The sequence below is a fragment of the Pseudofulvibacter geojedonensis genome (genome assembly GCF_042675745.1).
Lineage (GTDB): Bacteria > Bacteroidota > Bacteroidia > Flavobacteriales > Flavobacteriaceae > Pseudofulvibacter > Pseudofulvibacter geojedonensis.
Genome location: NZ_JBHTJM010000009.1, coordinates 230,687 through 346,029, shown reverse-complemented (window position 1 = coordinate 346,029; position 115,343 = coordinate 230,687). Strand labels below are relative to the sequence as shown.

General features: G+C 31.6%; 106 protein-coding genes, 2 tRNA genes and 2 pseudogenes (2 of these 110 running past the window's edge). 62 read left to right on the top strand and 48 right to left on the bottom strand.

Going from position 1 to position 115,343, the window contains the following annotated elements:
* Positions 1-1,300 carry the 5' portion of a type IX secretion system anionic LPS delivery protein PorZ gene (gene porZ / locus ACFQ1O_RS11165; protein ID WP_377716102.1) on the bottom strand. Its footprint begins 1,070 nt before the window's first position, so the window shows 1,300 of its 2,370 coding nt (coding positions 1-1,300); its start codon is at positions 1,298-1,300; the stop codon falls past the left edge of the window.
* Between the two features lie 108 nt (positions 1,301-1,408).
* Positions 1,409-2,623, bottom strand: coding sequence for a GTPase HflX (gene hflX / locus ACFQ1O_RS11160; protein ID WP_377716101.1), 1,215 nt, complete (start codon positions 2,621-2,623; stop codon positions 1,409-1,411).
* A gap of 89 nt (positions 2,624-2,712) precedes the next feature.
* Between hflX and ACFQ1O_RS11155 the strand changes: the two genes are divergently transcribed.
* From ACFQ1O_RS11155 to ACFQ1O_RS11130, 6 genes are all read left to right on the top strand, one after another.
* Positions 2,713-3,654 (top strand): endonuclease/exonuclease/phosphatase family protein, encoded by a 942-nt coding sequence (locus ACFQ1O_RS11155; protein WP_377716100.1) that lies wholly within the window; start codon positions 2,713-2,715, stop codon positions 3,652-3,654.
* A 124-nt stretch (positions 3,655-3,778) separates the two neighbouring features.
* The gene (locus ACFQ1O_RS11150) at positions 3,779-8,800 is read left to right on the top strand and encodes a choice-of-anchor L domain-containing protein (RefSeq protein WP_377716099.1); all 5,022 of its coding nucleotides are present in this window, start codon (positions 3,779-3,781) and stop codon (positions 8,798-8,800) included.
* A 31-nt stretch (positions 8,801-8,831) separates the two neighbouring features.
* Positions 8,832-9,743, top strand: coding sequence for a PorP/SprF family type IX secretion system membrane protein (locus ACFQ1O_RS11145; RefSeq protein WP_377716098.1), 912 nt, complete (start codon positions 8,832-8,834; stop codon positions 9,741-9,743).
* A 17-nt stretch (positions 9,744-9,760) separates the two neighbouring features.
* Complete coding sequence (locus ACFQ1O_RS11140; protein WP_377716097.1) at positions 9,761-11,689, top strand: OmpA family protein; 1,929 nt, start codon at positions 9,761-9,763, stop codon at positions 11,687-11,689.
* A 572-nt stretch (positions 11,690-12,261) separates the two neighbouring features.
* Positions 12,262-13,785 carry a hypothetical protein gene (locus tag ACFQ1O_RS11135; protein WP_377716096.1) on the top strand — a complete coding sequence of 508 codons (1,524 nt, stop codon included), beginning with the start codon at positions 12,262-12,264 and terminating at the stop codon, positions 13,783-13,785.
* Between the two features lies 1 nt (position 13,786).
* A complete protein-coding gene (locus tag ACFQ1O_RS11130; RefSeq protein ID WP_377716095.1) occupies positions 13,787-14,377 on the top strand; it encodes a hypothetical protein in 591 nt (196 codons plus the stop codon).
* 58 nt (positions 14,378-14,435) lie between these two features.
* On the opposite strand, the gene ACFQ1O_RS11125 is transcribed toward ACFQ1O_RS11130, so the two are convergent.
* Entirely contained in the window at positions 14,436-15,581 is a 1,146-nt protein-coding gene (locus tag ACFQ1O_RS11125) for a cystathionine gamma-synthase (RefSeq protein WP_377716094.1), read from the bottom strand.
* Between the two features lie 99 nt (positions 15,582-15,680).
* Between ACFQ1O_RS11125 and ACFQ1O_RS11120 the strand changes: the two genes are divergently transcribed.
* From ACFQ1O_RS11120 to ACFQ1O_RS11110, 3 genes are read left to right on the top strand one after another with little or no spacing between them, the layout of a single operon-like run.
* Complete coding sequence (locus ACFQ1O_RS11120) at positions 15,681-16,037, top strand: arsenate reductase family protein (protein WP_377716093.1); 357 nt, start codon at positions 15,681-15,683, stop codon at positions 16,035-16,037.
* Positions 16,030-16,926 (top strand): DMT family transporter, encoded by an 897-nt coding sequence (locus ACFQ1O_RS11115; protein WP_377716092.1) that lies wholly within the window; start codon positions 16,030-16,032, stop codon positions 16,924-16,926. The genes ACFQ1O_RS11120 and ACFQ1O_RS11115 overlap by 8 nt, the downstream gene beginning before the upstream one ends.
* Positions 16,926-18,086 carry a peptidogalycan biosysnthesis protein gene (locus tag ACFQ1O_RS11110; RefSeq protein ID WP_377716091.1) on the top strand — a complete coding sequence of 387 codons (1,161 nt, stop codon included), beginning with the start codon at positions 16,926-16,928 and terminating at the stop codon, positions 18,084-18,086. Before ACFQ1O_RS11115 ends, ACFQ1O_RS11110 begins: the two co-directional genes overlap by 1 nt.
* Before the next feature lie 91 nt (positions 18,087-18,177).
* Here the strand turns inward: ACFQ1O_RS11110 and ACFQ1O_RS11105 are convergent, their stop codons facing one another.
* A complete protein-coding gene (locus ACFQ1O_RS11105) occupies positions 18,178-18,618 on the bottom strand; it encodes a DUF1761 domain-containing protein (RefSeq protein WP_377716090.1) in 441 nt (146 codons plus the stop codon).
* Positions 18,619-18,981: 363 nt separating this feature from the next.
* Between ACFQ1O_RS11105 and ACFQ1O_RS11100 the strand changes: the two genes are divergently transcribed.
* Genes ACFQ1O_RS11100 through nadD form a run of 3 tightly spaced genes read left to right on the top strand, consistent with a single transcriptional unit; the run spans position 18,982 to position 21,000 of the window.
* Positions 18,982-19,839, top strand: coding sequence for a YicC/YloC family endoribonuclease (locus tag ACFQ1O_RS11100; RefSeq protein WP_377716089.1), 858 nt, complete (start codon positions 18,982-18,984; stop codon positions 19,837-19,839).
* Entirely contained in the window at positions 19,839-20,417 is a 579-nt protein-coding gene (gene gmk / locus ACFQ1O_RS11095) for a guanylate kinase (RefSeq protein ID WP_377716088.1), read from the top strand. Before ACFQ1O_RS11100 ends, gmk begins: the two co-directional genes overlap by 1 nt.
* 1 nt (position 20,418) lies before the next feature.
* A complete protein-coding gene (gene nadD, locus ACFQ1O_RS11090; protein ID WP_377716087.1) occupies positions 20,419-21,000 on the top strand; it encodes a nicotinate (nicotinamide) nucleotide adenylyltransferase in 582 nt (193 codons plus the stop codon).
* Between the two features lie 89 nt (positions 21,001-21,089).
* Here nadD and ACFQ1O_RS11085 read toward each other — a convergent pair whose 3' ends face one another.
* Complete coding sequence (locus ACFQ1O_RS11085; RefSeq protein WP_377716086.1) at positions 21,090-22,040, bottom strand: nicotinic acid mononucleotide adenyltransferase; 951 nt, start codon at positions 22,038-22,040, stop codon at positions 21,090-21,092.
* A 165-nt stretch (positions 22,041-22,205) separates the two neighbouring features.
* On the opposite strand from ACFQ1O_RS11085, the gene ACFQ1O_RS11080 reads away from it, so the two are divergent.
* Together ACFQ1O_RS11080 and ACFQ1O_RS11075 are read left to right on the top strand one after the other, a co-directional pair.
* Positions 22,206-23,210, top strand: a complete 1,005-nt coding sequence (locus ACFQ1O_RS11080) for an NAD(P)H-dependent glycerol-3-phosphate dehydrogenase (RefSeq protein WP_377716085.1) — start codon at positions 22,206-22,208, stop codon at positions 23,208-23,210.
* Positions 23,211-23,255: 45 nt separating this feature from the next.
* Positions 23,256-23,837, top strand: a complete 582-nt coding sequence (locus ACFQ1O_RS11075; protein ID WP_377716084.1) for a hypothetical protein — start codon at positions 23,256-23,258, stop codon at positions 23,835-23,837.
* A 57-nt stretch (positions 23,838-23,894) separates the two neighbouring features.
* Here the strand turns inward: ACFQ1O_RS11075 and ACFQ1O_RS11070 are convergent, their stop codons facing one another.
* Positions 23,895-24,290 carry a hypothetical protein gene (locus ACFQ1O_RS11070; protein ID WP_377716083.1) on the bottom strand — a complete coding sequence of 132 codons (396 nt, stop codon included), beginning with the start codon at positions 24,288-24,290 and terminating at the stop codon, positions 23,895-23,897.
* 65 nt (positions 24,291-24,355) lie between these two features.
* Between ACFQ1O_RS11070 and ACFQ1O_RS11065 the strand changes: the two genes are divergently transcribed.
* The 4 genes from ACFQ1O_RS11065 (at position 24,356) to ACFQ1O_RS11050 (ending at position 29,128) form a co-directional block, all read left to right on the top strand.
* On the top strand, positions 24,356-25,423 hold the full coding sequence (locus tag ACFQ1O_RS11065; RefSeq protein WP_377716082.1) for a helix-turn-helix domain-containing protein: 1,068 nt from the start codon (positions 24,356-24,358) through the stop codon (positions 25,421-25,423).
* Positions 25,424-25,514: 91 nt separating this feature from the next.
* Positions 25,515-26,480, top strand: coding sequence for a M28 family peptidase (locus ACFQ1O_RS11060; protein ID WP_377716081.1), 966 nt, complete (start codon positions 25,515-25,517; stop codon positions 26,478-26,480).
* A 231-nt stretch (positions 26,481-26,711) separates the two neighbouring features.
* Entirely contained in the window at positions 26,712-27,305 is a 594-nt protein-coding gene (locus tag ACFQ1O_RS11055; RefSeq protein WP_377716080.1) for a helix-turn-helix domain-containing protein, read from the top strand.
* 182 nt (positions 27,306-27,487) lie between these two features.
* Entirely contained in the window at positions 27,488-29,128 is a 1,641-nt protein-coding gene (locus ACFQ1O_RS11050) for a serine hydrolase (protein ID WP_377716079.1), read from the top strand.
* Between the two features lie 20 nt (positions 29,129-29,148).
* Here ACFQ1O_RS11050 and ACFQ1O_RS11045 read toward each other — a convergent pair whose 3' ends face one another.
* Together ACFQ1O_RS11045 and ACFQ1O_RS11040 are read right to left on the bottom strand one after the other, a co-directional pair.
* Positions 29,149-29,814: a hypothetical protein gene (locus ACFQ1O_RS11045; RefSeq protein WP_377716078.1), complete on the bottom strand. Its 666-nt coding sequence runs from the start codon at positions 29,812-29,814 to the stop codon at positions 29,149-29,151.
* A gap of 67 nt (positions 29,815-29,881) precedes the next feature.
* Positions 29,882-32,173: a TonB-dependent receptor gene (locus tag ACFQ1O_RS11040; RefSeq protein WP_377716077.1), complete on the bottom strand. Its 2,292-nt coding sequence runs from the start codon at positions 32,171-32,173 to the stop codon at positions 29,882-29,884.
* Between the two features lie 190 nt (positions 32,174-32,363).
* Here ACFQ1O_RS11040 and ACFQ1O_RS11035 point away from each other — a divergent pair, with 190 nt between their 5' ends.
* From ACFQ1O_RS11035 to ACFQ1O_RS11015, 5 genes are read left to right on the top strand one after another with little or no spacing between them, the layout of a single operon-like run.
* The gene (locus ACFQ1O_RS11035; RefSeq protein WP_377716076.1) at positions 32,364-33,020 is read left to right on the top strand and encodes a metal-dependent transcriptional regulator; all 657 of its coding nucleotides are present in this window, start codon (positions 32,364-32,366) and stop codon (positions 33,018-33,020) included.
* A 1-nt stretch (position 33,021) separates the two neighbouring features.
* Entirely contained in the window at positions 33,022-33,942 is a 921-nt protein-coding gene (locus ACFQ1O_RS11030; protein ID WP_377716075.1) for a metal ABC transporter solute-binding protein, Zn/Mn family, read from the top strand.
* A gap of 1 nt (position 33,943) precedes the next feature.
* The gene (locus ACFQ1O_RS11025; RefSeq protein ID WP_377716074.1) at positions 33,944-34,681 is read left to right on the top strand and encodes a metal ABC transporter ATP-binding protein; all 738 of its coding nucleotides are present in this window, start codon (positions 33,944-33,946) and stop codon (positions 34,679-34,681) included.
* 2 nt (positions 34,682-34,683) lie between these two features.
* Entirely contained in the window at positions 34,684-35,811 is a 1,128-nt protein-coding gene (locus ACFQ1O_RS11020) for an iron chelate uptake ABC transporter family permease subunit (RefSeq protein WP_377716073.1), read from the top strand.
* On the top strand, positions 35,804-36,964 hold the full coding sequence (locus tag ACFQ1O_RS11015; protein WP_377716072.1) for a metal ABC transporter permease: 1,161 nt from the start codon (positions 35,804-35,806) through the stop codon (positions 36,962-36,964). Before ACFQ1O_RS11020 ends, ACFQ1O_RS11015 begins: the two co-directional genes overlap by 8 nt.
* Before the next feature lie 180 nt (positions 36,965-37,144).
* On the opposite strand, the gene ACFQ1O_RS11010 is transcribed toward ACFQ1O_RS11015, so the two are convergent.
* From ACFQ1O_RS11010 to ACFQ1O_RS11000, 3 genes are read right to left on the bottom strand one after another with little or no spacing between them, the layout of a single operon-like run.
* Entirely contained in the window at positions 37,145-37,756 is a 612-nt protein-coding gene (locus ACFQ1O_RS11010; RefSeq protein WP_377716249.1) for an FAD-dependent oxidoreductase, read from the bottom strand.
* 1 nt (position 37,757) lies between these two features.
* The gene (locus ACFQ1O_RS11005; RefSeq protein ID WP_377716071.1) at positions 37,758-37,955 is read right to left on the bottom strand and encodes a hypothetical protein; all 198 of its coding nucleotides are present in this window, start codon (positions 37,953-37,955) and stop codon (positions 37,758-37,760) included.
* 13 nt (positions 37,956-37,968) lie between these two features.
* On the bottom strand, positions 37,969-38,553 hold the full coding sequence (locus tag ACFQ1O_RS11000; protein WP_377716070.1) for a MarC family protein: 585 nt from the start codon (positions 38,551-38,553) through the stop codon (positions 37,969-37,971).
* Between the two features lie 95 nt (positions 38,554-38,648).
* On the opposite strand from ACFQ1O_RS11000, the gene ACFQ1O_RS10995 reads away from it, so the two are divergent.
* From ACFQ1O_RS10995 to ACFQ1O_RS10980, 4 genes are all read left to right on the top strand, one after another.
* On the top strand, positions 38,649-39,224 hold the full coding sequence (locus ACFQ1O_RS10995) for a DUF3109 family protein (protein WP_377716069.1): 576 nt from the start codon (positions 38,649-38,651) through the stop codon (positions 39,222-39,224).
* A gap of 516 nt (positions 39,225-39,740) precedes the next feature.
* Positions 39,741-41,015, top strand: a complete 1,275-nt coding sequence (locus ACFQ1O_RS10990) for a ribonucleotide-diphosphate reductase subunit beta (RefSeq protein WP_377716248.1) — start codon at positions 39,741-39,743, stop codon at positions 41,013-41,015.
* Positions 41,016-41,017: 2 nt separating this feature from the next.
* Complete coding sequence (locus tag ACFQ1O_RS10985; RefSeq protein WP_377716068.1) at positions 41,018-42,799, top strand: ribonucleoside-diphosphate reductase subunit alpha; 1,782 nt, start codon at positions 41,018-41,020, stop codon at positions 42,797-42,799.
* A gap of 86 nt (positions 42,800-42,885) precedes the next feature.
* The gene (locus ACFQ1O_RS10980; protein ID WP_377716067.1) at positions 42,886-43,380 is read left to right on the top strand and encodes an RDD family protein; all 495 of its coding nucleotides are present in this window, start codon (positions 42,886-42,888) and stop codon (positions 43,378-43,380) included.
* Positions 43,381-43,429: 49 nt separating this feature from the next.
* Here ACFQ1O_RS10980 and ACFQ1O_RS10975 read toward each other — a convergent pair whose 3' ends face one another.
* Entirely contained in the window at positions 43,430-45,820 is a 2,391-nt protein-coding gene (locus tag ACFQ1O_RS10975) for an inorganic phosphate transporter (RefSeq protein WP_377716066.1), read from the bottom strand.
* Positions 45,821-46,129: 309 nt separating this feature from the next.
* On the opposite strand from ACFQ1O_RS10975, the gene ACFQ1O_RS10970 reads away from it, so the two are divergent.
* A complete protein-coding gene (locus tag ACFQ1O_RS10970; protein ID WP_377716065.1) occupies positions 46,130-46,483 on the top strand; it encodes a toxin-antitoxin system YwqK family antitoxin in 354 nt (117 codons plus the stop codon).
* Positions 46,484-46,554: 71 nt separating this feature from the next.
* On the opposite strand, the gene ACFQ1O_RS10965 is transcribed toward ACFQ1O_RS10970, so the two are convergent.
* Together ACFQ1O_RS10965 and ACFQ1O_RS10960 are read right to left on the bottom strand one after the other, a co-directional pair.
* The gene (locus tag ACFQ1O_RS10965; protein WP_377716064.1) at positions 46,555-47,724 is read right to left on the bottom strand and encodes a multidrug transporter; all 1,170 of its coding nucleotides are present in this window, start codon (positions 47,722-47,724) and stop codon (positions 46,555-46,557) included.
* A 45-nt stretch (positions 47,725-47,769) separates the two neighbouring features.
* The gene (locus ACFQ1O_RS10960; protein WP_377716063.1) at positions 47,770-50,559 is read right to left on the bottom strand and encodes a TonB-dependent receptor; all 2,790 of its coding nucleotides are present in this window, start codon (positions 50,557-50,559) and stop codon (positions 47,770-47,772) included.
* Between the two features lie 281 nt (positions 50,560-50,840).
* Between ACFQ1O_RS10960 and dgt the strand changes: the two genes are divergently transcribed.
* Together dgt and ACFQ1O_RS10950 are read left to right on the top strand one after the other, a co-directional pair.
* The gene (gene dgt, locus ACFQ1O_RS10955; protein ID WP_377716062.1) at positions 50,841-52,184 is read left to right on the top strand and encodes a dGTP triphosphohydrolase; all 1,344 of its coding nucleotides are present in this window, start codon (positions 50,841-50,843) and stop codon (positions 52,182-52,184) included.
* Between the two features lie 104 nt (positions 52,185-52,288).
* Positions 52,289-55,465 (top strand): PA domain-containing protein, encoded by a 3,177-nt coding sequence (locus tag ACFQ1O_RS10950; protein WP_377716061.1) that lies wholly within the window; start codon positions 52,289-52,291, stop codon positions 55,463-55,465.
* Positions 55,466-55,516: 51 nt separating this feature from the next.
* Here the strand turns inward: ACFQ1O_RS10950 and ACFQ1O_RS10945 are convergent, their stop codons facing one another.
* Complete coding sequence (locus ACFQ1O_RS10945; RefSeq protein WP_377716060.1) at positions 55,517-57,286, bottom strand: 1-deoxy-D-xylulose-5-phosphate synthase; 1,770 nt, start codon at positions 57,284-57,286, stop codon at positions 55,517-55,519.
* Positions 57,287-57,312: 26 nt separating this feature from the next.
* On the opposite strand from ACFQ1O_RS10945, the gene ACFQ1O_RS10940 reads away from it, so the two are divergent.
* Positions 57,313-57,762 (top strand): nucleoside deaminase, encoded by a 450-nt coding sequence (locus ACFQ1O_RS10940; RefSeq protein WP_377716059.1) that lies wholly within the window; start codon positions 57,313-57,315, stop codon positions 57,760-57,762.
* On the opposite strand, the gene ACFQ1O_RS10935 is transcribed toward ACFQ1O_RS10940, so the two are convergent.
* The 5 genes from ACFQ1O_RS10935 to ACFQ1O_RS10915 form a co-directional block, all read right to left on the bottom strand.
* Positions 57,759-58,013 carry a hypothetical protein gene (locus tag ACFQ1O_RS10935; protein WP_377716058.1) on the bottom strand — a complete coding sequence of 85 codons (255 nt, stop codon included), beginning with the start codon at positions 58,011-58,013 and terminating at the stop codon, positions 57,759-57,761. The two genes, ACFQ1O_RS10940 and ACFQ1O_RS10935, sit on opposite strands and share 4 nt — an antisense overlap.
* Positions 58,014-58,088: 75 nt before the next feature.
* Positions 58,089-58,937, bottom strand: coding sequence for a tetratricopeptide repeat protein (locus ACFQ1O_RS10930; RefSeq protein ID WP_377716057.1), 849 nt, complete (start codon positions 58,935-58,937; stop codon positions 58,089-58,091).
* Positions 58,909-59,457: a hypothetical protein gene (locus ACFQ1O_RS10925; RefSeq protein WP_377716056.1), complete on the bottom strand. Its 549-nt coding sequence runs from the start codon at positions 59,455-59,457 to the stop codon at positions 58,909-58,911. The genes ACFQ1O_RS10930 and ACFQ1O_RS10925 overlap by 29 nt, the downstream gene beginning before the upstream one ends.
* Before the next feature lie 105 nt (positions 59,458-59,562).
* Positions 59,563-61,311, bottom strand: a complete 1,749-nt coding sequence (gene aspS / locus ACFQ1O_RS10920; protein ID WP_377716055.1) for an aspartate--tRNA ligase — start codon at positions 61,309-61,311, stop codon at positions 59,563-59,565.
* A 60-nt stretch (positions 61,312-61,371) separates the two neighbouring features.
* Positions 61,372-62,073 carry an SCO family protein gene (locus ACFQ1O_RS10915; RefSeq protein ID WP_377716054.1) on the bottom strand — a complete coding sequence of 234 codons (702 nt, stop codon included), beginning with the start codon at positions 62,071-62,073 and terminating at the stop codon, positions 61,372-61,374.
* Positions 62,074-62,213: 140 nt separating this feature from the next.
* Here ACFQ1O_RS10915 and rseP point away from each other — a divergent pair, with 140 nt between their 5' ends.
* From rseP to ACFQ1O_RS10900, 3 genes are all read left to right on the top strand, one after another.
* Entirely contained in the window at positions 62,214-63,578 is a 1,365-nt protein-coding gene (rseP, locus tag ACFQ1O_RS10910; RefSeq protein WP_377716053.1) for an RIP metalloprotease RseP, read from the top strand.
* Positions 63,579-63,652: 74 nt separating this feature from the next.
* Positions 63,653-63,726 (top strand) — tRNA-Asn (locus ACFQ1O_RS10905).
* Between the two features lie 65 nt (positions 63,727-63,791).
* A tRNA-Asn gene (locus ACFQ1O_RS10900) sits at positions 63,792-63,865 on the top strand.
* 54 nt (positions 63,866-63,919) lie between these two features.
* Here the strand turns inward: ACFQ1O_RS10900 and ACFQ1O_RS10895 are convergent.
* Entirely contained in the window at positions 63,920-64,180 is a 261-nt protein-coding gene (locus ACFQ1O_RS10895; RefSeq protein WP_377716052.1) for a hypothetical protein, read from the bottom strand.
* A gap of 335 nt (positions 64,181-64,515) precedes the next feature.
* Positions 64,516-65,079 carry a DNA-3-methyladenine glycosylase I gene (locus tag ACFQ1O_RS10890; RefSeq protein ID WP_377716051.1) on the bottom strand — a complete coding sequence of 188 codons (564 nt, stop codon included), beginning with the start codon at positions 65,077-65,079 and terminating at the stop codon, positions 64,516-64,518.
* Between the two features lie 85 nt (positions 65,080-65,164).
* Here ACFQ1O_RS10890 and ACFQ1O_RS10885 point away from each other — a divergent pair, with 85 nt between their 5' ends.
* Complete coding sequence (locus ACFQ1O_RS10885; protein WP_377716050.1) at positions 65,165-65,722, top strand: thioredoxin family protein; 558 nt, start codon at positions 65,165-65,167, stop codon at positions 65,720-65,722.
* Here ACFQ1O_RS10885 and truB read toward each other — a convergent pair.
* The 5 genes from truB to ACFQ1O_RS10860 all read right to left on the bottom strand — a co-directional run bounded on the left by truB (position 65,702) and on the right by ACFQ1O_RS10860 (position 68,882).
* Complete coding sequence (gene truB / locus ACFQ1O_RS10880) at positions 65,702-66,409, bottom strand: tRNA pseudouridine(55) synthase TruB (protein ID WP_377716049.1); 708 nt, start codon at positions 66,407-66,409, stop codon at positions 65,702-65,704. The genes ACFQ1O_RS10885 and truB overlap by 21 nt on opposite strands.
* A 110-nt stretch (positions 66,410-66,519) precedes the next feature.
* Positions 66,520-66,918 carry a hypothetical protein gene (locus ACFQ1O_RS10875; protein WP_377716048.1) on the bottom strand — a complete coding sequence of 133 codons (399 nt, stop codon included), beginning with the start codon at positions 66,916-66,918 and terminating at the stop codon, positions 66,520-66,522.
* A gap of 35 nt (positions 66,919-66,953) precedes the next feature.
* Complete coding sequence (locus tag ACFQ1O_RS10870) at positions 66,954-67,751, bottom strand: undecaprenyl-diphosphate phosphatase (protein ID WP_377716047.1); 798 nt, start codon at positions 67,749-67,751, stop codon at positions 66,954-66,956.
* 3 nt (positions 67,752-67,754) lie between these two features.
* Positions 67,755-68,000, bottom strand: a complete 246-nt coding sequence (locus ACFQ1O_RS10865) for a DUF3098 domain-containing protein (RefSeq protein WP_377716046.1) — start codon at positions 67,998-68,000, stop codon at positions 67,755-67,757.
* 3 nt (positions 68,001-68,003) lie between these two features.
* Positions 68,004-68,882 carry a cell division protein FtsX gene (locus ACFQ1O_RS10860; RefSeq protein ID WP_377716045.1) on the bottom strand — a complete coding sequence of 293 codons (879 nt, stop codon included), beginning with the start codon at positions 68,880-68,882 and terminating at the stop codon, positions 68,004-68,006.
* 148 nt (positions 68,883-69,030) lie between these two features.
* Between ACFQ1O_RS10860 and ACFQ1O_RS10855 the strand changes: the two genes are divergently transcribed.
* Positions 69,031-69,957 carry a ketopantoate reductase family protein gene (locus tag ACFQ1O_RS10855; protein WP_377716044.1) on the top strand — a complete coding sequence of 309 codons (927 nt, stop codon included), beginning with the start codon at positions 69,031-69,033 and terminating at the stop codon, positions 69,955-69,957.
* Between the two features lie 55 nt (positions 69,958-70,012).
* Positions 70,013-72,979 (top strand): leucine--tRNA ligase, encoded by a 2,967-nt coding sequence (locus tag ACFQ1O_RS10850; RefSeq protein WP_377716043.1) that lies wholly within the window; start codon positions 70,013-70,015, stop codon positions 72,977-72,979.
* A gap of 110 nt (positions 72,980-73,089) precedes the next feature.
* Here the strand turns inward: ACFQ1O_RS10850 and ACFQ1O_RS10845 are convergent, their stop codons facing one another.
* The 3 genes from ACFQ1O_RS10845 to ACFQ1O_RS10835 all read right to left on the bottom strand — a co-directional run bounded on the left by ACFQ1O_RS10845 (position 73,090) and on the right by ACFQ1O_RS10835 (position 75,882).
* Positions 73,090-74,094, bottom strand: a complete 1,005-nt coding sequence (locus ACFQ1O_RS10845; protein WP_377716042.1) for a T9SS type A sorting domain-containing protein — start codon at positions 74,092-74,094, stop codon at positions 73,090-73,092.
* Positions 74,095-74,142: 48 nt separating this feature from the next.
* Positions 74,143-75,240: an ABC transporter substrate-binding protein gene (locus tag ACFQ1O_RS10840; RefSeq protein ID WP_377716041.1), complete on the bottom strand. Its 1,098-nt coding sequence runs from the start codon at positions 75,238-75,240 to the stop codon at positions 74,143-74,145.
* 75 nt (positions 75,241-75,315) lie between these two features.
* Positions 75,316-75,882: a phage tail protein gene (locus tag ACFQ1O_RS10835; RefSeq protein ID WP_377716040.1), complete on the bottom strand. Its 567-nt coding sequence runs from the start codon at positions 75,880-75,882 to the stop codon at positions 75,316-75,318.
* A gap of 295 nt (positions 75,883-76,177) precedes the next feature.
* On the opposite strand from ACFQ1O_RS10835, the gene ACFQ1O_RS10830 reads away from it, so the two are divergent.
* From ACFQ1O_RS10830 to ACFQ1O_RS10820, 3 genes are all read left to right on the top strand, one after another.
* The gene (locus ACFQ1O_RS10830) at positions 76,178-76,627 is read left to right on the top strand and encodes a hypothetical protein (RefSeq protein ID WP_377716039.1); all 450 of its coding nucleotides are present in this window, start codon (positions 76,178-76,180) and stop codon (positions 76,625-76,627) included.
* 644 nt (positions 76,628-77,271) lie between these two features.
* Complete coding sequence (locus ACFQ1O_RS10825; RefSeq protein ID WP_377716038.1) at positions 77,272-78,078, top strand: sensor histidine kinase; 807 nt, start codon at positions 77,272-77,274, stop codon at positions 78,076-78,078.
* On the top strand, positions 78,071-78,751 hold the full coding sequence (locus ACFQ1O_RS10820) for a response regulator (RefSeq protein WP_377716037.1): 681 nt from the start codon (positions 78,071-78,073) through the stop codon (positions 78,749-78,751). Before ACFQ1O_RS10825 ends, ACFQ1O_RS10820 begins: the two co-directional genes overlap by 8 nt.
* Here ACFQ1O_RS10820 and ACFQ1O_RS10815 read toward each other — a convergent pair.
* Complete coding sequence (locus tag ACFQ1O_RS10815) at positions 78,748-79,470, bottom strand: hypothetical protein (protein WP_377716036.1); 723 nt, start codon at positions 79,468-79,470, stop codon at positions 78,748-78,750. The two genes, ACFQ1O_RS10820 and ACFQ1O_RS10815, sit on opposite strands and share 4 nt — an antisense overlap.
* A 31-nt stretch (positions 79,471-79,501) precedes the next feature.
* Here ACFQ1O_RS10815 and ACFQ1O_RS10810 point away from each other — a divergent pair, with 31 nt between their 5' ends.
* Positions 79,502-79,672, top strand: a complete 171-nt coding sequence (locus ACFQ1O_RS10810; RefSeq protein WP_377716035.1) for a hypothetical protein — start codon at positions 79,502-79,504, stop codon at positions 79,670-79,672.
* 73 nt (positions 79,673-79,745) lie between these two features.
* On the opposite strand, the gene ACFQ1O_RS10805 is transcribed toward ACFQ1O_RS10810, so the two are convergent.
* The 6 genes from ACFQ1O_RS10805 to ACFQ1O_RS10780 form a co-directional block, all read right to left on the bottom strand.
* A complete protein-coding gene (locus ACFQ1O_RS10805) occupies positions 79,746-80,357 on the bottom strand; it encodes a hypothetical protein (RefSeq protein ID WP_377716034.1) in 612 nt (203 codons plus the stop codon).
* Positions 80,358-80,522: 165 nt separating this feature from the next.
* A complete protein-coding gene (locus ACFQ1O_RS10800) occupies positions 80,523-80,792 on the bottom strand; it encodes a hypothetical protein (RefSeq protein WP_377716033.1) in 270 nt (89 codons plus the stop codon).
* Between the two features lie 12 nt (positions 80,793-80,804).
* The gene (locus tag ACFQ1O_RS10795) at positions 80,805-81,398 is read right to left on the bottom strand and encodes a hypothetical protein (RefSeq protein ID WP_377716032.1); all 594 of its coding nucleotides are present in this window, start codon (positions 81,396-81,398) and stop codon (positions 80,805-80,807) included.
* 10 nt (positions 81,399-81,408) lie between these two features.
* Positions 81,409-82,158 (bottom strand): hypothetical protein, encoded by a 750-nt coding sequence (locus tag ACFQ1O_RS10790; RefSeq protein WP_377716031.1) that lies wholly within the window; start codon positions 82,156-82,158, stop codon positions 81,409-81,411.
* Positions 82,159-82,271: 113 nt separating this feature from the next.
* Positions 82,272-84,098, bottom strand: a complete 1,827-nt coding sequence (locus ACFQ1O_RS10785) for a T9SS type B sorting domain-containing protein (RefSeq protein WP_377716030.1) — start codon at positions 84,096-84,098, stop codon at positions 82,272-82,274.
* 105 nt (positions 84,099-84,203) lie between these two features.
* On the bottom strand, positions 84,204-87,569 hold the full coding sequence (locus ACFQ1O_RS10780; RefSeq protein WP_377716029.1) for a hypothetical protein: 3,366 nt from the start codon (positions 87,567-87,569) through the stop codon (positions 84,204-84,206).
* A 186-nt stretch (positions 87,570-87,755) separates the two neighbouring features.
* Here ACFQ1O_RS10780 and ACFQ1O_RS10775 point away from each other — a divergent pair, with 186 nt between their 5' ends.
* The 4 genes from ACFQ1O_RS10775 to ACFQ1O_RS10760 all read left to right on the top strand — a co-directional run bounded on the left by ACFQ1O_RS10775 (position 87,756) and on the right by ACFQ1O_RS10760 (position 91,036).
* Entirely contained in the window at positions 87,756-88,136 is a 381-nt protein-coding gene (locus tag ACFQ1O_RS10775) for a hypothetical protein (RefSeq protein WP_377716028.1), read from the top strand.
* Positions 88,137-88,249: 113 nt separating this feature from the next.
* Positions 88,250-89,011, top strand: coding sequence for an exodeoxyribonuclease III (locus ACFQ1O_RS10770; protein ID WP_377716027.1), 762 nt, complete (start codon positions 88,250-88,252; stop codon positions 89,009-89,011).
* 18 nt (positions 89,012-89,029) lie between these two features.
* Positions 89,030-89,992, top strand: a complete 963-nt coding sequence (locus ACFQ1O_RS10765; RefSeq protein ID WP_377716026.1) for an OmpA family protein — start codon at positions 89,030-89,032, stop codon at positions 89,990-89,992.
* Positions 89,993-89,998: 6 nt separating this feature from the next.
* On the top strand, positions 89,999-91,036 hold the full coding sequence (locus ACFQ1O_RS10760) for an NADP(H)-dependent aldo-keto reductase (RefSeq protein ID WP_377716025.1): 1,038 nt from the start codon (positions 89,999-90,001) through the stop codon (positions 91,034-91,036).
* Here the strand turns inward: ACFQ1O_RS10760 and ACFQ1O_RS10755 are convergent.
* The 7 genes and pseudogenes from ACFQ1O_RS10755 to panC form a co-directional block, all read right to left on the bottom strand.
* Positions 91,033-91,284 (bottom strand): annotated as a pseudogene (locus tag ACFQ1O_RS10755) (YHS domain-containing (seleno)protein); the annotation flags it as partial. The gene ACFQ1O_RS10760 and the pseudogene ACFQ1O_RS10755 overlap by 4 nt on opposite strands.
* Before the next feature lie 17 nt (positions 91,285-91,301).
* Entirely contained in the window at positions 91,302-91,475 is a 174-nt protein-coding gene (locus tag ACFQ1O_RS10750; protein ID WP_377716024.1) for a hypothetical protein, read from the bottom strand.
* 48 nt (positions 91,476-91,523) lie between these two features.
* Positions 91,524-92,888 (bottom strand): DNA repair protein RadA, encoded by a 1,365-nt coding sequence (gene radA / locus ACFQ1O_RS10745; RefSeq protein WP_377716023.1) that lies wholly within the window; start codon positions 92,886-92,888, stop codon positions 91,524-91,526.
* A 66-nt stretch (positions 92,889-92,954) separates the two neighbouring features.
* Positions 92,955-94,100, bottom strand: a complete 1,146-nt coding sequence (locus tag ACFQ1O_RS10740) for an alpha/beta hydrolase (protein WP_377716022.1) — start codon at positions 94,098-94,100, stop codon at positions 92,955-92,957.
* 72 nt (positions 94,101-94,172) lie between these two features.
* On the bottom strand, positions 94,173-95,165 hold the full coding sequence (locus ACFQ1O_RS10735) for a lysylphosphatidylglycerol synthase transmembrane domain-containing protein (RefSeq protein WP_377716021.1): 993 nt from the start codon (positions 95,163-95,165) through the stop codon (positions 94,173-94,175).
* A gap of 5 nt (positions 95,166-95,170) precedes the next feature.
* Positions 95,171-95,521, bottom strand: a complete 351-nt coding sequence (gene panD / locus ACFQ1O_RS10730) for an aspartate 1-decarboxylase (protein ID WP_377716020.1) — start codon at positions 95,519-95,521, stop codon at positions 95,171-95,173.
* Positions 95,522-95,533: 12 nt separating this feature from the next.
* Positions 95,534-96,382: a pantoate--beta-alanine ligase gene (gene panC, locus ACFQ1O_RS10725; protein ID WP_377716019.1), complete on the bottom strand. Its 849-nt coding sequence runs from the start codon at positions 96,380-96,382 to the stop codon at positions 95,534-95,536.
* Positions 96,383-96,521: 139 nt separating this feature from the next.
* On the opposite strand from panC, the gene ACFQ1O_RS10720 reads away from it, so the two are divergent.
* The 10 genes and pseudogenes from ACFQ1O_RS10720 to ACFQ1O_RS10675 all read left to right on the top strand — a co-directional run bounded on the left by ACFQ1O_RS10720 (position 96,522) and on the right by ACFQ1O_RS10675 (position 107,000).
* On the top strand, positions 96,522-97,331 hold the full coding sequence (locus tag ACFQ1O_RS10720; protein WP_377716018.1) for a glycogen/starch synthase: 810 nt from the start codon (positions 96,522-96,524) through the stop codon (positions 97,329-97,331).
* A gap of 8 nt (positions 97,332-97,339) precedes the next feature.
* Positions 97,340-98,998 (top strand): DUF4270 domain-containing protein, encoded by a 1,659-nt coding sequence (locus tag ACFQ1O_RS10715; protein WP_377716017.1) that lies wholly within the window; start codon positions 97,340-97,342, stop codon positions 98,996-98,998.
* A gap of 3 nt (positions 98,999-99,001) precedes the next feature.
* The gene (glmS, locus tag ACFQ1O_RS10710) at positions 99,002-100,849 is read left to right on the top strand and encodes a glutamine--fructose-6-phosphate transaminase (isomerizing) (RefSeq protein ID WP_377716016.1); all 1,848 of its coding nucleotides are present in this window, start codon (positions 99,002-99,004) and stop codon (positions 100,847-100,849) included.
* Between the two features lie 172 nt (positions 100,850-101,021).
* Positions 101,022-102,530: a F0F1 ATP synthase subunit beta gene (atpD, locus tag ACFQ1O_RS10705; RefSeq protein WP_377716015.1), complete on the top strand. Its 1,509-nt coding sequence runs from the start codon at positions 101,022-101,024 to the stop codon at positions 102,528-102,530.
* Between the two features lie 76 nt (positions 102,531-102,606).
* Entirely contained in the window at positions 102,607-102,885 is a 279-nt protein-coding gene (locus ACFQ1O_RS10700; protein WP_377716014.1) for a F0F1 ATP synthase subunit epsilon, read from the top strand.
* A gap of 113 nt (positions 102,886-102,998) precedes the next feature.
* Positions 102,999-103,388: an adenosylmethionine decarboxylase gene (gene speD, locus ACFQ1O_RS10695; RefSeq protein WP_377716013.1), complete on the top strand. Its 390-nt coding sequence runs from the start codon at positions 102,999-103,001 to the stop codon at positions 103,386-103,388.
* Positions 103,378-104,171: pseudogene (locus ACFQ1O_RS10690) on the top strand (ion transporter). Before speD ends, ACFQ1O_RS10690 begins: the two are co-directional and overlap by 11 nt.
* Before the next feature lie 6 nt (positions 104,172-104,177).
* Positions 104,178-104,660 carry a DUF4178 domain-containing protein gene (locus tag ACFQ1O_RS10685; protein ID WP_377716012.1) on the top strand — a complete coding sequence of 161 codons (483 nt, stop codon included), beginning with the start codon at positions 104,178-104,180 and terminating at the stop codon, positions 104,658-104,660.
* 2 nt (positions 104,661-104,662) lie between these two features.
* Entirely contained in the window at positions 104,663-105,448 is a 786-nt protein-coding gene (locus ACFQ1O_RS10680; RefSeq protein WP_377716011.1) for a hypothetical protein, read from the top strand.
* 16 nt (positions 105,449-105,464) lie between these two features.
* Entirely contained in the window at positions 105,465-107,000 is a 1,536-nt protein-coding gene (locus ACFQ1O_RS10675; RefSeq protein ID WP_377716010.1) for a polyamine aminopropyltransferase, read from the top strand.
* 46 nt (positions 107,001-107,046) lie between these two features.
* On the opposite strand, the gene ACFQ1O_RS10670 is transcribed toward ACFQ1O_RS10675, so the two are convergent.
* The 4 genes from ACFQ1O_RS10670 to ACFQ1O_RS10655 form a co-directional block, all read right to left on the bottom strand.
* Positions 107,047-107,559: an OmpH family outer membrane protein gene (locus tag ACFQ1O_RS10670; RefSeq protein WP_377716009.1), complete on the bottom strand. Its 513-nt coding sequence runs from the start codon at positions 107,557-107,559 to the stop codon at positions 107,047-107,049.
* Positions 107,560-107,633: 74 nt separating this feature from the next.
* Positions 107,634-107,840: a helix-turn-helix domain-containing protein gene (locus tag ACFQ1O_RS10665; RefSeq protein WP_377716008.1), complete on the bottom strand. Its 207-nt coding sequence runs from the start codon at positions 107,838-107,840 to the stop codon at positions 107,634-107,636.
* A gap of 2 nt (positions 107,841-107,842) precedes the next feature.
* The gene (locus tag ACFQ1O_RS10660; RefSeq protein ID WP_377716007.1) at positions 107,843-108,358 is read right to left on the bottom strand and encodes a DUF2975 domain-containing protein; all 516 of its coding nucleotides are present in this window, start codon (positions 108,356-108,358) and stop codon (positions 107,843-107,845) included.
* Between the two features lie 2 nt (positions 108,359-108,360).
* Positions 108,361-108,870: a DUF2975 domain-containing protein gene (locus tag ACFQ1O_RS10655; RefSeq protein ID WP_377716006.1), complete on the bottom strand. Its 510-nt coding sequence runs from the start codon at positions 108,868-108,870 to the stop codon at positions 108,361-108,363.
* Positions 108,871-108,990: 120 nt separating this feature from the next.
* On the opposite strand from ACFQ1O_RS10655, the gene ACFQ1O_RS10650 reads away from it, so the two are divergent.
* From ACFQ1O_RS10650 to ACFQ1O_RS10620, 7 genes are all read left to right on the top strand, one after another.
* Positions 108,991-110,130, top strand: coding sequence for an aminotransferase class I/II-fold pyridoxal phosphate-dependent enzyme (locus ACFQ1O_RS10650; protein WP_377716005.1), 1,140 nt, complete (start codon positions 108,991-108,993; stop codon positions 110,128-110,130).
* Between the two features lie 98 nt (positions 110,131-110,228).
* Entirely contained in the window at positions 110,229-110,681 is a 453-nt protein-coding gene (locus tag ACFQ1O_RS10645; protein ID WP_377716004.1) for an SRPBCC family protein, read from the top strand.
* Positions 110,682-110,689: 8 nt separating this feature from the next.
* Positions 110,690-111,304 (top strand): dethiobiotin synthase, encoded by a 615-nt coding sequence (gene bioD / locus ACFQ1O_RS10640; RefSeq protein WP_377716003.1) that lies wholly within the window; start codon positions 110,690-110,692, stop codon positions 111,302-111,304.
* Positions 111,301-112,566 (top strand): adenosylmethionine--8-amino-7-oxononanoate transaminase, encoded by a 1,266-nt coding sequence (gene bioA, locus ACFQ1O_RS10635; RefSeq protein WP_377716002.1) that lies wholly within the window; start codon positions 111,301-111,303, stop codon positions 112,564-112,566. The genes bioD and bioA overlap by 4 nt, the downstream gene beginning before the upstream one ends.
* A 64-nt stretch (positions 112,567-112,630) precedes the next feature.
* Positions 112,631-113,788, top strand: a complete 1,158-nt coding sequence (locus tag ACFQ1O_RS10630; RefSeq protein ID WP_377716001.1) for a beta-ketoacyl synthase N-terminal-like domain-containing protein — start codon at positions 112,631-112,633, stop codon at positions 113,786-113,788.
* A gap of 65 nt (positions 113,789-113,853) precedes the next feature.
* On the top strand, positions 113,854-114,954 hold the full coding sequence (gene bioB / locus ACFQ1O_RS10625; RefSeq protein WP_377716000.1) for a biotin synthase BioB: 1,101 nt from the start codon (positions 113,854-113,856) through the stop codon (positions 114,952-114,954).
* Between the two features lie 22 nt (positions 114,955-114,976).
* Positions 114,977-115,343: the 5' portion of a DUF6646 family protein gene (locus ACFQ1O_RS10620; protein ID WP_377715999.1), read on the top strand. Its footprint extends 122 nt past the window's final position; the window shows 367 of its 489 coding nt (coding positions 1-367); it begins with the start codon at positions 114,977-114,979; the stop codon falls past the right edge of the window.

Genomic DNA, 115,343 nt, shown 5'->3' with positions numbered 1-115,343 from the left:
CTTCACATAAACTTTTCAATCCACTATTAGAGTTGTCATATAAGATAGTTGGTGTATTATTGTTGATTTCTAATAAACCTGAATAAAAAGAACTTAAAAAGACTTGATTTTTATTGAAAGGATTGATAGCAATGTCAACTATAGATCTAGTTTCAAAAATATCGGCGTAAGGAGTATTTACCCAGTTGTCATTTATTAAATGACTAATCCCTTTTTGATCTAAAGGGTAAGGGTTAAAGCTTAAATTGTGATCGCCATATACAACCCAAACTTCGTTGTTTGCAGCTTGAACTGCAAATTGATTGTTTTCTAAAGGACCATTTGGTTGGATAATAGTGTTTAAATTTCCATTGTTAAGAGTAATATCTAAAACGCCATGAAATTGAGTTCCAATGTATATATTATTATCTTTTATAGTTGCGCAAGTATAATTAGATCCATGCTCTGGTAAAAATGCAATGGTGTTAACTAAGGATGCAGAATTATTATAAACATATACGTTTATATTAGAAGTAACTAACATATTGTTATTACTTACTCTATGGTCTAGAATTGCATTAGGATAGCTTATTAAGGTGTTATTGTTGGTAATGTCATAAAGGTCATTAGTACTAGTTATTCCATAAAGAGTGCTGTCTAGATTAACAATGCTCTCCCAATTATTTGTAGGTAGACCAGTTACATTAGTCCATAAATTAAAATCTATGATGTTAGAATTGGCATAAAGAGCTCTTTTAATTCCGTTAGATGCTGTAGCGGCATATATGTAATCGTTTAAAATAGTAGTTTGATTAACTACAATTTGTTCTCCAGAATTACCAATATAATAAGTATCTCCAAATTCTAAATTAGAGAGATCGTATACACTAATACCAAAATCACATGACAAGTAAACTAAGCCATTGTTTTCATAAATATGATTTATTTTTTTCATATCTGGAGGGATATTGGTTTTGTTAAGAATGTCTACCACAGTAGTAACTTCATTTTCTTCAGAAACAATTTCTAATAAACCATTATCGTAACCAACTACAGAGCTTTTATAAGTTTCGCTATAATAAAATGAAGAAATAGATTCGCCAGATAAGCCATTTATAGTGCTGGTAGTAATTGTGTTTTGGTTGCTAATATTGTAATTAAATATAGCATTTTCAGCAGATGCAATAATTCCATTTTCAGTAATTCCAACACCACTAATGTTTAAGTAAGCAAAATGCCCATCCCATTGACCAGAATAGTCTTGACTAAAATTAAATAAGAAACTTAAACTTAGTAGGAAAAATAATATTTTTTGTTGCATTTTTTTAGCTTTTAAAAAGAACTATTAGTTCAAATATATTTATTTTAACGACAATATAGTCTTTTTATTGATTGAGATATTAAATTAAAAAAGTCTGTTAGACTGTTGCTAAGCCATGTTTTCGTCATAGTCTGGATATAGAAAATGATTGTAAGGAAAACGCGTAATATGTATACGTCTTACTTCATCATAAACCCGTTTTTTGAAATCTTCTATGTTTTCTTTGTTAATAGCAGAAATAAAAAGAGCATTATTGCCAATCTGATTCATCCAAGTTTGTTTCCATTCATCTAGTGTATAATGAGCTTTCGTTTTTTCTGTAACTAAGTCGTCTTCATCAATACTTAAATGCTGGTAAGAATCAATTTTATTAAAAACCATAATAGTTGGTTTATCAGCACTTTTTATTTCACCAAGTATCTTGTTTACTGATGCAATATGGTCTTCAAAAGTAGGGTGAGAAATGTCTACAACATGTAAAAGTAAATCAGCTTCTCTAACTTCATCTAAGGTACTTTTAAACGAGTCTACTAACTGAGTAGGTAATTTCCTGATAAATCCAACTGTATCACTCAATAAAAAAGGTAAGTTTTTAATAACAACTTTTCTAACAGTAGTGTCTAAGGTTGCAAACAATTTATTTTCGGCAAAAACATCAGATTTAGATATAACATTCATTAGAGTAGACTTTCCAACATTCGTATATCCTACTAACGCTACTCTAACCATTTTTCCTCTGTTACTTCTTTGTACGGCCATTTGTTTATCTATGGCAGCAATTTTCTTTTTAAGTAATGAGATTTTGTCTCGTACAATACGTCTATCGGTTTCTATTTCTGTTTCACCAGGACCACGCATTCCAATACCTCCTCTTTGCCTCTCTAAGTGAGTCCACATTCCAGTTAATCTAGGTAATAGATATTGATACTGGGCTAATTCAACTTGAGTTCTAGCATAAGATGTTTGAGCACGTTGAGCAAAAATATCTAGTATTAGGTTAGTTCTGTCTAGTATTTTACACTCTAAGGTTCTTTCAATGTTTTTTTGTTGAGAAGGAGTTAATTCGTCGTCAAAAATCGCTGTTCCTACATTATTGGCTTCAATAAATTGTCTAACCTCTTCCATTTTACCAGTACCGATAAAAGTTTTAGAGTTAGGCATATCCATTTTTTGAGTAAAGCGTTTAATAACTTCTCCTCCAGCTGTATATGTTAAAAACTCAAGCTCGTCTAAATACTCTTTAGATTTTACTTCGTTCTGGTCTTTGGTAATAATACCAATTAATACGGTTTTTTCGTATTGAATTTCTTTTTTCTCAAGCATAAATTAAGTTCAATGCTGCAAAATTACATATAAGATTCTACATTTGTTACAAAGATATAAGGTTTTAAAGAACCTATTTTACTGTTTTCATGATGAATAAACATACAATTGCATTTTACAATTTAGAAAACTTATTTGATGTTAAAGATGATCCGTATACCTTAGATGATGATTTTTTACCTTGGGGTAAGAAGTTTTGGACCAAAAAAAGATATCGAAAAAAAATATCAAAATTAGCTAATACTATAAAAAGTATAGGAGATGAAAATTCAGGAAACCCTCCTATATTGGTAGGAGTGGCAGAGGTTGAGAACGCAAAAGTTTTAGAAGATTTAATCGAAAGTCAACCATTACAAGCTTGTAAATATAATTATGTTCATTACGATTCTCCAGACGAACGAGGTATCGATGTAGCTTTGTTGGTAAATGAAGAAGTTTTTAAAATTGAAGAAACAAATGCAATACCTATTAATATTGTAGAAGAGAATGGAATTAAAGATTATACTAGAGACGCTTTGTATGTAAATGGATATATAGGTAATGAAAAAGTACATGTGTTAGTAATGCATTGGCCCTCTAGAAGAGATGGGGTAGAATTAACATCTCATAAACGAATTCAAGCAGCGCAGCAAATCAACTTGTTTATTAAAAATAACATCGATATTGGATTAAAAGATAAGATTGTGTTAATGGGAGACTTTAACGATAATCCAACCGATGAAAGTTTGAAAAAATATTTGGTTACAGAAGAGTTTTTTAATCCGTTTTTGTCTATAGTAAGACCTAACAAAGGAAGTTTAAATTATAGAGGTGAGTGGTTTTTATTTGATCAGATAATAATTTCTCATAATTTTTTTAGGCCCAATAATAATATGCTAAAATTTGACAAAGCAGGCATATTTAACGATTTATCCTTAAAAGAATGGAAAGGAAAACACAAAGGAAAACCGTTTAGAACATTCAAAGGAAAAAAATATATGGGTGGGGTAAGTGATCACTTTCCTGTTTATATATGTATTACGTCGACGTAATAGGGTAATTTGTCTATGAAACTACTTTTTTAACTTTTTTTTTAGATTAAATTACTAACAAATGTTAGTGAGCTTGCGTTTTTTTGTTAATTTAGCTCAGTTTATAACCCATAATTGTAAAAACATGAAAAAAATTATGTTATTTTTCACGTTTCTTGGTATGTGCCTATTGGCAAATGCTCAAGCCACGTGTACTCAAACTTTTACAGTTTCCGGTCAAGATGATGGCCCTACTGTATTAACAATTAATGCAACAGACCTTACTTGTAATGGAGCTGGTGCTATTACCGGATTACAATTAGTAAATGCAGCAGGAACTTTTACTAATGGTAACTGTTCTACAACAAGTGGCGGATGGTATAGCTTTAATCTTTCAGTAGATGGAGCTCCATCAAATCAAGTGTGTGCTGCCGAAATCAACGGTACAGATATTACGGGATTTACTTCTTTAACTATTACATCTCAAGATAATGATGCTTTTTCAGATGGCATCACATTGACAATAGATGTAGAAGTAACATTTACTCCTACAGTTCCACCTAACTGTGATTCTATTTTAACAACTCCAGCTAATGGTGATACTGCAGCTTCAGTAGACGGTGTTTTGGTATGGAATGCAGCATCAGGAGGCCCAACAGGGTATAACCTAACTGTTGGAACTACACCTGGAGGGAACGATGTGTTAAATACAACAGATGTAGGTAATACAACTACTTACAATTTAGGAGTTCTAACTCCAACAACTCAATATTATGTAACAATTGTGCCTTACAATGCGCTAGGGAGCGCTACAGGTTGTACAGAACAAACTTTCACCACTTATACGCCAATTCCTGGAGATGTTTGCGGAATAGCAATACCGATAGCATGTGGTGGTTCAGAAACAGGTTCAACAGCAGCGGCAACAACTAATGGTGCACAGAATATCAATTGTGGAACCAATGATACAAACGCACCTGGGGTTTGGTATAATTTTACAGGAACAGGAGATGTAGTTTTAGCATCTTTATGTGCTTCAGGTTATGATACAAAAATTCAAGTATATGAAGGAGATTGCTCTACATTAACATGTGTAGGAGGTAATGATGATTCATGTGGGTTACAGTCAGAATTACAGTTTATTTCTACAGCTGGTACAGAATACTATATCTATGTATTTGGTTTTGGAACCAATACAGGAAATTATCAATTAGATCTTACTTGTACACCAGCACCACCAATACCATCTAATGATGATTGTGGTGCAGCTATTAACTTGCCAGTAAGTAACAGTTTTAATTGTACAGTGCCAGTTGCTGGAACAGTTTATGGAGCTTCTGCTTCTGCAGAGGTTAATCCATCTTGTACTTTTGGTCAAGAGATAGACGATGTATGGTATACATTTACAGCTGCCAATGATGAGCATGTAATTAACTTTCAAAATGTTTTAGGAGATGATGAAATAAACTTCTCTGTGTATGAAGGTTCATGTGGAACACTTACAGAAGTTTTCTGTAGTTTAAATAACAATAGCGACTTAGTACCTAACTTAACTGTAGGGAATGTTTATTATGTAAGAGTTTATTCTACATCAACACAAATTTTAAGTAATACAACTTTTCAAATTTGTGTATTAACGCCAACACCACCAATTACTACAGATAATACAACTCATACAGTAAATCAATTAATTGAAGATGTTTTAGTTGATGGAGATTGTGTTACGATTTCTAATATAACTTCTGGAGATCATTCGGCAGGATCTGCAGATACAGGAATAGGATATTTTACAGATGGAGGATCAGGTTTCCCTTTTGAAGCGGGAATTGTATTGTCGTCTGGAGCAGCAATAAATGCTGCAGGGCCATTTGATGGTACTGGACCAGCTGGAGCCTTTGGTGGAGCTGGAGATGCAGATTTAGAAAATGTAGCTGGGTTAACCCCAGGGCAAACAAATGATGCTGCGTTTATTCAATTTGATTTTGTACCGAATACTGCTAGTATGTCATTTAACTTCCTAATGGCTTCGTCAGAATATAACGGACCTGGAGGTAGTTTTCAATGTACTTACTCAGATTCATTTGCGTTTATCTTAACCAGGCCTGACGGTACTGTAGAAAACTTAGCAGTTTTACCAACCTCAGACAATCCAAATACATCTATTACAGTTACAAATATTCACCCAGAAGTAGAAGGAAACTGTGCGGCTGTAAATGAGCAATATTTTGGAGGTTATACAATTACAGGTGCTGAGATAGAATATGATGGAAGAACAATACCTTTAACGGCTTCAGCTACAGTTATTCCGGGTGAAACATATACTATTAAAATGGTAATTGCGGACGAAGGTGATTCTACTGTAGATACTGCGGTATTTTTAGAGGCTGGTAGTTTTAGTGCGAATGTTGATATTGATTTAAATGTGAATGTTGGAGCTAACGGAGAAGTTGTTGTTTGTCCAGGAGATACCATTAATGAAGTATTGACAGCAGATGGAAACTTTAATGGTAGCGAAACTTACGAATGGCAGTTCAACGGAACGGTAATTGATGGTGAAACAACAAATACATATACAGCTACTCAATTAGGAGAATATACAGTAAGTGTAGATCAAAACGGATGTGGTGCGACAGATAGTGTGACTTTTGTTGAAGCAGATTTAAGTTTGCCTAATATTCAAGATATGGTGCAAACAGATGATGATTTTGATGGATTTATGCAATTTAATATAGATGTTAATACACCATTATTCTTAGGAATCAACCCTAATTATGTTGTAACTTACCATGTGTCACAAGCAGATGCAGAGAGTAACGTAAATCCATTAATAAGTCCTTATACTAATATATCTAATCCTCAAAATATTTATGTCAGAGTCGAAGATTCAGTATCAGGATGTATAACTTATACAAGTTTTGCTTTAATTGTGATAGTAGAAGCAGATTGTTTAGTGGTAGATGCAGGACCAGATCAAAATATTGATTGTTCTACAGATTCTTGCGTAGACTTAACAGTAACTTATACATCTGCAGGTGAGTCTACTTCATCTTATGATGTTGTAGCTATAGATCCTACTTCTCCTTTCCCTTATACTGGTTTGGCTAACCCTATAAGTGTAGGAACAGACGATGTTTGGTCAGATCCAGCAATAACAATTCCATTTACTTTTTCTTTCTTTGAAAACACATATGATGAATTACTTGTAGGTTCTAATGGAGTTATAACTTTTGATACTGCAGTAGGAACCCATATTAATGGAGATGGAGTCTCAGATTTTAATGATAATTGTGAATGGAATATAGATGCAGCAGCAACTATACCAGCTGCAACATTCCCTTATGACCCGGCTACTTTCGATCCAGATTTCGACACACCAATTTTAAATGCTATTTTCGGAGTATTCCATGATATCGATCCTAGTGATGGAGGAGAAATAGCTTGGCAATTAATAGGAAATGCTCCTTGTAGAGCAATGGTAATTAGCTTTAATACAGTTGCACAATTTGGATCAAGTTGTCCAGAAGCAACGACTTCTCAAATTGTATTATGGGAAACTACCAATATTATAGATATTTATGTTCCTACTAAACCTTTATGTACAGATTGGAATGATGGTCTAGCAACTTTAGGAGTTCAAAATGGAGACGGTACAGTTGGATTTACTCCACCAAATAGAAATACAGGTGCTTGGGCTGCTACTAATGAAGCTTGGAGATTTACACCAAATGGTGGAAGTACTGGTGGTGGAGCTAATAACAACACTATTGTTACTTGGTACGAAGGAGGAACACCAATTGGTAATACAGATACTGTTACAGTTTGCCCATCAGTAACTACAACATATGTAGCAGAAGTAACATATTTAAATACTGACGGAACTACGACATCAATTAATGATACTGTAGTAGTAAATGTAGATCCTTTCGTTCCTACTGTAGATTTAGGAAATGACGTTTCTTTATGTAATGCAACAGATTATACAATTACTTCTAATACTAATGGAACAAGCGCTTTAACTTACGAGTGGCAATTAAATGGAGTTACAATAGCGGGAGAAACGAATGATTCAATTACAGTATCAGAATCAGGAGATTATACTTTAATTGTAACAGATGAATCAGGATGTTCTGCACAAGATGAAGTTAACATTACTTTAATTGAAGAAGTTACTGCAGACTTAGGGGCAGATTTTGATATCTGTTCTGGAACAACCCAAGTGTTAACTGTTACTACTAATGCTGGGCCAGGAGCTACTTACGAGTGGACTCAAGACGGTGTAGTAATGGCGGGAGAAATTACAGATAACATTTTAGTTAATACAGCTGGAACTTATGAAGTAACAATTACAGTTGGTGCATGTACAGGAACAGATAGCGTTGTAGTTACAGAATCTGCTTCGATGACAATGGATTTAGGAAATGACATTACTGTTTGTGAAGGTTCTACAGTAACTTTAACAGCTAACTCTAACATAGGTTCTGCAGGTATTGCTTATACTTGGTATCAAGATGGAGGTGAGATTGTTGGTGAAAACGGACAAACAATAACAGTTGTTGCTGCTGGTACTTACGAGGTGAGCGGAGTTTCTGGTTCATGTTCTGCAACAGATACAGTAAATGTTTCTTTTGTGCCACCATCTTTTACTGCAACAATACCAGATGTAGAAATTTGCCAAGGAGAAACAACAGTTTTAGACGCTACTCCTACAGGTAATACAGGTGCTGCAACTTATGTATGGCAACAAGATGGTACTGTGTTAGCAGGAGAAACAAATGCAACACTTACAGTTGGTACTCCTGGAGTTTATACAGTTACTATTACGGCAGATTTATGTGATTTAGTATTAAATATCAACATTACAGAAAAGTTAGATTGTGTTATTCCAAATGGTTTTAGCCCAAACAATGATGGAACAAATGACACCTTAGATTTATCATTCTTGTCTAACTATGTTATAGAAACTTTTAAAGTATATAACCGTTACGGAAGTTTAGTATACGAGTTTAACAACTACACAAATGAGTTTGGTGGGGTAGCTAACAAGGGAATCATGAACGGAGGAGATTTACCTACAGGTACGTATTACTTTGTTGCAGATTTAGGAACTACACATCCAGATTATGGAGATCAAATCATTCAGTGGGTATATATTAACAGAGAACAGTAATACTAGATATTAATACTATAAAGATTAAAAAATGAAAAAATTAATAATATTAGTAGTTTTAGTATTTAGCATGCTAGAATTACACGCACAACAAGATCCTCAGTACACACAGTACATGTATAACCAGGCGATAATTAACCCTGCTTATGCTGGATCTAAAGAAAGCTTGTCATTGGTTGCACTATATCGCAACCAATGGACAGGATTAGAGGGAGCACCTAAGACCATTACTTTTTCAGGTCACTCACCAGTAGGAAAGAATGTTGGTTTAGGGTTGTCTATTATTTCAGATCAACATGGTCCTGTAAAAGAGCATAATATTTATGCAGATTTCTCATATACTTTACAGTTAGGAGGAGAGAATAAATTAGCATTTGGAGCTAAGGCCGGAGCCACAATTCACGATAGAAATTTATTTTCAGATGTTACTACTTTGCAGCCAGATGATCCATTATTTGATAATGATGTAAGCAGTGTTACACCAAACGTTGGTTTAGGAGCTTTTGTTTACGGAGAGAAGTACTATGTAGGTTTATCTATGCCTAATATATTAAACAGTGTGCATTTAGATGCAGATGGAGTAAAATATGGTACAGAACAGCAACATTACTTCTTAACGGGAGGATATGTGTTCCAGATATCTCCTAATACTAAATTTAAGCCGTCTACAATGATAAAAACATCTTTTGATGCTCCATTATCTTTTGACGTAAATACCAACTTTTTGTTCTATGATCGTTTCGAGTTAGGAGCTTCTTACAGACACGAAGATGCAGTAAGTGGATTAATCGGTTTTGCTTTTACTCCAAACATTCGTATGGGGTATGCTTATGATCATATATTAAGTGATATTAGAGCAGCAGCAACTTCATCACATGAGGTGTTTTTACAGTTCGATTTGAACTTCCCGAAGAAGGTTTCACGTTCACCTAGATTTTTCTAATATAAACAAGCAACAAAATGAAAAGACATATATATACAGGCTTACTACTATTAGGAATGTTTAGTGTAAGCGCACAGAATAAACACACAGCTAAAGCAGATAAATTATTTGATGATTTAAAATATGTAGCTGCTATTGGAGAGTATTTAGAGGTTATTGAGGATGGTAATGGAGATGACTATGTAACTGCTCGTTTAGCAGATACTTATTACAATGTATTCAATACAAGAAAGGCAGAAGAGTATTTAGCTAAAGTTGTAGCTACTACAGAAGATGCTGAGTATTATTTTAAGTATGCTCAAATGTTAAAAGCAAATGGCAAATATGATGAGGCTAACACTTGGATGGATAAGTTCTCTGCTAAAATGCCAAATGATGCTAGAGCTATAGCACATAAGAATAATCCAGGAATGGTAGCTAATTTGTTAGCTGATACTCCTAAGTTTAAAGTAAATCCAGTAGAAGGATTTAATACTGAATTTTCAGAGTTCGGACCAGTATTATTTAAAGGTCAAGTGTATTACGCATCTGCAAGAAGCGGAAAAGGGCGTAATTATGGATGGACAAAAGAGCCGTATTTAGATATTTATGTATCTGATTACGATGCAGCAACAGGAGGATTAACAGATGAATCTGTTTTAGGTTCTAAGGTTAATACTAAGTTTAACGAAGGAACAGTAAGTTTTAGTCCAGATGGAACAACTATGTATTTCTCTGGAGAAAGTTTAGATAGAAAAGCAGGTTTATTCGGAAAGAAGTTTAAGAAAGATACTGAAGGAAAAAGTACTATTAATATCTACTCTGCAACTAAAGAAGGAGATGAGTGGGGTAATGTAACTACGTTACCATTTAACAACGAAAATTCTAATGCTTCAGGGCCAGCTGTAAGTGCAGATGGTAAACGTTTATACTTTTCTTCTGATATGGAAGGAACTATTGGTAAAGCAGATTTATGGTATGTAACTATTAATGAAGATGGATCTTACGGAGAGCCTGTTAACTTAGGAAAGAAGATCAATACAGAAGGGTCAGAAATGTTTCCATATATCAGTAGCAAGAATGTAATGTATTTTGCATCTAATGGTCATCCTGGTTTAGGAATGATGGATATTTTTGCTTCTCAAATGAATGGAGACGATTTTGGTTCTGTAAGAAATGTTGGAGCTCCAATTAACTCTGGTAACGATGATTTTAGTTATACTGTAGACGAAGATTCTCAAAAAGGATTTTTTGCTTCTAACAGAGAAGGAGGTTCTGGTAGCGACGATATTTATTCGTTCGAGCAGATAGTTCCTATTTGCGATGTAGATTTATCTGTACAAATTGTAGATGCTAAAACAAACGCTATATTACCTAATACATCTGTTGTAATTTACGATGAGAATAGCAATAAAGTAGCAGATAAGATGTCTGATGAAAACGGATTTGTACGTTTTAAGTACGAGTGTAATCAAGCATTTAAAGTAGAGGCTAACAGAGAGATGTATTCTATAAATAGTATAGATATTGCTAAGACAGATGAGCCAGATGTAATGGAAACATTACCATTAACCCCAATTATTGTAGAAGACAGAGTAGTTTTAAATCCTATTTTCTTTGAGTTAGATAAGCATAACATAACTGCACAAGGAGCAGCAGAGCTAGATAAGCTAGTAGAGGTAATGAACAAATACCCTGTTATGATTATTCAAGCAACTTCTCATACAGATAGTAGAGGTAAAGATGCTTATAACATGGCATTATCTGACAGAAGAGCAAAATCTACAGCTCAGTATGTAATATCTAAAGGTATAGATGCTAGTAGAATTTCTGGTCAAGGAAAGGGAGAAACAGAATTGATTAATAAATGTTCTAACGGAGTGAAGTGTACAGAAGAAGAGCACCAAGCTAACAGACGTTCAGAGTTTATTATCACAAATCCAGACGAAACTTTTAAGAAGAATTAATATCATTTAAAAGTTAAGTGTAATCATAAAAAAAACCACGCTGAAAAGCGTGGTTTTTTGTTTTTTATATAAAGGTAAAGGTATTGAGGTTTTTGAGAATCCAAGTGTATATAGCCTTCCTAACTAAAAATAGTGATTTTAAAATTTACCAATTTTAAGTGAATGTAAAAGTTGTCTTTTCTAGTTAATTTAGTTGTTGTTAATAAATGTTTACTCAAACAAACATATAATATACTCATTCAAATTACCGTTACACTCATTAGTAGTGATAATTAGAATACAATGTATCTAGTTTTGTTTGTAACTTTAAAGCCAATATTTAATATGAAAAGATTACTTAAACTCATTTTACTGCTTACTTGCATTAGTGTATTATTTGTTAATTGTAATGAGGATGACTCTTTAGCTACAAAAGGCTAAGGAACAGCAAAAAGTTCTTATAAGCTAAGCAGAATTACTAGTTCCGATTTTCAGGAAAATACAATTTTACTTGAAAAATTATCTTCAATAAAAATGGAACAAAAAATAACAGATTAAATTCAAGATATGAAAATGCTCAGTTCGATTTTAATTTGAATCAAGGTACTTATATTGAAAATACTGAAAAGAATTATCATTCTTATACATTTCAAATATATAATGATGAGAATAATTATAATATTAACAATATTGTTCTTTCTTCTCATAACAATGAACCATATAGAGCCTATTTAGTTATTTATAATTTAACTGAAGAAGAAAGAAATATTATAGAAAGAGGTGTAGATATTCCTCTAGAAGATAAAACTGTTATTCAGTATTTTGATATAGAGCAAATTAGCCTTTCAAATAGAGGTAGTACTTGTTACGATTTGGTTCAAGTAGATACAGTTGAAGACTGTGCAGCAGGTCATGATGTTTCTAATTGTAGTACAGATTGTTGTGGTGGTTGCTATGATGGCGTATATGAATGGGTAGAAGTAGATTGTGGTGGTGGCGGAGGAGGCTCTGGAACTACTGGATCAGGGTCAGGCTCAGGAACAACTTCTGGAGGTGGAGGAAGTACTGATGGATCAGGTTCAGATTCAGATGATTCAAGCTTAGCTACTTCATTAACTTCTGAAAAATGTCTAACTGGTCCAGATATAACCACAGCCCTTTCAGGTACGGGTATTTCATTGAGTGCAGAACAACTAAGCTGTATAACGGAAAGAGGTAATTGTAGTACTGGCAGTACATTAATTAGTTTTATAACAGCTAACTCTCTAGAAACTGCATTCTTTTATAAAGCTGTAAGTGCTCTTTGTAATGGGGGTGATGTAGATGTAGCTAAAAGAATTGTTTTTAATATTCCTAATGATTGTCATGAAAAAATTATAAAAGAAGCGTTTAATAACACTTCTGATTTAACACAACATGTTAAAGATGTATTTGAAGGAACTAACACCTATTATGTTTATGAAATAAACCAAGGTGTTATAACTAATGACCAATTCAACAACCCTAGAGGGGGAGCTACTACAGGTTTACCTACTGGAGATTATAATTGTGTTATTACTACAACCATTAATACTTGGTTATTATCTGGAGGTGACCCATCAAGAGATGAATGGGAGGGTGCTACAGATTTATCTATAGCAAAAACTGTAATACATGAGAGTTTACATGCTTTATTAGTATATTTACTTGATAATGGAGATTTAAATAGTTCTTTCCCTAATCCTACGTATGTACAATTAGCAGAAGCATTTGCACACCACCAAGCTGTTAATAATCAAGAATCAGGGCAAGCACTTAATGTTTTACAACATGAATATATGGTTTCATTTGTAAATGCTGTTGCTACTGCTTTACAACAAGTAGGACAAAACTTAGGGTATAATAACCCATATAGTTACTATCAAAAATTAGCTTGGTCTGGTTCTTTAGAGTCATCTCAGTCATACCCAATTCATTTCACTGCTTTAGATGAATATAAGGCTAGGGCTATAGGTATATCGGAACTTTTTAATATCAATACTATATATCAAGGAGTAGATGCTGATGGTAATGCTATGGATTATCATAATACCCCAAAAGGTAAATTAGCCAATAGTTCAAACTCAAATTGTAATTAATATGAAAAACAAACTATTATTTTTTTTATTTCTATTGTTGTATTTTAATTTTTCTAATGCTCAGCAAAATAGAATACAAGAAAAATTATACGATGATATTATTAGTGTAGCTAATGATGTTTTTAGTAAAAGATATAAGTCAAAAAAATATAAAACCCGTACTGTTATGTATGTAGGTATTTATAATAACAAAAATGTTTACGATTATTTTATAAGGCAAATTAATAAAGAGGAATTAGAAAAACAATTTAAAAGAAACCCGTCTTTATATGATGTGTTATTTAATAAAAAGGAGTTACAATATTATAAAAAACAAGCGTTAAATGGCCCCTTTAAATTTAATCACAGCGACATAGAAACAGATAGGATATTTGTTTATAATAAAAATCGTGATGTAGCTACTATAAGAGGTGGAAAACTCAGGTATATGTCTGATACTATGACAGAAGGTATGTCTGTGCCTTTATTTACTAGAAATCATAAATATGCTATACTAGACTCTTCTAATATCCAAGGTGGTGGCTATGTTGTATATGAAAAGAAAAATGGTAAATGGGTTGAAGTGTTTTATTTTGGACATTTTATATCATAATATAATTCGAATATATAAAAAGCACCATATGATATGGTGCTTTTTTATTTGTGTAATTTTAAGATAAAGCTTGTTCTAAATCTTTTAATAAGTCATCTATGTCTTCTATACCAATACTTAACCTAATTAAAGAATGGGAAATGCCTAATACTTCTTTTTCTGCATCTGGCAAAGAAGCATGAGACATGCTTATAGGATAACTCATTAAACTTTCTACACCTCCTAAAGATTCAGCCAAGGTAAATAGCTTTGCGTTCTCTATAAATTGAGTAGCAGCTTCTTTGTTGTTGTCTTTTAACTTAAAAGAAACCATGCCTCCAAAGTCATTCATTTGTTCTTTGGCAATTGTATGATTTGAGTGGTTTTCTAAACCGGGATAATAAACACTTGCAACCTTTGGGTGTTTTACTAAGTAATTGGCAACAGCTTTAGCGTTTTCGCAATGACGTTGCATTCTTACATGTAATGTTTTGATGCCCCTTAAGGCCAAAAAGCAATCTATTGGTCCGGCAATAGCACCTGCTGCATATTGTATAAAATGAATGTCTTTAGCTAATTGCTCATTTTTTACGATTAAGGCTCCTATAACAACATCAGAATGGCCGCTTAGGTATTTAGTAGCCGAATGCATGATAATATCTGCACCTAAGTCTAAAGGTTTTTGTAAATACGGAGTTGCAAAAGTATTGTCTACAGCAATTAAGATATTAGGGTTTACTTTTTTGGTGGCAGAAGCAATGGCTTGTATATTTACTATTTTTAACAACGGATTACTTGGGGTTTCTAACCAAATTAATTTAGTATTAGAGGTAATAACATTTGTTACATTTTCTGGTTTAGCCATATCTGCAAAATGAAATTTCAATCCATATTTTTGAAATAGCTGAGTGAACATACGGTACGAGCCACCATAAATATCTTTTCCCGCAATTATTTCGTCTCCCGGACTTAATAATCGCAATACGCAATCTACTGCTGCAATACCAGAAGAAAATGCAAAGCCATGAGTACCGTTTTCTATGGCGGCAAAAGCATTTTGTAAAGCTGTACGGCTCGGATTAGTTATTCTAGAATATTCATATCCTTTATTAACTCCTGGGCTGGGTTGCGCATAGGTAGAAGTTTGAAATATAGGAGGTACTACTGCACCTGTAGAAGCCTCGTGACTCTGACCACCGTGAATGGTTTTAGTGTTGAATTTCATATGTTCCTTTTTTAACAATATAAATGTAATATTTATATCTAATACTGAGTAGTATAAAATTAAAATGCCGTTACTTTGTGTATCTTAAATTTATACGTTGTGAATAAACTTTATTACTTAAAAACTTGTGATACTTGTAAAAGAATTATGAAGGATTGGAATCTGTCTTCAGAAGTTGTTTTACAAGACATAAAAGAGGAAGCGATTACAGTAAAACAGTTAGAAGAAATGCACAAACTATCTGGTAGTTACGAAGCTTTATTTAGTAAAAGAGCTAAGCTGTATAAAGAAATGGATTTAAAAAATCAATCTTTAACAGAAGCAGATTATAAACAATATATTTTAGAACATTATACTTTTTTAAAGAGACCTGTTTTATTATTTAATAATGAAATATTTATAGGTAACAGTAAAAAGAATGTTCAATTAGCTAAAGAAGCTATTCAAAATGGGTAAAAAATTTGCATTTATAGCAGCTTTTTTGGTGCAGGTATTTTACGGAGTAACTTTTACATTTGCTAACGATGTAATCGACGGAGGTTATATAGCTCCTTATGGCTTTATTTTGTTAAGGGTTATAGGTGCTACTACTTTATTTTGGATATTTAGCTTATTTACGATAAAAGAAAAAATTGAGAGAAAGGACTTTTTAACCTTTGTCGCTGCTGCATTTTTTGGGATAGCCTTTAATATGCTTACTTTTTTTAAAGGCTTGTCCTATACTACACCAATACATGCAGCTGTTATTATGGTAACCGTTCCGATAGTGGTATTAATTTTATCTTCTTTTTTGTTAAAAGAGAAACTGACGAGTTTAAAAATTATAGGCGTTGTTGTAGGCTTCTTAGGGGCTTTGGTATTAACACTCTATGGTAAGTCTACCCAAAGTTCCGATAACGTATTATTAGGGAATTTTTTAGTTTTTATTAATGCTGTGTCCTATAGTTTTTATATTATAATTGTTAAGAAACTTACTGCAAAATACCACCCATATACCTTTATAAAATGGTTGTTTTTAATTGGCATGTTTATGATATTACCTTTTGGGTTTTCAGAATTATCAGTAGTTCAGTGGAATAGTTTCACTCCTTATATTTCATTTTCGATAATTTTTGTAATTATTGCTGCAACTTTCGGAACATATATTTTAAACCCACTTGCATTAAGACAGTTAAAAGCTTCTACAGTAAGTACATTTTTATATTTACAGCCAGTAATGGCAGGTATTTTTGCTATAATTATGGGCAGCGACTCTTTAAATCCAGTAAAGATAGTTGCGGCAGTTTTAATATTTATTGGTGTATATTTGGTAAGCAAACCGGTTAAAAAACCGACTCAATCATAATGAACTACACTAAAGAGATTTATCAATATGTTTCAGAAATTCCTGAAACTGTTTGGTTAGCGTTAGATACAAAAGAAAAGATATATTTTTCTAAAGATTATTTGAAAGCTTTAGAAGCTCATAATTCTAATAAAATTCAGTTTTATTACGTAGTGGTTTTTAATGAAAACAAAGCAGTATCATTAGCTACTATTCAAGTAATATCGTTTGATTTTTCAGAAACAAACTTTAGCAATAATACTAGTAAGTTTACCCAGCGAGTAGCTCACAAATTAAATTGCTTTATTAAGAGAGATTACGTAAAAATAGTAATTTGTGGAAATGCTTTTTTAAGTGGAGAATACGGCGTTTATATAAAGACAGGAGAAGATAAAAAAGCAATTTTTAATGAGATTATAAGAGGAATACATAAAGTAATTAAGAGCGATAGGTATTTAAAAAAGTTAACAGATGTTATTTTGTTAAAAGACTTTGAAACCGCATCCTTACCTATAACTTCTGAACTTAAAAATTATAATTATGTTCCTGTATTTGTAGATCCGAATATGGTTTTAACTCTTAATCCTGAATGGCAAAGTTTTGAAGATTATATAGGAGCTTTTAAGTCTAAATTTAGGGTGAAAGCAAAAAAAGCTTATAAAACGAGCAACTCTTTAATAGCTAAAGATTTTACATCTGAAGAGATAATCACAAACAAAGAAAAGCTAACTAAATTATATCTTAACGTTGTAGATAAAGCAGGTTTTAATCCGGAAGTTTTAAACTTAAGTACGTATGCTGCTTTTAAAAATATTTTAAAAGATAAATTTGTTTTTAGGGTCTATTCTTTAGATGATGAAATAGTAGGTTTTATGAGTGGGCTTGTAAATAATGATAAATTAGATGCTCATTATGTTGGGATTGATTATGCACTAAATAAAGAGCATGCTATTTACTCTAGAATGCTATATGACTATGTACACATAGGTATAGATAAAAAACTTAAGAAAGTAGACTTTGGAAGAACTGCTGGCGAAATAAAGAGTACTTTGGGAGCAGTTCCAGAGAGTTTGGTTTGTTATGTAAGACATAAAAAGTCGGTTGCAAACTTTTTGGTAAAACCTTTCTTAAAAAAGATAAAACCAACAGCTTTTGAACAGAGACATCCTTTTAAAAAGTAATGTCATTGCGAGCAAAGCGTAACAATCAGCTTTAATAAAGAGATTCTTTTACGATGTTCGGAATGACATTATAACTAGATAATACTTTATTTTAAGGCCAAGCATTTATAATACCCCCCATAATAGCAAAACTTACAATCCAGTAACCAGTAACTACCATCATGTATTTAAACGAGCGTTGCTCATAAAGGCCATTAGTAACAACAACTGGTAAAACTACAAATATACCTAGTAAAGCACCATGAAAAGCCCCGTGTTTAAAAGTCATATTTTGTTCAATTCCATGTTGCATTTCGCCTGGTCCTCCACCAGTCATAACCATCATCATAAGTGTAAACGAAACTAAGAAGGCTAGAACTACAGATAAACCAAAAATAAGAGGCATGTTAGCTTTTTTTGCTTTTTCTTCAGTCATTCCTATTTCGTTCATCCAAATAGTCCCAAAAACTTTTGGGTTATACCAAATAAAACCAACTACAAGGGTAGATAAGGAAGCTACAATTAAGGCTATCCAATTAGGATTTATATCCATAATAATTAAAATTTAAAAGATTAGTTAGTTTTAAATATAGCTCTTTTTATTTGAGTATGAAAGAGTTGGGTTTTTAAAAAAGAATATAAAAAAACAAAGCAGAAGTTTCCTTCCGCTTTATTAACCCACAATTATAAAACACTTATAGTGTAATAATCTATGGCTAATATAGATATTCTAGTTAATATGTAGGGTTATAGAGTTGTATAAAAAGAAAAATTTGTTGTGAAAATCAAATGTTCTTAACCTATGTAAAGAAATAGAGATCGTTTTTTAGGATTTTACATTTAGATTAAACTATTTATAAGGTTCAATATAAAATACATTTGGTATTGTTACCTTTGTTGAAATTTTTTCAGAATTATGATACAATCTATGACCGGGTATGGGAAAAGTGTTTTGCAACTTCCTACTAAAAAAATTACTATAGAAGTAAAATCTTTAAATAGTAAAAACCTAGACATGAATGCAAGAATACCTTCTTTTTATAAAGAAAAGGAATTGCCATTAAGAACCATGGTAGCTAAATCTTTAGTTAGAGGAAAGGTAGATGTATCTTTATATGTAGAAATTACAGGTGAAGAAACCAATACAAAAATTAATACTCCCGTAGTTTCAGAATATATCAAGCAATTAAAATTGATATCTGAAGGATCTGATATAGACTTTCTGCAAATAGCGATGCGTTTGCCAGATGCAGCAAAAGCGACTAGAGAAGAGATTGATGAAAATGAATGGAAAGCAATAGAGACACATGTAAAAAACGCTCTAAAAGCTATTAATGATTATAGATTGGATGAAGGAAAAGCTTTAGAAGTAGATTTTGTGAAGCGAGTTTCTAATATTGGCAATTTATTAGAAGAGGTTATAGCTATAGACCCTGAAAGAGTAGCAGCAGTTAAGGATCGTTTACAAAAAGCTATTTCTGACTTAAAAGAGTCTGTAGACGAAAATAGGTTTGAGCAAGAACTAGTATACTATATAGAGAAGTATGATATTACTGAAGAAAAGGTAAGATTGAAAAATCATTTAGAATATTTTATTACCTCGTTAAATACCGTAGAATCTAATGGTAAAAAATTAGGTTTTATAGCTCAAGAAATGGGTAGAGAAATTAATACAATAGGATCTAAATCTAACTATGCACCTATGCAGAAATTAGTTGTGCAGATGAAAGATGAGTTAGAGAAAATAAAAGAACAACTTTTAAATGTTTTATAATGATTAAAGGAAAATTATTAGTTTTTTCGGCACCATCTGGATCTGGTAAAACCACTATTGTTAGGCATTTATTAGGAATAGATAAGTTAAATTTAGAATTTTCCATATCTGCAACTTCAAGAGAACCAAGGGGAGAAGAAGTAGATGGAAAAGACTATTATTTTTTATCTCTTAAGGAGTTTAAAAATAAAATTAAAGCAGACGAGTTTTTAGAGTGGGAAGAGGTATACAGAGATAATTTTTATGGAACCTTAAAATCTGAAGTTGAGAGAATTTGGTCTAAAGGCAAGCATGTTATTTTTGATATAGATGTGGTTGGAGGTATTGATATTAAGCGTATTTACCCAGAAAGAACATTATCTGTTTTTGTAAAACCGCCAAGTATAGAAGAGCTAAAAATACGTTTAAAAAAGCGATCTACAGAAAGTGAAGATAAAATTAATATGCGTGTAGCAAAAGCTTCAATAGAATTGGCAACAGCACCACAATTTGATTTTATTATAGAGAATGATAATTTAGAAGTAGCTTTAAAAGAAGCAGAAGAGTTGGCTCATAATTTCCTTAAGAAAAGGATATAGTATGAAAGTAGGTTTGTATTTTGGTACTTTTAATCCCATTCATGTTGGGCATTTAGCAATAGCTAATCATTTGGTAGAAAACTCAGACTTAGATCAGTTATGGATGGTGGTTACACCTTTAAGTCCGTTTAAAAAGAAAAGTAGTTTATTGGCCAATCATCATAGACTAGAAATGGTGTATAAAGCTACTGAAAATTATGACAAAATTAAACCAAGTGATATAGAGTTTAAGTTACCAGAGCCAAATTATACAGTTCATACCTTAGCACATTTAGAAGAAAAGTATCCGAAGTATGAGTTCTCATTAATTATGGGAGAAGATAATTTAAAAGGCTTTCATAAATGGAAGAACTACGAAAGTATACTAGAAAATTATCACATATATGTTTACCCAAGAATATCAGAAGGAGTAATTGAACATCGGTTTAAAGATCATCCAAAAATTACGAGAGTAAACGCTCCTATTATGGAAATATCTTCTACGATGATTCGTAATAGTATTAAAGAAGGAAAAAATATTCGTCCTTTATTAGATAGTCAGGTTTGGCAATATATAGATGAGATGAATTTTTATAAAAAATAAAGCCACCTACTTCTCAGTAAACGGCTTCATTAACCAACTAAAATTAATTATTAAATCAACTTGCTTCTGTTAGAAGCGATTTAAACTTGTTATCTAGAACTTTTTAAGTTCTGTCCGCTATTGGGATTAATCGTTCTTTTACTAGATTCTTTTCCAAAATCCTTCAAAGTAATTTTTGTTCTTTTTTTGTCTTTATTATCAGCTGTTTTGTACTGAATAAAATTGCGTCCTACAAATCTATATGCAGTTCCAGAACTTGGGTGGTATAATTCTATTTCACTATCGGTAATAACACTTAATTCAAAGTATTCGTCTGTAAAATAATCGTAATCTAATGTTAGAGCTTTAACTGTATTGGTGTCAGAAAAATTAGCAACATTATACAATCCGGTATAATCCCAATATAAGTTATGTACAGGTGTTCCAGGAAGATCTCTCGAACTTCTAAAGTCACCATTATTTCCGCTAGCTAAAAACTGTAAAAAATTCTCTGCATCAAATTCGTTTTCGGTACCACCTAGCGTAGCTACTTTTTCCCACGATTCATATTCTTGTAAGAAATAATGAATATTATCATAAAAAACCTGATCGTAATTAAATGTACTTCTATAATATCCGTACGCTATGTACGATGTATTAGTAGGTCTATGGTATAGTTCAATTTTGTTGGCTGCTAATTGGTATACTTCTACAGCCCAATAACCGTGTAAATTGTCGTTAATCTCTAAAATATTATCAAAAGCACTAAAATAGCCAATTGGTATTCCATAGCCGTTACCAGTAGTTCCTATACCAGCTAAGTTGTTATTGGCATATACAGTATCACCCTGAAAAGACATTGTAAAAGCTCTTTGTATTGAAGGAACTTCACCATGACCAGTTGTTTGGTGTATATCTATGTACCATAAGTCGTAACTGCTTAGTTTTTGGTGTAATGTTTGTGAAGGAGCTATAGGATGCTCATCAATTATTTCAACAGAGCAAGAACCTAAGAAAAGGCTGGTTAGCATGATTCCGAAGAGTAATTTTAGAGTTTTCATAAGCTTTTATTTTGTAGTTATATTATATAATCATCAACTTTTATGCCAAAACCTTAATCTATTGATAACCAATAAGTAAGATAAAACGTAATATTTTATGTATTTTTGATGGCTTTATACGGTAGAACTTGTTTAACTGGTTAGGCAAAAATGGTTGATTTATAGATGGAAAAAAACAATAAAAAGTTTGCAGTAATAGGAGGCGGTAGTTGGGCTACAGCTATAGTAAAAATGTTATGCGAAAACCTAAATGAGGTTGGTTGGTATATGCGTAATGAGTCTGCAATAGAACATATACAAACGGCATATCATAATCCTAATTATCTTAGCTCTGTAGAGTTTCATACAGAAAAGCTACAATTAAGTTCAGATATTAATGAAATTGTTGCCTTTGCAGATTATGTAATTTTCGCTATCCCTTCAGCTTTTTTATATAAAGAACTAGAAAAGTTAACAGTTAGTTTAGAAAATAAAGTAGTTTTTTCTGCTATTAAAGGAATTGTTCCTGAGAGTAGTTTAATAGTAGGCGAACACTTTAACGAACACTATCATATTCCTTTTGAAAATATAGGAGTTATTACAGGTCCATGTCATGCTGAAGAAGTAGCTCTAGAAAGACTTTCTTATTTAACGATTGCTTGTGCAGACGAGGAGAAAGCAAAAACTTTAGCCGATGTCTTGTCTGGCGATTATATCAAGTGCAAAATTTCTGATGATATTATTGGTACCGAGTATGCGGCAATGTTAAAAAACATTTATGCGGTTGCTGCTGGTATTGCACATGGTTTAGGTTATGGAGATAATTTCCAGAGCGTGTTAATGAGTAATGCTATTAGAGAAATGAAACGTTTTATTAAAAAGCGCCATAAGATGAAACGTAATATTAACAACTCTGCATATTTAGGAGATTTGTTGGTAACAGGCTATTCTGTTTTTAGTAGAAATAGAATGTTTGGTAATATGGTAGGTAAAGGTTATACAGTAAAATCTGCTCAAATGGAGATGAGTATGGTTGCCGAAGGGTATTATGCTACTAAAAGTGCCTACAAGCTTAACGAAGCGAGTACTAAAAAAGCAAAAACGCCTATTATAGATGCTGTTTATGCCGTATTATACGACGCAAAAAACCCTAAGAAAATCTTTAAAAAACTGACCGATAAGTTGGATTAGGTAAGTCTTTAGTAGCTAGTCGTTAACTATAGTTAGATTTAAAAAATGAAAGTATTGATTACTTTGTTTCTAAGTTTGATATCATTTTCATCGTCAAAAAACACAAATTCAAATTTGGGAATGTATTATTACTTAATTCCAGAAACTGATACAGGATGTGTTGATGATTTTCCAAGTGGATTATCATATTTTTTCGAACAAGTTGGAGGATATGATGAATATGCTACCGTTAGTCAATTAGAAAATGAACTTGATATAGATTTAAGTCTATTTCAAAATATTTATATTGATGACAAATCTATATTCGAGGAAATGGAAAAATATGGAGAAATTAGAGATGCAGAAGAAGAATTCAAAAAGCATGCAGAAAAGACAAAAATAAGAACAGAATCAATGTTTGATTTACTTCTGATATTTAAAAATAAACTTGAAAAAAATCGAGATTTTGCTAATAAAATAAAATTCAATAGCAACAAAGAGTTATCTGAATCGATTAGAACTTTATATCCACCAGAAATTGAATATTATAAAAATGGAAAATTCTTAAAGGATTTAGATGCTTTAATTTCAATTATTAACTGTTATAAAAAAAACGGAGTAAGATACTTGAGATTAGGATATGCATAAAATAGAAGTACTATCAGTGATTCTTTTTCAAACTGAAAACTTATTTTCTTTAACAATTTACTTAACTAAAACACCTCTTACATCCATTAAAGGAATGTCTTGTAAGGCTTTTTCGTTAATGGTATTTTTTCTAAACAAGTATTTTTTCTCGTACATTTTACCTTCTGCAAAAAAGGTTACATAAAACAAGTTATTTAGTTCAAATACTTGTTCTTGTAATAACTCAATTTTAGCATACGACTTTTTAGGTAAGTTCTGTATAGAGTGTCTAAACTTAGTAGTCTTTTTAGTTTTTGAGTATCCTTCAGAAACAATCAAAGCCATTTCTAAATCTACTTCCTGATCATTAATAATATAGGCAACCCAATCTTTTTCATTATGTTCTTTATTTAGTTCTTGTACTACCGCTACATAAACTTTTTCTACAACAGGTATTTCTATATCTTTTTTCATAAAAAAACTATAATTTGGATGGCAAAAATAAGAACAAGTTTACTTTTACCATAAAATAATTTGAGTTGGAGTTAAATATATATCAAGTACTAATATTATTAGGTGTTTTACACGGACTGATATTTTCTGGAGTATTACTATTCCATCCTAAATATGCATCTAAAACTAATAGGTTTCTTTCCTTAACGGTTTTGTGTTTAGTGTCAAGTAATATACAGTATTTATTAATACTTCTTAATTTATTACAAATACAGAACATCTTTATTATTCCGATTGAAATTTTAATTATTCCTTTTTTCTATTTGTTTGTACATAAATACTTAAACCTAAAGATTTCTACAATAGAGAAAAGAGTACTGTTTATACCCTTCTTTATAGCTTTACTTTTAATAATATTAGACTATTACTCTTTTAACAATTTTGATTTCTATAAGGTTTATGAAAACAGTTCTTCATTGTATAGTTTGTTTTTAATTGTAGTAATCTATTTTAAAATAAGAAAATATGAAACTCTTAAAGAAGACAGAAATACTATAAAACTTCAGGTAAATTGGCTCAAGCACTTATTAATAATAGGCATAATAATATGTTTGTATTGGTTTTATAGTATTAATTCGTTTACTGTAGGTAAAATAAGTTTCTATCCTTTCTATATTTTATGGATTAGTATTAGTTTTTTAATTTATTGGATTGGATATGTTTCTGTTTTTAAGGCACAAATCACTAATGAGAGAAAGCAAATAAGAAGACAAATCAATAAGTTATCTACTAATAATAAAAACAGGGAGGTTTCTCAGGAATTATATACTAGAATAATTTATTATATAAAAAATGAAAAGGCTTATTTAAGTTCTGAATTAGACCTTAAACATTTAGCGAATAAGTTTGATAAATCACCAAGTTATATTTCTCAACTAATTAATAAAAATCAAGAGTTGAATTTAACAGATTTTATTAGTCAATTAAGGGTAGAGAAATCAAAAGAAATGTTATTGAATCCAGATTTTGATAAGTATACTATTACGGCAATAGCTTTAGAAAGTGGTTTTAAATCTAAGTCTAGTTTTTATAGTGCGTTTAAGAAATTTACTCAGAAAACTCCTAAAGAGTTTAAAAGTGTCCGAGATTTATAAGTATTTAAATATCGAGGAACTATCCAGTAATATTTTTACAACTTAACTACAATTTCAGATCTAGTTTTGTACAAGATATAAAATTAGAATTATGAAAAAAGTTAAAGTGTTATTAGTACTAATCTTATTAGTTACTTTTATAAAAGCCATTGGGAATCCTGTATTTTTTGTAAAAAAAGATTCAACATCAAAAATTAATGTAGATACTATTCAAATTAAAAATGATGTTTTAAAATTATGCACTACACCTAAAGCAAGAAACTACAAAAATATAGCATCGTTAAATGAAGCGGGTAATTATATTAAGCAAGAGTTTACTAAAATAGGTTTAGAGGTTTCAGAACAAGTTTTTAGTGTTTATGGCAAAGAGTATAAAAATATAATTGCTTATTATGGACCAGAAAATGGAGAGCGAATTGTTATTGGAGCTCATTATGATGTTTGTGGCGAACAACAAGGAGCAGATGACAATGCTAGTGGAGTAGCTGGCTTATTAGAAATAGCTAGACAATTTCAAGTGCATAAACCGAAGACTCATTACAGATTTGAATTTGTTGCTTATACATTAGAAGAGCCTCCTTTTTTTAGAACAGAATATATGGGAAGTTATGTGCATGCCAAAAGTTTAAAAGATAAAGGAATTAAGGTAAAAGCAATGATTTCTTTAGAGATGATTGGTTACTTTTCAGAAGAAAAAAAATCACAAGAATACCCGTTGTCAATTTTAAAATTATTTTATCCTTCTAAAGCCAATTATATAGCCGTAGTTGGAAAATTTGGAAAAGGAAAAATAACCAGAGTAGTGAAGAAAGGGCTTAGAAAAGGGAGTGATATAAAAGTTAAATCAATTAACGCACCAGCCTCTGTACAAGGAATAGATTTTTCTGATCATTTAAACTATTGGGAACATGGATTTGATGCTGTAATGGTTACAGATACTTCTTTTTTTAGGAATAAGAATTATCATCAAGTAACAGATACTCCAGAAACATTGAATTATTATAAAATGGCTGAGGTAATTAAAGGGGTGACTTATGCGTTGTTTAACCTAGAATAATTACTCTAAGTAATAGGTGTAAATCGGAATGCGAATAGTTTCTTCTATTTGGCTTTCTTGAGCTACAATTTCGACACCTTTGTTCATAAAAAGCTATGATTTTGGGTGGAAAAAAATAGGAACAAGTTTATTTTCGTCATAAATATCTTATCATTATTCATCTTTACTTCTTAACAAGAATCGATTAGTTATCTTTGTATTTAGTAAGAATTTAAAAGAATATTTTGGTTTATGAATAATGAAAGTTTTGGTCTATCAAGTAATATTGTTCATTATCGAAAGAAGTTAGGATTATCTCAAGAAGCTTTAGCAGAGAGAGCTAATGTCTCATTAAGTACGGTACAACGTATAGAAAAAGGAACGGTTAAGCCTCGAGCATATACAATAAGAATTTTAGCAGAATCTTTAGGAATAGAAATTATAGATTTATTACCAGATTTAGAAAATAAAAAAGATTCTAACATTGATTTTTTGGCTTTAAAAAAAATGAATTTTTATGCATTAGTTTTAGTATTCATTCCATTTATCAATATAATATTGCCGCTATTAGTTTGGAAAAAGAATAAAAAAACTCTTACTAAAAATATAATTGCAGGAAAAATTATTAGTTTTCAATTACTTTGGAGTATAAGTGTTATAGTTGGGGCTTTTTCATGTATAATTTTAACAAATTTAATTACTGGAGAAGCAGGATTTGGACATTATACTGCTAATACATTTTTTTTAGTTGCTTTAATTTATAATGTATTTACTATTGTTAAAACTGCCTCTCAATTAAATAAAAAGGATGAAAATGTGTTGGCATTTGTGACTAATTTATTTTAAATAAAAACGAAAAGTAAAATCAGTTATTTGTTGTTTAGGAAATATTAAACAATTGATTTAGTGGATTTTGCAAGTAAATGACATGTAAATGAGGTAAGAATGATTGTAACTTGATACAAAAAAATTTAAGTATCCTAGATAGTTTTGTTGCTTAATTCAAAAACGAACAGAAATTAAGTAACATGAAAAACAAATTATTAAAAATTGGCCTTGCAGTTCTATCATTAATTTTTATTTGGGTAATATATACCGTTTTAAAACCTGAACCCAAAACAATTGGAGATTTAATGGAGAGCTATGAAAATCCAGGTTTAAAAATTAAGATTAGAAGTCCGTTTAGTGGTACAGTGTTAGTTGCTAAAAATGACAAAATTATTTTTAAAAAAGCCTATGGTAAGGCAAACAGAAAAACTAATGAGTTAAATAAGGTAGATACTAAATATGGTATAGGTTCTGTTACCAAGCAATTTACATCAATGCTTGTTATGCAATTAGTTGAAGATGGGAAAATTAAACTTCACGATACTATAGGTAATTATTTACCTTACTTGCCAAAGGATAAAGCAAATCATATAACAATACATCAATTATTGGCTCATACATCTGGATTAGGTCATTATAATTCCCTTCAAGCAATTGGAGTTGATTTATCAGATTTTGGTAAAACTAAGTATACACCTAAAACATTGGTAGAACTTATTGGTAAAACTCATTTGATTGATAAACCTGGAAACCGTTTTTACTATAGCAGTTTGGGTTATGATTTATTAGGTGCAATTTTAGAAGAAGTTTCAGGGGAATCTTTTGCGGAATTATTAAACGAAAAAATAGTAACTCCTTTAAAATTAAAAAATACAGGATTTGCCAGTAATCAGTTTGTTGAAAAAGAATTAGCCAAAGGGTATAGCTATAGAGAAGTTTACGGTTGGGATTGGTGGACATCTGAACATGGTGGAGAAATAAGCAAAGCACCTTTTAGAGATCAATCTACTGCTTATGCCGCAGGAGGAATGTATTCTACAGTAGAAGACTTGTTTATTTGGAGTAAAGCAATAAAAACTCATAAATTATTATCTCCAGAGTTTACAAAAATAATGCTTGAACCTAATAAGGAGGGTTATGGTTATGGATGGGTAAGAAATTGGGACGATATTTTAGAAAAAAACATTCATGTAAGGTTATATGGTCATGGAGGCGCTTTAGCAGGAAATAGTGCTTATATTGGATTATATGATGACCAAACAACAATTATATATTTAGCAAATAGAAACAACTTAAAAGCTGAAGAAATTTTACATCAAATACACCTAAGAGCTAATGGTTTGAAAGATGAATTTAAATTAAAAGGCTATCCAAACAGGAGTTCTTATGATAAGTTTATAAAAGCTGGAGGTATGTATGCTTTAAAAGATTACTTCAATAGGCTTTCAAAGTATAGTGGTTATAGAGTGAATCCTTCTAATAGTACTATGAGGGGTGTAATGAAAATTCATCTAGAGGCTGATAAAGTAAAAGTAGCAGATAGTTTAAAAAAGATTTTTTTAAATTCCTATAATCCAAATGAAAGAACACTTAATGAATTTGGATATGATTTTCTTTATTCTAAAACACCTAAGTATGCTTTAGATTTTTTTAAAGAAAACACAATACGATTCCCACATTCTCCAAATGCTTGGGATAGTTTAGGTGAAGCATATTTTAATTATAAAGAATATAAAAAAGCAGTTAATTGTTTTAAAAAAGCGGTAGAGTTAGGAGAAAAAGTAAATCATAAATCATTAGAAACATATAGAGAAAACCTTAAAAAAGCTAAAAAATATTGATTTTTAGTCATAAATGTGATTTACTCTAAGTAATAGGTGTAAATCGGAATGCGAATAGTTTCTTCTATCTGGCTTTCTTGAGCTACAATAGCTACAATTTCAACAGCCACATGAATACCGTGTAAGCTATCTGGATTATTAATACCTAAGTATATTAATTCTTGGTTGTTGTTTTTAACCATTACAGTACCCGATTTGTAGTTTTCTCTAGAAGCGCTAATAACGTATTCAAAATCTTCTTTTTCTTTGAATAATTTAGCATTAGATTCTGTCATTACATAAATATCACATATATCAGCACCAGGAGGAGTGGTTAAGTTATTAACGGCTCCTTTTAATGGGTTTTTGCTGTTTATGTATTCTGTTAATTCTCCTGCTAGATTAAAGGTTTTTAAAGTATTATTAATATCATTTTCATTTCTAGAAGCGGTATACCTATAAAACCACTCTTGAGTGTTTTCAGGTAAATAAACTGGCAGAATAATTCTGTTTTTACCTCCTTTTACCAAAGCATTAGATGTACTGTTTAAATAGAATTTATCTGTTTGTATAGCTTGAGGAGTATCTTTAGTTATAGTGGTTAATTGGGTAGTTTTATAACCATAACTCGTACTAACTTTTCGCTCTTTTTGAGCAAGTGTATAACTAAAAATGAATAAACTTAATAATAACAGGTTTGTGCGCATAACAGTAAAGTTTGTCTATAAACAAAACTACATAAAAAAATCCCCTCTGTAAAGAAGGGATTAACTATTATAAATTGGTGCCAAATTTAACTCCAATATAAAAGGTTCTGGGTTGGCTAGGCCCATAAACATAATTAGGATCTCTATCTACACCTTTGTCAAAATCATCTTGATAACTATTAAAAATATTTTTAATACCACTGGTTAATTTTATATCATTTTTATGGTCTAATCTTATAGTATATCCGGTATTAAAACCTACATCTACCATAGTTGGTGTTTCTTCTAATCTAGTTTCTGTTATATATCCTTCTACATGAGGAACATACATTTTTCCGGTTAGAACACTAGATAAGTTAAAGTCCCATTTTTTATTAGGTGTATAGTTTATAAGAGCATTTCCGTATAGTTGTGGCGTTCTTAAAATTTTATTGGTACTAATACCATCCTCCGGTTCAAAATAATTTTCATAATAACTATTTTGAGCTGTACCACCTAATTGAATGCTGTATTTTGGGTTAGGACTGTATTTAACTTCTATGTTTATACCGTTTACAGTAGCTCGGTCTCCATTTATTTTTTCTTTTAGTAGCAACCCATTTCCATCTACACCTCTATCTTCATAAACAAAAGGGTTGTTAATTCTAGTAAAGAAACCTTCTAGAGTAGCTAAAAACTGATGATCATCATGTTTATGAGAGTATTCTAATGAACCAATAAAACTATGAGATTTTTCTTCTTTTAAATTATCTGCTAGAGCAACATTTCTAATTTCTCCTGTAATAATTTCTGAATGAACATCTTCAGAGAAAAATTGAGGGGCTCTAAAACCTTGAGAATACCCAGACCTAAAACTTAAATCTTTAGTAATGTTATACAAAACACTTACTCTAGGGTTTAAGATAAATAAAGATTTATTTCTAAAGTTAGATTCAAAATACTCTCCTCTAACACCAGTAAGAACTTTTAAATTTTTTCTAATTTTCCAATCGGCTTGAGTAAAAATACCTAATGTGTTGGTTTCTTGTTTAAAGAAGTCAACTAAAGCATTTCTTCTATCTTCTGTAATTTTGTTAAAGTTGTATTCAACTCCAGAGGTAAGCTTCATGCTACCACCAATAAATTCATTGACTTTGTAACTATGCTGAAATCCAGAAAGGAAAGTAATATCTTCAGTAATTCCGTATCCATCTGGATCTTGATTAGCACCATAATAATTGTTAGATAAGGTACTTTGAGTATTACTATATAATGATATTTTGTTTTTTTCGCTAGGCGAATAATACTCATAGGTTAAGCCACCTCCAACTATTCTATTTTTAATTTCCTCGGCTGTTAAGACTTCATGAGCAGGTAAGTCTAACTGATCTCCACCTCTTCTAAACTCTTGTAGCGTAGTAAATTCTGCGGTTAGTTTTTTTCTGTCATTAAAATTATAAAAAGACTTAAGTCCAAAATTAATATTATTCAATTTAGGTAATTCAGAAAAACCATCATTATTTGCATCATAATTTTTTCTATGGCGGTACATACCGTAAAATGTAATTCCTTTGTTTAAGTCTTTAGATACATTGGTGCTGTTAAAGCTCAAAACACTTTCTGGTGCTTTTCCATCTATCCAATTTAATTTACTATTAACCTGATAGCCGTTTTGTTCAGGATCTTTAGTAATAATATTAATTGTTCCAGCAATTGCATTGGCACCAAAAATAGCCGATCCACCACCACGAGTTACTTCAATTTGTTCGATCATGTTAGATGGAATTTGCTCTAAACCATAAATACCGTTTAAAGAACTAAAAATAGGTCTACTATTAACTAGTATTTGTGAGTATGCACCGTCTAATCCGTTAATTCTAATTTGCGAAAATCCACAGTTTTGACAATTTGTTTCTGTTCGTAAACCAGGCTGAAATGTAAGTCCGTCTATTAAAGAAGTGGCATTGATTTGTTCTAGATCTTTAGCACTTGTAACTGTAACTAAAACAGGTGCTTCTTTTCTGTTTAATGAGGTTTTTGTAGCAGAAATTACCACTTGGTCTAAACCTAAAACATCTTCTTTTAAATCGAAGTTATAGGTTGATGGTCCATCTATATGGATGCTCTTTTTTTCTATAGAGTAGCCTATAGCTTGAGCTACTAAAATATAATCTCCGTGATTGACACTTAATGAATAATTTCCATTTTCATCTGTAATTACCCCGATTGAAGTTCCTTGTAAATATACATTAACATAAGCTAAAGGTTTATTTAAAGAGGTAATTGTTCCTTTTATTTGATGTTTTTTACTTGAATCATGTTGAGCAAAAGAAATGCTAAAAATGAGTGCAAAAAGAATACATAAAAAATACTTTGACATTGATTTGTGGCTTAAAAATTTACGCAAAACTAATAAAATTTTTAGACAAGACTAAAAATTAAAACAAAATAAATCTAAAAATAGTGTTATATTTGTCTAAAATATAAATGTTTATTACATAAAACACCTTGATTTTTAATGGTATAGTGGGTGGTGGAATAACATTTAAAAAAAAACAGTATAACTTACAATGTTATCAAAGTCAGAAGAAAACTATTTAAAGGCAATGTTTCATTTAAGTGCTCAATACTCAAAAGGTATTAGTACAAATGCAATTGCAAAACAATTGGAAACCAAGGCTTCATCTGTAACCGATATGGTTAAAAAACTAGCAGATAAAGAATTGGTGTTATATAAAAAGTATCAGGGAGTAACCTTAACCAAACAAGGAGAAAAAATAGCCGTAAATATTATACGTAAGCATCGCTTGTGGGAAGTATTGTTAGTAGAGAAGCTTAATTTTAATTGGGATGAGGTGCATGAAGTAGCCGAACAATTAGAGCATATTCAATCTGAGAAATTAATAGATGAGTTAGATGAGTTTTTAGGTTTCCCAAAAAGAGATCCTCATGGAGATCCTATTCCAGATAAAGATGGGAATATTAATTTTCAAGAAAAAGTTTTACTATCAACCCTTAATTCAGAAGCTTCAGCTATTTGCGTAGGAGTAAAAGATACTTCTTCTGAGTTTTTAAAATATTTAGACAAACAAGGAATTGCTTTAGGAAAGGAAATGAAAGTATTAGAAAAGGAGAAGTTTGATAATTCTATGCGAATAGAAATGGAAGAGAAGGAATATGTTATTTCATTTCAAATAGCTAATAATATTTATGTTAAGAATTTATAAGATGAAAAATTTGCTAATAGCATTGCTAAGTATTTTGGTTTTATTTTCTTGTAAAAAAGAAGAAAAGAAGAAAGGCATTAATGCTAAATTAAAAGTTGTAGCTACAACTTCTCAAGTAACCAATTTGTTAAATGAAGTAGCAGGAGATTTAATAGAACTTGAGGGTTTAATGGGCGCAGGAATAGATCCGCATTTGTATAAAGCTAGTGAAGGAGATGTTACTAAGTTTTTTAATGCAGATGTTATCTTTTATAATGGTTTGCATTTAGAAGGTAAACTAGACGATGTATTTAATAATATGCGTAAGCAAGGCAAAAAAACCATAGCTATTGCTAATGCAGTAGAAAAGTCGAAACTAATTTCTTCTGCTGATTTTAGCTCTAGTTATGATCCGCATTTTTGGTTTGCTATAGCTAATTGGATAAAAGCAACAAATTACGTTGTTGAACAGCTAAGTATTTTAGATGCTAAAAATGCTGAGGCTTATAAACATAACGGACAGGAATATATTGCCAAGCTAAAAGTTTTACAAAAAGACCTGTTATTACAAGCAAATGAGTTAGTAAAAGAAAAAAGAGTATTGGTAACGGCTCATGATGCCTTTGCTTATTTTGGAGATGCTTTTGATTTTGAAGTGGTAAGCTTACAAGGCTTGTCTACAGCTACAGAAGCGGGTGTACAAGATGTGCAAAAAATAGCACAAGTAATAATAGATAAAAATGTAAAAGCAATTTTTATAGAAAGTTCAGTGCCTGTAAGGACTGTAGAGGCTTTACAAGCTGCTGTAAAGTCTAAAGGACACGAAGTAAAAATTGGAGGTACGTTATTTTCTGATGCTTTAGGTAATCCAGATACTAAAGAGGGAACATATACCGGGATGTATAGGTACAATATGAATACAATAGTGAATGCCTTAAAGTAGTATGAGCGATAAAGTGGCCATAACCATAGACGATTTAACGGTTGCGTATAACTACAAGCCAGTTTTATGGGATATCGATTTAACGATACCAGAAGGAGTTTTAATGGCTATAGTTGGGCCTAATGGTGCAGGAAAATCAACACTTATAAAGTCTATTTTAGGCATTATAAAACCGATTGCTGGAACGATATCTATTTACGGGAAATCGTATAAAAAACAGCGTTCTTTAGTAGCGTATGTTCCTCAGAAAGGAAGTGTAGATTGGGATTTTCCTACTACAGCTTTAGATGTAGTTTTAATGGGAACTTATGGTAAGTTAGGTTGGATTAAAAGACCGGGTAAAAAAGAGAAAAAAGCTGCTTTAGAAGCTTTAGAAATGGTAGGTATGTTACCATTTAAAAACAGACAAATAAGTCAGTTGTCGGGGGGGCAACAGCAGCGTATTTTTTTGGCAAGAGCATTGGTCCAAAATGCAGAAATTTACTTTATGGATGAACCTTTTCAAGGGGTAGATGCTACTACAGAAAAGGCAATTATTAAAATTCTTAAAAACTTAAGAAAAGCAGGAAAAACAGTTATTGTTGTACATCATGATTTACAAACAGTACCCGAGTATTTTGATTGGGTTACGTTTTTAAATGTAAAGAAAATAGCCACGGGCCCTGTTAAAGATATTTTTAACGACGATAACTTAATTAAAACATACGGTATTAATTATCAAGTTAGTATTCAGGGGTAGGAATGAGTATTCAAGAATACATAGAATTACTGTTTTCAGATTATACCTTAAGAACAATTACTATAGGTACGGCAATATTAGGTGCTGTATGCGGTATGATGGGTAGTTTTGCGGTTTTAAGAAAGCAAAGCCTTTTAGGGGATGCTATTTCTCATGCAGCGTTACCAGGAATAGCTTTGGCTTTTTTAATTAGTGGTACTAAAGATAATTCAGCTTTACTCATTGGAGCTTTGATTAGTGGTTTGTTAGGAGCGTTTTGGATTAAAAACATTATTTCTAAAACACACTTAAAGTCAGATACTGCTTTAGGCTTAATACTATCAGTTTTTTTTGGTGTGGGAATGTTGTTGTTAACTTACATACAAAAACAACCCAATGCTAATCAGGCAGGTTTAGAAGATTACCTTTTCGGTCAAGCAGCTACTTTGTTAGAGAAAGATGTTTGGTTTATGGTATGGGTAACAAGTATTTGCTTACTTATATTATTAGTGTTCTGGAAAGAGTTTAAATTGTTACTGTTTGATGCAGACTACATTCAAACATTAGGGTTTAATATTAAGTTGTTAGACACTTTAATAACATCTTTTATTGTTATAGCTATTATTTTAGGATTACAAACTGTTGGAGTAGTTTTAATGAGTGCTATGATTTTAGCACCTGCAGCCGCCGCTAGGCAATGGACTAATAAACTATGGGTAATGGTTGTATTGGCTGCTTTTATTGGAGCTTTTTCAGGAGTTATAGGTACAGGAATTAGTGCTACTCAACCCAATTTGTCTACGGGGCCATTAATAGTTTTGGTTGCTTCGGTTTTTGTGTTTATATCGTTTGTTTTTTCTCCTATTAGAGGTTTGTTGTTTAGAGAGATTAGATTTTGGAATAACAGAAACGATTTAAAGCTGCATAAAACATTATCTTTTATGTATGATATAGCTAAAACCCACGAAGATATTACTCACCCTCATACCATTAAAATCCTTAATAACTTTCAAGGTTTTACTAAGAAATCACTAAAAAAATTAGAGAATCAAAATCTAATAAAAGTGTCGGGTAATAACTGGTCTTTAACAACAGAAGGCTTTGATGTAGCAAAGAACTTGTATAACCAAAACGTGTTAGAAAATGACTAGTGTTCAGTTAGAAATACAATTAATTGCTAGTTTAGTTGCTATAGCATGTGCTATACCAGGAGTGTTTTTGGTTTTAAGACGAATGGCTTTAATAACAGATGCTATTAGTCATGCAATTTTACCTGGAATTGTAGTAGGTTTTTTGATTACTCATGATATATCTTCTCCCATCTTAATTTTATTAGCAGCTTTAACAGGAGTACTGACAGTAATGTTAGTAGCTTTTATACAAAAAACTGGCTTGGTAAAAGAAGATACTGCTATTGGTTTAGTGTTTCCAGCTTTGTTTAGTTTGGGAGTTATTTTAATTGCTCAAAACGCTAACGATGTTCATTTAGATATAGACGCTGTATTGTTAGGTGAATTGGCTTTTGCACCATTTGATAGATTAATGATAGGAGGAGTAGATTATGGGCCGAAATCACTTTGGGTAATAGGGTCTATTTTATTAGTTACTTTAGGTTTATTACTAGCCTTTTTTAAAGAGTTAAAGGTGAGTACTTTTGACGTTGGTTTGGCATCAGCGTTAGGGTTTTCTCCAGTAATAATTCATTACGGATTAATGACGATGTCTTCAATTACTATAGTTGGTGCTTTTGATGCTGTAGGAGCCATATTGGTTATAGCTTTAATGATAGCGCCAGCAGCAACTGCTTATTTACTGACAAAAGACTTAAAGAAGATGTTAGTATTGTCAATACTATTTGGTGTGTTTGCTGCTATAACTGGTTATTGGTTAGCACATAGTTTAGATGCTTCTATAGCAGGTTCTATTACTACAGTATTAGGTGTAATATTCTTACTAGTATTTTTAGTAGCTCCAAAGACTGGAATTCTATCAGTTTTATATAAGCAAAAACAACAAAAAATAGAGGTGATGTTGTTAACATTTCTATTGCACTTAAAGAATCATACAGAAGAAGAGGAAAGACATGTTAATCATTTAACAGAGCATATCAATTGGCAACAAGTTAAGGCAGAAGAAGTATTGAGTTTAGCTTTGAAAAATAATATGATTAGTGTAAATAATAATGTAGTTTCTTTAACTAAAAAAGGAAATAAGTTTACTACTAGTGCTATTGATTATATAACCGATAATAAAGGCGAAGCTATAGAAGAAATGAAAGATGATTTCTTTTTGTTTAGAGGGTAGTTTATTAAGTTACAAACTAATTTCTTAAACGTATTTTTTATTATAAAATTAAATTATGTTAAGAAAAAATTTGTGGGTTAAAAGATTTTATTATCTTTGAATCATCTAAAGAAAAGTTTTTTTCATATAAGTAAAACCACTGATTAAAAACCGAGCTGAAAAGCTCGGTTTTTTTAGTTTTTATACTTGTGGTTTTTTGTCGTGAACCTTTGTGTGTTCACCATTATTCCATAATGTTAAAATATCTGTAGCTACTTGTGCTCCGCTACCGCAAGCAATAGCAAACTGACTTCTCCATCCGGCTAATGTTCCGGCTACATATAAGTTTTCATCTACTAAATGTAAATGATTTTTTAACTGAATACGTTCTTTTCCTGGTTTAGCCATTTGATGAGCTTCCAGATATTCTTCCAATCCTTCAATGGTAAAAGGTTTGGCGTAACCCGTAGCTATAACAAGTGCTTTAGTAGCATAAGTGTTTTTATTACTGATTACTTCAAAGTAAGCACCAGTTTTTTTAATTTCGAGGATTTTTTCTCCTGCTATTTGCTCAACTTTAGGGTACAATTCAGCTAGTTGATGAGTTCCCGCTTTTAATAGGTCTTCTCCCAGTGTGCCAGGTTGCAATCCAAGAACATTATTAAATAAAGCATTTTGTAAATGAGAAGAACGCTGATGGGCAATTAAACCTACTTTTTTATTTATGGCAAAAGGTTTTTCTAGAGCAGAACCTATTACCAAGGCGCAAGACATACCAGCAGCTCCGGCACCAATAATTAATACATCGTACATGTTATTGTTTTGATTTTTTTTCAATAATTTTTGATATATTGAAAATCAATAAAATAATAATTACAATTAGTCCAGAAACAACACCAATTAAAGCAACGGTGCTATCGTCTTCTAGAGGTTTTTCAAAACTAATTTTTGTAATATTAACTATAATTAAAGCCAATGCCACTAAACAGCCAATTATGCTTGCAATTTTCATAATGAAATTTTAATTAATAAAATATATTTTTAATACCGGTAGTAAATAGTTTAACCGCGATAGCCAAAAGAATAATTCCGAATATTTTTTCAATTATAGCTATTCCTCCTGTTCCTAGCTTTTTTTCAAACCAACCACTCATTTTTAAAACTAAAAAGACAATAGCAATGTTAATTACTATTGCAATAGAAATGTTTATTGAAGCGTACTCGGCACGCAGAGATAAAATAGATGTCATACTACCTGCTCCAGCAATCATTGGAAAGGCTAAAGGTACAATAGAAGCGGTTTTTACCATGTTTTCATCTTGTTTAAAAAGACTAATTCCTAAAACCATTTCTAAAGCCATAAAAAACAAAATAAAAGCTCCAGCTATTGCAAATGAACCTACATCTATACCAATAAAACCTAGTATTTTTTCACCAACAAATAAAAATAACAACATGATACCTCCGGCAACTAAAGAAGCTTTTCCGCTTTCAATTTTTCCGCCAGCGTTGGCTTTCAGCTTTACTACTATTGGTAAAGATCCAATAATATCTATAACTGCAAATAAAATCATACTTGCTTTAGCTATTTCTAAAAAATTTATATTCATGAGATAAAATTTTGTGCAAAATTAGTCTTTATAAGTTATATAAAGTTAAATAAAATTTAAAAGAAGTATTTTTGTAGCATTAATTAATGTGAAAGATGTTCCAGATAGGTAAAACAATTGTTTCAGAAGATATAATAGAGAAAGACTTTGTATGTAATTTAAGTGCTTGCAAAGGAGAATGCTGCGTGGCAGGTGAAGCAGGAGCACCTTTAGATAAAGATGAGGTAGAGATATTGAATGATATTTATGATAAAGTAAAACCTTATTTAAGACCTGAAGGTATTAAAGCTATTGAAGAGCAAGGAACTTCTATAAAAACACCTCAAGGTGATTTGGAAACAACATTAGTAAATGGAGCAGAATGCGCTTATGTAATTTTTGATGAAAAAGAAACTGCCTTGTGCGGCATTGAAGCTGCTTATAATGATGGTAAAGTAGACTGGAAAAAACCTATTTCTTGTCATTTGTACCCAGTTAGAGTACAAAACTACAGTTCTTTTGCTGCAGTAAATTATCATAGATGGCCTATTTGTGATGATGCGTGTTCTTTGGGAAAAGAATTGCAGGTACCTGTATATAAATTTCTTAAAGAATCATTGACTAGGAAGTTTGGTAAAGAATGGTATGATGAGTTGAATTTAATTGCTCAAAACCATCCTAGAAAATTATAGTCTTAACAAATGTAAATAGCCTTTGTTTTTCACTTGCGATCGATAAAAGGAGGTTATAATCCGTTAAAAATCAGTATTTTCTGATACTTTTCTCTTAACTCTAGTAAAACCAGCTAATTAACAAAAATGTTAAAAACTTGTTGAAAAGCTATTGCCTTTTTTTTTCAATTTAATCGATCATTTTCCAATCTTTGTTCTAGTCAAAAACAAGAAATTTAGTTTTAGGGATTAAATTTTTTGATGTGTTTCGAAAAACAATTGAAACATTGGGGTTAAGATTTTAAATCAAGTCACACAAGAAATAAGTATTAATTAAGCCTGTTATTTCAGCATAAAAATTGTTTTATGTTGTTGGTGTATAACGAGGCCTAGAATAAGACTTCTTTTGCAAAAGAAATGAGCGTGTGGTTTAAATCCCAAATTTTAAAGTAATAATAACCTGTTTTTAAAAATATAATTAATGAATAATACGTTATGTATTGTTTATAAAGTTTGGACTCTTATAGTTAAATAATGATGGAGATTACACAAATAATAAAGAGAGATTATGAAACTAGTGAATTTGTTTTAAACAAAATTACTAACGCCATAGAAAAGGCAATGATGTCTGTGAATATAGGAACTAGAGAAGATGCTGAAACTATTTCTCAGAATGTTTACAAGTCATTATTAGAAACAAAATCTAAGGAGCCACTTTATATACCAACTGTAGAGCAGGTACAAGATATTGTTGAAGATAAGTTAATGGAAAGTGCTTTTACTAATGTAGCCAAAGCATATATCTTATATAGAAACGAGCAAGCTAGAAAAAGAAAGACTAATATTTTTGAAAAGCGTTTAAATCTTAAACCTTTTGAATACCCACAGCTTTATGAATATGTTGATGCTATTAGGCATTCGTACTGGATACATACAGAGTTTAATTACACAAGCGATATTCAAGATTTTAAAACAGGCTTGAATGAGGTAGAGAAAAATGCCATAAAAAACACCATGTTGGCTATTTCTCAAATAGAAGTAGCAGTTAAGACTTTCTGGGGAGATGTATATCATAAAATGCCTAAGCCAGAAATCGGTTCTGTAGGTGCAACTTTTGCAGAAAGTGAAGTTCGCCACCACGATGCATACTCACATTTGTTAGAAATACTTGGTTTAAACAACGAGTTTAAAAGCTTGAAGAAAAAACCAGTAATCATGAGGCGTGTTAACTATTTAGAAACGGCTCTTAAAAATGTAAAAAGTGAAGATAATAAGGAGTTTGCAGAGTCAATTTTATTATTCTCTTTATTTATAGAGCATGTATCGTTGTTTTCTCAGTTCTTAATTATTATGGCTTTTAATAAATATAAGAATGTGTTAAAAGGAATTTCAAATGTAGTAGAAGCTACTTCTAAAGAAGAACAAATACACGGTGATTTTGGTATTGATATTATCAAAATTATAAAAGCAGAGAATCCAGATTGGTTTGATACAGAGCATATTCAGCTAACTCAAGATTTATGTAAGAAAGCCTATGAAGCAGAGAGTAAGATTATAGACTGGATTTTTGAAGAAGGAGAATTAGACTTCTTACCAAAAGCAGTAATAAACGAATTTATTAAAAACCGTTTTAATAAATCATTAGAAAGCATTGATATAGAAAAAGTTTTTGAAGTAGATGAAACGCTATTAGAAAAAACAGAATGGTTTGATGATGAAATCATTGGAACCAAGCACGGGGATTTCTTTGTAAAAAGATCTATAGCATACACCAAGAGAAGTAAAAGTATAACGCACGACGACCTATTTTAATTATGAACAACAAAGTATTGACTAGCCAAGATCAAAAATTATCTGAAAAAGAAGCATTAGTACAAGCAAGAAAAGCCGCTTTACAAGCTGAAAAGGTTGCAAATCAGCCAAAAATTGAATGGTTAACAGAAAACAGCCGTAAATTTTTAGAGTCTGGATATTTAACTGATGGAGTTACTCCTGAAGGAAGAATAAGAGAGATAGCAGAAAATGCAGAGAAAATTTTAAAAATAGATGGTTTTGCCGATAAGTTTTACGGGTATATGGCTGCGGGTTATTTCTCGTTAGCATCTCCGGTATGGTCTAATTTTGGTAAGAAAAGAGGGTTGCCTATTAGTTGTTTCGGATCGCATATTGCCGACGATATGGGAGATATTTTATTCTCTCAGTCAGAAGTAGGTATGATGTCTAAATTAGGTGGTGGTACGTCTGGTTATTTCGGGAAATTACGTCATAGAGGTGCTCCTGTTAAGAATAACGGAAAGTCTTCAGGTTCTGTGCATATCATGCAATTATTTGAAAAAATGGTTGATGTAGTAAGTCAAGGATCTGTGCGAAGAGGTCGTTTCTCTCCGTATTTACCAATAGATCATCCAGATGTAAAAGAATTTTTAGAGATAGGTACAGAAGGAAACCCAATACAAGAGTTAACGCATGGTGTAACTGTTAGTAACAAGTGGATGGAAGAAATGCGTGATGGAGATGTTGAAAAGCGTTCTATTTGGGCTAAAGTATTGCAATCTAGATCAGAAATAGGATATCCGTATATATTGTTTAGAGACAACGCTAATAATAATGCGGCAGATGTTTACAAGGATAAAAACTTAGAGATTTATGCGAGTAACTTGTGTACAGAAATTATGTTGCCATCTAATGACGATTGGTCTTTCGTATGTTGTTTGTCTTCTATTAACTTATTGCATTATGATAAGTGGAAAGATACAGATGCTGTAGAGACATTAACATATTTCTTAGATGCAGTAATGGAGGAGTTCATTACTAAATTAGAAGTCTATAAAGATTCTACAGACCGTGATGATATACTTACATTTAAGTTCATGGAGAAAGCTTATAATTTTGCTAAGGCAAATAGAGCTTTAGGTTTAGGAGCTTTAGGATGGCATTCTTTATTACAATCTAAAATGTTGTCGTTTGATAGTGCAGAAGCATTTAATTTAAATTCAGAAGTATTTAGAGTAATAAAAGAAAAGTCTTATAAGGCATCTGAAGAGTTAGCTAAATTATATGGAGAGCCAGAAGTATTAAAAGGTTACGGACGTAGAAATACGACTTTAAATGCAATTGCTCCAACAACATCATCTGCGTTTATTTTAGGACAAGTATCTCAAGGTATCGAGCCTATTTGGTCTAATATTTATGTAAAAGACATAGCTAAGATTAAGACAACTATTAAGAATCCATTTTTAGTTAAGTTGTTAGACGAAAAAGGAAAGAATACTACCGATGTATGGAGAAGTATTCGTGATTATGATGGTTCTGTACAGCATTTAGATTTCTTGTCGGATAACGAAAAAGAGGTGTTTAAAACATATCCTGAAATCGATCAGATGACAATAGTTTATCAGGCAGCTAATAGACAAAATCATATAGATCAAGGTCAGTCTTTAAATTTAATGGTGCATCCAGATATGCCAACTAAAGACTTAAATAATATATATATGACTGCTTGGAAGTTAGGTGTTAAATCATTGTACTACCAACACAGTATGAATGCTGCTCAGAAATTTAAGCAGAAAAAAGAATGTACTAGCTGCGAAGGTTAATACATTATAAAATACCCAAGTTTATTACCCATAAACTCAAGCCACCATTTAAGTTCTTATATGGTGGTTTTTTTTATTTTTGATTTATGGAAAATAAATACAAAGTAAAAGAACAGGTTTGGGCAACTAAAGGTAAAAGATTTTTAAATTTCATAATTGATAGAATTGTAGTTTATGCAATTGTTTTTGGCTTATCATTTTTATTAGGAGTTATATTAAATGTTACGGGTAATTATGAGTTATTAGACTCTATAGCCAATATGAACGGATTTATAGATAGCTTAATAACTTTAACATTTTATGTGACTTATTTTATTGTAATAGAATCCAAGTATCAAGTTTCTGTTGGAAAGTTATTAACTGGAAGTGTTATTGTTGATGAGTATGGAGAAAAACCAACTACGAGTAGTATAATTAAAAGAAGTTTTAGTAGATTAATACCTTTTGATGCTTTTTCTTTTTTAGGAGAAAATTCATATGGTTGGCATGATTCTTTATCTAGTACATATGTGGTCGATAAAAAATTACTAGAAGAGAAAAAAATACTATTTGATGACTTAAATAAAATAGGTCAAGAATAAAAAAAGAGCGCTTATCTTAGCGCTCTTTTTTTATGTATTTTTCGTTTGTTTAATGATCTCTATAAGCTTCTAATAAATTCATAGTAGCTTTAATTAAATCTTTAGTTTCTAATAATAAACTAAAATACAGAGTTGTGTTTTTAGGACTATCTTCTTCGTTTCTTGTTCGCTCTACTTGTTTTTTAATTTTGCTGTTTAGTTCATCAAGTAAAAGTCTTTTTTCGTTAAGAATACCGTCTATGTTTTCAAAATCAAGTTCAGAGAAAGAACTTTTAATTTTACCAAATAGAACCTTTAAATGCTGTTCTATTTCTTTTAAGTCTTTAATTTGATTAAATCGTAGCTTTAAATGATTGTTGTTAACATGCTTATGACTAGCTTTAGTAATATATTCTAAAGATTGAGACATATCTTGTAAAAAACCAAGAATGGTAATGTAAAAGTTACTTGCTCCAACACTAGATTCATCTAGGTTTTTAATAAAGTAGAAAATATTTCCTTTAAGCTCTTCAATATCATCGCTAAGCTTTACAACATTTTTCTTATTCTTTTTTAGTACTGTTAAGTCTTGTTTCGCTAGCCCATCAATAGTACTAGTGTATATTTTGGCAGTTCTGCTTACTACAGCTCTAATGTTATCTGCGCTTTCTTCTATAACACCTTGTATAGAACTACTTTCTGCTTTCATTAAAGCATCTTCTTCTTTACCTGCTAAAGCTTTTTTACGATGGTTAATGGTGTTTCTAACAAGTAGAATAACTGTTAATAAAAGTAAAACAGGTACCATTACTTCTACATTCATATTAATTAGAAATGCCACTAGTGCAGCTGCTGTAAAAGCACATATAGCTGTTAAGAACCAACCACCTACTACATTTAAAACCCCTGCAACTCTATACACAGCACTTTCTGCTCCCCATGCTCTATCTGCTAAAGACGAACCCATTGCAACCATAAAAGTAACATAAGTGGTAGATAATGGTAGCTTGTAAGATGTAGCTATAGATATTAATATACCAGCAACCATAAGGTTTACAGCAGCTCTTACCATATCGAATGCCGGAAGCTCATGCTTTTTACCCTTAGCTAATGTAATAACTGGTTTTTTAAATTGTAATTCAATTTTATTTTTTGCAGAATTTGGTAGAATGTTGTTGTATACTCTAGCAACTGCTGAGGCAGAACGAACAATAGATCTTGATAAGAAGTTAGGTTGAAAACGTTCTTGTGTAGCTTCTTGACTAGATAAGTCTATAGACGTTTTTACAACATTTTTAGCTTTACTAGAAAACCATAAAGTTGCAACCATAATCATACCAGCAATAAATAATAATATGTTATTAGTAGGAACTTTTTCGCTTAAACCTGCTAGAGAAAATTCATTAGCAGGAAGTCCAGAATCAATCCATAACGAATAAAAATCCCATCCAGCAATTGGTACACCAATAAAGTTTACAAGATCATTACCTGCAAACGCCAATGCTAAAGAAAATGTACCTACTATAATAATGAATCGGTATATGTTTTGTTTTAAAAGATGTATTAAAGCGTATGAGAACAGTGTCCAAAAAACTAAACTAATACCTATAATAGGAAGTACATATATTTCTAATAATCCTCTAAGAGTTAGTTGAACATTAGCAGTGTTTTCTTCTATAGATATTTTTAAGAAGTCTTTCTTTTCTTGAATAAGTTCTTCAATCGTTTTAAAGCTGGTATTTAAAAATGAATTAGCCCAGTCTAACAATTCATTTGTTGAGCCATTGTATAATACATCTACAACGCTTTTTGCGTAGTTAGTACCCTTTATTCCTTTTATTAAAATAAAGTAAGCTATAGAAGTTAAAGCAATACCTCCAAAAATAGCACCAACCCATTTAGCTTTTTTATTATAATTAAAGGTTAATAATAGCCTAGATATATATTGTACTAATGCTCCAACACTAAAAGCAATTACAACAGATAATAATATTCCAGTAATAATTTCAGTTGCCTTGTCAGTATTTATATAATTGAAAATATCTGAAACTGTTTGATCATTATCAGCCCCAATTTTAATTAATGATACACAAACGGCAGCTCCTAGTAATTCAAATACTATAGAAACTGTAGTAGAAGTTGGCATTCCTAGTGTATTGAATACATCTAATAATAATATGTCTGTAATCATGACTGCCATAAATATTATCATGATTTCATTGAACATAAATTGATCAGGATCGAAAATACCTTTTCTGGCTACTTCCATCATTCCACTAGAAAATATTGCTCCACAAGCAATACCTATACTAGCAACAATCATAATAGTTTTAAAAGAAATAGCTTTAGAACCGATTGCAGAATTTAAAAAGTTAACGGCGTCATTACTCACACCAACAATTAAATCAGCAATAGCTAAAAAAGCCAAAGCTACTATCATAATTATATATATATCTCCCATAGTCTTATATAGTAAATACCAACATGCAAATTTGAACTATATTTTTTTCTAGTATGTTACCTTAATGTTATGAAATGCTTTTATTCTAACTTTTATAAAGTATATTAAGTCAACTATAGGTTAATAATAAGCGCAATGTTAATTTTAATGAAATATGTAAGTTGTTGAAAATCAACATAAAAAATGTTTTCAATGTTAAGTTTCACCTCTAATGTTAAGAAATTGTTACCAAAACATTTGGAAAAGGTAAATTATACTGTATATTTGTAATATAAATGTTAAGAAAAGTTTTTAAAAAAAATATAGATTATGAAAAAGTTATTAGTTGTTTTAGTGTTCATGATAGGAGCAATAGGTTTTGCTCAAGATAGAAATGTAGAAATAGTTCAGAAAGGTGATATTTATGAAGCTGTTTACTACCATGTTAATGGTGAGATTGCTCAAACAGGATTTTTCAATGCAGAAGGGAAGTTACACGGAACTTGGAAAAGTTTTGACGCTAATGGAAACAAAGTTGCTATGGGTAACTATGAAAATGGTAAGAAAACAGGTAAATGGATGTTTTGGAATGCTGATAAATTAACAGAAGTTGATTATAAGAACTTTAAAGTAGAAAAAGTTAATGAGTGGAAAAACAAAACTCAGTTAGCTATTAGAGACTAATTTCTTTAATTATACAACATAAAAAGGCTTACCATTTGGTAAGCCTTTTACTTTTTATGACTAATTGTTAATTATAAACCAACTGCCCAGTTAGCTCCCCAAGTAGCAACATCGGTAGCTGTTCCGTTTCCATCTCCAGAAATAAAATCTGCATCAGTAAAAGTTTCACCAGTATCATTTTTTACTTTTAAAGTTACGTCTGTAAAAGTTATATTAGTTACTTGTAAATCATCACTAATTACACCAGCTCCAGTTGGGTTGTCTCCATTGTCTCCATCTAAATCAAACCCTTCAGCAAATCCTTCTATAGTTACGTTAGTAAAGATTCCTTGAGTTCCTGCTCTTAAACGAACAGCTTCATTACTATTTGAAGAACCTGTACCAACAATAGTTAAGTTGTTTACTGTAGGTTTAGAGAAAAATATTGGGCTAGAGTTGTTTCCTATATCAGTATTGTATCCGTCAGCCTCAATTCCTTTATCGTGATCTACACCGTGCTTAATGTATACATCTGTTAAAGTTCCTGAGTAACCTTCTGTCCAATCTACAGAATCATCTTGTGAGTTAACAACGATTACATTGCTAGCATTTACAGTTCCACCAAAGAACTCAATTCCGTCATCTTTACCTTCATAAACTTGAACATATTCAACAGTAGTTCCATTTCCAACACCGTAGAAAGAAATACCATTGTTTTCAGTTTGCCCATCTGCAGAACCACCTGAATATTCAACACGTACATAACGTAAAGTACCAGAGTTATCATCACTATCTGAACCTCCATATGGTAAACCACCAATTTCAGAAGTAGAAGTTCCAGCTCCAGCAACAGAGTTAATAGGAGCATCTCCTAATAAAATTAAACCTCCCCAATCTCCTGCTGCAGGAGAAGTAGCGTTAGATGTGAATACAATTGGGTTAGTAGCTGTACCATTTGCCATTATTTGAGCACCTTCAGAAATAGCTATATAAACATCTGAACCAGAAGCCAAAGCTTTAATAGTCATACCAGCTGGTATAGTTAAAGTAGTACCAGAAGCCATAATTAATGACCCATTAATTACATATTCTGTATTGGCATCTAAAGTTAAATCTGAAGTGTAAGTACCAGAGATAAAAGTTGCATTAGTACTAGAACCATTACCTTGTACATTAATAGTAATATCTGCAGTGTCATCTGTACTACAAGAAACCACTAATAAAGCTGATAAAATTAAACCGAATAAAAAGTTACGTTTCATTTTTTTAAAGATTAATTGTTGTTGTTTAATAGATTGTTTTGTTGTTTAAAATTTGTATTTGAATTGTAATCCAATATTGATTCCTCTTTTATATTCAGAAAGTGTTACGTCTCCACCTTCGGCAGGAACATCTTCTCGAATAATTTTTATACTAGGATCAAGTAAGTTTTTAGCGCTGAAATTTAATTCTGCATTTTCACCGATTTTATTCTTTAAAACAAAATCTAAAGAAGCAAACCCTTTTTCAACTTTGTTAGAGATACTTCCAGCTCCTAAAGAGTAAATACGATCTGAGAAGTAAGTGAAAATCAAGTTGGCCATTGGCTTATAATTTCCGAAAGTAGGCTTATAGCTAATGTCTGAATTTACGATGAATGGAGAAGCTCCTTGAAGCTGATCGCTTGATCTATCAAAACTTACAGAGTAAGTACCGTTAGAAGCTTTTAAATCTTGTTTAGTATGCATATAAGTAGCATTTAAACCTGCAGTTAACTTAGCGTCTTCTTCACTGTCTCTTAATAAAATTTTTCTAACATCTAATTCAACTCCAAAAATATCTGCTTTGTCACCAGTTCTAAAATAACGCTCAGTACCAGTAGCATCAATTGCAGTAACTAAGTTTATTGGATCATGAATTTGTTTTGCAAAACCAGCTAACGATAATAACTCTCCTTTATTAAAGAACCATTCGTACTTAACATCAAAGTTGAAAACTTTAGAAGTAGTAGAGCCTAAATCACTGTTTATTAAATCTGGGTTACCACCAATTCTATCGGTTACTCCTACATATACAAAAGGAGCAATCTCTTTAAACTCTGGAAGAGAAGCAGTTTTACTAAATGCAAAACGTAAGTTAGCGTCATCAGATAATTTGTACTTGGCGTTTAAACTCGGTAAGAATAAAGTCTCGTTCATGTTTACAACTCCAGGATCTGTTGCAGATACGTTTATTACATCGTAAGTAGTTTCTAAATCAATACTTTCTAGTCTTACACCGGGAACGATTAATAATTTTTCATTTACATTAATGTCTGCAGAAATATAACCTGCTAATACGTTTAGGTTTCCTTTGTAAGTATTCTCTACTAAACCAGGTAAGTTGGTTTGACCTACACCATTTTCTGGGCTAATAGCATTGATAACATAAGTATTGTATAGTACACCTTGATTAGCCATATTAAATATAGAGTTCAAGTTGTTAACATCTGTAACCTCTAAGCTTGTATCGATTATTTCATAACCGTAACGGCTATTTTGGAAATTACGTTCTTTAGATCTTCCGTTTAAACCAAGGTTTATAGTAACTTCTTCAGATGTTTTATAGCTTGCTCTTAAATAGCTTGTAAACTCTGTGTCATCTACTTTTTGAAAATAACGTTGGTTGTCAAAGGCGTTATTAGTAAAGAATACTGGGTTAGTATTAGGATTGTCATCTAAAGCAAAATGATAATCTTCTAAACTAATCCTTTTTCTATCTGGTTGGTTCGCAAATACATTATTAATTCCAATACCCCAATCAATGTCTAATTTGTCATTAATTTTATGCTCACCTAATAATTGATTTACAAAAATCTTGTCTTGATTAAATTGAACATTCATTTGGTAGAAACCTCTTTCTTCTCCAGATTGAGAATCCCAGTTAAATCCTTGTCCACCAGATCCATAATATCCTACTTCGTCAGAAGAACTATTTATGAATAATGAGTTGAATTTAAATTTAATTTTATCGGTAGCTTTATAAGTTAAGTTTAACATAGCATTAGTAGTAGTGCTATATTCATACTCTTCAGCCTGTGGAAACAATTTAGTGTAAGTACCTGCGTAATTTGCAGTTAATCCTTTTCTGTATCTGTAATCGTTTTCAAAGCCAGCAGTAATGAAGAAGCTTAAACGAGAGTTGTTTTCAAAATCAAAAGATTTACCACCTACTAAGCTAATACCACTATTAATTGGAGATCCAGCTTCTACTGGGTCTACACCATGAGACATAACAACAGAATAAGGGTTGTGCTCATATCTTGTGTAGAAACCTAAAGATCCTGTTCCGTCACTTTTCACAAAGTTTTTACCAATTGCGTTTGTGTTAAAACCAGTATTTACAGATGCGTCAAAGAACCCTTTTCCGGTATATTCTTTAGAAACAATATCTACATTACCAGCAGCAAAGTCACCATATAATTTGGAGTTAAACGCTTTACTAACGGCTACATTTTTAATAACATCTGAAGAGAATAAATTCAAATCAATGTTTTTGTTTTCTATTTTGTTAGAAGGTAAAGAAAGACCATTTAAAGTTGTATTTAAATAACGGTCGCCTAAACCACGTACGTAAACACTACTAGAACCCTCTTGTTTAGAAACTCCAGATATCTTTGCTACTGCTCCAGCAGCATCGCTAATTCCTTTATTAGACATTTCTTGTGCACCGATAGCTTGCTTAATGCTAGTAGCTTTTTGCTGAGCTAAATCTAAAGCATTTTGAGATTCTCTATTAACATTTCCTGTTAAAACTATTTCTTCTAGCGCATCGGCTGCTGCCTTAAGAGTTTTGTTAATTTCTTTCTTTTCTCCTTCAGCTAAAGTAATCGTCTCAACTATTGTTCCGTATCCTACATAACTAAATTCTAAGATATACGTTCCAGCTGCTAATTCTAGGCTATATATACCATCGAAATCTGTTTGAGCACCAGTGGTTGTTCCTTGTACAACAACAGTAGCTCCAAACATTGGATCATTGTTCATTTCTCCATCTAATATTTTTCCTGTTACCTGAGCTTTATCTTGTGCAAAGGCCATATTAGCTAAAAGGAAAATAAATAAGAAAAACTGTTTCATTTTTTTGTGATTATAATTTTGTGCAAATAAAGCGCCATTACCTAAGAAATTGGTTAACCCTTTGTGATGTTTGTGTTATTGAAATGTAAATCTAAATTGAGCTAAAGTTAATTTAATGTTAACAGTAAGGAGGAAAGGTGTGATAAGTTACTGATAATACGAATTCATAGCTATTTTGATATGTTAACAAATGGTAAGGTTAAAGATGATTTAATTTATAATGCATTATTTTTTGTTGCAGCAATCTTTTAAATATCTTGCATTTCTTAAAGTCAGAATTTATGAATTGGGATCAACTCTTATCACTAAAGCGTTTTGGTGATGTTAATAAAAGATTACGTAGCGAGCAAAATGAAACACGTTTAGGGTTTGAGGTAGATTATGATAGGATTATCTTTTCTGAAGCATTTAGGTCTTTGCAAGATAAAACTCAAGTTATACCACTATCTAAAACCGATTTTGTTCATACAAGGTTAACACATAGTTTAGAAGTTTCTGTGGTAGGTAGATCTTTAGGAAGAATTGTTGGCCAGCAAATTTTAGATAAGCACCCTCATTTGGCACATGATTTAGGTTATAAACCTAATGATTTTGGAGCTATAGTTGCCGCAGCAGCTTTGGCGCATGATATAGGAAATCCTCCTTTTGGACATTCAGGAGAGAAAGCCATAGGTGAGTTTTTTAAAAATGGAGTAGGAAAAGACTATAAAAATAGTTTAACGGCTAAGGAGTATCAAGATTTAATAGATTTTGAAGGTAATGCCAATGGTTTACATATTGTTTCTAGTTCTAAGCCAGGCCAAGAAGGCGGATTACGTTTGTCTTATGCTACAATAGGGGCTTTTATGAAATACCCTAAAGAGTCGTTGCCTAAAAAACCAACAAAACAGATTGCAGATAAAAAGTATGGCTTTTTTCAAGCCGATAAAAGTTTTTTTCTGGAAGTTGCAAGAGAATTAGAGCTTAAGCAAACCAGAGAAGGAGAAAATATAAGCTTTGCTAGACATCCTTTAACTTTTTTAGTAGAAGCAGCTGATGATATTTGTTATACTATTATAGATTTTGAAGATGGAATAAACCTCGGTTTAATAGAAGAAGAGTTTGCTTTAGAGTATTTAATTAATTTAGTAAAAGATACTATTGATATAGATAAATATAAAGCATTGCATACTACTAAAACTAGAGTGGCTTATTTAAGGGCTCTAGCTATTAATACTTTAATAACAGAGGCTGCTAATGTTTTTATGGCTAATGAGGCTGCAATATTAAACGGTAAATATTATAATGCATTAATAGATAAATGCAAATACGAATCGCAGATTAATGATATTATTAAAATTAGTATATCTAAAATTTACGAAAGTAAAGAGGTAATAGAAAAGGAAATAGCCGGTTATCAGGTTATAGCTAGACTTTTAAAAGTATATACCACAGCAATTAATAATCAATTTAATAATTGTTTGTCTAATTATGATAAGTTGATTTTAAAAACACTACCTAACATTGAAGGATTTAAAAGTGATAGTCTTTATATAAGGTTACTTTCTATAAGTAGTTACGTAGCTTCATTAACAGACAGTAAAGCTTTATTGTTTTATAAAAAACAATTGGGGTTAGAATTGTGATATTTAACATAAAATTATGATTTTCAGTATATAAAGCCGATAGTTTTTTGGGATTTTAACATTTCATTTGTATTTTCCCACACTTTAAAAAAACCCAAAGTTAAATGAAAAAATTATTACCCATTTTAATTAGTGTTTTAGTTCTAGGAGCTTTTGTTTTCATTAAGACAGAATCTAAAAATGAAGATTCAGAAGCAAGTAGAATTAATGCTAAGTATCAAGCACATTTAGATAATTCACCTTTTAAGGATGTTATTTTGTTATCTAAAAAAGAAAGAAAAGCAAAAGGTTTATCTCCTAACAAGTATTATGAAAGAGAGTGGGAGTTAACTATGAATCCTGAAATAGGAAGACCAACTCCTGAAAATTTACCTAGAATTAAAAGAGAAAGGTTGGAAGCCTTAGCTAACGGAAGAGTTCCTGGAGATGCTATGGATAATGGTTGGGATGAAAGAGGACCAAACAATGTAGGAGGAAGAACAAGAGCAATTATGTTCGATCCTAACGATGCCACTAATGAAACTGTATTTGCTGGAGGAGTTAGTGGAGGTTTATGGAAAAATACCAATATTTCCAATTCTGCTTCTTCTTGGTCTAAAGTAAATATACCAGATAATTTAAATGTTACATCAATCACTGTAGATCCAAATAATTCAAGTATATTTTATGTAGGTACAGGAGAGTCTTATGTTGGAGGTGCTGTAAATGGTAATGGAGTGTGGAAATCTACAGATGCAGGACTTACTTGGACAAATATTTTTGGAGGAATAAATGGAGCAACAACTTTTGAGTATGCTTCTAATGTAACAGTAAATAGTCCAGCTGGAATAGCAGGGCAGTATCCGTGTTATCCAACAACGGCTTTTGGTCCTTCAATAACTTCAACAATAACAGAAAATATTGTATTAGTTAATGATGGAACAGCCAACCCAACAGAAGGGTGTAATGCATTGACTAATTCTGCAGCTTCTATGAATGGAAAAATAGCATTGATTAGAAGAGGTTCATGTAATTTTACTGTTAAAGTTAAAAATGCACAATTAAAAGGAGCAGCAGCTGTAATAATGATGAATAATGTTGCGGGAACTCCAATACCAATGGGAGGTGATGATGCAACTATTACAATTCCATCAGTGATGATTTCAAAAGAAGATGGAGATATGTTAGAAGCTGCTGTGCAGAGTGGTACAGTTAATGCTTCGTTAACTCCATCAGCAGGAGGTTTTACAGGTTTATTAGTCCCTGGAGTTCAGCACATAAATGATATCAAGGTTAGAAATAATGGAGGTAATTCTGAAATTTATGTAGCAGCTGGAGATTCTTTCTACGGAGGAGCAAGTACCGCAACTTACTTAGGAGGAACAGCTTTTGGTATTTATAAATCAGTAGATGGTGGAGTTAATTGGACAGAATTAAGTATGCCTTTAACAATAAACAATAACAAAAGATGTCCAAATGATATTGAAATAGGATCTGACGGAAGAATTTGGGTGTCAACAATACACAGTACCGTTTTTGGTGATGGAGGAGGAGAAATATTTGTATCTACTGACGGTAGTACATTTACTAGAAAACACAGAATGGCTAATACAGATAGAACTCAAATAGCGATTTCATCTACAGATCCTAAAAAATTATATGTTTTAGCTGAAGGAGATGCTACTACACCAGTTGTAGTGAAAGTTACTACAGATGATTTTACACCTGCATCAACAACAACTTTAACTCCCCCTAATGATTCTGATACAGGTATCGCAGCAAATGATTTTACGAGAGGCCAAGCTTTTTATGATTTAATGCTAGAAGTAGATCCAACTAATGATAATATAGTTTACATTGGAGGTATTGACTTGTTTAAGTCTACTAATAGTGGTTCTTCTTGGAATCAATTTTCTCATTGGTACGGTGGATTTGGTGAGCAAGAAGTACATGCAGATCAGCACTCTTTAGCTTTTGCTCCAGGAGCTGCTAACAGATTAATTATAGGTAATGATGGTGGAGTTTATTTTTCTAACAATGGGGGAACTAGTACAAATGCAAGAAATAGAGGGTTTAACACTTCTCAATTTTATAGTGTAGGTGTTGCCCCAACAACAGTAGGGTCAGGAGGAGATTACTTTGCTGGAGGGTTACAAGATAACGGTACTCAAGCTTTTGCTAATGTTGGTGCTGGTGTTAATCCTTCGGTTGAAACACAAGGAGGTGATGGAGCAGGAACAGATTATGATCAAGACGGAGACGCTTACTATATTTCTAATTATGTGTATAACGATAATATTGTAAAAAGATCGCTTACTGGGAATTGGTTAAAGCAAATAAATTCTGGTTCTGGAACTAGTTACGGTGATTTTATAAATCAACAAGATTTAGATTCTAATTTAGACTTTTTATATACAAATTATACAGATAGAGCAGCTCCAACATATCAAATAGCAAGATACAATACGGGTAATGGAGCAAGTAATAGAACTATATTAACTAACGGATTATTATCTAGATCTCCTACAGCGTTTAAAGTATCACCATTTACAACTAACAGAACCAAATTATTTGTAGGTACCATTGCTGGTGAGTTATTGGTAGTAGATAATGCTAATAATAATAGTATTTCTTGGTCAAAATTAACAACACCAGATTTTGTGGGAAGTGTTTCTGATATAGAGTTTGGAGCTACTGAACAAGATATATTTGTAACAATGAATAATTATGGTGTAGAAAGTATTTGGTATTCAAGCAATGGTGGTTCAACATGGAATGCTAAAGAAGGTAATTTACCAGATATGCCTGTTAAGGCTATTTTACAAAATCCGTTAAACTTAGAACAAGTTATTGTTGGAACAGAATTAGGTGTTTGGTATACTCAAAATTTTTCAGCAGCAACACCAACTTGGACATCAGCCTTTAATGGTATGAGTAATGTAAAGGTAATGGATTTAGATATGAGAAATGATAATATGGTTTTTGCAGCAACTTTTGGTAGAGGGATTTTTTCTGGGCAATTTACTGCTGAAACATTTAGTGTAGAAGACAATGAAGTATTAGTTAATGGAATAAAAGTTTATCCAACCGTTTCTAATGGAGCAATAACTATAGCATCTAATGATAAATTTGAAGATGTTAATTTAAAGGTGTTTAATATGAATGGCCAATTGGTTCACTCTAGAGAAATAAACTTAAATAACTCTTCAGAGAATATTAACTTAGATGTTGCATCTGGAATTTATCTAATGAATTTTTCACAAGGTAATTTAAAAATGACGAAGAAAATTATTATCAAATAATATTCTTAGAGTACACAAAAATGGCTACTAAAATTTAGTAGCCATTTTTGTTTATAAGTAATTTTTTATAGTAGCTAATATAGATTCTGAATCGATTCCAACTTCCTGATATAATTCAGATTTATTTCCGTGTTCTATGAAAGCATCCGGAATCCCCATGTTTTTTATAGGATTATATAGGTTATTTGCTGTAGCATATTCAGATATGGCAGAACCAAACCCTCCAACTATAGTTCCATCTTCAATAGTAATGATAGAAGTATGTGTGTTAAAAATTGTTTTTAATAGTGTTTGATCTAATGGTTTAATAAAAGGAAAGTGATAATGTCCTATTTTGTTATTATTTAATTCTGAAATAACTTCAGAAACTAAATTACCAATATGTCCAGTACTTAGAATAGCGACTTTAGAGCCCTTTTGTAATTCTATTCCTTCACCAATGTTTATTTTCTTAAAATCTTGCTTCCAATCTATAGTTACACCTCTTCCTCTAGGATAACGAATAGCTATTGGATTGTCTAATTCTAATTGAGAAGTATATAGTAAGTTTCTCAATTCTATTTCATTTATTGGGGCTGCAATAGTTAAGTTGGGTATACATCTTAAATAAGCAATATCAAAAGTACCATGATGCGTAGCTCCGTCTTCACCTACAAGTCCTGCTCGATCTAAGCAAAAAATTACTGGTAAGTTTTGTAAAGCAACATCATGAATAATCTGGTCATAGGCTCGTTGCATAAAAGTAGAATAGATGTTGCAAAATACAACCATTCCTTGAGTAGCCATTCCAGCAGCTAATGTTACAGCGTGTTGTTCTGCTATTCCAACATCAAATGCTCTTTCGGGCATTTCATCTATCATATATTTTAATGAAGAACCTGTAGGCATTGCAGGGGTTATGCCAATAATTTTATCGTTTTTTCTAGCCAATTCTAAAATGCTATAGCCAAAAACGTCTTGGTATTTTGGAGGTTGAATTTTATGCGGTTTAGGAGTTAATTCTCCAGTTTTGGCATCAAACTTGCCAGGAGCGTGATATTTTACCTGATCTTGTTCAGCTTGTTTTAACCCTTTTCCTTTCGTGGTAATAACATGCAAAAACTTAGGTCCTTTGATTTCTTTTAAGCGATTGAATTCGTTTAATAAAGCTTCAAAATTATGTCCATCTATTGGCCCTGAATATTCAAAGTTTAAGGCTTCAAAAATATTGTGTTGATGGTTAGCCTCTCCCTTTTTGATACCAGTTAAGTATTTCTTTAAAGCACCAACACTAGGGTCAATGCCAATAGCATTGTCGTTAAGAATTACTAGTATGTTGGCACTGGAAACACCTGCATGATTTAAGGCTTCAAAAGCCATACCACTGGCAATAGAGGCATCTCCTATTACAGCAATATGATGTTTATTAATTTCTCCTTTAAGGTTTGACGCCATAGCCATACCTAAAGCAGCAGATATGGCGGTAGATGAATGGCCTACGCCAAAAGTATCATATTTGCTTTCTGTACGTTTAGGAAAACCGCTTATGCCTTTGTATTGCCTGTTGGTGTGAAAGATGTCTTTTCTGCCAGTAAGAATTTTATGTCCGTAAGCCTGATGGCCAACATCCCAAACTAATAAATCGTTTGGAGTATCAAACATATAATGCAAGGCTATGGTAAGCTCTATTACTCCTAAACTAGCTCCTAAATGGCCTTCTTTGGTAGCAACTATATCAATAATAAACTCTCTTAACTCTTTTGCTAAGTGAGGCAATTGGTCTTGTGAGAGTTTTTTTAAGTCTGTTGGACTTTGAATATGATCTAGTAACTTGCTTAACATAGGGCAAAAATAGTATTTTTACTGCTATGGAAGAGATTTTTACAGATGAATACTTTATGAAAAGAGCCTTGCAAGAGGCTGAAGTTGCTTTTGAAAAAGGAGAAGTTCCGGTAGGAGCAGTTATAGTAATTAATAATAGAATTATTGCAAGAGCGCACAACTTAACAGAACTTTTGAATGACGTTACTGCACATGCAGAAATGCAAGCTATAACAGCGGCAGCAGATTTTTTAGGAGGCAAGTATTTAAAAAAATGTACGCTTTTTGTAACCTTAGAACCTTGCCAAATGTGTGGAGGTGCTCTGTACTGGAGTCAGATTGATCGAATAGTTTATGGGGCTAAAGATGAAAGTAGAGGTTGTGAAGCAATGGGCACAAAACTACATCCTAAAACTACAGTTACAGGGGGTGTTTTAGCAGAAGAATGTAGTCAGTTAGTAAAGCGATTTTTTATCGAAAAAAGAAATTTAAATTAACCTTTCTTTTCTATAAAAGAATCAGCTTCATCTTTAATAGTTTTAATGGTTTCATCTGTAATCATGTACTTTCTAATGTCTTTTCCTTTATATCTATGATAAATAAATAAAGGCATCCAAACAAAAAAGAAACCAGCTACTGCAGCTCCAATGAATTTAGGAGCCGTAATGTCTTTTTGAGACTGAAGGTAAAAACCGTAACATCCGCTAATAATAACAAGGCTAAATATGATGTATAAAATATATTTCATTATGGTATTTTCTTGTTGTTGCAAATTTATTCGATTAACCCAATTTTAGCAAATAACTCTAGCAAAAGCCGTTGTTTATTTATTTTTTTTCTCTAATGTATCTTTTAATTCCTGTAAATCGTCTATATAGATTTGTCGTAATGTTTCTACATAAGGCCTATTATTATAATAGCCATCATTGTAATTTTTAATAGCTTGATTAGTTAAAACCAAAGCTTCTTTTAAATTTTTGTTCTTTTCTAGAACCAATGCTTTGTAATAATTACCATCGGCATATCTTCCTTTGGTGTAATGAAGGAGTTTGTTGAAGTTGAACAATGCATTTTCATAGTCTCCAGATTCATAAAAAGCAATTCCTCTGTATAAAAAAGCGGTTACTTCTACCCAGTCTTCTCCGCTATCATTTATTTCTTTATTAATATACTTATCAAAATATTTTATAGAGTTATTGTAATCTTTTAGGCCTAAATAAGCAATTCCTCTCCAATAGTCTACACTATGCCCTTGTGCTTGTTCTGTAAAGTTTGGATTAAAGCTATCGGCCGTATCAAAATCAGTTATTGCTTTTTTATAGTCTCTATAAAACCATAGGTAGTTATATCCTCTCCAAGCTTGCCAGGCTGGTGGGTGTATAGCTACTACAGTGTCATAAATGGCTTTCCATTTGTATGGAATTCCTCTTTTTAAATAAGGTATAGATAATTCTCTCCAAGCGTCATAGTTATTCCGATCTAGTTTTATGGCTTCTTCTAGTTTTATCATACTCTCAGAAGAGCCTTGATATAAGCTCATGCCTTCTCTAAGTATTTGTTTAGATTTTTCTTTTCTTTCAGCTAGACTTAACTCATTTTTGGTGTTTTTTTTGCACGAAAATAAAAGTAAAATTAAGCACATGCTAAGGGATAATTTCAGTGATTTTTCCATTTTCTATTCGGTATGAGATATACATATAATAATTTAACGGTGTTTTACCATCTTGATCAAAAAAGAAGTTCCATTCTGTTTCAGCAGTAAGATGTAGTAATTGGTTTACCATATTATCGTCTAAATCTGTAAGTTCTAAATTTAGATCCATTTCAATAATTTCAAACCAACCTGCTTTGCCTTCGCAATTCACTAAAAATCTAAAGTTAACATAGCCAGAGTCTGCATAGGTATTTTTGTATTGAGATAAAATGGTCTCTCTAAATCTTTTTTTATTGTATTTGTAGGCGTTTAATCCTGCTCCACTATAATACATCGTAATTTGAGGTTTCTCTCCTCCACACAATTTGTGCTTTTTGTTTAGTAGTGCGGTTTCGGGGTTTATATGACCAATATGATATGGGTATTTTTCTACTAAAGAAATTTCCTTTTTAAGAGAAGGAGTAAAATAATATATACTTATTCCGGTTAAAACCAGAATTATAATGATTAATAAAGTGATATTGGTGTTTTTTTTCAAAGCTTAAAAATTTATGACTTAAAGCTAAATAAAAAATCCTGCAAAGGAGCAGGATTTTTTATGAATGACCATAATAGTTATATCAACGTGTATTTTGTATAAAGTTTATAAATCTAACTGTATATGTAATTCTTTTAATTGATCATTGTCAATAGTAGCAGGAGCATCAATCATGACATCTCTACCTGAATTGTTTTTAGGGAACGCAATAAAATCACGAATCGTTTCTTGTCCTCCTAAAATAGCTACTAATCTGTCTAAACCGAAAGCTAAACCACCATGAGGAGGTGCTCCATATTCAAAAGCATCCATTAAGAAGCCAAATTGTTTTTTAGCCTCTTCTTCAGTAAACCCTAAATGCTTAAACATAATAGCTTGGGTTTCTTTGTCGTGAATTCTAATTGATCCACCTCCTATTTCGTTTCCGTTTAATACTAAATCGTAGGCATTAGCCTTAACAGCACCAGGGTCTGTATCTAATAGTTCTAATTGACCTGGTTTAGGAGAAGTAAACGGGTGGTGCATTGCGTGGTAATGACCAGTTTCTTCGTCTAATTCTAATAATGGGAAATCGATTACCCATAATGGTGCAAACTCATTTGATTTACGCAAGCCTAAACGTTCTGCCATTTCCATACGCAAAGCACTTAATTGTGCACGTACTTTATTAGTGTCTCCAGAAAGTACACAAATTAAATCGCCAGCTTTAGCTCCTGTAGTTTCAGCCCACTTTGCAAGATCTTCTTGGTCGTAGAATTTATCTACAGAAGATTTAAAGCTTCCATCTTCATTACATTTAACATATACCATTCCTAAAGCACCTATCTGCGGACGCTTTACCCAGTCTATTAATTTATCGATTTCTTTTCTAGTGTAAGAAGCTCCACCTGGAACCGCAATACCAACAACTAACTCTGCGCTGTTAAACACTTTGAAATCTTTGTGTTGTGCAACTTGGTTTAGCTCTCCAAATTCCATTCCAAAACGAATATCTGGTTTGTCGTTACCGTATAAACGCATCGCATCATCAAACAACATTCTTGGGAACTTTTCTATCTCAACTCCGTGAATTTCTTTTAGTAAATGACGTGTTAAACCTTCAAAAATATTTAAAATATCTTCTTGCTCAACAAAAGCCATTTCGCAATCTATTTGTGTAAATTCAGGCTGTCTGTCGGCACGTAAATCTTCATCTCTAAAACACTTTACAATCTGAAAGTATTTATCCATTCCACCTACCATAAGCAATTGCTTAAAGGTCTGTGGCGATTGCGGTAAAGCATAAAACTGTCCTTCGTTCATACGAGATGGAACTAAGAAATCACGAGCACCTTCTGGAGTAGATTTAATTAAATAAGGAGTTTCTACTTCTATAAACTCTTGATTAGACAAGTAATTACGAACTTCTTGCGTTACTTTATGTCTAAATATTAAGCTGTCTTTTACGGGGTTACGACGAATATCTAAATAACGGTATTGCATACGTAACTCTTCACCACCGTCGGTTTCATCTTCAATCGTAAAAGGCGGAAGTTTAGCATCGTTTAAGATTTCTAGTTTAGAAACCAAAATTTCAACATCACCAGTAGGCATGTTAGGGTTTTTAGAAGCACGTTCAATAACGGTTCCAGTAACTTGAATAACAAATTCTCTACCAAGCGTTTTAGCTTGTTCCATAATAGAAGCATCGGTACGTTCTTCATCAAAAATCAATTGAGTAATACCGTAGCGATCACGTAAATCTACCCAAATCATGAATCCTTTATCTCTAGATTTTTGTACCCAACCAGCTAAGGTTACTTCTTTATTCTCATCGGCAATTCTTAATTCGCCGCAAGTATGACTTCTATACATGGTTTTAGATTATATAATTTAAAAGTGCAAATTTAATAAGATTAACAGAATGGTTGCCAATTAATCTTTATATTCTTTTTTTAATATTTCAATATCAGATAATAGTTTTTTAATAGCTTCATCGTCTGTGCCATCATACATACCTCTAATACGCTTTTCTTTATCAACTAACACAAAATTCTCTGTATGAATCATGTTATAAAGGTCTTCAGGCTTAGGGTTATATTTAGCAACTAAATATGATTTTCTAGCTAAATTGTAAATTTCTTTTTTACTACCAGTAACTAAATTCCATTTTTTGCTAATAACCCCTTTTTCTTTAGCATATTTTTTGAGTTGCTTGGGTCTATCAATTTCAGGTGTTACAGAGTGGGAAAGAAGCATAATATCATTGTCTAATAATGTGGCTTGTTGTATGGTCTTCATGTTACCAGTCATTATAGGACAAATGGTTTTACAAGTAGTAAAGAAAAAATCTGCTACATATATTTTGTTTTTGTAATGGTCTTGAGTTATGGTGTCTTCATTCTGATTTACTAACTTAAAATCAGCAATCCTATGTCTTTTTTTAATGTGTACTATAGTACTATCAACCAGTTCTGGATTGATGTTTTTTCCAGGAGCAAAATAAGGAAGCCGTTCTACAGGTTTTAAGGCATAATAAAATAGCGCTAGAATAACAGCTGATAAGAATGCGAAGAAAATAAAAAACTTTTTATATCCTTTAAAAAATGATATTAGAGAGGGTCCAGAATTATTCATTAAAAAAAATTTAAGCAAAGATACGTTTTGTTACCAGTATTATTTGTTAAAGAATGCGTTAAAACTATTAGCTTAACTAAAAAGCTCTTTATTACTTGGTTTAAAAAGATTACTTTTGAACGTTAAAATTTTTATAGACTATGACAGCAGGCGGAATTATTATTATGGTTGCTCAGTTTTTACTGAGCTTGTCATTATTAATTATACTTCATGAATGGGGACATTATTATCCAGCCAAATTATTTAAAACTAAAGTAGAAAAGTTCTATTTGTTTTTTGATGCATTCGGTAAATCGTTATTCAAAAAGAAAATTGGAGAAACCGAATACGGAATAGGTTGGTTACCATTAGGAGGTTATGTGAAAATTGCCGGAATGATAGATGAAAGTATGGATAAAGAGCAAATGAAACAAGAACCACAACCATGGGAGTTTCGTTCTAAAAAGCCATGGCAACGTTTGGTAATTATGTTAGGAGGGGTTACTGTAAATTTTGTGTTAGCGTATATAATTCTGGTAGGAATGATGTTTGTGTATGGCGAGAAGTTTATCCCTAACTCAGAGTTAAAAGAAGGAGTAGTAGTTAGTGAATTTTTACAAGAAAAGATTGGTTTAAAAACAGGAGATAAAATAATATCTATTGGAGGGGAGTTAGTTAAAGATGCTGGGAAAATAAATAAGTCTATTCTTTTAGGAGAAGGTACTGTTGTAGTAGATAGATTTGGAGAAAGAGTTGAGTTAGATATACCTGTAGATATATCTGGTCAAACCGCAAAAAACGACCCTAAGTCTTTTGTTACAATTCCTTTGCCGGTAATAGTTTCTAAAATTCCAGATTCATCTATTAATGCTAAAAGTGGTGTTAATAAAAATTGGATTTTTAAATCCATCAATAATACCTCTATTACTACAGCAAACTTCAAAAAAACTTTAGAAAGGCTTTCAGGTCAAAATGTTGAAGCTACATTATACAATGTAAAGGGTGAAGAGAAATCATATAAAGTAGATATTAATTCTGAAGGGAAAATAGAAATGGTTGTAAGTACTACTAATAAACTTGACGAGTTAGATAAGATTGGTTTTTACGATGTTTCTATTAAAGAGTATTCTTTTATACAATCTTTTGGAGCAGCAAAAAATAAATTTGTAGAAACCATAATTGATATGATTACTAATGTTAAATTATTGGTAACATCATATAAAACTGGTGCTGCTAGAGGTATGGGAAGTTTTATATCTATAGCTAAAATTTTCTCTCCAACATGGGATTGGTTTAAGTTTTGGGATAGAACAGTTATGTTGTCAATTATGTTAGGAGTGTTAAATTTATTACCGATACCTGCTTTAGATGGTGGTCATGCTATGTTTACGTTGTATGAAATGATTACTAAAAGAAAACCTAGTGAAAAGTTTTTAGAGTACGCACAAATGGTTGGTTTTGTGATTATGATGATTATTTTTGTCTATGCCTTTGGTAATGATATTTACCGACATTTTATAAAGTAGAAAAAAAATGTTTTTTTGTGTTGCGTCGAATATAAAATAAGTATATATTTGCATCCGCTTATACAGAGCAACACTCCTCCTTAGCTCAGTTGGTTAGAGCATCTGACTGTTAATCAGAGGGTCCTTGGTTCGAGCCCAAGAGGAGGAGCTAAATAAGCAAAGGCAATGTAACAGCCGATAATTGTTACAATCAACATAGTTCTATATGAACATTCCTCTTTAGCTCAGTTGGTTAGAGCATCTGACTGTTAATCAGAGGGTCCTTGGTTCGAGCCCAAGAAGAGGAGCAAGATTAGACAAGCCATCATTTTTGATGGCTTTCTTGTTTTTAATTATTAAAGCTAGCTGGCTTCTTGTAAATACAAATTATTCGACAGAAAAAAGTCTCTTAATGTTTCTCTAGATGTAAGATTGTCTTGAATTATAAAATTATCTATAGCGTCTTTTAGGCGTACAGATAAGTTTAGCCGAATAGCAATTGGAATAATAAATTCTGAATCTAAATTTTTAAACAATTCAACAGCCTCTTTTCCAAACTTAGTTTTTTCATCTATAGAATTAGATTCTAAGATTCTAAGTATTAATTCTTCTATTTTCCCCATACTCAAATTTACAAATCAAATCATTGTATGTCAGTTATATACGTTAAAATTTATTAACAATAATTAATAGTGTTATTGTTAATTACTTATTCTCTGTTGTAATTTTTTGTAGAATTCGGGTATTAATTATTAAGTGAGCAAATAGGCGAACAATGAATTTTATTGAGTTGAAGGTAGGGTATTTCGTTGTTAAATCGTTTTATATGTGTAGAGATTATTAACCCCTAATTATAACTCAACGCAATAATTTTCAGTGTATAAATACTGTATCTTATTTATTTCAAAAAAATAAAAAACACCTCAACTCGAGGTGTTTTTTTATTCGAGAACTTATTTTATACCTCTTTGTGTCTAAAACAGCTTACAATATGGTCATTAACCATACCTGTTGCTTGCATGTGGGCATAAATTACTGTAGACCCTACAAATTTAAATCCACGTTTTTTTAAGTCTTTAGAAATTTGATCTGATAGAGGAGTAGTAGCAGGAACTTCAGCTAAGGTTTTAAAGGTGTTTGTTATAGGTTTTCCATCAACAAAGTCCCAAATGTATTTAGAAAAACTACCAAACTCTTTCTGCACTTCTATAAAGGCATTTGCATTGCTTATAGTGGCTTTAATTTTTAATTTATTTCTAATAATACCAGCGTTTTGTATTAGTTCGTCAAATTTGTCTTCTTGATAGTTGGCTATTTTTTTATAGTCAAACTTATCAAAAGCTTCTCTAAAATTCTCTCGTTTATTTAAAATGGTTATCCAACTCAATCCGGCTTGAAAGGTTTCTAAGATTAAGAATTCAAACAGTTTCTGATCGTCATATACAGGAGCTCCCCATTCTTTATCATGATAATCTTTGTATAAATCTGAACTTTCACACCAAGCACATCTTATTTTTTTCATATGAGTTGTTTTAAGAAGTATTAAAGATACAAAGTAAGGACTAATTACTATTGTCGACCTACACAAAGTAATTATTTTTAATAGTATGACATATTCAGAATATAAATCTCTTATGAATGATTTGGTAGCGAAAAAGGCTACCACAGGAGAAAACCAAACAGAAGCACTTATTAACTACACTTTCTTAAATCATAAACGAATGGAGCGTTTAGATAAAAAAGCTTCGTTAACAGATGAACAAAAAGAACAGATTAAACAATTTAACAAACCTGTAAATTGGTTGGTGTTAACTGAAAGTTGGTGTGGAGATGCTGCACAAATAATGCCTTATATGAATAAGATAGCAGAGTTAAATAAGCTGATAAACTTTAAGGTGCTGCTAAGAGATGAAAACTTAGAACTAATGGATGCACACTTAACCAACGGAGGTAGAGCGATTCCTAAATTAGTGATACAAGAAAAAGATAGCGAAAAAGTAATAGGAACTTTTGGGCCAAGACCTCAAAAAGCGACTCAAATGGTAACTGATTTTAAAGCAAAAAATGGAGAATTAACCTCTGAATTTAAAAAAGATTTACAGATTTGGTACACTAAGGACAAAGGTAAAGAAATCATTAAAGATTTACTTTTGCTCTTGAATTAAGTATTCTTTTTCAAAGTCGATAGGGTTAAAAGCATTGTCTACAGAAAAATCACCAATTTTGGTTCTTCTTAAGGCAGATAAATGAGCACCCGAGTTTAATGCTTTTCCAAAATCGTGAGCTAAAGAACGAATGTAGGTCCCCTTACTGCAAACCACTCTAAATTCAAGCTTAGGTAAATCAATTTTGGTGATTTCAAATTCATCAATTTTAATTTGTCTAGACTTTATTTCTACTTCTTCGTTTTTGCGAGCATACTCATACAAACGCTTTCCGTCTTTTTTCAATGCGGAGAAAACTGGAGGGTATTGTTCAATTTCACCAATAAAATTAGGTAGAGCCTCTTCTATAAGTTCTTTGGTAATATGATTTGTTGGGAATTGCTTATCAACCTCTGTTTCTAAATCGTACGAAGGAGTGGTAGTTCCTAAAGTTATCTCACCAGTATATTCTTTTACTTGCCCCTGAAATTCTGATAGACGTTTGGTGAATTTACCCGTGCAAATAACCAATAAGCCAGTAGCTAAAGGATCTAGTGTACCTGCATGCCCAACTTTTATTTTCTTTAAATTAAAAGCTTTTCTAATTACCCAACGAATTTTACTCACCGCCTGAAAAGAACTCCACTCTAAAGGCTTATCTACTAATAAAATTTGTCCCGATTTAAAATCTTCTTCTGTTTTTTTCATGTTTATTTTCTGTGAAAAAAGGAATTTATTTATGAAAGCAAAAGTTTTCTGACGTCAAAGTGTTTTTAATTAATTGCTGATTAAGATGCTTAATACCTTGTTGAGAGATATTATTTTGTGATGATAATAAAAAATATTGTTGATAATATAATTGCTCCAATAATAGCCATTCCTAAAGGAAACCTAATTAAAAAAAGTTTAGAATTAGTTATTATTTCATAATTATCATTTCTTTTTAGATAGATTATATTTAATCTTTGCCCTTTCATATATCTTCCATTACCTTCTGATAATTCTTTAACGATTTTATTTCCATCAGTATCATAAAATTCTACTACTGGATAAGTTGTTGTCACTCTACTTTCTCTATCGTTGTCAGCACATAGTCTTAAGTCGATTATTTCGGAAACTGTTTTAATTCCATTTTTTTTAATTAACCCTTTTATACCTCCAATTAAAAGAATAAGTCCGGGAAATCCAAATATTAAATAAGTTATAATTTTTTCCATTAGAGTTTTTATAATACTTCTAAGCTTAGTAAAAATTAACTATTGACAAGGGTTAGAATAATAGCTATTATACCTACTATAAAGCAGTAAATAGCAAAATAAGATAACTTACTCTTTTTTACTAAAGAAATCATCCAGGTACAAGCAAATAAACCAGAAATAAAAGCGGCTATAAAACCAGCAGTTAATGGAATGGCTTGACTAGAATGAACGGCTAAATCACCACTTAAAACATCTTTAGCTATTTTACCAAATATAAGCGGTATGACCATTAAAAAAGAGAAACGAGCTGCCTTAGCTTTGTCTACTCCTAATAATACCGAAGTAGCAATAGTAGCGCCAGATCTTGAAATGCCTGGCAACATAGCAATAGCTTGAGAAATACCTATTATAACGGCGTTTTGATTCGATACATTTTTAGTGGTGTTTTTGGCTTTATCAGCTAAAAATAGTAATAGTCCAGTTATTAATAACATAGCACCAACAAAAAGAATACTACCGCCAAATAATTGTTCTAATTGATCTTCAAAAAATAAACCAACAAAAACTGCTGGTATCATTGATAAAACAATCTTTAAAGAAAATTGAGTCTCTTCATTCCACTTAAACTGAAACAAACCTTTAATAATTTCTAAAATATCTTTTCTGAAAATAACAATGGTACTAAGAGCTGTAGCAAAATGTAAGACTACTGTAAAAATTAAACTTTCTTCTCCTACACTTTCATCTCCTAGTATGGCTTTACCTAATTCTAAATGACCTGATGAAGAAACTGGCAAAAATTCAGTTAAGCCTTGAATAATACCAAGGATTATAGCTTTAATTATTTCCATGAATTAATTCTCTTTCTTTTTTTTATCAAAAAGGATTGCATAAATCTGTATTCCAAATCCAATTAATACTAAAGTTGGTGCTAAACGTATGCGTCTGAAATTATAAATTTCTGGATTAAAAACATTCGGGTCATCACTACCACCACCGGCCATTAAGATAAAGCCTAAAGCAATAACTCCTAAACCAATAAACATTAATTTATAATTGGCTTTTCCGAAAATGAAATCTGGTTTGTTTTGATCACTCATAATTTAATAATATAAATCGTCTGTTTTTAAATTTAAGAAACGTTGGGTTGCAAAATAAGTGCTAATCCAGGTAATAATAATACCTAAGCATAAAACACCAAAACATAAAGCCCCAAAAGATATAGGATTTTCTAAAATACCAGCTTCTGGAATATTGTTGTCTATAAAATATGCCAATGCTATAATACCAATAACAGCTATTATAGAACCTAAAATACCTAAGCGAATACTTCGCCAAATAAATGGACGTCTAATAAAACGTTTTGTGGCTCCAACCATTTGCATGGTTTTTATAATAAAACGTTTAGAGTATACTGCTAAGCGAATAGAGCTGTTAATTAATAACATAGCTATTGCAGTAAAGACAATGCTAAATACAAGCAACCAAAAACTAATTCTTTTAACATTTTTATTCATTAATGAAACCAAATCTTCATCATAACGAACTTCATCTACATATTCTCTTTTTAAGATAGAAGTCTTAAATTCTTCTAAAGAGTTTAAAGTAACAAATTCACTATTAACAAAAACATCTATAGAGTTTTGAAATGGGTTGTAACCAATAAAATCCATAAACTCTTCTCCATTTTCTTCTTTGGCTAACTCTGCTGCTTCTTCTTTAGAAACAAATCGAGTTTCTTTTACAAAATCAGATAGTTTTAAACTCTTTTGTAAGGCATTTATTTCTACTTCTTTTACATTTTCTTTTAGATCTATAGAAATTGCTATTTGCTCTTTAAAATGCTTTTCAACTTTTTTAGCATTCATTACTAATAAGCCTAAAACACCTAATAGAAACAATACCAAAGTAATACTAAGTACTACAGAAAAATAAGAGGATATAAGTCTTCTTTTTTGATATTTTTCAAAAGATTTACTCATGTGTTCAAATTGAATAACGGGTAAAAATACTAAATCATTCACTAATTAATCTTTTTCTTAACATTTTCTTTTATTGAATGAAATACTTGTTATAAAATGAGGTGATAAATCATCATACATTTTTATCTTTACTTAAAAGAAGAATCATATGAATATTGTTGTAATTGGTGCAGGAGGTGTTGGTGGTTATTTTGGAGGTAAATTAACACAGTCAAGGAATAAAGTTACCTTTTTAGTACGAGGTAAACATTTAGATGCGATTAAAAATAAAGGACTCCAAATTAAAAGTATAAAAGGAGATTTTTTGGTTCATCCAGACGCAAGTAATAATTACGATAGTATAGAAAAAGCCGATTTAGTTATTTTAGGTGTCAAGTCTTGGCAAATACTAGGTGTAGCGAAAGAAATTAAACCATTTCTCAGCGAAAAAACAATGGTATTACCATTACAAAATGGAGCTGATAATGCCGATAAATTACTAAGTATTCTTCCTAAAGGAAATGTATTAGCTGGTTTATGTAAAATAGTAAGTAAAGTGGATGAACCAGGAGTGATTAATCATTTTGCTTTTGAACCTGAAATTATCTTTGGTGAATATAATGATGAGAAGTCAGAAAGAATACTTGCTTTAAAAGATGTTTTTGAAAGAGCAGGTTTTAAAAATACCTTGGCAGATGATATTCATTTAGCCATCTGGAAGAAGTTCCAGTTTATTACATCGGTTAGTGGTATAGCAGCTTTAACTAGAGTAACTTTTGGTGAAATGCGAGCTCAACAAGAAATAAGACAAATTATTTTCAATACAGCGCAAGAAATAGTTGCTATCGCTAATAAAAAAGGAATAGGTTTAACTGAAGAAGATTCTCAATTTGTATTAAAAGCAGTAGAAAATTCTCATCCAAATACAACAGCATCTATGCAACGTGATGTTATGGAGGGTAAGCCCAGTGAATTAGAAAACTTTAACGGGTATATTGTAAAAATGGGGAAAGAATTAAGTATCGAAACTCCAACTAACGCTTTTATTTATAACTGTTTATTACCTCAAGAAAATATAGCCAGAAAGCTAGTGTAAACACTTTCAGAATCGTTTAATAAACCGTAAATTTGCGCCTTTAAATGACGGTATCATGAGTTATCACTTTAACGAGATAGAAAAAAAATGGCAAGAGTATTGGGCAAAGAACCAAACTTTTAGAGCAGAAAACAGTTCAGATAAGCCAAAATATTATGTGTTAGATATGTTTCCTTATCCTTCTGGAGCAGGTTTACATGTTGGACATCCGTTAGGGTATATTGCTAGTGATATCTATGCACGTTACAAACGTCATCAAGGGTTTAACGTATTACATCCACAAGGGTATGATAGTTTTGGACTACCAGCAGAACAATATGCTATTCAAACAGGTCAGCATCCAGCAGTAACTACTGAGACTAATGTTACTCGTTATAGAGAGCAATTAGATAAAATTGGTTTTTCTTTTGATTGGTCTAGAGAAGTACGTACTTCTAATCCGGAATACTACAAGTGGACTCAGTGGATATTCATCCAGTTATTCAATTCATGGTATAACAACGATACAAACAAAGCGGAAGATGTTTCTACGTTAATTAAGGCATTTGAGGCGAATGGTAATGCTGAGGTAAATGCAGTTTGCGATGAAGAAACACCTTTGTTTACAGCAGAAGAGTGGAAAGCTTATAGCGAAAAAGAGCAACAAGAAATTTTATTAAAATACCGTTTAACTTATTTAGCAGAGACCGAAGTAAACTGGTGTCCTGCTTTAGGAACTGTTTTAGCAAACGATGAAATTGTAAATGGTGTTTCTGAACGTGGTGGACATGAAGTAGTACGTAAAAAAATGACCCAATGGTCTATGCGTATTTCTGCTTATGCAGAGCGTTTATTAAACGGAATAGATTACAATCAAGATAGTTTAGATTGGACAGATTCTATTAAAGAAATTCAGCGCAATTGGATAGGGAAGTCTCAAGGAGCTTCAGTTACTTTTAACTTAAAAGATCACGAAGAAACTATTGAAGTGTTTACTACCCGTCCTGATACTATTTTTGGAGTTTCGTTTATGACTTTAGCTCCAGAGCACGAGTTAGTGTCACGAATCGTGACAGATAAACAAAGAGAAGCAGTAGAGCAATACGTAGAAGCTACAGCTAAACGTAGTGAGCGTGATAGAATGGCCGATGTAAAAACCATTTCAGGAGTATTTACGGGGGCTTATGCAGAACATCCGTTTACAAAGGAGCCAATTCCGGTTTGGATTGGCGATTATGTATTGGCTAGCTATGGTACAGGAGCTGTTATGGCAGTACCTTGCGGAGACCAGCGTGATTATGATTTTGCGAAGCATTTCGGAATTGATATCCCTAATATTTTAGAAGGAGTAGATATTTCTGAAGGAGCTAATGCAGATAAAAATGTAACAATTGCTAACAGTGATTTCTTAAACGGATTAAAATCTAAGAAAGCAAGTAAGTTAGCTATCTATAAATTAGAAGAATTAGGACAAGGTAAAGGAAAAACGCAGTATCGTTTACGTGATGCGGTATTCTCTCGTCAGCGTTATTGGGGAGAACCATTCCCGGTTTATTATAAAGACGGAATGCCACAAATGATTGCCGATGAACATTTACCAATTCAATTACCGGAGGTAGAAAAGTATTTACCTACAGAAACAGGTGAGCCACCTTTAGGTAACGCAACTAAATGGACTTGGTGTACTACTAAAAATGAAGTAGTAGAAAATACCGAAACGGGTTCTTGTATGCATCCGTTAGAGTTAAATACTATGCCGGGCTGGGCAGGTAGTTCTTGGTACTTATTCCGCTATATGGATGCACAAAACAATAATGAGTTTGCTTCTAAAGAAGCTTTAGATTATTGGCAAAATGTAGACTTATATATTGGAGGTTCTGAACACGCTACAGGACACTTATTATATTCTCGTTTCTGGACCAAATTCTTATTTGATAAAGGATTGTTACCAGTAGATGAGCCATTCAAGAAAATGATTAACCAAGGAATGATTTTAGGAACTTCTGCTTTTGTTTATAGATGGGAATATGGGTTAACCGAAAAATCTTCAAATCAAAAAAGAAAACAAATTTTCTTTAGTAAATCAATAATTGAAAAGGTTATTAAAGAAGGTATATTTATCTCTGAAATCAATGATGAAGCTAAGAAAATTTATTCTGAATTATTGAGTTTGCATAAAGATTTAAAGGAGTCTGAGCCAAATTGGAATCATTTTACAGCTGTTCATGTAGACGTTTCTTTAGTAAATGCATCAGATGAATTAGATGTAGAAGGATTTAAAAATTGGAGAGCCGATTTTAAAGATGCTGAATTTGTATTAGAAGATGGTGTTTACAAAGTAGGGCGTGAAGTAGAAAAAATGTCGAAGTCTAAGTTTAACGTAGTGAATCCAGACGATATTTGTAATCAGTATGGAGCAGACACCTTACGTTTATACGAAATGTTTTTAGGCCCACTTGAACAAGCTAAACCTTGGAACACTGCTGGTATTACCGGAGTACACTCGTTTTTAAAGAAACTTTGGAAGTTATATGTAGATGATAACGGATTAAAAGTAACAGATACTGAGCCGACAAAAGACAACTTAAAGACCTTACATAAAACCATTAAGAAAGTAGTTGAAGATATTGAGAATTTCTCGTTCAATACTTCTGTTTCTACGTTTATGATTTGTGTAAACGAGTTAACACATCAAAAGTGTACATCTAAAGAAATTTTAGAGCAATTAGCTGTTATTATAGCGCCTTATGCTCCGCATATTGCAGAAGAGTTATGGAGTAGGTTAGGTAATGCAGATTCGGTTGCCTTTGCTTCTTTCCCTAAGTTTGAAGAAAAACACTTAATAGAAAGCAGTAAAAACTATCCTATCTCTTTTGATGGAAAGATGAAGTTTACTTTAGAATTGCCATTAGATATGAGTAAAGAGGATATAGAGAAAACTGTATTAGCTCATGAAAAAACACAACAATTGTTACAAGGAAAAACGCCTAATAAGGTGATAGTTGTTCCAGGTAGGATTGTAAATCTGGTTGGTTTAAAATAGATACAAATAACAACTCATAATAAAAAAGCGGCTAACTAGGCCGCTTTTTGTTTTTATAGACTTAACGAAAGTTATAGATCTATGGTAGATAATAAGTGGGTTAATAATCCTTATTCTATAATCACTTTTTTAGTGATGTTATTGTTTCTACTGTCAGTAATTTTTACAAAGTACATTCCGCTTGGAGTGTTAGTTGGAAATTGAATATTTTCTGTAACTGAAGTAGTTGAGTATACTTTTTTACCAATTACATCAAACACCTCAACACTAATAATTGTGTTTTGAGAATTGTTATTGATGTTTAAAATTCTATTTTCTTGAACTGGGTTTGGCGCAAGAGTAATTTTGTTTTCTAAAGAAAATTCGTCCGTACTTAAAGGAATACAAGAAACGTTAGGAGTTTGATAATTTCCAGGAGTAAGGTCGTATCTTGGGCTATTATTAGTTTCCCAATTAGCAGGGTTATGAATAGCTGTTCTTAAGGTAAAGCTATCACCTGTTAGAGTTCCTGTATAGCGCATATTGTCAATTTCTGGACCAGATGGAGTCATTGAAATACAATTAACACCATTTGTTAAACCAGGAGGTACAATACTTTCACTAGTAGACGATACACAAGAGCTTTGTGTCCATCCTGTAGCACCATCAACACAAATAGCATCATAATCAGACATTATAGCCGCTATAAAAGTGGCATCAGAAGGTATAGCAGATATGGTATTTCCAGCTGTTTGATAAGCGTAAACCTGATCTCCAGATCCTAAATTAGCAGAACCAGCTTCTAAAGTCATTGTAGCGCCAGTAACCCCAGTAATTGTATATGTATCTGGTGATGTTTCGTCAAAAGAAATGATAGTTCCACATGATATTCCTCCAGCAGGAGCAGTAAACCTATAAGTACCTTCTGTACCAGCAATATATGCTCCGTTATTTATAATTCCTCTGTCTGAAAAGAAAATAATTTCATTTCCTGGAATGTTGTTTAATGTAATAAAAGAGTAGCCTTCAGTAGCATCTGTATTCATGCCTAAAAAAGCAATGTCTCCGGGATTTAATTGGGCATATAAGTTGAGACTTAATAAAAGTCCGAAATATAAAATGTAATTTTTAATCATAGTTAGCTAGGTTTAATTAATAATAATTTTACTACAAATTTAATAAAATTAATAACACAAATATGCATTATCCCAACTAGGTATATTGTTTTTAAAAACTTTTTTAGTAGAGATGTCTTCTTTTTTAAATATTTGAATATGAGCTTTTGTGCAAGTATCTTTTTCGTGCCTTAATTGGTATAAATAATGCTTGTAATTTGTTCTGTTGGTATTGGTGGTAAATTCTATTTGTCCTCTAGGGCCTTCTTTTTTTTGAGTAGAAAATGTATTTGAATTTTGTAGAAAATCATTTATCAGAATACCGTTTTCATAACCTAAAACAGCAAAAAATGTTGGTTTACTACCATATGTTTCCATGTATTTATTTATAAAACTAGTATTTTCATTAGTGTTTAAGTCTGCATACCACGAAGTTATGCAGTGTGTATCATTGAATACTTCAGGAAATTTGTTAACAACATCTTCTTCACATGAAAATGGAAGAGAATAAATAGGCACCTTTTCGTGTAATTTATTTTCTGATAAAAAGGACGCATGTTCTTCAGAAAATATACCATTATGAAATGCAAATAATGCATCAGGATTCATAGAATTATACCAATCTAGCATTAATTCAGCTTCATTTTTTCTTGGGTTGATAGGAGATATAAAATGACCAGAAAACTCCCCTTTTCCAGCTATGCTATCTTCCATTAACTTTATAAAACCATATCCGGATTCATAATAACAAGTAGACGTTCCTATTTTTAAGAAGTTATTAGAAATGAGATGTTCTCCTAGTAATGTTGTAGCATCATATAATCCCATTGAGTTGCAATAGATGCCTTTTCTGTTGCTTAAATCAAGAGGCTGTGTTGCTCCTAGATCTGAATAAATAAAGGTTTCTTCTATATTTTCTATGTAGTCTAAAACTTCAGATAATCCTTTATGTCCAACAATACCTGTAACTAAGTCTACTTGTTCTTGGTTCACTAATTTTTGTATACCATCTATAGATTGTTTAGCATCATTACCGTAACCAATACCTTCAATTTTCAGTTCATATTGATTTGTCTCAGATTGGGATAGTCTTAATCCTTTAATAAACTCCTTAGCTAATTTTGGATAAGCTTTAGATTGCGGAAGTAATACACCTATTTTTCTCAATTTTATATGTTTTAAATGATAACTAAATACAGAAAACAAGGAAGGTAAAATCACCTTCCTTTTAATAAGATTTTTTTAACTTCTAGAAGGGAAAATTCCTTGTAAAGCAATACAAACATTAATTCCTAAAAATGGGTTTTGAATATTAAATGCTTGGTTTCCTCCAGATAATGCTGTAGTACCAGAAATTTCTAAACCTCCAACTTTATCTCCTTTTGTTGGAGATTCGCGGAATATATCTGGCATATCTGTACCAGTACCTAAGCCATTTGCACCGCTATCTGAATCTGGTGTAGCGTTAGAATTATCTGTAGTAAATAAATCTACACTAGCTGTTCCGTTAATTAAAGCGTGTGAATGAGAAGGCATGTTTAGCTGACTTAAAGTAACATTTTCTCTACCACCTCTTTCTCCCCATGTAACAGTAGATAATCCTGGTCCATGACCAATGTGTACAATACTTCTACCTCTTAAATCTGGTAATCCAAAAGTGGTTCTTCCATCTCCACCAAAAGTAGTTCCTAGTAATGAAAATAAAGCAGAATTAGCTGAGATAGGTAATAATTGTCCATCACACTTTGCCCAACCTCTTGGTGCAAAATTAAATCCGAATGGTTGAATTTGTCCTAAAAATGGTTCCATAATAATTTGTTTTAAAGTTTAAAAATTGATTAGTAATTATCTGAAACCAAAATTATAGCTAGCATGTTGTTATTTTTAACGTACATATTTCCTTAAACAAAACCAGGTAGAAATACTTAGATAGAAAAGGGTAACAAAAACAAGTAAAATAGTATATAATAATACAAGCTAAGTGTTTGGTAGTGAGTTGTTTGTTTTTAAACAAGTTAATTCTCTATTAAATTTATATTCTTTTACTTTCAAAATATAAATGAACATATGTATATTTGAGAGACTAACATAAAACCAAAAAACTATGAGTGTAGAAACCAAACCAAGAACGAATACAGTAACATTAGAGAATGCTAAAAAATACACAGAAAAGTGGCAAATAGCAACTAAGGACCAACATTGTAAAGCCTTTTTAATTCCAGCCTTAGATTTAAGTGAGTTGTTAAAAGAAATGGAAATTTTAAAGAAAAATGATTTAACCGGAAAGTACGAGTTAGATGAAAGCAAACTAACCAATGCAGGTGTACGCGGTTATTTAGGTATAGACTCTACTAACGGAACAGGTAAAGACAATGGATATGGAGAAAAAATGTTGTTTGTAGGTACCGATTATAACAGTAAAACAGGTGCGCATAATGATATTATTTTAAATCCAACGAATCCACAAAGTAAGGATAGTGGGATTTATGATTTTACTTATCCTTGTCCAAGTACTTGTGATATTAATAGTGAACTATATCATGAAGATAAATAATATTGCACGATATTATTCAACATATTGGATTATTCATTTTATTAATTAATGTTATAATATATTTTAAGGTTCCTTTTGTAGAAAAGAGCCTTAAAATATTCTCTGTGTATTTATTGGTGATCTTGTTAATCCAAATTATTTCATTGATATTATGGAGTTTTAAAATCAATAATATTTATCTCTCGCATTTTTATTTTGTTTTCCAATTTGTACTACTGAGTTTCTTTTATAGGTGTCTTTTTATATCAAAAAAACAAAAAATGGCTATATTGATAATGTTATTTTTTGTTTTAGCTTTTATTTTTTCAAGTTATATAATTACTCCTAATTTGTTTTATAGTTTTAATCCATATGAAGTGATACTAACATCTATTTTAATAGTTTTATATAGTATTCAATATATATTTTTTTCACTATTAAAAGATAAAAAGTATCTATATATAAATATTGGGGTATTATTTTATTTATTATCAAGTACTTTGATATTTTTATCGGGAAATATGATTATAAAATTACCCGATTTTTTAAACGATATAACTTGGGTTGCTAATTCAATATTATTTATATTTTTTCAACTTTCAATTTTTTATGAATGGTATAAAAATTTGCGTTATAGAAAGAAAGTTCTATCAAATAACTAATAAATGGAATTACTCTTTTCAGAAGAAAATAAAATCATACCTATAGTACTATCTGCTATTTTTTTATTGTTGTTTATGGTGGTATCATTGGTATTGTTTTTCCGCTTTGCCCGCAAAAAAATAATAGAAAAAGAGTTAGAAAAGTCGGCTATAAAACTAGCGAGTCAAAAAAAGGTATTACAGGCAACCATAGAAACTCAGGAGCGAGAGCGCAAACGCATAGCTCAAGATTTGCACGATGCTATTAGTGCCAAACTAAATGTGGTAAGCTTGCACATAAACATGCTATTAGACGGTAGTTTAACTACTAATGAGCAACAAGAATCTTTAAGCAATGTATTAGGTGTAACTACAAACGTTTTAGAGAGTTCTAGGCAAATAGCACATGATTTATTGCCACCTATTTTAGAAAAATTTGGTTTGGTAGAAGCTTTAAAAGAATTGTTAGCAGAGTTTGGAGCCACAAAAAAGGTAGTAGCTCAACACCAAATTAATTATCTTACTACTTTAACCAAGGCAGAAGAATTGCATGTGTTTAGAATAGTGCAAGAATTGCTGAACAACTCTGTTCGCCATGGCAAGGCTACACTTATGCGTTTAGAATTGCAAGATGCTGCTGGCGAAATGAAATTAACTTATAAAGACAATGGTAAAGGATTTTTGGTAAAACAAGCATTTAATGAAGGAGGATTGGGGTTAAAAAATATTAAAAGTAGGGTTGCTATACTAAATGGAGAAATACAAATAAAAAGTAGTTTAAACCAAGGAGCTACGTTTACCATAATCATTAAACACAACAGTTATGAATAAAATAATTAAAATTGCTATAGCAGATGATGAAATATTGTTTAGGCAAGGAATTTCGTTTATTTTAAATAAAGAAGTAAATTTTGATATTGTTATGCAAGCTGCAGATGGTGAAGATTTATTAACTCAACTAGAAAATGCAGAGGTATTACCAGAGATTATTTTAATGGATTTAAAAATGCCTAATTTAAATGGTGTCGAAACTACCAAATTAATTAAAAAACAATATCAAGACATAAAAATTATAGCAATAACTAGTTATTATAGTAAACCGTTTATTAGTAACATGATTGCTACTGGGGCAGTAGCTTATTTAGCTAAAAATACGCCGCCAAAAGAAGTTGTATCTACCGTAAATGCAGTAGCCGATAAAGGTTTTTGTTACAACGATAATGTAATGCAGGTAATACAAGAAAATATGTTAAATCCTGATGCTAAAACTACCCGTAGTTATTTTGACTTAGATTATTTAACCAAAAGAGAATCTGAAGTGTTAAAATTAATATGCAATCAAAAAACCACTAATGAAATAGCAGAAGAATTGTTTATAAGTCCTAGAACAGTAGAAGGGCATAGAAATAATCTACTACTTAAAACAGAATCTAAAAACGTAGCTGGATTGGTAGTTTTTGCTTTTCAACATAAAATAGTTTCGTTAGAAGAAACGTTTAATTAAAAGTAAAACCGTAAAAACAATTCTTTGCTAATTATATATTGTTTGTTGTTGGTAGTGTTTAGTGATAATTTTTCTTGAGTGTTATTATTGTTATTAGTGTAATTCGCATTAATAGCAAAAAATTCTTCCTTACCAATAGGGCGTTTCATCATAATAAAATGGCCTAGATTATTTATTCTAAAACCTATAGACAAACTAAAAGTTTTTTTAAAACGTAATTTAATACTCCCATAAATCTGATAATTAAAAGCAAACGAATTTGATTTTTCTGATTTAACAGAACCAGGGCCTAAAATATAATGATCTTCTAACCCTAGTTCTTTTTTAAACTTTAAATGCAAAAAAGCATAAGGAATAGATGCTTTAACTTGGTATAATGATAAGCCGCTTCCTAAACCAATTCTAAATTTCATGGTAGATTGGTTAGAAAAGTTTAATGTGTAGATGTTAATTTCTGAAATAGCATTTAATGAACTATGTTGGATAGTTGCTTGTTGATGGTATTCTCCAGTAGATGTTATTAATAAATCGTTTGGAGTTATTTGTTTTTGTTGCCAATATAAAGCACTGGAATGGTATTTATATCGGCTGGTATAACGTGCTTCTAAACCAATATTGAATTCTTTAAAAGGAAAAGAAATAGAGGAAGATATAAACCAAGAAGGTTCTATTTGTCTGTTAAGAAAAGTATTTTTTTTTTGTTCAATAATACTGTTCAAATCCTTTGTTTCAGAAGATAATAAAAGACTTTTGTTTCCTTTAATTAACGGAATTGAATTTCCTACTTCTAAAGAAAAATTAAGTTTTTGGAAAATCTTACTTTGTGCGTGTATAGGAGTAATTGTTAAGCAAAATAAGATAAGCAAACAAGCAGGTTTTGCTAATGATACAGGAAGGTATTTAGAAATAAAGTTAATATAAATGGGTGTTGTAAATAATAAAATGAGGTTGTCTTAAAAGTATAAATTTAACTTATAGACAACCTCTAGTATATTTAATATAACTTTCCTTCAACAGGTAATGATGAAGCGCCATCTGTACTATTCATATGAACTTTAGGAGCTAAGAATCGTACCTGATTATGTGTTTCTCCTTTTTGAATGGTACAGTCCATAACAATACCAAATAAGTTTCCAGAAACAGAGTAATCATAGTCATTATTAGATATTGTTCCTTTAAAGCTAAACTTATTTGTTTTTGCTACAAGCTCTAACATAGCATCTACAATTTTCTCTTGATTTCTTTCGCTAAGTCCCCACTTATCCATAGTGTGCTTTGTGTCAGAGTAAGAAGCTTTTGCTCCACCAGACCAGAAAGCAAAAAAGCTAATACCTCCACTTACTTCTTTTTTAGATAATTCATCGTACTCATGTTGTTTAGAAGCGTCTAACATACTTCTTACAAGATTATCTAAAGACTTAACATTTTCAGGAGTAATACACAACATGTTAATCGTAAAGTCTACATCAATAGTTGAATGTGCTGATACGGTATAAGTAGCTCCAGAACATTGTCCTTGACCATAAGCGTTTACAGATACACCATCTACAGATGCTCCGTTTTTGTTGTCTACATTAAAAACTTTTTCTAAAGTTGCTGTTTCCATGTTTTTTTAATTTTAATTGGTTCGATTTTCCTACTCTATTTTTAGCTTTTCGGATTCCGCTTTTATAACAATTCAAATGTCTTATTTATATATTCCTTATTTATACGGATTTATGGGTGATATTATAAACAGGTGTTTTTACCTATATGTTTTTTAGTAAACGTATTACACAACTTTAGTGGCAATACTTACCAAAAAACCTATACCATTTTGAATATTAGCTATAGCGTTAGCTTTTTGACTATTAGAGTTGGTAGCATGATCAATTTCTTGTAATACTTTTATAGCATTGGCATTGCTAATAGCACTTTCTTGAATAAAAGAAGTGATTTCTGTTGTACTCATACTTGTTAAATTTGCAATTTGACTAGCAAATTGAGAATTGGTTTGATTGGCGGCTTGCTCTGCAAGTTGGTTCCAGTTTATAGATGGCATATGCTATTGTATTTAGTTGTTTTTTATAATTGAGTGAACCTTTAATAGTTTTGAAAAATCATTCCCTGAGTGTATTAATAAACTATCTAGTTTGTTTTCTATGTTGCTAATATTAATGGTGTTTTTTGTTAGGCTTTGAACAGCTGAAATAGCTGTTTTTTCTTCGGATTTTAGTTTTACGGCAGAGTTGATTAAATTTTGCAAGGAAGTTCCAGCTGTACTAAAGTTGTTGTAATTTTTATTGAGTTGAGCTATCAATTGATTTTGTTCAGCATCTAGAACAGATTGCATTGAGTCTTTTTTCTTATTGATAATAGGAATAATGCTTTTTAAAATATGAGGAAGCTCTTCTTTGTAATTAAGACTGTCGGGTAAATTTTTCGAAAAATTATCTAACAACGCAGGTGTGTAAGTGTTAGTAATAAAATTGTTTACTTGTTCTTTTCTGTTAGCATATAGTTGATTAATAAGTGATATGTTGAGAGAATGCATACCAGAGGATTCTTTTAAGACCTCTTGAGTAAGTGTAGTTGTAGAAGATGGAATAGATGCACATGAGCTTAATACAATAATAGACAGCGCAATAAAAAAAATGTTTGGTTTCATATATAATTAATTAGTTAGATGTAGAAAAAAGTTGCTTGATTTTGGCAATTAAGCTTTGTAGTACACTAAAAATTGCGTCAGAAGAAAAGCCGCCTATTAGAGCTAGAATACTTTTGTTAAATAGATTAATTCCATTATCTGTAGTATACAAAGAAATAATTTCAGAAAGTATGATACCTGCTATGATGCCCAAGAAAATTAAAGCAGTATAGTAAATAGCATCTTCAGGAACTAGAGTTCCTTTTTGAATAGCAGTACTTACACTTTTTAATAGGTAAAAAGCAACACCTAAGCCAGAAATAGAACAAAGAAATGTTAGGTTTAATAAAAGTGAAAGCCCATTGTTATCCATAATCCCTTTATCTAACGAATCGTTATTGACCTCAGGAAACAAAGCAGTGGTAACAAATGCAGTTAAAAAAAATAATGCTAAAAGTATTAAGTTTCTAACCAGTGGTACCTTGCTATATGAGTTTTCTTGAATACCCTCTTGGTTAATTATATTTAAGTATTGGATAGATTTAGGGGTAGCAGGAAGAACATCTTTAATGAGTAGTGCATGAACGGTAAGTAAATCATTAATTTTTGTACTTTCTAATAAGGAATTAACTTCATTATTAATTGCTAAACCATTGTTTAAAGCAAAAGAAAGCATAGCATTTATTTCGCTTTTAATTTCATTGGTTACGCCTGTGCTTACCAATTGGTTGGTAGAAGAAGTTGCAACCTCGCCTTTTGTAATAGTAGTGTTAGTACTCATAGAACAATATTCTTTATTGTTAGTTTGAATTGTTAAATTCAAATTTACGTACAAGAGAATAGGCTCTTTAGAGCATTTGTATTCGGTTTTTTAAGTAGGTGTTTTTACCTGTACTATCTTTTTAAGGAAAAATGACCAATGAATTCTTGTTGTATGCCGGGTTTTTGAATTTCTTGATAAATAATTTTAAACCAATAATCATCAGAAGGAAGGGGCCTGTCATTATATTGTCCATCCCAACCTCTTTTAGAATCATTGTTTATACGAGCAAGAAATTTGTTATAACGATCAAAAATATTGATTTCAATAAATAGCAACTCATTAATTCCAATTACATTCCAAGTGTCATTAATACCATCGTTATTAGGCGAAAAAAATCTAGGATAATCAATTAAAGCAACTTCTATAACTTCAAAAAAACACCCCTCTAAATCTTTTATAGTAATTGTATGTGATCCTGGTGATATATTGCTAAAAACTCCATCTTCTTGAAATTCTTGATTGTTAATACTAAAGAGGTAATTACCATTACCAGAAACCGTAGCGGTTATTTGATGGAGGTTAGAAAAGGCATTGCTGGTTGTAACGTTAAAATTATTTGGACCAGTGTTTACAGCAATTTCAATGGGCTTAATAAGTACGCAATTGGTTAAATTATCTTCAATTCTACCAAAAATCATTTCCGGATTGGAGTTGGTTAAATAGTTGTTTTGAGTTGATATTGGTGAAATATTATCAATAGCATCTAACTCAGTTTCAAAATAATTAATTTGAGTAGAATTTATAGAGTTTAATTCTGTTATCAATTCAGAATTAAACATGTTTAGGTCGATGGTAATTAATCCATCAGAAATATTATCTAAGTCGCAGGTTTCATAAAGTAAAGGAGGGTGAGAAATAACCAAATTAGTATAATCTACAGTTGTATTATCTGTAGCTGTAATATCTATTCCGTTGCATAGAGTATAAGTTACCTCTACTTGGTAATTAGTTAAGTTTTCTGGACAAACTACGATTTCATCATCATTAGAAACAAAAGTATTTCCGTTTGTAGTATTATACCAGCTTACCGAAGTATTAGCTACTCCAGAAGGAATAAATCTCCACGATTCATTATGGGTTTCCCAGGCACTAGTATTTCTATTTTCTGGGCTTATACCCATTGTGCCATTTGCATTTTGTAAACCTATTAAACTACGCCCGCCATTCCATTCAGTACAAATAGATTTTTGCTCAATATTTACTTCTATTATATTAGTCGCCTCATATAAAACCATCTGGAAAGTTGAAGTAACATCGGTACATTCAAATAAAGGAACTTGATAGTAACTAACTACTAATGCTCTACAAGGATATTCGCCAAATACTTGCCAACCAATTTCCCCACCTTCACTAGGGTCAATATCATGAAAAACTCCATAGATAGCATTGGTTATTTTTTTAGGTTCGATATTTGTAGGAAAATTAGCATCAGGAATAGGTAAATCGAATTGCCATGGACAAAAGTCTGCTGCTTCAGCATCTCCACCAGACATGTTGGTTCCATTATCGTTTATATTACTTAGATCAAAAGAAATAGCCCCATTTGAGCTTACTACAGCTTCTGAGTATTCTTGGTTATAAAAGCAAAAGTTAAAAGGCAAACTTACTTTCGGATCAGACCAAACATCGTCTACACTTACACTTATAGGGTAAGCTAATCCGTTATAAGGATACTGTGGGTTGTATTCTATTGATTCAACAGTATAGTCTGTAGGAACTCCAGTTTGCGGATAATTTGCTACCAATGTTACACAACCAGTTTGAGAGTTACAATTAATATTAATGTTTTGATCAGAATTTTCGTCGGTAATAACTACTTCAGGGCAATTAACAATCTGTCCGTTAACTAACAGAGTCGATAAAATAAAGAAACAAATATGAATCTTTTTAAGATGCATGAATAATTAAATAGTTGAAAATGCGTAAGGTTCATTATAGCAATAAGTTACAAAAAAAACAGGTCTTTCGCAATTTTTTAAAGTTCTAAATATTTGAATTTCAAGTTAAAAGAATGCTTTTAATTGAATGTTTCCGGTGTGAATTACTTGAGAAGTTTCAGTCTTTCTTCCGAAATAAGAAATATTTAAATCTAAGAATTTTGTAATTCTTTTTTGGGCAAATAAACTCCACGTTAGGTTTTTACCCTTTTCTAAACCTTCTAACATTTGATAGGCTACGGGAGAAAAAGAACTTCCTTCAAAATTATTAAGGTAATAATTGAATTCTCCGTTTAGTGAAATTTTATCTTGTTTAGCAATAGAAAAAGAAACTCCCATTCTTTGTTGGTTTAGCTTTTCAAAATCACTTACCTGATTTTCTTTATTAGTGAATTCATAAAAAGCATCAAACTTTGTATTTTCAGAAGCTAAGTATGATAATTTAGGAAAGAAACTAATTTCGTTTATTTCGAAATTATTATTAGCAAAATTTTCTGAAGCATTCTCTGTATTATTAAGATTATTTTTTAAATCAAACAGCCAGTTGGTGAAAAACTTATGAGTAAATTGTAATTGATGTCCTTTGCTTTTATTTTCTTGAAAACCAATACTTAAAATGTTTCTGCTTTTGCTTTGTAAATAGCTATACGTAGTTGAGAAATGTTGTTTTCCGCGTTTATAAAACAAGCTGTTTTTAAAACTAGAATTAACAGTAATAAATTGGTCTTCGTCTGTTTCAAATAAGTTAAAACCTATTGAGTTATTTCTTTTTGTTTTTTTATCTAACAGAAAAGAAGTCTGATTAAAGAAATGAGAAGCTATTTTTTTAAACGAACTATTAGAATTAATCCAGTTTTTTGGGTCTATGGCTAATGAAGCACTCCATTTGTTTTGCTGAGTTTTTACAAAAACTTGATTAGGAAGCAATACTTTAATAAATGTAGCTTGATCTTGAAATTGTGCAACTTCAAATTCATTTAATTCCTGAATACCATTAGAGTTGTAGTCTATCCAAGTATAAAAACCTTGCCCTTCATCTACTGCCACATAAGTAAAATCTTGTTGAGGTACTACACCGGCATTCATTTCAAAAGTGGTGTTAAAACGTAAAAATTGTTTCCAGAAATGTTGCTGATATAATATTCTGGAATTAACACTCTTTTCATCTTCTAAATTTTCGTCAGTATAAGTAAGCGTACGGTAGTTAGCATGAAGGCTTAATTTAGAACTGTTGGTGTTAAGTATTCTAGATCTTAAATAATAAGTATTAGAAGTATTTACTTTTTCAAGAAATCCGTTACGTAAACTATCGTTAACCCTGTACTTATAACCAATAGTTGCATAAACTTTAGTGCTATCTCCAATTCCGGTAAAAGCCTCGTAAGAATTGTATTTTTGACTCGCTCCGGTAAGTAATTGAGTTGTGTTATCTTTTTGTTGATTGTTTTCGATACTTGTTTTAGCTCCTACCCATGCTTTTTTTAAATCATAAATTCCTTGGGCAGAAAGACGTAAAAAAGTTGAGTTGAAGTTTGAAGAACTACTTGTTAAGTAACTAGAATTGCTACTAAACCTTAGTTTGTTGAATTTTAAATCGTTGGTTAATACATGTCTATTACCATTGTAGTTTTCAGAATAGTTTAAATGTTCGAAAGTATAATTAGTAAAGCCTCTTTTGTGATGGTAGAGATTCAAGCCAGAACGAATAATATTTTGATGACCTAAAGGAGTTTCTAAGTTCCAATCTCTGTCAAATTCAATACGGTATAAACGTTCTATAGTTCTAAAGTTTTTGTCAATGTAATCGGTATCAACAAAAGCATTTAAGTTCCATGAACTATCTCTTTTAATCAATTTTCTATTAACGGTTAATTTTCCAGCAAATCCGTTATTGTTTTCATCATCTATACTAGAAAATAGGTTGAGGTCATTTTTACTTCCAGCTAATTCAAATTCAATTTCGGTTTTTTCGTTAGGCTTGTAACTAGCGTCTACAACTGCCATTTGGAGCTTTGTAGGTGCAATTAATTGGATAATAGGTTCGTAATTACCCTGAGGTATGCCTCCAAAAGGAGCTACATACTCATATATATTACTAATTGCGTTGCTATTAACTAGCACATAGTTTCCTTGATTTTCACCAACTAAACTAAAGCGTACTTGATAGAGTTCATCATCAGGGTTGTTAGAAAAAACAAAAGCTTCTACTCCGCCAATAAGTTCTTTCTTGTATAGTATTTTATTTTCGGAGTATGCTTCTAAACTTTCAGATGGAGCCGTCATTAAACTATTATCATCACCTGCGTCTGCTAAAATAGATACTTGTTCTGAGCTTAAATTTTGCTGTAATGGCTGATTTTTAGCATCGTTTTCTGTGTATACATGGGCACTAACACTTAATTTTTTATTTTCATGAGAACCTCCACCATAAGCTATAATTCTACTATAATTTCTATCGCTATATTGATACTCAACATTAATTCTCATTTCTGAGGTTATAGGGTACGTAGCGTTGAATATAATTTCCCCAGCATTGTAATCTATAATATAATCATTGTTTTCACCGCGTTCTAACCTTATTCCGTTTACGTATACAGTTTCGCTACCAGAAACTAATAAAACAAACAACTCACCATTTGGTCCAGATAACTTATAAGGACCCTGATTACCTTCTTGTCCTTGAAAAGTACTTCTAGTATATTGTCCTCTAACGATAGCTCCGGAGGCAAAGAAATTGGTAGCAGAGCTATCTCTTTTAATAGTTCCAGTACCATAAATACCTTGAACTTTTTTGGTGAATCTTCCAAAGTAAGAATTCTTGTTTTCTAAGTTTACATCACCAGCTCTTAGCAGCCAATTATCGCTAAATAATTCAACAAAAACTTGGTCAAACTCATCTAAGCGTTGAGAATATCCGCCTTCCTGTAATGGTATATTTGCATCTTGTAAAGAGGCCCGTAAGGATACATTATCTGAAATTTTACCAGAAACCTGTAAATCTAATTCAGAGTTTAAAACTGAATTTTGATTGTTTCCAACAGCAATTCCTCTCGAGATGCTTCCTGAAGTTTCTAACCCATTAAAAGGTGTAAAATTTCGTTGTGTATTAGATGTTCCTAATTTGTATAACTTTTTAAGGCTTGAATTATCTTGAACAATAAGTTTTTCATCAAACAAAAAGTACTCTTTGGTTAAAAAATCAGGATATTTGGTGTATTCAACATAAACAGAATCTGTAGCAATTGGGTTATTGAAAGTTAAAATACTTTTAGCAAAATCTATTTTATAAAAAGTAGAATCAATGGGTTGAAATTGTTTGTTTAGAACTTTAAACTTATATGGATTGATGCTAACAGAGTCTAATAAAATACTATCGGTTACTGCTAACTTTTTTTGAATGCGATTATTGAGTGATTCTTGAGAGAACCCCAAGATTCCGACGCAAAAAAATAGTATGAATAACCGTAATTGCATATAAAGTATAGTCGTGGTCTTAACGAATAAATGAATTTATTAGTATAATAATTAGCTAAAGTACGTTTTTTGACCGATGATGTAATCAATTTTGTATCTTTAGAGAAATGAAATCTATTAAGTCTGGTAAATAATTCTTAAGTCATGAAAAATATAGTTCTAATTGTAAGTTTTCTATTCTTCGCATTGCATATGAATGCGCAAGATAAACAGTTAGCGTTTGATGAAGCTAAAATTAATGTCTTTTTCAAAGGATTTAAGTTATTAGATAAAGAAGACTATTCTCTAAGTTTAAGTCCAAACTATATTAAAGATAATCAAAAAGGCTTCTCTATTTATGAGCCTATTACTCATCAAAACTTAACCTACAATCCTGAAATGATTGTAACCAATGGCTCATTAAGCTTAGATAACTTAACTAGAAATATAAAGAGAGATTCTTTTAATCCGCATGGAGCTACTGACTTCAAGAACGCTCTCGGAATTGGAGTGGCAAATACGATTTTACAGTTGCTTCAAAAGTGAAATACCTAATTTTCTTTGTTTTGTTAACTTTTTTGTTAAAAATTTAAGACTTGTTTAACGTAAAAAAAGCTTGTGTTTTCTGTATTTTAGCTTGATTAAATTAATGAAGTTAGATGAAGATTATATCTTATAATGTAAACGGCATACGTGCAGCATTAAAAAAAGGCTTTTTAGATTGGTTGCAACAAGCTAATCCAGATGTTATATGTATTCAAGAAACTAAAGCTCATAAAGAACAGTTAGATTTAAGTTTGTTTGAAGAGGCTGGTTATCCTTTTCATTATTGGTATAGTGCTGAGAAAAAAGGATATTCGAGTGTAGCCATTCTTTGCAAGCAAGAGCCTAATCATATCGAATATGGAACAGGTATAGATTATATGGATTTTGAAGGTAGGAACATAAGAGTAGATTTTGATAATGTTTCTATTATGAGTTTGTATTTGCCATCTGGAACGAACGATGCTCGTTTAGAGTTTAAGCTTCAATACATGGCAGATTTTCAATCTTATATCAATGAATTGAAAAAAGAAATCCCCAATTTAATTATTTGTGGAGATTATAATATTTGCCATGAAGAGATTGATATTCACAATCCGAAAGGATTAAAAAACACGTCTGGTTTTTTACCTGTAGAGCGTGAATGGATAGGCAATTTTATAGATAGTGGCTTTATAGATTCTTTTCGTTATTTAAATAAAGAGCCACACCAGTATAGTTGGTGGAGTTATAGAGCCAATGCAAGAAATAATAATAAGGGTTGGCGTTTAGATTATGCAATGGTAGCAGATTCAATGAAAGACAGAATAAAAAGAGCATTGATTTTACAAGAAGCTAAACATTCAGACCATTGCCCAATAGTAGTAGAAATAGATTAAAAAATAACCAATATAAAAATGATAAAAAAAGTAGCCTTATTAGTGATAGGAGTGTCTTTAATGACATCATGTGTTTCTAAAAAAGTATATGCAGATTTAGAGGACAATTACGCAAAACTTAAGAAAGAAAACAGAGCTTTAGAAGATAAGAACAAGGATTGTTTAGAAGAAACGGAAGCATTAGAGTCACAACTTGCTGAAGCTAAATCGAATATTGAGCAATTAAAAGCGGATAAAGCAGATTTAGCTAATCAGTTGGCAGAAGTACAACAAAATAGATCTAAATTAGATAAGTCATATAAAGCATTAGAGAAGAATAGTGCTTCTGTTTTAGCAGAAAATCAGAAAAAGAATAGAGAGTTATTAGAAAAGTTAGAGGCTAAAGAGAAAGATCTTAAGGCAGAGCATGATAGGCTGGTAGCTTTACAAAAAGAATTAGATGCTAGATCTAAACGAGTAGATGAGCTAGAAGCAGCTTTGGCGGCTAAAGATGCTAATATGAAAGCTTTAAAAGAGTCTATATCTAAAGCTTTAACCAATTTCGAAGGTAAAGGGTTAACTGTAGAGCATAGAGATGGTAAAGTATATGTTTCTATGGAAAATAAATTATTATTCCAATCTGGTAAATGGGATGTGGGAGCAGAAGGACAAAAAGCTGTAGAACAATTAGGAGCTGTGTTAGCTGAGAACCCAGATATTAACGTATTGATAGAAGGTCATACAGATGATGATGCTTACAGAGGTTCAGGACCTATTTCTGGTAACTGGGATTTATCTACAAAAAGAGCTACTGCAATTGTAGCTATTTTACAAAAGAATGATAAAATTAATCCAACATCTTTAACGGCTGCAGGTAGAAGTGCCTATGCTCCAATTGCAGATAATGATACTCCAGAAGGAAAGGCTAAAAATAGAAGAATAGAGGTGGTCTTAACTCCTAAGTTAGATGAGGTTTCTAAATTATTAAACGAAGTTAAATAATACTTTATGAAATATACTGTTTTACCAAATACTGACATTAAGGTTAGTAAAATTTGTTTAGGAACTATGACTTTTGGAAATCAAAATTCAGAAGCAGATGCTCATGAACAATTAAGTTATGCTGTAGACAAGGGAGTTAATTTTATAGATACTGCAGAAATGTATGCAGTACCACCAAGTGCAGCTACACAAGGTAAAACAGAAGAATATATAGGCAATTGGTTTGCTAAAACAGGCAAGAGAGAAGAGCTTGTTTTAGCAACTAAAATTGCTGGCCCAAGTAGAGGAATGACTTGGATTAGAGAAGATTTAAGCTTCTCTAAACAGAATTTTATTACTGCTTTAGAAGATAGTTTAAAGCGTTTGCAAACAGATTATGTAGATTTATATCAATTGCATTGGCCAGAAAGAAATGTAAATATTTTTGGTCAGCGTAATTACTCTCATGATGCATCAGAACAATGGGAAGATAATTTTAATCAGGTATTAAGTGTTTTAGACGAGTTAGTTAAGTCTGGCAAAATTAGACAGGTAGGTGTTTCTAATGAAACGCCTTATGGTACCATGCGTTTTTTAGAAGAAGCTAAAAAAGGATTGCCAAGAATGATTACTGTTCAAAACCCTTATTCGTTGTTAAATAGAACTTACGAGTATGGAATGTCTGAAATATCTATGAGAGAAGACATTGGTTTGTTAGCTTACTCTCCATTAGGTTTTGGAACCCTATCAGGTAAGTATTTACTACCTAACCCTCCAAAAGACGGAAGGGTAGCTATGTTTCCGCGTTATCAGCGTTATTCTAGTGAACAATCTACTTTAGCAATTAGAAAATATAAAGAAATAGCCGATAAATACAACATGAGCCTTACTCATTTGGCTTTAGCTTTTATAAACCAGCAGCCTTTTGTAACTAGTAATATAATAGGTGCTACTAAAATGTCTCAGTTAAAGGAGAATATAGAGAGTATTCATGTAGAGTTAACTACAGAAATACTGGCAGATATAGAGCAGGTTCACAGTATAATACCTAATCCGGCTCCTTAATTAGTTTGGTTTTTCCAATTCTCGTCTCCTTTTTTAATTAGTTCAGCAGGGTTTTCTTCTTGCCAAGATGTTAAGGTATTGGTTCCCCAAGCGTTGTAAAAAAGGTAGAGTTTACTATCTCTTACTTCAAAAGTTTCAGGGTTTATAGGAAACTTTTTGTTTTTAGCAGCAACACCATAAGCACAATACCCTCCATATTCAGGTAGGTATTTTTCGGGTGCTTCGGTAAATTGTTTAAGGTGTTCTTGAGAGCTAAATAAAAAAGTTACATCATTATAAGTAGTTTGGTGTTCCTTGTTTCCTTTTCTGCTTTGTTATCAAAATAGCTCACTACATCATAACCTTCTATAGCGAATCCTTTTTTGGTATAAATGTCTTTGTTTTGTGAGTAACTAGTTAATGAGCTTACAACAACTAATAAAAATAAAAAATGCTTCATAAAATATATTTTTATGAATGAGTCTTTAGAAAAAGTAAAAGCTAACAGTTAGCCAAACAATTCTGTTACCACTTGCTCTATTTTAGAAACACCTACAATTTCTATTAGAGTATTTTTTAGTCCTATTTTGTTGTGTTTAGACACCATAATTTTGCTAAAACCTAATTTTTCTGCTTCAGATATTCTTTGGTCTATTTTGTTAACGGGTCTTATTTCTCCAGATAGGCCTACTTCTCCTGCAAAACATATGTCTTTTTCTATTGTAATGTCTTCGTTGCTTGATAAAATAGCTGCTACTACAGCTAAATCTATTGCAGGATCATCTATAGAGATACCACCGGTAATATTTAAGAATACATCTTTAGCTCCTAGTCTAAAACCAGCTCTTTTTTCAAGAACAGCTAAAAGCATATTAAGACGCTTAGCATTATATCCAGTAGCACTACGTTGAGGAGTACCGTAAACAGCAGTACTAACTAAAGCTTGAATTTCAATTAATAAAGCTCGCATTCCCTCTAAGGTTACAGCGACGGCATTACCGCTTAATTGTTCGGTGTTTTTAGAAAGTAATATTTCTGAGGGGTTAGCAACTTCTCTTAGTCCGTTAGATAACATTTCAAAAATGCCAATTTCATGGGTAGATCCAAAGCGATTTTTGAGTGAGCGTAAAATTCTATAAACGTGGTTTCTGTCTCCTTCAAACTGTAGTACAGTATCTACCATATGCTCTAAAATCTTAGGCCCAGCAATGTTTCCGTCTTTAGTAATATGACCTATTAAGATAACCGGTGTAGCTGTTTCTTTTGCATATTTAATTAATTCTGAGGTGCACTCTCTAATTTGAGAAATACTTCCGGCAGACGATTCAACAAAATCAGTATGCAATGTTTGTATAGAATCTATAACTACAATATCTGGCTCTATTGCTTCAATTTGCTTAAAAATATGTTGTGTTTTAGTTTCAGTAAGAATGTAGCATTGTTCAGAATTTGGAGTAATTCTAGCAGCTCTCATTTTAATTTGCTGGGCACTTTCTTCTCCAGAAACATATAAGGTTTTAAAAGGTAATTGTAATGCTATTTGTAGCAACAAAGTAGACTTTCCAATACCTGGTTCACCTCCAAGTAGGGTTAAAGAACCTGGAACAATTCCGCCACCCAAAACTCGGTTAAATTCTTTATTAAGTGTTTTTAAACGAAGTTCTTTTGAAGTCTCAATATCAGAAACTTTTATAGGTTTTGCTACTCTATTAGATTTAACTAAACCTACTAGTCGTTTACTTTGTTTGTCTTCTTTTTGTATGATCTCTTCTACAATAGTATTCCAGTTATTACATGAAGTACATTGCCCTTGCCATTTAGCATAAGAAGCTCCACAGTTTTGACAATAGAATGTTGTTTTTATTTTCGCCATTGTTGCAAAAGAAAAATAGGAAGTTAGTAAAACTAACCTCCTATCTTTATAAAAGTGTTTTTAAAATTAGTATCCAAAATCAGCCTTAATCATATCTGCATAATGTAACATGTCGTCTTTGGTTAATCTACCAATAGGTTCCATAGTAAATGCATTTTGGTATGCTTTCATTGCCTTTTTTGGCTCTTCTGTGTTTTCGTAAAACTGAGCGATATAATAAAGCCCTAACATAGTTTCTGGGTATTCTTTTTTAGCTAATTTTCCTAAAAGTTCTAAAGCTTCCCAATCTTCATTTTTCTTAATAGCAGCTTCTGCAGCATTAAAGTCATTTAATCTAATTTGTTTTTCTATACCATAAAGAGTTTCTATGGTTTCGTATTTCTTAACTAAATAGTCATAGGCTGTTCCTTCGTCATACCCTAGAATTTCTTCTTTGTATTCTCTTTTGCTGATGGGTTTATACTTTTCAAAAATATTTTCTATGGCACTAGGAATGGAATGAGCAACTAATTCATAATGCGATTTTTTTGGGAAGTAATTGTAGTTATAATGAAACAGCTCGTTGCTTATAGTCTTTAGTTGTCCATGTAATGAAGCAATACTGTTTTTGCTTTTCTTTCTGTCGTCTTCTGCGGTAGCTAAAGTGTAAAAAATATCGTTTTCTGTAGCTTCTAATTGCTCTTTTAGTCTCACTTCCATTTTTGGTGTAAAACTAGGACTTAAGGAAATGTATCCGTTAAAAAATGGTTTTTCTTGGAATAAGTAAAAATTTAAAAAGTTTGCAGATTCACCATGACCAGCAATAATTCTGAAAGGAACTGTTCTATAATTATTATCTAAAAAGTTAAAAAGTTCTAAAGTAACAAACTCAAAAAAAGCAGCTCCAGTTCCGTCTGGTAATCCGTTTAAATCATCACATAAGAAATCATTTTCTTTTGTTTCTAATTGCTTAATGCCAACTACTATTGCATCAGGCATTTCATCCCAATACGAGTAATAATCTACAATTCCAGCTATAGGATTAAAAAGATAGTCGCCATCTAGAACTACAATAACAGGGTACATAGTGTCTGCATTAGCTTCATAATCTCTAGGTAACTGTATTTTAAGTTGAACTTTTCCCTCTGGTCCGTCTATTTCTGCTAATGAAGCTTGTGAAAAAGTTAGGATACTAGTTAAAAGAAAAGCAATTAATAAATTAATTTTTTTCATGGTATTATTTTAAATAAGAATTAGTCTAATATTATTAAAAGCTGAATTGGCTTTTTAAGAAGTACAATATACTTATTTTTTTTGATTGAGGATTGGTATCAAAAAGAATGATAATGCTCCAGCAACAATAGTTAGCAAAGTTTGAGAAGACCATATAATCCATCCAACGGCTAAACCAGAGGCTTTACTAATACCAAAAAGTAACAAAGTTTCTCTTATTACATAAGGAAAACTTCCTAAACCTCCGTTAGTTGCTGCAATAGTGAAAGATCCTGAAATAAAAGAGCTTAAACCAGCACCAATTGATATGTTTTTGGTTTCATCTACAGCAAAAAAGATAACGTAAAACATGAGTACGTACATAGTCCAAATAAAGACTGTATGAAAAATAAAAGTCCATTTATTTTTCATGTGTAAAATGCTAAATACACCATCTTTTAATCCGGTAATAAAGCTTTTTAGTTTTAATGTAAATTTATTATTTGGTTTTTTTAGATATTTATAAGTTAAAGAGCCAAGAATTGTAATTATAAGTATAGAACCAATAAGTAATATGGGGTTAGAACCTAATTTATCTATCGTTGCTTGAGAAAATGAAATAATAACATCTGATACCATTTCATATTGAAAAATTAAAGCAACCAGAACTATAATAATAGACATGATAAGGTCTGCTATTCTTTCTGCTATAATAGTACCAAATCCTTTTTCAAATGGAATGTTGTTATAAGTGGTTAAGGTGGTGGCTCTCAATATTTCGCCAGATCTAGGAATTCCTAAATTAGCAAAATAAGCAATCATAACAGCCATAAATCTGTTAGCTAGAGATGGGGTGTAGCCCAAAGGCTCTAATGTGTATTTCCAACGGAAAGCTCTAGATAGATGACTTAAAAAACCCAATAATATCGATATACATACCCAAAAGTAATCAGCGTTTTTAATGTATTTAATAACATCTGTTCTCTCTTTTGGAGTTGCTTTGTTATAGGTAAGCCAAATTAAAAAAACACCAAAAGCTATTGGTATAATAATTTTTAGTGTTTTTATGATCGTTTTTTTGTTCAAAAATCCTATTTCAATAGGTTGTTTTCTTCGTTAGGGAATACTAAAGAAGGTTTGAATGTTTTAGCTTCTTCAATATCCATCATGGCATAAGTAATTAAAATTAACACATCTCCTGGGGCAACTTTTCTAGCAGCTGCACCGTTTAAAGTGATTTCGCCAGAATTGCGAGGTCCAGGGATTGCATAGGTTTCAAGGCGCTCACCATTATTGTTATTTACAATCTGAACTTTTTCTCCTTGAACTATGTTTGCAGCATCCATTAAATTTTCATCAATGGTAATGCTTCCTATATAATTTAAATCGGCACCAGTTACTTTAACTCGGTGTATTTTCGATTTTACTACGTGTACTAACATGGGGCAAAGGTATTAATTTAATGCGATATTGTCTATTAATCTTATGTTCTCTATAAACGCAGCAATAAATATTCTGTATTTTTTATTTTTTGACTTGCGTTTTACTGTTTTAAGGGTGTCAATATTTGCTATTTCAACATATTCTAAGTTGAATTTTTTATTTTTGGCAAACTGCTTGGTAACCCATTCTGTTACTTCTTTAGCACTTTTTGTGCCAAACTTTTCTTTGGCAGCTAATAAAGTTTTATGTATAAAAGCAGCTTCTTTTCTTGCAAGTAAACTTAATCGCTCGTTTCTTGAACTCATTGCTAAACCAGAATCTTCTCTATAGATATCACAACCTACTATATCTAAATCTAATTTTAGTTTTTGGGTAAGTTTTTTTACAATTTGGAGTTGTTGAAAATCTTTTTCTCCAAAATAAGCTTTGTTGGGTAGTACCAATTTAAATAAGATTTCTAAAATTGTGCCTACACCATTAAAATGACCTTTTCTGTGTTTACCCTCCATTTCGAATTCTAAACCGTCAAATTTATACTCTTTAGAAGTAATTTCTTGTTCGTAAATTTCGTTAGCAGAAGGAGCAAAAACTATAATATCATCACTAATACTTTCTATAAGTTTTACATCGGCATCTAAAGTTCTTGGGTATTTGTCTAAATCAGCATTATTGTCAAACTGAGTGGGGTTGACAAAAATGCTTACAAAAACAATGTCGTTTTCATCAAAAGCATTCTGTATTAAAGATAAATGCCCTTTATGTAGAGCTCCCATCGTTGGAACAAAACCAATTGTTTTTTTGGTTGCTTTATGGGAGGTGACTAAGGTTTCAACCTCTTTTTTTGTATTAAAAACAGTCATTTTACAAAAAATTAACGAGTGGCAAACTTAATACATTACTGTTAATCTGCATAATTTTTGTAATTTTGCAAAGTTTTAAACTAAAGTAATATATAGATAAGTTGCTTTTTGTAGCATTAGTGACTCTAAAAATATACACATGAAAGATAAAAGGGTTTTGTACGTTTCGTCAGAAGTAGTTCCATATTTACCAGAAACAGAGATTTCGTCTAATTCGTTTCAAGCGGCTAAAATGGTTAATGCTGTTGGAGGACAAACAAGGATATTCATGCCTAGATTTGGTAATATAAACGAAAGAAGGCATCAACTACATGAGGTAATTAGATTGTCCGGAATGAACCTTGTAATTAATGATTTAGATATGCCTTTAATTATTAAGGTGGCTTCTATCCCAAAAGAAAGAATGCAAGTTTATTTTATTGATAATGAGGAGTATTTTAAGAGAAAAGCGACTTTTACAGATGAAGACGGAGAACTTTTTGCTGATAATGATGAGAGGGCAATCTTTTTTGCTAAAGGTGTTATTGAAACAGTAAAGAAATTAAATTGGGCGCCAGATGTTATTCATGTCCACGGGTGGATGGCTTCTTTATTGCCTTTATATTTAAAAGAGTACTTTAAAGATGAGCCTTTATTTACAGACAGTAAAGTGGTTACATCTGTATATTCTAGTGGTTTTGATGGAGCTTTAAATATGAATTTGATTGATAAGATTGCTTTTGATGAGATTGATAAAGAAATAATAAAAGATTTAAAAGAGCCTACTTACAATAACTTCATGAAACAAGCAATAGATCATTCAGATGGTGTAATTATAGGCTCATCAGATGTTAATTCTGAGTTAACAACATACATTGAAAGTTCTGAAAAACCTACTTTAGATTTTAAAACGCCAGATGAGTACGAATCTGCTTATACAGAATTCTATAATACCTTAATGGCTGAATAAGAAAAAACATGAAAAGAATACAAAATCTAATGTGTGCAATTCTTGTAATTGCATTCTTTTTTACTTCTTGTGAGAAAGATTTTAATGGTATTGGTAGTGATATTTTAGATCAAACTAATTTTGAAGGTGGATTACAAGTAGATCAGTCTATGTTAAGTGTTTCTACAGAACAAATTAATTTTCATTCCCCTCAAGGGAATACGATTCCATTTCCAGTTCAAACAGATAATTTGTCATATAATTTATTAGGCTATTATCATGATCCTATTTATGGTAATACTACCAATACAATAGTTTCTCAAGTTAAATTAAATGTTTATGGAATTGATTTTGACCCAACATCACGATTAAAAAAAGTAGTAATAGCTGTTCCGTATTACAGTACGAAAACAGAAACAGATGCTGATGGTAATGGAACTTATGAGCTAGATTCTATTTATGGAGCAACAGAAATAAAATTATCAATTCATCGTTCAAATTATTTTTTAAATGAATATGCGCCAGGAGATAATGGAGATTTTGATGAAGCTCAGAAGTTTTATTCAAATGATGCTAGTTTATTGAATGGTAATTTATTAGAAGAAATTTATTCAAATGATAATTTTGTTCCTAGTGAAGACGAGAGAAGGATTTTTGAAGAAGATCCTGAAGATCCAGCTGACCCACAAGTTGTTGAACGACTTTCTCCAAGACTATGGGTAGAGTATAATAGTGATGTACCTGCTGATGCTGCTAACTTGGCTAATTTTGATTGGCTGTTAGATCCTGCTAATGCATCAAACTTAGAAAATGAAAGCAGTTTTCAAAATTTTTATAGAGGACTGTATTTAAAAGCAGAAAGCGTTAATGCTAATGCGGGCACTCTCATGGGCTTAGATTTGTCTCAAGCCTATATAGACATTACTTATGAGTACGATGTTGTAACATATCCAGAAGACACTAATGGAGATGGAGTAAATAATGAAGATGATGATCCAGTAACGACTCCTACAGAAGGGGTGGTAAAGATGACTTTCACAGGAAGAAATGTAACCTTTTTTGAAAATGATTTTAATTATAACCAACAACCAGATAGGTTATATTTAAAAGGAGGTGAAGGTTCAATGGCTGAAATTGAAATATTAAAAGGTGATCATGACAATGACGGGATGACAGACCTTGAAGAATTAAAAGAAATTGCAGCAGCAGAAGATTGGTTAATTAATGAAGCGAATATGCAATTTTATGTTGATAATACTATGCCACATGGTAGTGAACCAGAGCGTATAATGTTATTTAATATAGACAGTAATCAAGTTTTGTTAGATTATATCTTTGATGCAACTACAGATACAAATCCTAATAATGTTAAAATTAAACATTTAGGTAGGCTACAAAGGGATGCTTCTGGTAATGGTGTTAAGTATGACATTAGCCTTACTGAGCATGTTCATAGTCTAATAAAATCAGATTCTACCAATGTAAGGTTAGGGTTAATGTTGTCAAATAATATTTCATTATTAGGAAGTTCAGAAATTAAAAATACAGAGGCCAGTGATGGTTCTTCTGATTTAGTTTTGTCTTCATCTGTAGTTTCTCATAGAGGAACGGTTTTATACAATGAGGATGAAACAGATGAAGATAAAAAGTTAAAGTTAAAGATTTACTATACTAAAAGAACAGAATAGATTATGTGCGGAATAGTTGGTTACATTGGTTATAGAGAAGCATACCCTATTATTATAAAAGGATTACAAAGATTAGAATACAGGGGGTATGATAGTGCAGGAGTTGCTTTGTATGATGGTGTTGACATCAAACTGTCCAAAACAAAAGGGAAAGTAGCCGATTTACAAGCACGTGCAGAGAATGAAATTACAACTAATGGGTCATTAGGTATAGGTCATACTCGATGGGCAACACATGGTGTTCCTAACGATATTAATTCACATCCTCATGTTTCTAACTCAGGAGATTTGGTAATTATTCATAACGGAATCATTGAAAACTACGACCCACTAAAGAAAGAACTAACAAAAAGAGGATATACTTTTCAGTCAGATACAGACACAGAAGTTTTAATAAACTTAATAGAGGATGTTAAGAAAAACGAAGGTGTTAAATTAGGTAAAGCTGTTAGGTTGGCTTTAACACAGGTTGTAGGAGCTTATGCTATAGCGGTATTCGACAAGAATAGGCCTCATGAAATAGTTGCTGCCCGTATGGGGAGTCCTTTGGCTATTGGTGTAGGAGAAGGAGAGTTTTTTGTGGCTTCTGATGCTTCACCGTTTATTGAGTATACTAATAATGCTGTTTATTTAGAAGATGAAGAAATAGCAGTTATTAGTTTGCAAAAAGAATTGAAAATTAGAAAGATATCTGATGATTCTTTGGTTCAACCTTATATTCAAGAATTGCAGTTAAATTTAGAGCAAATTGAAAAAGGTGGTTATGAGCATTTTATGCTGAAAGAGATTCATGAGCAGCCAAATGCGGTTATAGATACCTACAGAGGAAGAATGTTGGTGAACGAAGGAATTATCCGTATGGCTGGTGTAGATGATCATATTGAGAAGTTCTTAAATGCAAATAGAATCATTATTGTTGCTTGTGGCACTTCTTGGCATGCAGGTTTAGTAGCCGAATATATTTTTGAAGACTTAGCAAGAATACCAGTTGAGGTAGAATATGCTTCAGAGTTTAGGTATAGAAACCCTATAATTACTGATAAGGATATTGTAATTGCAATTTCTCAATCTGGGGAAACTGCAGATACTAGAGCTGCTATTCAATTAGCTAAAGAAAAGGGAGCTTTTGTGTTTGGGGTTTGTAATGTAGTAGGGTCAACCATTTCAAGAGAATCAGATGCGGGTGCTTATACGCATGCAGGACCAGAAATTGGTGTAGCTTCTACTAAAGCATTTACCACTCAAATTACAGTTTTAACTCTAATGGCTTTAAAACTTGGTAAGGCAAACGGAAATGTATCTGCTTCAGATTATCATATGCATTTACAAGAGCTAGCTTTAATTCCAGAAAAAATAAAAGCTTCGTTGACCTCAGATGCGCATATTCAAGCTATTTCTGATATATATAAAGATTCGGCTAACTTTTTGTATTTAGGAAGAGGTTTTAATTTTCCAGTAGCGTTAGAGGGAGCCTTGAAGCTAAAAGAAATTTCTTATATACATGCAGAAGGTTATCCAGCTGCAGAAATGAAACATGGTCCTATTGCTTTAATAGATGAGCAGATGCCAGTAGTAGTTATTGCAACCAAAAGAGGTCATTATGAAAAAGTAGTTAGTAATATTCAGGAGATAAAATCTAGATCTGGAAAAATTATTGCTATTGTTAATGAGGGGGATGTACATGTAAAAGAATTAGCAGATCATGTAATAGAGGTTCCAGATACATTAGAGTTATTAAGTCCTTTATTAACAACGATACCATTACAATTATTATCATACCACATTGCGGTAATGAGAGATTGTAATGTAGATCAGCCACGTAACTTAGCAAAATCGGTTACTGTAGAGTAATTATTGTGTATAAATAAATAAAAGAAAAGCATCTGTTACAAGCAGATGCTTTTTTTGTTGCGTAAAAATCTAATTTTTAGTAGTTGTTTTTGAATTAAAAACATATCTTTGCACCGCGAAAAAAGGGCTAACCTTTTTTCCAGTTAATTTTCTAAACATTAAATAGTTAAGAATGTCAGCAGTTACAGGAAAAGTTGCACAGATTATCGGACCAGTTGTGGATGTAGAGTTTAACAGCTCAAATGGTCAACTTCCAAAGATTTACGATTCATTAGAAGTAAACAATAACGGTACAAAATTAGTATTAGAGGTACAATCTCATATTGGAGAAAACACTGTACGTACAATCTCTATGGATTCTACAGATGGTTTAAGTAGAGGTACAGAGGTAGTTGCTACTGGTAACCCAATACAAATGCCAATTGGAGATGATGTTTATGGTCGTCTTTTCAACGTAATTGGTGATGCGATTGACGGATTAGGAGAATTACCAAAGTCAGGAGATGCTGGTTTACCAATTCACCGTCAAGCACCTAAATTTGAAGAATTATCAACTTCTACAGAAGTTTTATTTACAGGTATTAAAGTAATCGACTTAATTGAGCCTTATGCAAAAGGAGGTAAGATTGGATTATTTGGAGGTGCTGGAGTAGGTAAAACAGTATTGATTCAGGAGTTAATTAACAATATTGCAAAAGGACATGGTGGACTTTCTGTATTCGCAGGAGTAGGAGAAAGAACTCGTGAAGGAAATGACCTTTTAAGAGAGATGTTAGAGTCAGGTATTATCAAGTATGGTGATGACTTTATTCACTCTATGGAAGAAGGTGGATGGGATCTTTCTAAAGTAGATAAAGCTGCTATGAAAGAATCTAAGGCAACTTTCGTATTCGGACAAATGAATGAGCCTCCAGGAGCTCGTGCTCGTGTAGCATTATCTGGATTAACAATAGCTGAGTACTTCCGTGATGGAGCAGGAGACGGACAAGGAAAAGATGTATTATTCTTCGTAGATAACATCTTCCGTTTTACACAAGCAGGGTCTGAGGTATCAGCATTATTAGGACGTATGCCTTCTGCGGTAGGTTATCAGCCAACATTAGCAACAGAAATGGGTGCAATGCAGGAGCGTATTACTTCAACTAAAAAAGGATCTATTACATCTGTACAGGCCGTTTACGTACCTGCGGATGATTTAACAGATCCAGCACCAGCAACAACGTTTGCTCACTTAGATGCAACAACAGTATTATCTCGTAAAATTGCCGAGTTAGGTATTTATCCAGCGGTAGATCCGTTAGATTCTACATCAAGAATTTTAACAGCTGATATCTTAGGTAATGATCATTATAACTGTGCTCAAAGAGTAAAAGAGTTATTACAACGTTACAAAGAATTACAAGATATTATCGCTATTTTAGGTATGGAAGAATTATCTGAGGAAGATAAATTGGCGGTAGGACGTGCTCGTAGAGTTCAACGTTTCTTATCTCAGCCATTCCACGTAGCAGAGCAGTTTACAGGTATCCCAGGATGTTTAGTAGATATTAAAGATACTATTAAAGGATTTAATATGATTATGGACGGTGAGTTAGATCACTTACCAGAAGCAGCATTCAACTTAAAAGGAACTATAGAAGAAGCTATAGAAGCTGGAGAGAAAATGTTAGCTGAAGCATAAACTAGTAATGAGATATGAGATATTAGTAGTGAGAACTTCTAAATACTCAATACTCACTACTCAATACTAATAAATTATGTATTTAGAAATAGTAACACCAGAAGCAACTTTATACAGCGGAGAAGTAACCTCTGTTGCTGTTCCAGGAGTAAATGGTGAATTTCAAATGTTAGACAATCATGCACCAGTAGTTTCTATTTTAGGAAAAGGTAATGTGAAAATTTATGGAAATGTTGAGTTAGACAAAAGTGTAGCTGAAAAGTTTTCTAAAGGATCTAATAATGAAACATTGTTAGCTATTAATAGCGGAACAATTGAAATGAAAGATAATAAAGTAATTGTATTAGCAGATTAAATACATTGCTAATTATAATATCAAAACGCCTAACAACTTGTTAGGCGTTTTTTTGTTAAGAACATTCTTGTTTATGAAAATTTACAAGTAAGTTTTTCGTTATATTTGAGCTTATGAATTCATTTTTAGGACACCAAACTACAGTAGATTTTTATGGTTGCCATGAAGAGCGTATTAACTCTTCAAACTATATAAAAAAGGTGTTGTTACAAGCAGCTAAAATGATGAATCTTTCAGTTGTTAATGCAATCATTCACGAGTTTTCTCCAATAGGTGTAAGTGGTGTAATTGTAATAGAAGAAAGTCATATAGCAATTCATACTTGGCCAGAACATAATTATGTAGCGATCGATTTTTTTACATGTGGTAAATCTTATGATTTAGTTGAAGGGATTGATTGGCTTGCAAAAGAATTTCAAGCTAAAAAAGTAACTCAATCCCAAGAAAAGAGAGGAAACTTACAAGAAGTTAAAAAACACACGTTAGTTACCAATGGGCATTAGAAAGCAAACATATTTGTTACTCGATGGCGATAAAGGAAAAAATAAAGGAGACTATTTTGTTGAATATTTCATTTCAGGATTAATAATACTTAATGCATTTGCAATTGTATTGGAATCTTACAAAGAAATTAATATTGAATATAATCTACTTTTTAGAGGAATTGAATTGTTTTCTATCATCATTTTTTCTGTGGAATATATTTTGCGTTTGTGGGTAGCAGATTATATGTATCCGCATTTGTCAAAATTTAAGGCGAGATGTAAATACGCATTTTCATTTTTAGGTTTAGTAGACCTGTTTTCAATATTACCATTTTATTTACCTTTTATATTTAAAATGGACTTGCGTATTATTAGGTCATTGCGTCTATTGCGTTTATTGAGAATACTAAAATTGAATAGACACTTTAAATCACTTAAACTAATAGGTTCCGTAATAAGAAAAACTAGAAATGAAATATTAGTAACAGTTTTTTTAGTTTTATATTACTAATTTTAGCTTCAACTTTAATGTTTAATATAGAAAATGAAGCACAACCAAAAGCGTTTGAAAATATAGGTGAATCATTATGGTGGGCGGTGGCAACGTTAACAACTGTTGGTTATGGAGATATTTATCCAATTATTGGTCTAGGTAAGTTATTAAGTGCTGTAATTGCTTTGTTAGGAATTGGGATTGTAGCATTGCCAACTGGTATAATTAGTTCTGCCTATATAGAAGAGGTTCAGAAAAATAAAAAGACATGTACTTGTCCTAATTGTGGGGAAGTAATAAATAACTAAAATACAATGTTTGGGAAATCAGAAAGTTTTGAATTAGATAAACTGCGAGTAGGGTTTACATTCAAGTTTCAAAAAGTTGAATGGGAAATATTAGAGGTAGGAGAGTATGATTGGCGAGGTGATGGAAGAAGTATAGAATATAAAATTCAGTCTAAAAATAATGAAATAGCTTATTTAGAGGTAGAAAGATATAGAGGTGATATAGAAGTGTATTTTAGTGAAGAAATAACAATCGACTCATCTATATTAGAAAATGCAATTCAAGAAAAATCAATAGTTTATTTAGCTAAAGAGTATAGTTTAGAAGAGAATTACAGAGGTGTATATAAAAATATAACTAATAGTGGGTCATGGGAAGATCTTGAGTCATACGTATTTTACAAAAAAGATATGATGTTTACAATAGAAAAATGGGCTGATGGTAGTTATGAATCTTTTTGTGGTATGGAATTAAAAAAATCAGCAATTAAAAATATTAAAGCTAACTAAATATGAAAAACCTAATTACTTCGGTCTTAGCAATAACATTATTACTATTTTCTTGCGGAAAGTCTGAAAAGCCAGCACTAGAAGTAGCTGTTGAGCCAACTGATGTTCTTCAACAAAAATTATCAGGATCAGACTATTCAATTGTGTTAAACGATATGAATGTTGAAGAACAAAATGATTTGATGGTTTTTAAACACAAATACCACATTTTCAAAGTAGAAAACGATTCTTTAATTGTCGACTCTTTAGATTGGAAACCTGTAAATGAAAAGTTCTTTACAGCTCACGAAAATGATTTAGGAATGGAAATCGTCTCTAATCATAATGGGAAATTATCTAGAGTAGCACAACCAGTAGGATATGGTTGGGCTATTGGAAATCCAAAGTATGGTGAATGGGTAAGTAAAGATGAAGAAAAAGATAGTATAGTTTCAGACTCAACAACAGTGGCATCTAAAAATCATACTACTAGTGAAAGAAGATGGAGATCTCATACTCCAAGTTTGTTATTTTGGTATTGGATGTTAAGAAGGCCAGCTTACCAACGTGATTACAATTCGTATAATGCATATAGAGCTACTTCAACTCCTTACTATGGTAGAACTACTACCGGAGCTTATACACATGGTACTAGGAGTACATATCAGCAGTCTAAACGTCCAAGTTTTTACAGTAGAGTGAAATCTAACTCTGGTTGGAAAAGTTTTTCATCTAGAAAGAGTAGAAGCTCATCTAGATATAGTGGGTCTTCTTCTACTAGGTCACGTTCAGGAGGTTTTGGAAAGTAATTTTTGAAAATTAGATTTGAGTACAAATAAAAGAAAGTCTTTTGTTTTAAAAACCGCCTTGTTTGCAACAGGTGTTAGTGGTATTGTAGCTGAGTATATACTATCTACATTAGCATCATATTTTATAGGTAATGCAATTTTGCAGTTTACACTTATTGTTTCTATTATGCTTTTTGCAATGGGACTTGGGAGTAGAATTAGCAAGTTGTTTAATAAAAACATTGTTGCTTATTTTGTGTTAACCGAGTTGATACTATCGGTATTAGTGTCGTTTTCTGCTATTATTTCTTATTTGGTCTATGGATTTACAGATAGCTCGTGGCTGGTTATTTATATACTTTCTATTTTAATAGGATTGTTAATAGGGTTAGAAATTCCTTTTGCAACAAGAATTAACAATGAATTTGAAGAACTTAGGTTAAACATATCTAATATTCTAGAAAAAGATTACTACGGAAGTTTAATCGGAGGACTGTTTTTTGCTTTTGTAGGCCTACCTTATTTAGGTTTAACCTATACACCCTTTTTACTTGGACTTTTAAACTTGTTTATCTCTTTTTGGCTTTTTTTAGTGTTGAAAGATTTTATAGGTGCTAAATGGCAAAAAGGATTTAAGATTGCTTATTTATTAGTGTTTGTAGGTATAACATTAGGAGCTGTTTTTGCTAAGCCAATTGTCACTTTTGGAGAACAAGTAAAGTATAAAGATAAGATAGTTTATACAAAGCAAACTAAGTACCAGAAAATAGTAGTTACTAAGTGGAGAAATTGGCATTCGTTATATATCAATGGAAATCAACAACTTTCTACTTTTGATGAGTTTATGTATCATGAACCAATGGTACACATGGCTATGAATTTATCAGGAGTTAAAAAAAACATTTTGATTCTAGGAGGGGGAGATGGTTGCATAGCTAGAGAATTACTAAAGTATAAGGGTATTGATAAGATTACATTGGTAGACTTAGATAAGGCAATGATTGAGTTAGGAAAAGAGAATACGATATTTACCGATTTGAATGCCAACTCTATGAATAATGATAAGCTCCAGACAGTAACTCAAGATGCCTTTACATATTTAGAAAAAAGCAAGCAACAATTTGATTTGATATTAGTGGATTTACCAGATCCTAATAATGTAGATTTAAACAAACTTTACACTAAGGAGTTTTATTACTTGTGCAAGAATAAATTATCTGACGATGGAGTTTTTATTACTCAAGCAGGTAGTCCGTATTATGCAACAAAAGCATTTTATTGTGTAGATAAAACCTTGAAATCTGTTGGTTTTAAAACCTTGCCAATGCATAATCAAGTTTTAACATTAGGAGAATGGGGTTGGGTGTTGGCAAAGAAAAAAACAATAACAAAAGAAATGTTATCAAATATAGACGTTTCTAATGTTTCTTTAAGATGGTTTAACAATGAAGCAATACCGCAAATTACTTCCTTTGGTAAACCTCTTGTAGATACAACTGGAATAAAAACTAATACTATTTTTGAACCTGTATTGTATACCTATTACAAACAAGGTAATTGGGATTTGTATTAAAAAAACCTAACAAAAGTTAGGCTTGTATTTCAAAATTATATTTAAGTTATTCAGTCTTCAACCCTAATTTGTTCATAACTGTTTTAGTAATATCAAATTTTTCATCTGCATAGGCAAATTCATTACCATCTGTAGTTAAAATTTGTGAGTAGTTTTGCTCTTTAGCTACAGTTTGCACCATGTCACTAATCTTTTGATAAAGCGGCCTTAATAGTTCGTCTTTTCTGATTTGAGTTAATTTTACACCGTTATTTTTAAACTTATTAATGTCATTTTCTAAAGCAATTATTTCTTGTTGAAGGGTTTTTTTCATTACATCTGAGTTGGTGGTTTCTCCTTCTTTGTATTTTTCTATTTTAACTTTATAACTAGCTATTTTGTCTTCGTAAGCAGAACTTAATTCTTTTCCATACTTATCAAGCATATGTTGAACTTGAGTCAACTCTGGCATTTTACTCAATATCAAGTCTATATTTACAGTTCCAACCTTGCTTTGTGCCTGAATATTTAAACTAGCTAGAAATAAAGAGCTAACAATAAAAAAGTATTTTAATTTCATAATTATTTAATTTCATTTTTTCAAAGATACTAAACAGGGTGTTGCTTCCAATTATTTAGCTTATTATTAACAAATTACTTGTCTCTATATTCTATAATATCAGCTGGCTGACAATCTAAAGCTTTACAAATAGCTTCTAGTGTAGAAAATCGAATAGCTTTAGCTTTACCGGATTTTAAAATAGAAAGGTTTGCTGTAGTTATCCCAATAATTTCTGCCAATTCTTTGCTTTTCATCTTGCGTTTAGCAAGCATTACATCTAAATTAATTTGTATGGGCATAACTATATAGTTAATTCGTTTTCTTGTTGAATCTCAATTCCTCTTTTAAAAATACTTGATAAAATAAAAATTATGACTGTTAGCAAAATAAAATCAATACTTGCTAAGGGATAAGTAATATTGTATACTTTTTTTAAGTATATCAAATGAATATTAAATAATATGGTTGCAAACCAAAGGTTTATAATAGATGTATTTATTTTATTAAGAACCATTAATAGATTAGAGTTAAAAGGCTGAGAATAATTGATTTTTTTCAGAAATCTAGCCACTAAAAAAATTATATAAGCCTGAATAGCAAGCAATACTATCTTTCCCAATATCATAAAAGAATAATGATTAAAACTTAACTGATAGGCAGCACTTAAATTTAATCCGTTGTATAGGTTTTTTGAAGCTTCGGGGTTAGCAATACTAGCAAAATATGATATGGCAATACCTCCTAACTTTATAATTATTCCAACACATAAAACCCATGCAATGATGTGTAAAACCTTAATTTTTTTTTCTATTTCCATAATTATATAGTTAATTCGTTTTCTTCTTTAGCAGTTTTAGCAATTTTAAATATTTCACTTAACACCATGAAAAATAAGCCTAAGATTAAAGTGATTAAAAACGGACTAGTTCCAAAGCCAAATTCAAATGAACCATGTTTTATTTCTTTGTAAATCATGCTAGGTATTGTGTTTAGGAAGGCTATTATGATTAATGTAATACCTATTTTGTTCATGTTCTGAATAACAGAAGAGTTGAAAACGTTTAATTCGTTAAACTTTTTAATAACGTTTCTAAAAAGATAAATGCAGTAAATAACAAGCATATAAGCGATCATGGGTAAAATAAGTAGTGATTTTGTTGTTGAGGTAAATTCTTCTATATGTAATCCATAAATGCGAAGATTGTATTTTCCTATTAGACTATTATTAAATAATGTAATTCCAATTAGTAAAATAATAAAAGGTAGAGTCATTAAGGAAAGAATCCATAAAAAGTCAATAATAGTTTTTAAAATAGTTAGTTTTCTCATTTTTAATTATTGTTTAACGATAACAAATTTATAAAAATTATTGAAAAACAATAATAAAATATTAAAAAAAGATAATTTAATTTGTTTTCGGTAAGCTAAATGTCTTTGTATATTTGACAAATGTTTCCAGATAAACTACATAAAAAGCTTTTAAACAGGATAGAAAACAGATCATTAAGAGGTTTAGCAACTAGAGATGATTTAATAGATTTTTCCTCTAATGATTATTTGGGGTTTGCCAAGTCAGAAGCTATTTTTAATAAGGCTCACCAGTATTTATTAGATAGTAGCTTAAAAGTTAATGGTGCAACTGGTTCAAGATTGTTGTCTGGTAATTATTCTTTATACAATGAACTAGAAGCAAAATTGTCTAATTATCATAATTCAGAATCAGCTTTATTATTTAATTCTGGGTATAATGCTAATTTAGGTTTGTTTAGTTCTGTACCCCAGCGAGGAGATATTATTTTGTATGATGAATATGCACATGCATCTATTAGAGATGGTATAAAACTATCTAATGCTAAAGCTTATAAGTTTCAGCACAATAATTTAGACGATTTAAGTTCCCAACTCGAGCGCAGTCGAGAGTTCTTTTCTGAAAATGAAATATATGTAGTAACCGAATCGGTTTTTTCGATGGATGGAGATTCTCCAGATTTAAAAGCAATGCTTCAAATAACTAAGAAACATAAAGCTCATTTAATTATTGATGAAGCTCATGCTCTAGGTGTTTTTGATTTCGGGTTAATTCAGCAATTAAGAATAGAAAAAGATGTTTTTGCAAGAATAATGACCTTTGGAAAAGCTTTAGGATGTCACGGAGCTGCTATTCTGGCTTCTAATCAATTAAAAAAATATCTAATTAACTTTTCTAGACCATTTATTTATACTACCGCGATGACTCCTCATAGTTTATCGTTAATAAAAGTTGCTTATAATGAGTTAAATTCAGCAAAAGGGGATCAAAAATTAGAAAACATAATTCAGTTTTTTAAGTCGAAAATAGATGAATTAGGTGTGAGTAAATACTTTATTAATTCTAACTCGGCTATTCAGTCTTGCATTATTTCTGGAAATAAAGAGGTGAAAGATATTTCTAATTTATTATTACAAAATAGCTTTGATGTAAAGCCAATATTGTCTCCAACTGTACCAGAAGGCGAAGAACGTTTGCGTTTTTGTTTGCACATCTATAATACAAAAGAAGAAATAACAAATGTATTAGAGTTACTTTGTAATTTTGTAAAAACTAATTAGTAATTGAAATGAAATGAGTCGTAACAATTTGTTAATGTCTATACGAATGTTTAGTAACGAATTGCATCTGGCCATGAAAAACGATAAAAAGTAAGCAGATGAAATATACATCAGAAATTATTATCAATAAACCTCTAGCAGAGGTTATAGATAAACTAGATAATAAAGATAATATCAAGCATTGGCAAAGAGGGTTGACAAGTGCTGAAGATTTAGAAGGAACTCCAGGGCAAGTAGGAGCTAAAATGAAGTTGAGTTATCAAATGGGAAAACGTAAGATGGAATTAGTAGAGACGATAGTTAAAAATAATTTCCCTTATGAATTTGATGCTACTTACGATGCTAAAGGAGTGCATAATATTCAGAAAAATAAGTTTGAAGCTTTAGATGAAAATACTACTAAGTGGATATCACATTCAGAATTTCAATTTCAAAGTTTCGGTATGAAAGTATTTGGATTTTTAATGCCAAGTGCATTTAAAAAACAATCGATGAAGTATTTGAATGATTTTAAAAGCTTTGTTGAAAACGGAACATCTGTAGCAGAATAAATTTCTTTATGAAACAAAAAAAACTATTTGTAACTGGAATATCTACCGATGTGGGTAAAACGGTAGCTTCTGCGATATTAGTAGAAGCTTTGCAAGCAGATTATTGGAAGCCAGTACAAGCTGGAGATTTACACTATTCAGATACGCATAAGGTTCAAGAGTTAATTTCTAATAATCAATCTATTTTTTATCCCAATTCTTACGCGTTAAATACTCCTATGAGTCCGCATGAATCAGCAAGATTAGATGGAGTTGAAATTCAGTTAGATCAAATAAAAGAACCTACAACAGACAACCATTTGATTATTGAAGGTGCTGGAGGCTTGTTAGTTCCTTTAAACGATTCAGATACAATTCTTGACCTTATTCAGTCAGATTATAAAGTGGTTGTAGTTTCTCGTCATTATTTAGGGAGTATTAATCATACCTTATTGACAATAAAATTACTTCGAGAAAAAGGATTTGAGGTTGTTTTAATTTATAGTGGAGATGAACATAAAAGTACGGAGTTGATTATTGAAAAAATGACTGGTGTAGAAGTAATAGGAAGGATAGAAGATGAGCCGTACTTTGATAAAAATGTAATTAAAGAATACGCCCAAAAGTTTAGAAGTAAACTATGAGTTTAGAACAAAGAGATAAGAAGTACATTTGGCATCCGTTAAAACAGCATCAGTTAAACCCTGATAGTTTAGCTATTATAAAAGCTAAAGGTTGTGTGTTAACAGATGAAGATGGAAATGAGTATATAGATGCTATTTCTTCTTGGTATACTTGTATGTATGGCCATTGCAATGATTACATTACTAATCGAGTTTCTAATCAAATGAAGCAATTAGATCAGGTAATGTTTAGCGATTTTACGCACCAACCAGCTGTTGATTTATCTGAAGAGATGATGAAGTTGTTACCAGATAATCAAGCAAAAATTTTCTTTTCAGAAAACGGATCTACCAGTACAGAAGTTGGTATAAAAATGGCTTTGCAGTATTTCTTTAATCAAGAAAGAAAAAGGAATGTCTTGGTAGCTTTTGAAAACGCTTTTCATGGAGATACATTTGGAGCAATGTCTATTTCTGGTTTATCGGTTTATAATGGTCCTTTTGAAGATTTTTTAATAGACGTTAAGCGTATTCCGGTACCGAATGGGGATAATAATCAGGAAGTTTTAGATCAACTAAAAATTATTTTGAATGAATTTCCTGTTGCAGGTTTTATTTACGAGCCATTAATTCAAGGGGCTGCCGGAATGGTAATGTACGATGCAACTGGGTTGAATGATATCTTACAATTATGTAAAGAACATCAAGTGATAACTATTGCTGATGAAGTGATGACTGGTTTTGGAAAAACAGGTAAAAATTTCGCATCAGATTATTTAGCAATAAAACCAGATGTAATCTGTATGAGCAAAGCCTTAACTGGCGGATTAATGCCTATGGCAATTACTTCTTGTACTCAAGATATTTATGATGCTTTTTTGAGTAATGATATAAGTAAAGGTTTATTTCATTGTCATACCTATTCAGCTAATCCCTTGGCTTGTACAGCTGCTCTAGCAAGTGTAGAATTATTGCAAACCAAAGAAATACAAAGTGCTATTAGTGTTATTGTCAATTCACATAACCAATTTTCTAAGCGAATAGAGAACCATCCAAAAGTAAAATCTACTAGAAGTTTAGGGGTGGTTTTTGCTTTAGACTTAAATACCAATTCAGAGCGTTACGGAGGTTTGCGAGATAAGCTATTAAAGTTTTTTATGGAAAGAGGGGTTTTTTTAAGGCCCTTAGGCAATACCATTTATATTCAGCCTCCTTACATAATTACAGATAAGCAGTTAGAAAAAGTATATAAAACTATAGAAGAAGCATTAGAAATAGTGTAGTTTTGCAGCAAAATTTACTGGAAAGTCACACTGAGCTTGTCGAAGTGTTTTTTTAAGTTATTTTATGAAAAAACCCATTTCCATAACAGCTATATCTTCTTTATCGGCACTAGGTAGTGAACCTGAAAAGATATGGGAAGTTTATAAAACTAATAACCATTATTTACAGCAACGTAAAGCGGCTAATGGAGGTTCTTGGGTAGCAGCATTACCTAAAGAAAGCCAAGAGTTAGTTAAAAACCTACGTTTAGAAGATGATTATTTAGATTTAGATAATTCGGTTATTTTCGCTTTGTTGGTTTCAAGAAATGCTGTTAAAAATGCTAATTGGAAATCGGAAGTGAATTTTGGAGTGAATTTTGGTTCTTCAAGAGGGGCTACTACTTTATTCGAAAAATATCATCAAACTTATTTAGAAAAAGGAACTTCAGAAACCTTGAGTTCACCCACAACAACGCTAGGAAATATTTCTTCTTGGGTGGCGCAAGATTTAAAATCGAAGGGACCAGATATTAGTCATTCAATAACTTGTTCTACAGGATTGCATTCGTTGTTAAATGGAGTAGCTTGGTTGCAATCAGGGATGTCAGATAAGTTTTTAATTGGCGCAAGCGAAGCAGCACTTACTCCGTTTACTATTGCTCAAATGAAAGCTTTAAGAGTATACTCTAAGGAAAAAGATTTATTTCCCTGTAAAGCTTTAGATTTAAGTAAGAGACAAAATACGATGGTATTGGGTGAAGGAGCTGTAGCAGTTTGTTTAGAGAATGAAATTTCAGGAAAAACAATAGCGCTTATTTCAGGCATTGGTTATGCTACCGAAAAATTAGAACATAGCGCTTCAATATCTGCTGAAGCAAATTGTTTTCAAGACTCAATGAAAATGGCATTGCAAAACCATGATGCTTCTGATGTTGATGTAATTATAACTCATACTCCCGGAACTATTCAAGGTGATTTGTCAGAAATAAAAGCTATAGAGAAAGTATTTGGAGATAATTTACCAGCTATAACAACTAATAAATGGAAACTAGGTCATACGTTTGCTACTAGCGGATTGTTGAGTTTAGAAATGGCAATTTTAATGCTTCAAAAGCAAGAATTCATTCCAGTTCCTTATTTAGAGAAACAAAAAAGACCTAGTAAAATTCAAAATATATTAGTTAATGCAGTAGGTTTTGGAGGTAATGCAGTTAGTGTGTTAGTATCTTTACCTAACTAGAGCTATATAAAGTTTATATTCACATTCCTTTTTTATATTTTTGACCTTTAAAACTGATTGACATTATGAGCGAAGTGAGACATAATTGGACAAAAGAAGAAATTTTAGCTATTTACAATAAGCCATTAATGGAGTTATTGTATGAAGCAGCGACTATACATAGAAAAAATCATGATCCTAATGTAGTTCAAGTATCTACTTTATTATCAATAAAAACAGGTGGATGTTCAGAAGATTGTGGTTATTGTCCACAGGCTGCTAGATATCATACAGATATTGAAGGAAATGATTTGATGTCTGTTTCACAAGTAAAAGCTCAAGCCTTACGTGCTAAAGAAGGAGGTAGTTCTCGTGTTTGTATGGGAGCAGCTTGGCGTAATGTTAAAGATGGGCCAGAGTTCGATAATGTATTAGAAATGGTTCGTACTATTAATAAATTAGATATGGAGGTTTGCTGTACCTTAGGTATGGTTACCGAAAATCAAGCTAAGCGTTTAGCAGAAGCAGGATTATATGCCTATAACCATAATTTAGATTCTTCAGAAGAATATTATAAAGAAGTGATTTCTACACGTGGATTTGAAGATCGTTTAGAAACCATAGATAATGTTCGTAAAACAAATGTTACTGTTTGTTCAGGAGGGATTATTGGTATGGGTGAATCTGCAGAAGATAGAGCTGGTATGTTGGTAGCTTTATCAACTTTAGACCCGCAACCAGAATCTACTCCTATTAATGCTTTAGTCGCTGTAGAAGGAACTCCTTTAGAAGATGAAAAACCAGTTGAAATATGGGAAATGATACGTATGGTAGCTACAACTCGTATTGTATTGCCAGAGACTCAGGTGCGTTTATCTGCTGGTAGAACTCAGATGACAAGAGAAGGGCAAGCAATGTGTTTCTTTGCAGGTGCTAACTCAATTTTCGCAGGAGATAAGTTGTTAACTACCCCTAATCCAGACGTAAATGAGGATATGAAAATGTTTGAAAAGCTAGGTCTAAACCCTCAAAAACCTTTCACTAAAAAGGTACAACCTCAAACAGTTGAAGCAAAAGATTCTCAATATCAATCTTTGGGAGAGAAACCAAAATGGACTCGTCCAGATCATAAAATTGAGCGTAACGAAGCAGCTAAAGAAAAGGCTAAAGCTGTTAGAAATATATAACAAGAATTTTTAAAATATTACAATGAAGAAAGTTGTTGTTTTAGCAATGTTGTTATTTGCCACCCTTACACAAGCACAAGTATTTAGCGGTAAAGGTGATCAAAAAATACAAGTTGGCGCAGTATTTCAAGAATATGCAAGAGGAATACAAGCCGTTTTTGATTATGGTTTAGGAGAGAATATCTCTGTAGGTGTAGCAAGTGGTTATGTGTTAGGAGTTGAAGGAGATGTAAAGGTTAAATTTAAAGATGCATTTGATTTAAAAGCTAGATTCAATGCCAATATTGGTAATGTATTGAATATTAGTGATAATTTCGATTTATATCCTGGGCTGCATTTAGGTTTGAAAAATTTTGGAGGACATATAGGTGCTCGTTATTTTTTTACAA

Coding starts and splice junctions, on each gene's coding strand:
- ACFQ1O_RS10835 (WP_377716040.1), bottom strand. CDS start 75,882: ATGGAACCATTTTTAGGACAAATTCAACCATTCGGATTTAATTTTGCA.
- ACFQ1O_RS11050 (WP_377716079.1), top strand. CDS start 27,488: ATGAAAAACAAATTATTAAAAATTGGCCTTGCAGTTCTATCATTAATT.
- ACFQ1O_RS10720 (WP_377716018.1), top strand. CDS start 96,522: ATGAAAGATAAAAGGGTTTTGTACGTTTCGTCAGAAGTAGTTCCATAT.
- ACFQ1O_RS10790 (WP_377716031.1), bottom strand. CDS start 82,158: ATGAGTACTAACACTACTATTACAAAAGGCGAGGTTGCAACTTCTTCT.
- ACFQ1O_RS10715 (WP_377716017.1), top strand. CDS start 97,340: ATGAAAAGAATACAAAATCTAATGTGTGCAATTCTTGTAATTGCATTC.
- ACFQ1O_RS10975 (WP_377716066.1), bottom strand. CDS start 45,820: ATGGGAGATATATATATAATTATGATAGTAGCTTTGGCTTTTTTAGCT.
- ACFQ1O_RS10850 (WP_377716043.1), top strand. CDS start 70,013: ATGAGTTATCACTTTAACGAGATAGAAAAAAAATGGCAAGAGTATTGG.
- ACFQ1O_RS11030 (WP_377716075.1), top strand. CDS start 33,022: ATGAAAAATTTGCTAATAGCATTGCTAAGTATTTTGGTTTTATTTTCT.
- ACFQ1O_RS10935 (WP_377716058.1), bottom strand. CDS start 58,013: ATGAAATATATTTTATACATCATATTTAGCCTTGTTATTATTAGCGGA.
- ACFQ1O_RS10775 (WP_377716028.1), top strand. CDS start 87,756: ATGAAAAATATAGTTCTAATTGTAAGTTTTCTATTCTTCGCATTGCAT.
- atpD (WP_377716015.1), top strand. CDS start 101,022: ATGTCAGCAGTTACAGGAAAAGTTGCACAGATTATCGGACCAGTTGTG.
- ACFQ1O_RS10855 (WP_377716044.1), top strand. CDS start 69,031: ATGAATATTGTTGTAATTGGTGCAGGAGGTGTTGGTGGTTATTTTGGA.
- ACFQ1O_RS10885 (WP_377716050.1), top strand. CDS start 65,165: ATGACATATTCAGAATATAAATCTCTTATGAATGATTTGGTAGCGAAA.
- ACFQ1O_RS11140 (WP_377716097.1), top strand. CDS start 9,761: ATGAAAAGACATATATATACAGGCTTACTACTATTAGGAATGTTTAGT.
- ACFQ1O_RS11080 (WP_377716085.1), top strand. CDS start 22,206: ATGGAAAAAAACAATAAAAAGTTTGCAGTAATAGGAGGCGGTAGTTGG.
- ACFQ1O_RS11020 (WP_377716073.1), top strand. CDS start 34,684: ATGAGTATTCAAGAATACATAGAATTACTGTTTTCAGATTATACCTTA.
- radA (WP_377716023.1), bottom strand. CDS start 92,888: ATGGCGAAAATAAAAACAACATTCTATTGTCAAAACTGTGGAGCTTCT.
- ACFQ1O_RS10820 (WP_377716037.1), top strand. CDS start 78,071: ATGAATAAAATAATTAAAATTGCTATAGCAGATGATGAAATATTGTTT.
- ACFQ1O_RS10830 (WP_377716039.1), top strand. CDS start 76,178: ATGAGTGTAGAAACCAAACCAAGAACGAATACAGTAACATTAGAGAAT.
- ACFQ1O_RS10860 (WP_377716045.1), bottom strand. CDS start 68,882: ATGAGTAAATCTTTTGAAAAATATCAAAAAAGAAGACTTATATCCTCT.
- ACFQ1O_RS10645 (WP_377716004.1), top strand. CDS start 110,229: ATGAAATATACATCAGAAATTATTATCAATAAACCTCTAGCAGAGGTT.
- ACFQ1O_RS10875 (WP_377716048.1), bottom strand. CDS start 66,918: ATGGAAAAAATTATAACTTATTTAATATTTGGATTTCCCGGACTTATT.
- ACFQ1O_RS10895 (WP_377716052.1), bottom strand. CDS start 64,180: ATGGGGAAAATAGAAGAATTAATACTTAGAATCTTAGAATCTAATTCT.
- ACFQ1O_RS10980 (WP_377716067.1), top strand. CDS start 42,886: ATGGAAAATAAATACAAAGTAAAAGAACAGGTTTGGGCAACTAAAGGT.
- ACFQ1O_RS10915 (WP_377716054.1), bottom strand. CDS start 62,073: ATGAATAATTCTGGACCCTCTCTAATATCATTTTTTAAAGGATATAAA.
- truB (WP_377716049.1), bottom strand. CDS start 66,409: ATGAAAAAAACAGAAGAAGATTTTAAATCGGGACAAATTTTATTAGTA.
- ACFQ1O_RS10765 (WP_377716026.1), top strand. CDS start 89,030: ATGATAAAAAAAGTAGCCTTATTAGTGATAGGAGTGTCTTTAATGACA.
- ACFQ1O_RS10985 (WP_377716068.1), top strand. CDS start 41,018: ATGAACAACAAAGTATTGACTAGCCAAGATCAAAAATTATCTGAAAAA.
- ACFQ1O_RS11150 (WP_377716099.1), top strand. CDS start 3,779: ATGAAAAAAATTATGTTATTTTTCACGTTTCTTGGTATGTGCCTATTG.
- ACFQ1O_RS10995 (WP_377716069.1), top strand. CDS start 38,649: ATGTTCCAGATAGGTAAAACAATTGTTTCAGAAGATATAATAGAGAAA.
- ACFQ1O_RS10825 (WP_377716038.1), top strand. CDS start 77,272: ATGGAATTACTCTTTTCAGAAGAAAATAAAATCATACCTATAGTACTA.
- ACFQ1O_RS11125 (WP_377716094.1), bottom strand. CDS start 15,581: ATGAAATTCAACACTAAAACCATTCACGGTGGTCAGAGTCACGAGGCT.
- ACFQ1O_RS10685 (WP_377716012.1), top strand. CDS start 104,178: ATGTTTGGGAAATCAGAAAGTTTTGAATTAGATAAACTGCGAGTAGGG.
- ACFQ1O_RS10670 (WP_377716009.1), bottom strand. CDS start 107,559: ATGAAATTAAAATACTTTTTTATTGTTAGCTCTTTATTTCTAGCTAGT.
- ACFQ1O_RS10970 (WP_377716065.1), top strand. CDS start 46,130: ATGAAAAAGTTATTAGTTGTTTTAGTGTTCATGATAGGAGCAATAGGT.
- ACFQ1O_RS10795 (WP_377716032.1), bottom strand. CDS start 81,398: ATGAAACCAAACATTTTTTTTATTGCGCTGTCTATTATTGTATTAAGC.
- ACFQ1O_RS11155 (WP_377716100.1), top strand. CDS start 2,713: ATGATGAATAAACATACAATTGCATTTTACAATTTAGAAAACTTATTT.
- ACFQ1O_RS10665 (WP_377716008.1), bottom strand. CDS start 107,840: ATGCCCATACAAATTAATTTAGATGTAATGCTTGCTAAACGCAAGATG.
- rseP (WP_377716053.1), top strand. CDS start 62,214: ATGACAGCAGGCGGAATTATTATTATGGTTGCTCAGTTTTTACTGAGC.
- ACFQ1O_RS10965 (WP_377716064.1), bottom strand. CDS start 47,724: ATGAAACGTAACTTTTTATTCGGTTTAATTTTATCAGCTTTATTAGTG.
- ACFQ1O_RS10785 (WP_377716030.1), bottom strand. CDS start 84,098: ATGCATCTTAAAAAGATTCATATTTGTTTCTTTATTTTATCGACTCTG.
- ACFQ1O_RS10845 (WP_377716042.1), bottom strand. CDS start 74,094: ATGATTAAAAATTACATTTTATATTTCGGACTTTTATTAAGTCTCAAC.
- ACFQ1O_RS10805 (WP_377716034.1), bottom strand. CDS start 80,357: ATGGAAACAGCAACTTTAGAAAAAGTTTTTAATGTAGACAACAAAAAC.
- ACFQ1O_RS11145 (WP_377716098.1), top strand. CDS start 8,832: ATGAAAAAATTAATAATATTAGTAGTTTTAGTATTTAGCATGCTAGAA.
- ACFQ1O_RS10770 (WP_377716027.1), top strand. CDS start 88,250: ATGAAGATTATATCTTATAATGTAAACGGCATACGTGCAGCATTAAAA.
- ACFQ1O_RS11015 (WP_377716072.1), top strand. CDS start 35,804: ATGACTAGTGTTCAGTTAGAAATACAATTAATTGCTAGTTTAGTTGCT.
- ACFQ1O_RS10655 (WP_377716006.1), bottom strand. CDS start 108,870: ATGAGAAAACTAACTATTTTAAAAACTATTATTGACTTTTTATGGATT.
- nadD (WP_377716087.1), top strand. CDS start 20,419: ATGAAAGTAGGTTTGTATTTTGGTACTTTTAATCCCATTCATGTTGGG.
- ACFQ1O_RS10960 (WP_377716063.1), bottom strand. CDS start 50,559: ATGAAACAGTTTTTCTTATTTATTTTCCTTTTAGCTAATATGGCCTTT.
- ACFQ1O_RS11105 (WP_377716090.1), bottom strand. CDS start 18,618: ATGGATATAAATCCTAATTGGATAGCCTTAATTGTAGCTTCCTTATCT.
- bioB (WP_377716000.1), top strand. CDS start 113,854: ATGAGCGAAGTGAGACATAATTGGACAAAAGAAGAAATTTTAGCTATT.
- ACFQ1O_RS11075 (WP_377716084.1), top strand. CDS start 23,256: ATGAAAGTATTGATTACTTTGTTTCTAAGTTTGATATCATTTTCATCG.
- ACFQ1O_RS11005 (WP_377716071.1), bottom strand. CDS start 37,955: ATGAAAATTGCAAGCATAATTGGCTGTTTAGTGGCATTGGCTTTAATT.
- panC (WP_377716019.1), bottom strand. CDS start 96,382: ATGACTGTTTTTAATACAAAAAAAGAGGTTGAAACCTTAGTCACCTCC.
- ACFQ1O_RS11055 (WP_377716080.1), top strand. CDS start 26,712: ATGAATAATGAAAGTTTTGGTCTATCAAGTAATATTGTTCATTATCGA.
- glmS (WP_377716016.1), top strand. CDS start 99,002: ATGTGCGGAATAGTTGGTTACATTGGTTATAGAGAAGCATACCCTATT.
- bioA (WP_377716002.1), top strand. CDS start 111,301: ATGAGTTTAGAACAAAGAGATAAGAAGTACATTTGGCATCCGTTAAAA.
- ACFQ1O_RS10890 (WP_377716051.1), bottom strand. CDS start 65,079: ATGAAAAAAATAAGATGTGCTTGGTGTGAAAGTTCAGATTTATACAAA.
- ACFQ1O_RS11110 (WP_377716091.1), top strand. CDS start 16,926: ATGAACTACACTAAAGAGATTTATCAATATGTTTCAGAAATTCCTGAA.
- ACFQ1O_RS10940 (WP_377716059.1), top strand. CDS start 57,313: ATGGAAGAGATTTTTACAGATGAATACTTTATGAAAAGAGCCTTGCAA.
- dgt (WP_377716062.1), top strand. CDS start 50,841: ATGAATTGGGATCAACTCTTATCACTAAAGCGTTTTGGTGATGTTAAT.
- ACFQ1O_RS11010 (WP_377716249.1), bottom strand. CDS start 37,756: ATGTACGATGTATTAATTATTGGTGCCGGAGCTGCTGGTATGTCTTGC.
- ACFQ1O_RS11045 (WP_377716078.1), bottom strand. CDS start 29,814: ATGCGCACAAACCTGTTATTATTAAGTTTATTCATTTTTAGTTATACA.
- ACFQ1O_RS10930 (WP_377716057.1), bottom strand. CDS start 58,937: ATGGAAAAATCACTGAAATTATCCCTTAGCATGTGCTTAATTTTACTT.
- ACFQ1O_RS10630 (WP_377716001.1), top strand. CDS start 112,631: ATGAAAAAACCCATTTCCATAACAGCTATATCTTCTTTATCGGCACTA.
- ACFQ1O_RS10950 (WP_377716061.1), top strand. CDS start 52,289: ATGAAAAAATTATTACCCATTTTAATTAGTGTTTTAGTTCTAGGAGCT.
- ACFQ1O_RS10660 (WP_377716007.1), bottom strand. CDS start 108,358: ATGGAAATAGAAAAAAAAATTAAGGTTTTACACATCATTGCATGGGTT.
- ACFQ1O_RS10945 (WP_377716060.1), bottom strand. CDS start 57,286: ATGTTAAGCAAGTTACTAGATCATATTCAAAGTCCAACAGACTTAAAA.
- gmk (WP_377716088.1), top strand. CDS start 19,839: ATGATTAAAGGAAAATTATTAGTTTTTTCGGCACCATCTGGATCTGGT.
- ACFQ1O_RS11115 (WP_377716092.1), top strand. CDS start 16,030: ATGGGTAAAAAATTTGCATTTATAGCAGCTTTTTTGGTGCAGGTATTT.
- ACFQ1O_RS10700 (WP_377716014.1), top strand. CDS start 102,607: ATGTATTTAGAAATAGTAACACCAGAAGCAACTTTATACAGCGGAGAA.
- ACFQ1O_RS10740 (WP_377716022.1), bottom strand. CDS start 94,100: ATGAAAAAAATTAATTTATTAATTGCTTTTCTTTTAACTAGTATCCTA.
- ACFQ1O_RS10870 (WP_377716047.1), bottom strand. CDS start 67,751: ATGGAAATAATTAAAGCTATAATCCTTGGTATTATTCAAGGCTTAACT.
- aspS (WP_377716055.1), bottom strand. CDS start 61,311: ATGTATAGAAGTCATACTTGCGGCGAATTAAGAATTGCCGATGAGAAT.
- ACFQ1O_RS11035 (WP_377716076.1), top strand. CDS start 32,364: ATGTTATCAAAGTCAGAAGAAAACTATTTAAAGGCAATGTTTCATTTA.
- ACFQ1O_RS10750 (WP_377716024.1), bottom strand. CDS start 91,475: ATGAAGCATTTTTTATTTTTATTAGTTGTTGTAAGCTCATTAACTAGT.
- ACFQ1O_RS11070 (WP_377716083.1), bottom strand. CDS start 24,290: ATGAAAAAAGATATAGAAATACCTGTTGTAGAAAAAGTTTATGTAGCG.
- ACFQ1O_RS10865 (WP_377716046.1), bottom strand. CDS start 68,000: ATGAGTGATCAAAACAAACCAGATTTCATTTTCGGAAAAGCCAATTAT.
- ACFQ1O_RS11025 (WP_377716074.1), top strand. CDS start 33,944: ATGAGCGATAAAGTGGCCATAACCATAGACGATTTAACGGTTGCGTAT.
- ACFQ1O_RS10680 (WP_377716011.1), top strand. CDS start 104,663: ATGAAAAACCTAATTACTTCGGTCTTAGCAATAACATTATTACTATTT.
- ACFQ1O_RS10800 (WP_377716033.1), bottom strand. CDS start 80,792: ATGCCATCTATAAACTGGAACCAACTTGCAGAGCAAGCCGCCAATCAA.
- hflX (WP_377716101.1), bottom strand. CDS start 2,623: ATGCTTGAGAAAAAAGAAATTCAATACGAAAAAACCGTATTAATTGGT.
- ACFQ1O_RS10650 (WP_377716005.1), top strand. CDS start 108,991: ATGTTTCCAGATAAACTACATAAAAAGCTTTTAAACAGGATAGAAAAC.
- bioD (WP_377716003.1), top strand. CDS start 110,690: ATGAAACAAAAAAAACTATTTGTAACTGGAATATCTACCGATGTGGGT.
- ACFQ1O_RS11100 (WP_377716089.1), top strand. CDS start 18,982: ATGATACAATCTATGACCGGGTATGGGAAAAGTGTTTTGCAACTTCCT.
- panD (WP_377716020.1), bottom strand. CDS start 95,521: ATGTTAGTACACGTAGTAAAATCGAAAATACACCGAGTTAAAGTAACT.
- ACFQ1O_RS11085 (WP_377716086.1), bottom strand. CDS start 22,040: ATGAAAACTCTAAAATTACTCTTCGGAATCATGCTAACCAGCCTTTTC.
- ACFQ1O_RS11130 (WP_377716095.1), top strand. CDS start 13,787: ATGAAAAACAAACTATTATTTTTTTTATTTCTATTGTTGTATTTTAAT.
- ACFQ1O_RS11000 (WP_377716070.1), bottom strand. CDS start 38,553: ATGAATATAAATTTTTTAGAAATAGCTAAAGCAAGTATGATTTTATTT.
- ACFQ1O_RS11060 (WP_377716081.1), top strand. CDS start 25,515: ATGAAAAAAGTTAAAGTGTTATTAGTACTAATCTTATTAGTTACTTTT.
- speD (WP_377716013.1), top strand. CDS start 102,999: ATGAATTCATTTTTAGGACACCAAACTACAGTAGATTTTTATGGTTGC.
- ACFQ1O_RS11040 (WP_377716077.1), bottom strand. CDS start 32,173: ATGTCAAAGTATTTTTTATGTATTCTTTTTGCACTCATTTTTAGCATT.
- ACFQ1O_RS10760 (WP_377716025.1), top strand. CDS start 89,999: ATGAAATATACTGTTTTACCAAATACTGACATTAAGGTTAGTAAAATT.
- ACFQ1O_RS10990 (WP_377716248.1), top strand. CDS start 39,741: ATGGAGATTACACAAATAATAAAGAGAGATTATGAAACTAGTGAATTT.